The sequence below is a fragment of the Nocardia sp. NPDC051750 genome (assembly GCF_044453135.1).
Taxonomy (GTDB): domain Bacteria; phylum Actinomycetota; class Actinomycetes; order Mycobacteriales; family Mycobacteriaceae; genus Nocardia.
In genome coordinates this window covers 153,033-267,367 of the sequence record NZ_JBITCK010000009.1, presented here as the reverse complement: position 1 = coordinate 267,367, position 114,335 = coordinate 153,033, and the positions used below count along the sequence as shown (strand labels likewise).

The following is a 114,335-nucleotide window of genomic DNA, read 5'->3' as shown; positions in this document are numbered from 1 at the left end:
TCAAGATCATGGCGGATTACGACCAGAAAGCACGACAGTTGAGCGACGTGCTCGGCGAGATCGCTGTTCAGATCCGGCAGAACGGCCGCGGCTACGATGCGCAAGAACAGGCGAACCTGGCGGCCATGAATGCCGCGGGCGCCTCCGGGGATCTCGGCACCACGGCATCCAGCCTGAATATCTGAATTCAGCTACCCCACAAAGTCTCAAGGAGTATCAATGTCAGAAGTAAAGTACTCGTCGGAGCAGCTGCATGCGATGTCGGATGATCTCATGGCCGCGAAAGGCCGTTTGGCTGAAGCGCACCAGGAACTGCAGGGGTATGTCAATGGTCTAGTTTCCCAGTGGGAATCCGGTGCCAGGGATGCCTATGTCGAGAAGCAGCGGCGGTGGGACGAGGCCATTGAAAGTCCTAACCAGGACAGTGGGCTGCTGCCCATTATTCAGGCTGTCGCAAAGGTAGTTAAAGACGGTGCAGTCGATATGGCGACAACCGATGCGCAGAATGCTGCGAAGTGGATGTGACACCGCTCTGGTGAAAGTACTGCGCCCCAAGCGAAAATGCTTGGGGCGCAGAATTTTATTCGTACGGCTCCACCGTTACAGGTCGGATCAAGGCGCCTGGTCGAGTAGGAGATACTGGGCGGCCACCTGTTGGTGTAAGTCCTGAATCTGATTGGAGCCATCTATGATCGCGACGTAGCGATTGCTCGTGAAGATACAGGATAGCGAGCTGGTGCTCTCGGGGTCATCGGTGCAGTGAGCTGCGGGCAATCCGGGCGGGGAGTCGACTGGTTGTAGCGCGGGGTTCAGCTGAGATACGAAATATGCCTTCAAACGCTCGGCTGCCGCCGGGGCGGCAGCACGATAGATCCGGGCACCTCCGTGCACAGCGAGGTCGACACCGGAGTCCTCCAGCGCCCGCTTCGCCAGATCGGGGCGCTGTAGGAAGTTCAGTAAAGAATGTGGATCCAGAACCATTTCCGCAGCCGGTTCGGATTCAGGTAGTGCGAACGTCAGGATTCCGTCCTTGTCGACGGGTAGTTGGCCGAGTTCATCGACTGGCGTCGGCTTATAGTTCTGTATCCTCGAAAATAGGCCATCCAGAACGGTTTTGATTTCCTCGGCCAACCCGGTGGTGTCGGGCGGGATGTCGACACCCGCTCCGATGTAGGTCTCGACCATAAGGGTTCCCTGTGTAACCCAGGCATTCAAGGAACCGAACTCGCTGACCTGTCCGATGGCGGTGGGATAGCCGGGGATGCCGATTGTGCCGACGGGTGGGGAGCTTCCATGCAAAGCCATATCGGAGAAGAACTTCGCGGCATGGGTTGCCTGATTCGGGTCGGCGAAGGCCATGACGGCGAGTTCGATGGTTCTGCCCAGCGAACTCTCTTCGCGACGCTGCCCTACCGTCTCCCACCCGGCCACCAAGCCTGGTACTGCCACGTGAAAGTCCTGGTCTTTGATTCTCGGGGGATGCAGTGGCGTGAGCACCTTCGTCCGGTATTCGACCGGGTTGAACACCAGTCGTGGGTTGGTCTCCATCATCAGGGGCACGTGTTGCCCCAGTCGAAGGCTTTCCTGGACATCGACGTTCTCAGGTGTACGGACTTCGTCGGGTGTCCGTGGAATTGTCCGATAATTCCCTGGCTGTAGCGCCGCGGTGTCCGGGCCGGAATCTGATTGCGAGTCGGGCCCGCCGCAGCTCGTCGACGCTATCAGTGCAATCGGCACCAACAATCCGAGACCCAGTCTGCTCGGTATGCGCATATCGTCCTCCCGCGCGGTCAGAGCACTCGTGAGATGGCTGGTACCAGCTCGTCCACGAGAATCTCGGGTGACTGGTCGGTCCATACCTGTAATGCTTGTACGGTCGCGATATCGTCGACAACGACGATCTTCGCCGTGGAGTTCAGGAATTTCAGCGGGAGCCCTCCCAGCCCCCCGTTTCCCGCACCGCTGTCCGTTCGCCCGACAATGACCACATCCACTAGCTCTGGAAGTGAGAAGCCGGTTGGGGAAAGATCCCGAGGCGATTTCTCGTTCCGGAGCGGTAGGTAGGCATCGCTGTACCGGAAACCGATGTCGCGGAGAAAGTTCGCCTGGGGCGAGCCGTCCAGCGACACCGAGAACAGTGAGTTGCCGAAGTTGAACGCGGCGACTGTCTTGCCCGCGAATTCGGGATGTTGCGAGCGGACTTGGGCCAGGTCGGGTCCGCTCGACGATCCGGCATCGCCAGCGGTAAACGCGTATATTCCCGCGACGATCGCGAGGACCGCAACCAGTGCTGAGGCGCCCGCGATCAGCAGCTTCCGTCTCCGTGTTCTGCCGCCAGTCGCCCCATGCGACGTATGGCCGAAGTCTTCGCGAGGCCAGGTGACGATCGAAGCTTGGTCACGCTGGGTGACGGCTGTCGCCATCTGGGGGTGTGATTCCGGCGGGGGCAGCGGATTCCCGGGGATACTCGGGTATCCCCCGCTGGGCGCCTGGAACCGGCTCTGGCCGTACAACGCGGACTCCGCGTCGGCGACGAAATCGCGGCAACTGCTATAACGGTCTGCTGGATTCTTCGCAAGTACTTTGGCGAATACCATGTCCAGTGCGGCCGGCAGGTCACGACGAATGGCCGAGATCTGGGGCGGGCGCTCGTTGATATGCCCCATCATGACCATGGCAGGCACTGTCGATGGATATGGATTCTGGCCCACCAGCAGCCTGAAGAAGGAGCATCCAAGGCTGTAGATATCGGAGCGGTGGTCGATCTGCTGTCCGAGAAGCTGCTCCGGGGACGCGTATGCGATTGTCGCCATCAACTTACCGGTACCAGTCAGATCCTGACCATCTTCCACCGATTTGGCAACACCGAAATCAGTGAGCAGTACCCGTTCCTCGTCGTCGTCCGGCGAGTTCGAAAGCAGGAAGTTGGCCGGCTTGACGTCGCGGTGCAGCAGTCGCCGCCGGTGTGCGTAGTCGAGTCCTTTGCCGACTTCGGCAATAATTCGGAGGGCCCGCTGAGCGGGCATCGCGGCGCGCCCCTTCTGGGCTTCCTCTGCCGCATCTGTTCCCGGAACGAACTTCATAGCGATCCAGAGCAGACCGTGCTCTTCTCCGCGGTTGTAAACGGGAACGATATTCGGGTGGTCCAGGCCTGCGGCTAGGCTGCCCTCGCGTTCGAACCGGGCGCGAAACTCGGGGTCGTTCGAGAGCTCCTCGTTCAATACTTTGATGGCGTCTTGGCGCGGCAAGCTCGGGTGCTGGCCGAGATATACCGCGCCCATTCCGCCGCTACCGAGCACGCGCTCGATGCGGTAGCCGCCGATAACGGCACCGGGCGGCAAGGCCATTTGCTCCTCCTATAGGTACGGCTGCCAATTGAGTGCCTGCGTGATCTCGTGGTCAGGTGCGCGGTCCACAGCCTGCGCCGCATATCCGCCGCATATCCGGTGGCGCAGTGACCACGTACTGACCTCCGTGCACATCATCGGCTGTTCGCCAGGATTGCGTACTGGGCTGCCGTCGCCTGGTACAGCTCCGTCGCCGGTAGATCTCCGATGCCGTAGGAGTCAATCGAAGCGACGTACCGGTCGTAAACGATGACACAGTAGAAAGATTCGTGGATCGTAGTCGAAATTTCCCGTTGTAGACAACGCGCATCAGCGATTCCGGGTGGACCGGGGATCACTTCGTCGTACCTTCCCGCCCTGGTCAATGCGGTCTGTAACGCGAATGCCTCCTTCGTGCCGGCAGTCCTGTAAACCGTGGCCTCGTTCCGGGCCACCAAGTCCACGCCGTACGCGGAGTAATCGTGAACTGCCTCAGCGTCCAGTTCTATGTTCAGGTATGCCGCCGGGGTGTAGGCGCCCACGAGGCCGGCAAAGGCAGCGTTGCCGAGGTAGTCGGAAGGGAGAGTGGTGCTCAGGATTCCGTCGGGATTGGTGGGCAGGTCCAAGATATCGTCCGGGGCAGTGGGTGTGAGTTCCTGGAGTGCGTCGAGTTGGAGGTCGAGGATTTTCTTCATCCGGTCCGTCATCTGCCCCGATTGTTCTGGGGGCGCGACTATCGACGCGTAGACGACGAATGACCCACTGGCAGCCGACAGTTGCCCGCTGTCTCGGCTGGGTGTCAGGGCTGCGTACGTATCGGTATAGCCGGGGAGTTCGAGCTTTTGCCGACCGGGAATTCTGATATCGGTGGCGTGGTTGTATTCGGCCGCGGCCGTGCGTGCAGATTCTGGGCTGGGGAACCTCAGGATGGCGATAGTTGTGCGCTTCTCACTTCTGGCGTTGTTGTTCCATCGGGCGGTAGCGGCGCCGGAAATGAGAAAGTTCCTGTCCGAAACGGGCTTGAACTCTTCTGGGAGGGGGTCTGTTCCTCCATCGAAATCGCTGCCCAGTAAATGGGAGCCCCAAATGAGGTCCGTTTCCCATAGGTACCGGAGATCTGGATCGGCCTCGTACGGTGATACAAGGTATCCGAGCATTCTGCGTGACTCCAACGAATAGACATCCGAGTTGGTGTCGATGTTCATTGTGAAGTCCGTGGGTTCGGTGGGAAAAAGTCCCACATCGAGTCTATCGAGCGCAACTGGGGTCATACCGGGTTCCGGATGGCCTGACACGGTAGGGCTACATGCTGTTGTGGCGGCGGCCAGGATTGTTGTGAACAGCATGAGTAGCACGCGTGTGTGGATGGTACCGGCTCGGTTGCTGTCTGTTCTCCTCACATTTCACCCCCAACCTGCGAGCAAGGCGTACTGCGCGGAGGTTTTCTGGTGCAGATCCTGAATCTGAGCGCCCTCGATCTGGGCGAAGTACCTACCGGTCTGGAGCAGGCAGAAGTTTGACTGGGGTGCGTACTCCGGGGCCTTTCTTGTGAAGCACTCGACCTCGCCGCCTTCGAGGCCGGCGGGAGAGGTGAGCGGCTCGGTTTCCGTGGAGGTAGCGCTATCCGGGTGGAGTATTCCCCAGAGTGTCTCGGCGCCCTGTACCGATTCGCTACGCATCACCACGGTTTCGGCGAGGCCGATCCTCGTAACCTGCCCCTTTTCGAGGAAATCCAGGCTGGTCAAACCACTCAGTTCGGATAGGGCGCCACGACCGCTGAATACGACCGATGGGCCGAATGCTGCTATCTCCTGATCGCTTCTGGGAAGCGCCAGTGCAAGTACGCCGTCCGGATCGAGATGAATGTTCTGTAGCTGATCCGCTGGTGTGGGTTCGAACTCGTCCAGCAAGGGCATCTGTACATCGAGCAAGGATTCGGTCTTCTGGATCATCATCGGTAGATCGGCTTTTTCGGTGAAGTCCTCGTACTTGATGAAGACGACGTAACGGTCATAGCTGGTCCAGCTACCCAATGAAGCGATACCCGGCCGCCAGTGTGCTTTCGCATGTGGATAGTTGGGGAGTTGGACCGGCTGATTGGCGGTGGTGAATGTGAAGTCGTCGTGTTCCAGGCCAACGGCGACGGTTTCCGCGGTCGGTGCGTCGGGAAACATCAGGACCGCAATACTCAGATCCTGTGTGGTGTTGGGTATATCTGGGATGCCCTCGGTCTCCCAGGTATGAACCCAGCCTGCGATGAGGTCAGCCGCGACATCGTCGAACGTATCACTGATAACTAGTGAATCCATGTCCCGGCGGTCCATGACAACCGGCCCGCCGCTCGCGCTCTCGCGGTTGACGAACGCTGGGTCGGCCTCGAAGGGAATAGCCACATAGTCGCCCAGTCGTTGACCCTCTCGGTACCGAGCGGCCTCTTCGTCCCCGGCTGTTCCGTACTCGATCGGTTCTGTGGGGTAATTGCCCACACTCAGCCCGGAGAGGTCGGGCTTTGCCCGGACTGCTTCCCCCGCGACCACAGTGCCACACCCCGCAACCCCGGCCAGCAGAGTGCTCGCTGCCAGCGTGGCAAGGAGTCTGCGCAGCACGACAGGCTTCGGTCGGTGCATGGCGGCCCCCTTACGATTGCGATCCCGCGGAATCGTACTGCACGTTCTGCGACGGGAGCGCAGTAAGTGTGGGTTGGTGGGCTGTGACCAGCAGTTATGTAGCTTGTTGATAGTCAAGGGTTTCCGGTGCGGTAGAGGGTGGGTGACGCGGAGACGGAGCTGTCCCGGGGAGAGGGCTGTGGGCGATGCTCGATCGGGTCGGACGTGCGGCTGGACACAGATGTGCGTGGTGAGCGACCTGGGGCGCCCGGATCTGGATTATGGATGGTGTGCGTCTCCGCAGGTATGGCGTTATCGCCGCTTCGATCGTCGTCTTAGTCCTCTCCGGGTGTGGGGTGGGCGAGGATCTGGTGCCCATTCCCGAGGGGACCCCGCCCGGACCCGGGGTGCCCGTGCCGGTGATCGATCTCGACGCCCCGGGGCGGACCGCGGCCTTGTTGAACGGGTGGGCGGCGGGTCAGGCCGGGACGTTGGAGATGCCGGTGGCGGCGTTGGAGGCGTATGGGTATGCGGCCGCGGTGCTGAGCAGGTCGCGGCCGGAGTGTGGGATCGCGTGGACCACGATCGCGGGGATCGGGAGTGTGGAGAGCGATCATGGGCGGCATCGGGGGGCCGAGGTGCGGGATGACGGGCTGGTGGAGCCGGGGATCATCGGGATCGCGCTGGACGGGTCGCCGGGGGTGGCGGAGATCCGGGATACCGATGGTGGGCGGCTCGACGGGGATACGGTGTTCGATCGGGCGGTCGGGCCGATGCAGTTCATCCCGGAGACCTGGCGTAAGTGGGGTGTGGACGCCAACGGTGACGGGGTCGCGGATCCGCACAGTATCGATGACGCGGCGCTGACCGCGGGGCTCTACCTCTGCGTCAGCGGAGGCGATCTGCTGACTGCCGAGGGCTGGAGCCGGGCGTTGTTCACTTACAACCGGTCGGAGAGCTATATGAAGGTCGTCCGTGACCGGGCGGCTGCTTACAGCGTGGGCAGGCGGGTGTGAACGCAACACCGCTTACTTGCCGTCTGTAGTGCTCCGGTGGCCTGCGGGGCGGCGGATGGACTGGGTGCGAGCGGGCCTATTAGGCTCGGCAGCGCACGGCTCTTCCCTGATCATCACCGTGCCGACAGCCGAAGGAGTGTTGTTTTCGTGGCAATCATCGAACAGGTCGGAGCTCGCGAGATCCTGGATTCGCGCGGTAACCCCACCGTCGAAGTCGAGATCGCCCTCGACGACGGCACGTTGACCCGGGCCGCGGTGCCGTCCGGTGCGTCCACCGGTGAGCACGAGGCCGTGGAATTGCGGGACGGCGGGGAGCGCTATGGCGGTAAGGGGGTACAGAAGGCCGTCGAGGGCGTGCTCGACGAGATCGCGCCGGCCGTGATCGGGTTGGACGCTGTCGAGCAGCGGACCGTCGACCAGGCGTTGCTCGACCTGGACGGCACTCCGGACAAGTCCCGGCTGGGCGCGAACGCGCTGCTGGGTGTGTCGCTGGCGGTGGCGCGGGCGGCCGCGGAGTCGTCGGGGCTGGAACTGTTCCGTTACCTCGGTGGGCCGAACGCCCACGTGCTGCCGGTCCCGATGATGAACATCCTCAACGGTGGCGCGCATGCCGATACCGGGGTGGATGTGCAGGAGTTCATGGTGGCGCCGATCGGGGCGCCGACGTTCAAGGAATCGCTGCGGTGGGGCGCGGAGGTCTATCACGCGCTCAAGGCGGTGCTGAAGGAAAAGGGTCTGGCGACCGGGCTGGGCGACGAGGGCGGCTTCGCCCCGGACGTTGCCGGGACCCGCGAGGCGCTGGATCTGATCAGTGTGGCGGTCGGTAAGACCGGGCTGAAACTGGGCCGGGATGTGGCGCTGGCGCTCGACGTCGCGGCCACCGAGTTCTACAAGAACGGCGCGTACCAGTTCGAGGGTTCGGCGCGGTCGGCGGCCGAGATGGCCAAGTTCTACACCGAACTGCGGGCCGCGTATCCGCTGGTGTCCATCGAGGATCCGCTGTCCGAGGACGACTGGGACGGCTGGGTCGGGCTCACCGACGAGATCGGTGACAAGGTGCAGCTGGTCGGCGACGACCTGTTCGTCACCAACCCCGAACGCCTCGAGGACGGTATTGCCAAGGGCGCCGCGAACGCGCTGCTGGTGAAGGTCAACCAGATCGGCACGCTCACCGAAACCCTGGACGCCGTCGAACTGGCCCACCGCAACGGGTACAAGACGATGATGTCGCATCGGTCGGGTGAAACCGAGGACACCACCATCGCCGATCTCGCGGTGGCCGTCGGCAGCGGGCAGATCAAGACCGGTGCGCCGGCGCGCAGCGAGCGGGTGGCGAAGTACAACCAGCTGCTGCGGATCGAGGACGCGCTCGGCGATTCGGCCCGCTACGCGGGTGATGTCGCCTTCCCGCGGTTCACGTTCGAGGACTGAGTAGTAGATGGCGGAGCGGCGTGCGCGCGGGACCAGCCCGGCCGGGCGGGGCCGGACATCGCGCGCGCCGTCACGTCGCCCTGCCGCCGAAGTGCACGGTGGTGCGGAACGGGTGCGGCGCAGCACCCGGAGTCAGAAGGCCGGGGCCGCCGGCGGCCGGGACTGGTCGGAACGGACGATTCTCGGGCTCTCCGCCGGTAAGGCGATCATTCTGGCGATGGTGGTGTGCGCGCTGGCGATGACGCTGGCTGTTCCCATGCGCACCTTTTTCACGCAACGCGCCGAAGCCGCCCAGCTGGCGGCCGAGCGCCGGGTCCTCGCCGACGATATCGCCCGGCTGAAGGACCGCCGCGCCCAGCAGCAGGACCCGGCCTATATCCGGTCCGAGGCACGCGACCGGTTACGCCTGGTCATGCCGGGGGAGACCCCTTATATCGTGCAGGTCCCGGGAATGGAGGTGCCGGCCATCCCGGACCCGCAGGCGCCGGAGGACGAACCCGATCCGTGGTACACCGACCTGTGGCGCAGCATTTCCGAACCACCCCCCGCCGAACCCGAACAACCCGCGCCGCAGCCGGAAGGACCCAGGTGAGCACACCCGACGACCGAGATCTGCAGATCGTCGCCGAACAATTGGGCCGCGCCCCGCGCGGGGTGCTCGCCATCGCCTACCGGACGCCCGACGGTGTGCCCGCGGTGGTGAAGACCGCGCCGAAACTTCCCGACGGAACCCCCTTCCCGACTCTCTACTACCTGACCGATCCCCGGCTGACCGCCGAGGCCAGCCGGTTGGAGTCGGCGGGTGTGATGAAGGGGATGACCGAACGGCTCGGCCGGGACCCGGAACTGGCCGACTCCTACCGGGCCGCGCACGAGAGCTACCTGGCCGAGCGGGACGAGATCGAATCCCTGGGAACCGATTTCACCGGTGGCGGGATGCCGGACCGGGTGAAATGCCTGCACGTGCTGATCGCGCACGCGCTGGCCAAGGGGCCCGGAGTGAATCCGCTGGGTGACGAAGCGGTGGCACTGGCAGCCGACAATGGGTTGCGCGGGACCGCGGTTCCGGCGGACTGGCCGCGTTACGTACTGACGGAAGAGGACCTATGAACGACCGGGTGGCTGCCGTGGACTGCGGCACCAATTCGATTCGTCTGCTGATCGCCGATATCGGCGCGGACGGGACGCTGACCGATGTGCATCGGGAGATGCGGATCGTGCGCCTCGGCAAGGGAGTGGACGCGACGGGGCGGCTCGATCCCGCGGCGATCGAACGCACCCGGGTGGCGCTGGCCGACTATGTGACGCTGATGGCCGAGCACGAGGTGCGGCGGGTGCGGATGGTCGCGACGTCGGCGACCCGCGATGCGTCCAACCGGGAAGATTTCTTCGCGATGACCCGCGCCGAGCTGGGCCGGGTCGTGCCGGGCGCCGAAGCCGAGGTGATCACCGGTGACGAGGAGGCCCGGCTGTCGTTCGCGGGCGCGGTGGGGGAACTGCGGCCCGAGGACGGACCGTTCGTCGTGGTCGATCTCGGCGGTGGTTCCACCGAACTCGTGGTCGGCGACGCCGACGGTGTGCAAGCCGCGTTCTCGGCCGATATCGGCTGTGTCCGGGTCACCGAGCGGTGCCTGCACGGAAACCCGCCCGAGACCGCCCAGGTCTCCGCGGCGCGCGAATTCGCGACCGAACGGCTCACCGAAGCGTTCACCCATGTGCCGGTGGCCGGCGCACACACCTGGGTCGGGGTGGCGGGCACCATGACCACGCTCGCCGCGGTCGCCTTGGATCTGCCCGAATACGATTCGGCGAAAACACATCTGGCGCGGATCACGCTGCCGGAACTGAACGCGGTCTGTGATCGGCTGATCGGGATGGATCACGATGAGCGCGCGGCGCTGGGCCCCATGCATCCCGGGCGGGTCGATGTCATCGGCGGCGGTGCGGTGATCACCGAGGTGCTCGCGGCCGAGCTGGCCGAGCGGGCCGGGATCGCGGAACTGGTCGTCAGCGAACACGACATCCTCGACGGAATCGCGCAGTCGATCGCCTGACCGGTGCGCGCCGGGCCGCGCACGTAAAAGCGGGGTATCGGTTCGGTGCGGTATGCCACGCGACGGGTGCCGTTCGTGGCACAGTCGGAGAATGTCGGAAGCACCATCGACGGCGGTCGGCGACCGGACGTTTTTCGGACACCCGATCGGGCTGGTCAATCTCTTCGGCGTGGAATTGTGGGAGCGGTTCTCCTTCTACGGGATGCTCACAATCCTCGGCTACTACCTGTATTACTCCACGACCGAGGGCGGGCTGGGGCTCGATCAGGACGCCGCGGTCGGCCTGGTGGGTGCCTACGGCGGGCTCGTCTATCTGTGCACGGTGCTCGGCGGGTGGGTGTCCGACCGGCTGATCGGGATGGAACGTACCGTCTTCTACGGCGGGGTCGTGGTGATGGCCGGGCATATCGCGCTCGCGCTGATCCCCGGACTCACCGGGGTGGGCGTCGGTCTGGTGCTCGTGGCGCTGGGTAGTGGGGCGCTGAAATCGAACGCGTCCGCGCTGCTCGGCACCCTCTATCCGAAGGGCGACGCACGCGTCGACGGCGGATTCACGCTGTTCTATCTGGGAATCAACCTGGGCGCCTTTGTCGGGCCGCTGCTCACCGGGTTGCTGCAGCGCGAGTGGGGATTCCATGCCGGCTTCGGGGCGGCCGCGGTGGGGATGGCGCTCGGACTGATCCAGTACGTGGTGTTCCGGCGCAACCTCGGCACCGCCGGGCGGGACGTGCCCGACCCGCTGCCCCGCCGGGCGGTGGGCCCGGCGCTGGGGGTGCTGTTCGCCGCGATCCTGGTGATCGTGCTGGTGCTGGTGACCGGGCTGGTCACCATCGACAATCTGCCCGATGTCACCACGGGACTGATCGTCGTGGCGGCGGTCGCGTATTTCGCTGTTCTGCTCACGCATCGGCGGGTCACCCAGCTCGAACGGAGCCGGGTGCGGGCGTTCGTCCCGCTGTTCCTCGCGAATGTCGTGTTCTGGGCGCTGTTCCAGCAGATTTTCACAGTCCTCGCGGTGTACTCCGACGAACGGATGGACTGGAATATTTTCGGCTGGACCGCGCCGTCCAGCTGGATCGGTTCGGTGGAACCGGTATGGATCATCGCGCTCTCGCCGCTGTTCGCGCTGCTGTGGACCAAACTGGGCGACCGGGCGCCGACCACGCCACGTAAGTTCGCTTTGGGTGTGGTGGGCATGGGGGTGGCGTTCCTGCTGTTCGTGCCGATGGCAGGAACCGAGGGTAAGGCCGTCCCGGCGCTGGTGGTGCTGTTCATCATGGCGGTGTTCGCGGTCTCGGAACTGCTGATCTCCCCGATCGGGCTGGCCGTCTCGACCCAGCTGGCGCCCGAACACTTCCGGGCTCAGATGATGGCGCTCTATTTCCTGTCGGTGGCCCTGGGCACCACCTTGTCCGGGGTGCTGGCCCGGTTCTACTCGCCGGACGACGAATTCGCCTACTTCGGGATCACCGGTCTGGTGGCGATCGCGGCCGGTGCCGTGATTGCCGCGCTGTCGTCGTGGATAACCCGATATATGTCGGGAGTGCACTAGCGTTCCCGGTACTCGCGCTACAAGAACGAGGAGACCGCCGTGACGACCCCGACCAGCCGCAGCTCCCTGTTTCGAACGAAGTCGGTGGAACAGTCGATCCGTGACACCGACGAACCCGGCGCGAAACTCCGCAAGGACCTCACCGCGTGGGATCTCGCGATCTTCGGTGTGGCCGTCGTCATCGGCGCCGGTATCTTCACCCTCACCGCCCGCACCGCCGGTAACGTCGCCGGGCCCTCGGTCTCGCTGTCCTTCGTCTTCGCCGCCATCGCCTGCGCGCTGACCGCGCTCTGCTACGCGGAATTCGCCTCGACCGTGCCGGTGGCCGGTAGCGCTTACACCTTCTCCTACGCGACTTTCGGCGAACTCGCCGCCTGGATCATCGGCTGGGACCTGCTGCTGGAGTTCGCGCTCGCCGCGGCCGTGGTGGCCAAGGGCTGGTCGCAGTATCTCGGTCAGGTGTTCGACCGGGGTGCCGCGGTTGTGGAGATCGGGGGAGTGTCTTTCGACTGGGGTGCGGTGCTGCTGATCGCGGTGCTCACCACGCTGCTGGCGCTCGGTACGAAACTGTCCTCGCGGGTGTCGGCGGTGGCCGTGGCGATCAAGGTCGGGGTGATCCTGCTGGTGATCATCGTCGGCCTCACCTTCTTCGACGCCGACAACCTCACCCCGTTCATCCCCGAAACGGTGCCCCAGGAGGCGGGTCAAGGGCTGACACAGTCGCTGTTCTCCTGGGCCACCGGCGGCGGTAACAGCAGCTTCGGCTGGTACGGCCTGCTTGCCGCCGCCAGCCTCGTCTTCTTCGCGTTCATCGGGTTCGACGTCGTCGCGACCGCGGCCGAGGAGACCAAGAACCCGCAGCGGGACCTCCCGCGCGGCATTCTCGGGTCGCTGCTCGTGGTGACCGTCCTGTATGTGGCGGTGTCGATCGTGCTCACCGGTATGGTGCCCTACACCGAGCTCGCCGGGGACGACGCCACCCTGGCCACCGCCTTCGCGCTCAACGGCGCCGACTGGGCGAAGAACATCATCTCCATCGGCGCGCTGGCCGGTTTGACCACGGTCGTCATGGTGATGCTGCTCGGCCAGACGCGGGTGCTGTTCGCCATGTCGCGCGACGGCCTGACCCCGCGCTGGCTGGCCAAAACCGGTAGCCGTGGCACCCCGGTGCGGATCACCGTGATCGTCGGCGTGGTGTGCGCGCTGCTGGCCGGGTTCGTCGAGTTCGGGACGCTCGAGGAAATGGTCAATATCGGCACGCTGTTCGCCTTCCTGCTGGTGTCCATCGGCGTGGTCGTCCTGCGCCGGACCCGCCCCGACCTGCCGCGCGGTTTCCGGGTGCCGCTGGTGCCCTATGTGCCGATCCTGGCGGTGCTGGCCTGCCTGTGGCTGATGGTGAATCTTTCCGTGGAAACCTGGCTGCGTTTCGTAGTGTGGATGGCGCTCGGTTTGGTGATGTACTTCGCATACGGCCGACGGCATGCGCTGCTCGGCAGGTCCGCTTCCGAACAGGGGTGATGGCGATGCGTCTACCGTGGCGGTGGTTTCGGCGCCGAGAAGAACCGTTCGTGCGTCCGCCGCAATTCTCGGATGCCTCCGGTACCGATCAGATCGTGGAGTGGATCGACGCGGTCACCACCGGGCTGGCCACGGCCCCGCCGGGTCCGCCCGAAGCGGCGCCCGCCCGGGTATGCGACGGCATGTTCACGGCGGCGACGATCGTCGCGGTGCTCATCGACAAGATCGCCGACCGCACCGAATACCGGGTCGCGAACAACCGGTGCATGGCCTCGGCGGTGGATTTCATGAAGGTCCTGGGCGAGGACACGCTGCGCCGCTACCGCATCGACGGGGTGCAGCCGGTGGGCTGGGAGAACCTGGGCCCGGATATGGACGAGGCACTGATCGCCCGCCGCCTCGGCCAACTCGGCGAGGCGCTGCAACTGGCACTGCTGGCCGTGACCACGGACTACGACCTGTCCGACGAGGTACGCGAGGCGGCCGAGGAATCGGGCCTGCTGGCCGCGGACGTGCTGGTGGAGGCATGCCAGGCGATTCAGACAGATCCCACTATGTGACTCACATTGGCCAAGTATTCCGGTACGGATGTACGAGTCGGTAATGTGTGGTCCGCACGCCCCCATAGCCCAATTGGCAGAGGCAGCGGACTTAAAATCCGCCCAGTGTCGGTTCGAGTCCGACTGGGGGCACGGCTACGGCGCAGGTGGATTGTTGTTTCCCTCGGTCGTATCGGTGGCCTACGCTTGACGTTTTGGCTTCACGGGAGGCTCGACGCCGGACCTGGGCAGGCTAGTACTGACACGGCAATGGGTAAAGCGTTTGTTCGTCGTTGGGATTGTCGGATAACGTCCCCGAATGTCCTCGCCCAAGGCGCACTGGCTCAGGATGAATGCGCCCGTCTGGAGGGGGTGACAGCCCGTTCGAGCCAGGCGAAGCCGAGAGGGCTGGCGGAACCTCGCTGACTATCATTTGCAACCTGACCGCAGCCCCCGAACTCCGCGACACGCCCGTCGGCGCCGCGGTCGCGAACTTCACCGTCGCCTCGACGCCCCGCGTGTTCGACAAGCAGCCACCATTCTGATCAGGCCGGCGTGTCCGTCCGGTCATCTTCGACCTCGACGGACGCGCCGAGCGGGATAAGGCTTGCTTCCTCAACAGCGGCTTGCAGGTGGTCGGCATAAAGGCGCGCCCAGTTCCGCACCCCCACGTTGAACTGGTGCGCTGCCATCGGCGACGCATCGCCCTGGTGAACAGCTGTATTCCGAATCTTGTAAACGCTGAGGAAGAGATCTCTCAGATGCTTCGGGGTGCCTGGAAACAGGTTCTGGCCACCGGTCTGGTCCACGAGAACGTCCAGCTGAGACGCCAGGCGAATGATGGCATCGGCAAGGCGATCACCTGCCGCCGCAATCAGTTGCACACCGTGCTCACCGTTGAATGAGAATCTCTTCAGGCCGTCGATGCCCATTTCGAGGTTGCGGAAGCTATCCGCCGTAAGGACGTGAATCGCAGCGGCCGAACGCGAGACCCGGACGCTTCGGGGCTGCTCCAATTCTGTGCGATCAGAGACCAAGCCATCATCCAAGACGGATTCGCGCCGCGGCTGCCCATCCTCAGAGCCCGCCGCTGAGACTTCCCGAGCGAAATCCTGAGCTTGGCGTTCAACCTCGGCCTCAGCCCCAAACGCAGCGACCCTCAACCTCTGCACCTGCCCGAGCAGGGCGCGCGCCGGGGTGTGGAAGAAGGAGATCGCGAGCGCAGCGACCACCGGCCACTTCAAGGCGTTGATGTACTGGAGAACCATCTCAGGCGCACTCACCGCCCGATCGTAAATGCCTCCAGCCCAGAAAGATACATTCAGACTGCGCGCAGGCTCGCCGCCTCAATCGCACCCCCGAAGCACTCGCAAAGACACTGCACCGCGCCGGTCTGCACCACCGCACACCGGACCGGGACGCCGTCGACCGGACCCTGGACGTGCTTATCGCTCGCGGCGCCGGATATCAGTTCACCAGTGACGATCTGCCGCCGATCGACTTGGCGACCATCAGCCATGCATTTAAGACCGCCAAGAGTGCTGGCCGTATCCGGCCGGGCGGGCGGTCCTCCGATAACAGAAGCTGTGGATCGTGTGCGCGCCGAAGGAGAGTCAGTCGTGACCGAGGAACCGCGGATCGTCGATCATTTTCAATAACCGAGAAGTGTGGGCACGACGAGAGCAGTACCTGGCCTACCTCCCGCAGTCGCACACGGATCCGCCGGCGCCCGCTCCTGGGGCCTGGCTGTCGTCACCGCCACAGATCGTCCCACGCCGCCCACGACGGTCTGCAATCATGCCGACATGATCGACCACCCCGAACGAGGCTCTACCGCGGACCGGCCACCGACCGTGAAGCACGTTGCGGACTGCCGTGACGTGTACGACCTCATCGATCACAACATCCGGCCGCGACCGGGGATGTGGGCGCGGGCCGGCTCTTTGCAAGATCTCGAGAGCATTCTCTTCGGCTACTGGGTGGCGCTGCAGGTGCACTCTGTGGCCGAAGAGTTCGATCTTCATTCGAGCAACGGACCGTTCGCGCGCTGGTTGGAATCGGAATATGGGTGGCCGATGGGCTTGGGGTGGGCAGCCGCTATCGAGAACCATCCCAGTGATGGCGAGACATCGTTGGATGCCTTCTTCCGCCTGCTCGACGAGTATCGGACCAAAGAATCCCATCCGCCAATGTGAAGTTCTGGCCAGGTCGTTTGTTCGGCGAACCAGGCTATCCACCTGCCACAACTGGGACCCTTGCGCGACCTTCGGCCGTGTGGCCCTGCCGACTGTGGCCTGCATTGTGTTCCCGCGCCCCTCCACCGTCAAGGGCGGCCTGAGGCGTCACTCCGTGATGGCTATGCCACCCTTGACCGCGGAGCCTATGCGAGAAGGGCGGGCCCTATCGGGCAGGCGGGTAGCCAGCCCCACCAATGCGCAGGCGACCACCCAACATGGCCACTCCGGCGATAGCTTACGGCGGCACCAAGGCGTTCAGAAGGTTCCTGTGGCGAACATAGATGCCCATCTCCCTGGACCATGCATCCACAAACGCACTGCTGGTATCACATGCCCACTTCGCGCAGCCCGCCGCGAGGCATACGGCAGGAAACCACGGAGCACCGGAATAGAGCTGGTTATCGGCGAAGATACCCTTCAGGTCCTTTTCGACCTTGTGTGCGACGTCGTGCACCTGCCACTCCGGTTTGAAGTGAACGAGCGCGTTGCGAAGCTTGATCAGTCGCTTCATGTTCTGGCTGGGGTTCACACCACTGTCCATCTTCGGCTTACCGGCCACGGCCAAGCCGAACTGGAACTTATCCAGAATCGACCATTTCTCCGCTGCCATGTCTGTGCCGTTCCACACCAGACCCAATAGGTCGGCGGCATGGTTGTCGATGCCGTCGATCTGCTGTCGAAGAACCTTGTTGTCGTCGGCCGCCACGGCGTAGACCTCATTGATATAGGTTTCGACCAAGGAGACAGCTGAGATGACAGCAGTCATCGCCAGCGCTTGGTGTTCAGTATCCGGCGACCTCGCTCCGAGTTGCAGTAGTTCACTCTCGCGCTCGTGGCAGAGTCGGGCCATATGCAGCGCCGTCCACAGGTGCTGGAGCGCGATCGGCTGCCAGATGCTGACTGTGGCGGATAGTCCTCCCGAACCGCCGAAATTTGCGGTGGCTGACGGAGTCTGATCACTTGTCGACGCCATAGCTGGACGCTACAGCAGCTACCCGACACCAGCGCACCGGTGACTCCGGCTGGAACCTCCGAAGCAGTCCGCACTGAGTCGGCAGTGGACACGCACACGACAAACCGCCAACACTGCCAGCGGGGTATCTGCCTGGTTGCAGCGATTCTCCCTCATTCACAAACGGCGCCTTGACCTGCAACTATTCAGCTTGCCGACCCAAAAATCCGCCCAGTGTCGGTTCGAGTCCGACTGGGGGCACGGTTACGCTGCTGGTCGGACGGTGTGTCCGACCCAGGTCGGAATGCCCGGGCCGGTCGGTCCGGCTCGCCGTATGGGCACTGCGAGCGTGACGGTTCGGTGGGTTTCCGGAGAGTCGACCGGCCACTACCGCCTCATCCGAACCGGTTGAAACCTACAATCCGGTTGTGGCAGTTGATTACTCGTTGCTGGACTCCCGCAACGCCGGGCTCCGTGACCGCCTGATCGCTTCGGAGCGCGAATACGTCGAACTCGAGTTCACCGCCGAGGCTCCGCAGCATCCCTGGCAGTCGCAACTCGGCGGCATCCCCTACCTCATCGACGGCGACGAGTATCCGCGCGATCCGGCCGGCAGGTCGATGACCTTTCTCATCCAGCTGAACTTCGCCGACCTTCCGCCGCTGGCCGGATTCCCTGACGAGGGCCTGCTGCAGTTCTTCATCGGCGACGACGACATGCTCGGGTGCCGGTACGGTGATGGGCCGGACCAGTTCCGCGTGGTGTACCACCCGTCGATCGATACCGACTGGCAGCCTCGAAGTGCCCTGCCACCGATCGATCCGTACTGCAGTCCTCTCGGCTTCGACGACCCGCAGCCGAGGGCCGTCGTCGGAAGGCTCGACCGGATGCCCGTATCCAGCACCGACAGCCGATTCGCCACTCTGGTCGGTGAATACGATATCGACACACGCGAGCTGAACGACGACGAGAAATCTCATCGCCTGGGTGGCTATCCACATCTCCTCCAAGCCGACGACACGTGGGACCCGGAGGAGATGCTGCTTCTGCAACTTGCCGAAGCTTATATCGATGTCGGGGGGTGGGCAGAAGATCTTCTCATCTGGGGCGATGGTGGTGTCGCCTACTTCTCCATCACCGAAGCCGACCTCGCCGCCCGTGACTTCTCCCGCGTCCGGTACTACTGGGCAGGCCATTAGCCCAGGACCGGGCCTCGTCAGGTGCGACGTCGGGGTGATGTCAGCGCCGACGAGCCGGGCACGCTGCCTCCCGCTCAGGGTGGCGACGGTCGCCGACCGAGGCTCGGCAATGTGACCGTTCGATCATCGAGTCGCGACTCGATACGCGAGCCGACCGCGGCGCGCCGCGTATGCCCGAGGCGGGACCCTCGGATTTCGCTATGACGTCCATCCGAACCAGTATCGCCTGCTCATTGCCTGTCGCGGTGGTTTCGGGCAAGGTCGAACGGACATCATCAGTACCGGCGGGCAGGAAGACTATGCGGAGCGAGCGGCGACCCCACATCGTGGTGATGGGTGTGGCGGGCTGCGGGAAGACCACTGTCGCGCGCCGGGTCGCCGAGCTGATCGACGCGGAATTCCTGGATGCCGACGATCTGCATCCGCCGTCGAATATCGAGAAGATGGCCGCCGGTATCCCGCTCACCGAAGCAGACCGCGAACCGTGGCTCGCCGCTGTCGCCGCGCGGCTGACCGGCCGCGACAGGCGATACGTCGTGGCTTGTTCCGCGCTTCGCCGACGGCACCGCGATGTGCTGCGGTCCGGTGCCGAGCCCGTGGTGTTCGCGCACCTCACGGGCCCGCCCGAGATCATCCGGGCCCGGCTGGCGCAGCGCAGCGGGCATTTCATGTCGCCCGGGATGCTCGACTCGCAGCTGGCGCTACTCGAACCGCTGGAGCCGGACGAACCGGGAACGGTGCTGGATATCGCCGCGCCGCCCGATGCGATCGCGCGGACCGCGGCGGATTTCTCGAACGAAAGGTGAATGCGATTGCGCCCGGCTGCTTCGATACGGTGCTCATGATCCACTTCGACCCCGAAAGCGAACCGTGCCGAACACCACAGCTCCCCGCATCCATCTCGGCCCCGGCCACGACACCGCCCTGGCCGCTGGGATCCAGCGGGCCGGCGGCGTCCTCGTTCCACTCGCCGACGCCGAGGCAGTGGTGTGGGCGCAGGGGCCGGGCACCTTCCCCGCACAGTTGCCGGACACCGTCCGCTGGGTGCAGCTGCCGTCCGCCGGTATCGAACCGTGGCTGGCGGCCGGGCTCGTCGACGACCGCCGCATCTGGACCTCGGCGGCCGGCGCCTACGCCGGAAATGTCGCCGAGCACGCGCTGTTGCTGCTGCTCGCCGGGGTGCGCGGGCTCACCGAACAGGCGCGGGCGGTGTCGTGGCGCAAATCGGAATTCGACCCGCGCGTGGGCACCCTGCGCGGCGCGACCGTGGCGATCGTCGGCTGTGGCGGTATCGGTCGCGCGATGATCCCGCTGCTCACCGCGTTCGGCGCCGATGTCCTGGCGGTGACCCGCTCGGGCATCCCGGTTCCCGGTGCGGCCGAAACCCTGGATGCCACCCGGACGGACGAAATCTGGTCACGCGCCGACCATTTCGTTATCGCGGCACCGGCGACCGCGGAGACGGCGCATCTCGTGGACGCGGACACCCTGGCCCGGATGAAGCCCACGGCCTGGATCGTGAATGTGGCCCGGGGCACCCTGATCGATACCGAAGCGCTGGTGAACGCCCTGCGCGACAACACGATCGGCGGCGCCGCGCTCGATGTCACCGATCCGGAACCGCTACCCGACGGCCACCCGCTCTGGACCCTGCCCAACGCGCTCATCACCCCGCATATCGCCAACCCGGCGACGGGGCTCACCCGGGCACTCGCGGATCATGTGGCGGCCAATATCGAGCGATTCGCGGCAGGGCAGCCGCTGCACGCGGTGATCGATACCGCGCGGGGCTACTGAGCCACGGACTCCCGGGTATCCCAGCACGGCGGTGGTGCGGGGCAAGCATCCGTGGAAAGTGCGTCGAGGGTTTGCCACCCAGTCAAAACGGCTCTCCGGGCGGCCCGGTGCTGGGTTACGCTGGCTGTATGGCCTCGGACGACGGTATGGGGCAGTCGCTCCGCCGGATACGCCACGCGCGTGGGAAGTCCCTCGCGGTGGTGGCAGGTTTGGCCGGAATCTCCACGTCGTATCTCTCGCGGTTGGAGTTCGGCGAGCGAGCACTCGATCGACGATCGTTGATCATTGCGCTGGCGCATGCGTTAGAGGTGGCACCCAGTGAGATCACCCGCAGCGGAATCGGCTTGGGCGGCGAGCTGGACGAGGATCGATCCCTCGGCGATGTCCGGCTGTCGATACTGCAGGCGAGTATCGGTGCTCCCGGTGGGGAAATCGTCCCGGCCCCGGTTTTGCAAACCCGAGCGAATGCGGTGCTGGAGGCGCAACGCCGGTGTGACTATTCGCTGGTCGGTTCGGAACTGCCGAGTTTGGTTCGCGATCTGCACACCTCGATAGCCGCCGGCCGGGATGACGCAGACCTCCTGAAACTCACGGTGCTCACGCATGTCCAGGGCACACAGGCATGGTTGTCCGATATCGGTGCCGGGCCCGATCTCGCATGGCAGGCGACAGTGCTGGCCAGGCAGGCCGCCGAGCGACTGGGCGACCCTCTGTTCGGCGCTGTGAGTGTGCCTTCGGTACCAGCTTCGGCCTGCTTTCCGCCGGAGGTTTCGATCAGGTTCGGCGGCTGCTGGCAGCCGCCGAACCCGGAACCGCGACACCCGAAGCGATGCAGGTTTCCGGAATGCTCGCTCTGACCAACGCTCTGGTCGCCGCTGCCCAGGGCGGCACCGGTGAGCGCCGTGCGGCCCTCGATCACGCTGCCGACCTGGCCGCGCACACCGGCGACGCCAACGCCATGTGGCTCGGCTTCGGCCCTTCGAATGTCGGCATCTGGCGGATGTCGGTGGCGCTCGAGGCCGGGGAACATCAGGAAGCGGCCGCGATAGCCGAAACCGTCGACCCGCGAGCGCTTTCCGCGACCAGGCAAGCGGCGTACTACCGCGAGTACGGACGCGCGCTCGCCCGGCTGCCGAAGCGGCAGACCGAAGCAGTACTGATGCTTCGCCGCGCCGAGAAGATTTCGCCTGCCCGGATCCACCGGCATCCGTTCATGCGCGCTGTCCTCACCGAACTTCTGGCGCGAGCGAAGAAGGATGCAGTGGGGCGTGAGTTACGGGGTATGGCATATCGGTCGGGGTTGCCGCTGTAGCTCTACGACCCTACCTCGGCAGATGCCTGCAGTGGGCCGGCCATTCTGCGGTGGCAGAACTCGGAGAGGAAATGATCCGGGCCGGTTCGCCTGCGGGCGAAGGGGGACGCCGACGGGCGTGACGAGCGTCCTATGAATCGTCTGCGGGCCCTGTGTTATCGCGCCGAGTCTCGGCGGGAGTGCCCGAACCGGTCATCGGAGGGGCCGCGACCACCAGCAGTGCGGCGAGGGCAAGGGAGCCTGCCGCCTGGTATCCGATCCAGATCTCACCGGCTGCGCTGCTGCCTTGCCATGCAAGAAGCAGGCCGGCGATTGTCGCCAGCACCCAGCCGGTGTCGTAAGCAACCATGCAACGTATATAGGTCCGCAGCGGACGGCTGCGCACGAACCCGATCTCGATCCCGCCGCCGATCAGCAGGGCGGCGGCGCAGGCAACCAGCAGCCAGGGGGCGACGCCGAGCCGATGACCGAGTGGTGCGGCGCCGGCCGTGTAGACGACAGCGAGAAGCACTTTGACGCAGCCGTCGGCGATGATTCCCGCCGTCTGGCGAGTAGATGTCGTTGTCATGACAGGCTGGACACGATCCCTTCGAGCACGCAGGTGAGACCGAATTCGAACTGCCACGAGGCGCTGTCGTCGTTGGATCCGTTGACCAGATAGTCCGACAGCGCGGGATAGCGGCCGGAGCTGGTGAGCTCGGCCATATACGGGTGGTATGCGCTGCGGACATCGTCGTCGGAATCCCAGCCACGCCGTTCCATCAGCTGCCGCTGCGCCACCTCGGCCGCGGCCGCGCCATGAGTGAAGGCCCTGACCGTCGCCAGGATTGCCATTTTCGTATCGACGTCGACGTTCAGGGTCTTCATCGCCGCGAGCGCCTGCTCGGCGATATCGGCCATCCGCGGAGTCAGGACCCCTGGTAGCCGGGCGTAGATCTGAACCAGCCACGGATGGCGCAGGGTGATGTCGCGGACCTGCTCGGCGTAGGCGCGCAGCACCTGGTCCCATGCGCTCGGTGGTGGCGGCAGAGCGAAATCGGCGTGCGCCATATCGATCATCAGCTCGAACAGGTCGTCTTTGCCCGAGATATAGCGGTATGGGGCCATCGTCGGGACTCCGAGCTGTTCGGCCAGCCGACGCATCGACAGTGCTGCCAAGCCCTCGCTGTCCGCGAGTTCGATTGCTGTCAGCGCGATCCGATCGTGACTCAATGGCACACGCGGCGAGGCCGGCGGTTGCTCATCCAGTCTTTCCCAGATGGTGCCGCCGTTGACGTGCTTGCTCGCGGATTTGCCATTCGTATCTGCCACGGCTGCCCTCTCGGTCGGTGTTGCGATCCCGGCATCGTTGTGTACAGCGTATCGCTCGAGATACGTTGTATCAACTGGATACAACGTACACAGGAGTTGATCGTGTCTGTCGAACCACGGACAGAGGCCTATAGCTCGCCGGAACCACCGTCACGGCGCGAGATCTATTCGGCGATGAGTGGCCTCGTCATCGCGTTCCTGGTGGCGAACCTCGACTTCACCATCGTCGCCACCACGCTTCCGGCCATCGCGCAGGAGCTGGGTGGTTTCGCCGACTTGTCGCTGGTGGTGACGGCGTTCGCGGTGGCCACCGCGATAACGACGCCGATCTGGGGAAAGCTGGGTGATCTGTTCGACCGCAAAAGGGTTTTTCTGGCGTCATTTTCGCTGTTCCTCGCTGGATCGGCATTGTGCGGCGTCGCGCAAACCCTGGCCCAGTTGAGCGCGTTCCGTGCAGTGCAAGGGCTCGGAGCGGGTGGAATCCTGGTCGGCGGAATCGCGATCGTCGGTGAGTTGGCGGCGCCGCGGGAACGGGCCAGATATCAGGGCCTGATGGCGATCATCATGCCGTTGGCCATCCTCGCCGGGCCGGTGATCGGTGGCCTGTGCGCCGACGGAATCGGATGGCGATGGGTCTTCTACCTGAATCTGCCCCTGGGTGCGATAGCGCTGGCGCTACTGGTGACTCAACTGAAGCTGCCACCTCGGACACCGCGGCGCCGCCGTGTAGACGTGGTCGGCATGCTGGTGCTGGCGGCGGGGATCATCGCACTCACAGTGCTGACGACAGCTGCCGGCGAGGGGATCTCCCCGGCGGTGGCCGTTTCCGGGGCCGCCGTATGTCTCGCCGGCGCGGTCTTCATCGGCTGGGAGCGAAGGGCAATCGAACCGGTGGTGCCGCTCGACTTGTTCGCGAGCCGAAATTACAGTCTCGCCGCCCTACTCGGCTTCCTCAGCGGCGTGGTGATGTTCGGTGCGGTCACGTTTCTGCCGTTATATCAGCAGGTTGTCCAGGGAGTATCGGCTACCGGCAGCGGGCTGCTGCTTCTGCCTTTACTGGGCGGGATGCTGGTCACCGCACCGCTGGTCGGCATCCTGGTGTCGCGAACCGGGAGATTCCGGGTCTATCCGATCGGTGGGGGCGCGGTGATGACAGCGGGCTCGATGCTGCTGGCCGGGGTAGGCGTGGATACCTCCCAACTCGTCATTGTCCTGGGGATGGCCGCAGTCGGTGTCGGCATGGGGTGTTTCATGCAGCTGACCGTGGTGATCGCCCAGAACAGTGTGGCGGCCGGAGATATCGGTGCAGCGAGCGCTACGGCAATGCTCGCCAGGAACCTGGGCAATTCACTGGGGGTTTCTCTTCTCGGTGCGGTGTTCGCCTGGCAGTTGACCAGGTCCTCCGGCGAGGCGCTGCCGACTGGACTCTCGTTCGGCGAAGGGGCCGTGCACAACGATCTCACCATCCTGCCCGAGCAGATACGCGGAGCGGCACGCGTAGCCGTCGCCGAGGGAGTCGCCGATGTCTTTCTTGTCGCGGGCATATGCTCGGCCGTCATCATCTGCCTCGCTCTGTTCCTCCGTGAAACGCCGCTCACCTCCAGCAGCACCGATACAGAGTCGAAGGGGCAGTCGTGAATCGAACAAAATACTTGCTGCAGGATCTGGCGCGCTCCGAGGTGATGGTGACCATAGAGCGCCATCACCTCGACAGCTCCTCACAGATCCCCGCAACCACGGAGGAGGTGCTGGCATCCTGGCGCGACCGACCGGCCGAGCTCATGTCGCTGATGTGCCTGGTCAGCATGCGCGGTGATGAAGTGATCGCCTACCGGCAATGGAGTGCAGCCGAGGCCGGGATGTCACAGGGCCGTTCATGGCCACCGGGATCCGATTCCTATCGTCTGCGACGCGGCGTGATATTCGACGACGACCGGCCGATCGGCTGCGTTGTGGTGAGCACCTTCGAGTTCCGGTCGTCCGAAGATGCCCGTCGGTGGACCGACCTCATGGGAGAGGCGCTGGCCTCGCACCGGCCGCCTGTTCCCGGGTTACTCGGGCAGTTCCTGCATGTCCGCGATACGAGCGTCCTGAACTGTTCCGCGTGGGCCGAGGTCGCAGACCACGTCGCCTTCGTGGACACGCCATTCGCAGGAGACCGGTGGCAGCGGATTCAGGATTTTCCCGGGCTCGTCCACGGCCCCGGCGCCCGGTGCCGAATCGAGGCAGTTCGACGGAAGTAAGGGATGGTCGTCACACGCGGGCCAGTGATTCGGTACGGTTTGCCGCTTCCGGGGCAGGTGATTCGGGGTCCGGATCCGAGGGCTTTGTCATCGGCGTCCGGTGGCGGATGTAGAACAGTTGCAGCACACCGATTCCGAGCAGTCCGAGGACGAAAGTGGCGATTCCCAGGGGCATACCCGGTGGCCGCCACGTGACCTCGAGTTCGGCGTTCTCGGTGCCGGGCGGGATCTGCACCGAGACGAAGATGTCGTCGAGAGCTTCGTAGTCGTGCTCGCGGCCGTCCAAGGTGACCCGGTATCCCGGCCACGCCAGGCGGGCGAATGTCACCCGCCCGCCCTGCTCCGACGAGACCCGCACGGTGCTGGTGTTTTCGGTTTCCGATACCGAGACGGCGTCGGCGCCGGCGGTGTGGGCGATCCGGCCGTTGGTCGCGGAGATCGGGCCGTCGTCGCGTTCCAGTACCCAGATCCATTTGTCGTTCGGCGGGTAGTCGACCCAGTGCCAGCCCGGCGGGGGTGGGTTGTCGCGGGCGTCGGGGTAGACCAGCCGCATCAGGGTGATCCGGTCGACTTTCATCAGGTCGACCAGCGGTTCGCCCGTCACCGGTTCCGGTGCGAAGATCTTGTCGAAGGCTTCCGGGCAGGTGCTGCCCTCCCAGCGCATGCAGGTGCGCTCCGAGAATGCGTCGTGGCCGATCGGGGTGTAGCCGTTGACGTAGTCGAGATCGAGGTCCGCGGCGTAGAGGCCCACGACCAGTGAGCTGTAGACGCCGGTGAGGTCTTTGGCGTCGCCCGGGAAGATCGCGCTGGTTCCGAGTTGCATCGTGGTGCCGTCGAAGTCGGGGAACAGCGCCTGCGCTGCGGAGCGGCGTTCCGGCAGGTTCCACGACATCGGATGCGGATACGAGCTGTCCACCTGGTAATACGCGATCGGGGCGATGGTGACGAGCAAGGCCGCGCAGGCCGCGAGCCGGCCCCATTTCGCGAACAGCGCCACCACCGCGAACCCGAGGACCACCACGGTCGCGGCGGCCCCGATATGCGTCCAGATGCGGTCGCTCGGCGCCGCCGACACCGACCGCACCAGCAGCAGAAACACCAGGAACCCGGCCACCCCGAAACGCAGTCGCCGATTCGCCACGGTCCCGTGGCGGCTCAGCAGGACACAGCACAGCACGAGCAGCGCCAGGGCGAGCATCGGCAAAACCCGCGCCGGCCACCGCAGCGGGCCGAACGCGGCCGGCCCCGCGGTCCACATCAGTGCGATTCCGGCGAAGACGACCGCCCCGGCCGACTCGCGGAACGTCTGCGCGGTCGCCTTCCAATCGATGAACGCCAGCGCCGGGATCAGGAACCAGGCGATATAGACCATCGGGAGCGGCTGGATCAGGCCGAACCACGAGTTGAACGACGGCAGGGTGCTCGGCAGGCTCGCGTTCAGCGATTCCGACCAGGGCACGGTCATGAAACCGTCGTTGTTGATCATGTCGTCGGCGGTCCGCCAGGTCACCTCGGCCGAGAGAATTCCGGGCAGATACGTCATGAGGCCCGCCGCACCGGCGCAGCCGGCGGCCAGCAGTAGCCGCACCGACGGCCACGGGGTGCGCTGATACACCCATTCGCCGGCGGCGACGGCGGCGATCATGAGCGCGGATTCGATACCGGGCCAGACATATCCGACGGTGATCGCGAAGAACAGGAAGACGAACACCGGAACCGGCCCGCCGCGGCCGCGGGCGTAGCGCACCCCGGAAGCCCACGCGTGGGTGAGCCACGCGGTGCCGGCGAGGCCGAGCACCCAGCTCGCCTGGTCCAGGAACAGCAGCCAGCCCGAGAAGCAGAACGCGACACCCGCCACCGCCGCCCACGCCGGATGCGCCCGGTACGCCAGGCATATGCGGAAGACCCCGAGCGCGAGAACGATCGAATAGGCGAGCTTGACCAGGGTGGCCAAGAGGACGAGGTTGTCGAACGAGGGTGCCACCGCGGCGACCAGCAGTTGCGGCGGATTGAACACACTGGCCTGACCTTCCACCAGGAAGTTGCCCGACATCCACTCTTCCGGGACGACGCCCGGGAACTCACCGTTGCGCAGGTGCCGGCCGATGCTCAACCAGAGGGGGACGTACTGGGCTTCGGTGTCGTCGGTATAGAAGTGCCGTGGGTTGGCCAGCAGCACGGCGATATACCCGGCGAGCACTCCGAGAGCGGTCACGGCGGCCCAGCGCAACGTGGTCTTTCGTTCAGCACGCAAACCGAAGTCAGGCACGGTTCTGGGACATTACAGTCCGTGCGCGCAGCGAGAAAAAGTAGTACAGATCTCATGGGCCCAACATCGGCTATCGGAGACGCCGCGAGGTCCGCTGTATCCGAAATACCGGTCCGTTCCGGCTGGTCGAACCGCGCGCGGTGATCCTCCTCCCGGGGGCGGGCGTGCGCTCCGGCGACATGCCCGCCCGATTCGGGTGGGACAGCGGGCCGCGGCGGAGTACTTTCTGCCTATGACGGATCCGTCGTACAACTATGGCCGCCCGGACCCCTACCGGCAGGGGCAGCAGCAACAGCCGGGATACCCGCAGCAGCCGGGGTATCCCGATCCCGGATACACGGAACAGCCCGCCGAGCCGAGAATCAACCTCGCGCGGCTGTGGGCGGGCGGGCTCGGCACCGCCGTGGTGGTTGCGCTGGTGATCGTGGTGGCGATCATGCTGGTCCGCGGCATCCTGAATATCGCGGTTCTCTCGCCGGAAGGTGCGGGCGCCTACGGCACGGTCTCGACCACCTCGTACGCGATAGCCGGCGCCGCCGCCGCGATCGCGGCAACCGGGCTGTTGAATCTGCTCCTGGCGCTGATGCCGAATCCGCTCCAGTTCTTCTACTGGATCACGGGCCTGATCACCGCGTTGGCGGTGCTGTTGCCGTTCACGCTGGTGGCCGGGCTCGATGCCAAGATCGCCACGGCGGCCATCAACCTGATCGCCGGGTTGTGCATCATCACGCTGCTGGGGTCGATCGGGGCCGGCGCGATCGACCGCCGTTCGCAGTATTGAGATCTCGGGTGACGCACGGGCGGTAGTGGGTCGGCGTCCGGCTCCGGTCCGTTCCGATTCACTGTCCGTCCGGCTTCACCCGGACGAGCTGCTTACCGAGATTCGCCCCGTCGAACAGCCGTTGCAGGGCGACGGGTGCGTTCTCCAGGCCGTCGACGACATCCTCGGCCCAGTGCAGGTCGCCCGTGGAAACCCAGCCCGCCAGTCGCGCGAGGGCAGACGGGAACACCGCGTGGTGGTCGTAGAAAACGAAGCCCTCCATCCGGGCGCGGCGGAACGCCAGCTGCATGTAGTTGGCCGGGCCGGCGCCGTAACCCGCGGCGGTGTAGCCGGAGGAGATGGAGCCGCACAGCGCGATCCGGGCGTGCAGAGCAAGCTGGTCGAGGGCATTCTCCAGCAGGACGCCGCCGACATTGTCGAACACCGCGGTGAGTCCGTCCGGCGCGAAATCGCGGAGTCCGGCGGGGACATCGTCGGTGCGGTAGTTCAGGCAGGCATCGAACCGAGCGGTATCGCGCACCCAGCCGACCTTCCCGGCCGACCCCGCGGTGCCGATCACGCGTGCGCCCGCCAGCCGTGCGATCTGACCCGCGAGCGAGCCGACACTGCCCGCCGCGCCCGTGACCAGCACCGCATCGGACTCCGCGACGCGTAGCACCTCGGTGACCCCGATGTAGGCGGTCAACCCACTGACACCGAAAACCGTCAGCATATGGCGGGGCTCGATACCCGGGGGCACAGGATTGACACCGAACAAGCCGCCGGTGCGCGCGACGACGTACTCCTGCCAGCCGAGTTCGCCGTAGACCCACTGTCCCTCCGGCAGGTCCGGGTTTCGGGATTCGATCACCCGGCCGACGCCGCTCCCGCGCATCACCGCACCGAGAGCCACCGGTGTGGTGTAGGTGGCGCCGGGGTTGAGCCAGGTCCGCTGCGTGGCGTCGATCCCGAGCCAGATGACCTCGACCAGGGCTTCGCCCTCAGCCGGTTCGGGGAGGGGCACACTTTGCTCGGCGAAGGTGGCGGCGGTGATTCCGGCGACAGGCCGGTCCCGGAGGAGTATCCGGCGGCAGGTTCGGGTGGGCACCGGCCAGTCTTACCAGGGCTGGGAGATATCGCCGAGCACTTTTCGAGGATGCCACTGTGACCTGCAGTGATGCCGGAAGGGGAGTATTACGTTCACGGTGATCGCAACCCGTGCCCCGGGGGCGTTCGCGTCGTAACCTCGGATCTCCGGTCCAGGGTTCGGGAGCACACCGTCATGATCAAGTTACTTGTTTTCACCCTTGTGGGTATCGGCGCGCAGATCGTCGACGGCACGCTCGGGATGGCCTTCGGCGTCACCGCGACGACGCTGCTCGTGCTCAGCGGTACGGGGCCGGCGCACGCTAGCGCGGCGGTCCACTTCGCGGAGGTCGCCACCACGCTGGCGTCGGGCATCTCGCACTGGCGGTTCGGCAATGTCGACTGGAAGATGGTGCTGCGACTGGGCGTGCCCGGTGGTATCGGCGCCTTCCTCGGCGCGACCGTGCTCTCCCGGATCTCCACCGAGGCCGCCGCGCCGGTGACCGCCGGTATTCTGCTGGCGATCGGTGTCTTCCTGATCATCCGGTTCTCGTCCCGGCCGCCGCTGGAACTCGCCGCCTCGGAGAAGGCCGCGCATTCCGCCACATTCCTGACCCCGCTCGGCCTGTTCGGCGGTTTCATCGACGCCAGCGGTGGCGGCGGCTGGGGTCCGGTCACCACCAGTACGCTGCTGACCACCGGACGGGCCGAGCCCCGCCGCATCATCGGCACAGTCAGTGCCTCGGAGTTCATCGTCTCGGCTTCCGCCAGTGTCGGCTTCCTGCTGGGGCTGGGCTCGGATTTCTTCGACAACCTGCTGATCATCGCCGGTCTGGCGCTGGGCGGCGTGATCGCCGCGCCGCTCGCGGCGTGGCTGGTGAGCCGGGTGGCTCCGACGGTGCTCGGCGTGGGTGTGGGCGGCGTGCTGGTGCTGACGAACGCACGCACGCTGTTCAAATCGTTCGATATCGAGGGCGCGCCGCGCACGATCTCCTATGTCGTCATCGTGGTGGTGGCCATCGCACTGACCCTGTATGCGTGGCAGAAGACCCGGGTGGCGAGGGCCGCGGAATCGGCGAAGGCCGCGGAAGCCGCGGTGGCGGCCGACGCGGAACCGGCACAGCCCGGGACCGGTTCCGAGGGGCCGGAAGAGGCCGCCGAATCGGCAGAGGTGTCCGCCAGATAGACCTGCTTCCGGCGTGACCCCGGCGGGAGTCAGTCGACCGGGGCGACGCGGATCAGGTTGCCGTCGGGGTCGGCGACGACGAAGGAACGTCCGAACACCGCGTCGTGCGGTTCCTGGACGATCTTCACCCCGTGCGCGACCCACTGTTCGAACTGTTCGTCGATCACGGCCGGCCCGCCGGGCAGGTTCAGGCATATCTCGCTGGTGCGGGGCCCGGGCTGGACTTGATCGGCATGACCGCTCCACAACGCGAGATCGATCCCGGTGCCCAGGTCGTAGGTGATGAAGCGCGGGGATTCGAACTTCGGGGCCATATCGAACAGGTCGGAGTAGAAGCGGGCCGAGGCCTGGGCGTCGGTGACGTACACGATGAACATGTTCGGTGTCGGCATGGTGGCGGGGCCTTTCGCATCGAGCGGACCCGTTGAGAATGCCGGATGGGCCAGGCAATCGGCGGTAGGCCGCACGCCCCGCCGATTCCGATCCGGGAAATATTCCGGCCGCCGGTCCGAGATGGCCCGCGACCCGCCTGCCGGGGTATGCGGGCGGCCCGGGAATTCGGCGGCCCGGTATCGGATCACCGGTTCGTGAGTACCGGATCCTCGGTGGCCGGGCGGGTGCCGCCGGCGACCCGGCCGGGCGCCCACGCACCCAGGACGAACGCCATCACAACGGTCAGGATCCCGAGTGCCAGCGAGGCCTGCTGCGCCCCGTGCACGAAGGCTTCCTTCGCGAAATCGGCCAGCGGTGCCGCGGCCGGACCGGCGTGTTCGGTGACCTCCAGCGCGGCCGCGAGCGAATCCCCGACCGGCCCGCGGGCCGCTTCGGGGAGGCTGGGCAGGGCGGGGGCGATCCGTTCGCTGTAGCCGACGGCCAGGATGCTGCCGGAGACCGCGATCCCGATGGCCGCACCGACTTCACGGGACGCATCGTTGACCGCGGACGCCACCCCGTGCTTCTCCGGGGGCGTGCCGTTGATGATCGCGGCGGTCGCCGGTGCGGTGCACAGGCCGAGCCCGGTGCTCAGGATCAGCAGCGGCCACAGGACATCGATATAGGTGCTGTCCACGGTGGTCCGCGAGACCAGGATCAACGCGGTGCCGACGCACAGCAGGCCGATCAGCGTCGGGAGTCGCAGGCCGAACCGTTCGGCCAGCCGCGGGGCGAAGATCGAGATACCGATGAGGGGCGCGATCATGGGTGCCATGGCCACCGCCGACATGAGCGGTGAATAGCCGAAGATCAACTGCATGTACTGGACGAACAGCAGGAAGTAGCCGAACGCCACCAGGAACTGCACCCCGACGCTCACCGCACCGCTGCCGAAACCGCGGTCGGCGAACAGCCGGACATCCAGCAGCGGATGTGGGACGCGCAACTCGACCGTGGCGAAGCCCACCCCGGCGAGTATCCCGGCGCCGAACAGGCCGAGCACGAGCGGATCGGACCAGCCGCGCACCGGTGCCTCGATCGCCCCGACGACCACCGCGCCGACCGCGATCGAGGCGGTGATCCCGCCCCAGAAATCCAGCGGCGGGCGTAGTTCGTCCACCGATTCGGGAACCGTGCAGCCCGCGATCGCCAGGACCGCACCGGCCACGGTCATCGCGAGGAAGATCGTCTGCCAGGACCAGATCTGCAGCAGCAGGCCGGAGCCGAGAATGCCCAGGACCGCGCCGCCACTGACCACGCCAGCCCACAGGCCCACCGCGACGCCGCGCTTCTCGGCGGGGAAACCACCGGTCAGCAGCGACAGGGTGGACGGCATGACCAGCGCCGCGCCCACCCCCGCGACCGCGCGCGAGGCGATGATCCAGTTCGGTGCGTCCAGGAACAGTGGTACCGCGGACGCGATCGCGAAGACGACCAGGCCGAGCACCATCATGATTCGCCGGCCGTAGCGGTCGCCGAGGGCGCCGGAGAACAGGACCAGGCAGGCCAGTGCGAGGGTGTAGCCGTCGACCACCCAGGTGAGCTGCTGCTGGGTGGCGCCGGTATCGGCGGCGATCTCCGGTAGCGCCGTATAGAGCGCGGCCATGGCGGCGATGACCAGCGCGACAGCCATGGAGGACAGGGTCAGCAGCCAGATATGTGCCCGGGACAGGCGCGTACTCGCGGACGTCATGGTCACCTCTCGATGGCAGGAAACAAGCGTTTGCTTCTCGAATGATCAGAGCATAATTCTCCTGGAGGACAGTCGGTGATCTCGGTCACGGTGTTGTTCGGGCAGGTCGCAGCGGGGATCGGCGGGTACTGGGACGAAACACCGGCCAGGCGCGGCGGCGGTTGCCACAGCGAGCTTTCTCCTCCCGCCTGCCACGGCCCGCGTGGCTACCCTGGGGCGAGTGAAGGCAGATACCGCACTCTTGGTCCCGGTCGCCGCCGAACTCGACGACATCACCAGTGCCGGTCCGGAAGTGGATCCGGCCGCCGCCGGACTGTCGGGGGCGGATATCGCCGCGATCTGGGAGTCGGTGCGCGACTGGTATCGGCTGGGCAGTACGCCGGCGATCCAGGTGTGCCTGCGGCGCAACGGGCAGGTCGTCCTGAACCGGGCGATCGGCCACGGCTGGGGCAATGCGCCGGGTGACGGACCGGAGGTCGAGCGGATCCCGGTGACCACGGAGTCGCCGTTCTGCGGATTCTCCACCGCGAAAGGGGTGTCCGCGGCGATCATGTTCATGCTGATCGAACAGGGCGCCTTCGGCTTCGACGACCGGGTCAGCGAGTACATCCCCGAATTCGCGGCCCACGGTAAAGCCACGATCACCATCGGGCAGGTGCTCACGCATTCCGCCGGAGTGCCGTTCGTGACCGCGCCCTATCGAGGCCACGAAATGGTTTTCGACGAAGAGTTGTGCCTGCGTGGCCTGACGGATCTGAAACCCAGCTATCCGCCGGGCCGGTTCCGCGTGTACCACGCGCTCACCAGCGGATTGATCCAGCGGCTGCTGGTGCAGCGGGCCACCGGTAAACGGATCCGGGACCATCTGGCCGAACAGGTTCTGGACCCGCTGGGCTTCCGGTGGACCAATCTGGGAGTGCGGCCCGAGGATGTGGACGCGGTGGTGCCCAGTGTGAAAACCGGACCGCCGCCGTCACGTGCCGCGTCCTTCATCGCCGGTAAAGCACTGGGCGGCGGGTTCGCCGCGGACGCGGTGAACCGGGATTCGAACCGCGCCTTCCTCACCGCCGAACTCCCCTCGGGCAATCTGGTGACCACCGCCGCCGAACTCGCGCGCTTCTACGAGATCCTGGCGCGCGGTGGCGAACTCGACGGGGTCCGGATCATGCGCCCGGACACAGTGCGCGCCGCCGTGCGGCCCGCACCCCGGGCACCCGGTATCGCGGGACGGGTGAGCCGCGCCGGATACGAATTGGGCGGGCGCCGTTCGAAATTCGGCCGCGATACCACCGCGCATTTCGGGCGCAGCGGTTTCACCACCCAGTACGGCTGGGCCGATCCCGCGCGCGGTCTTGCCGGCGCGATCCTGACCAACGGCAAATCCTCGATCGACGGCAATCGCCCGTGGAAACTCGTCGAGCAGATCTCGGCCGCGTTCCGGCCGCTGGCACCGGACCAGCGGGTCTTCGACCTCTGATACCGCGGAGCGCTTCGGGATGGTCACCGAGCGCTGCGGGGCGGGGCACTGCACGACCGAGTCTATGGCGCGGGGTACCCGATCCGTCGCGGCCGGTTGAGTGCTTGCCCGGATGGACGGGTTCGATAGCCGGTCCGCTGACCAAGGTAGCTGAGTTGTGCCATTACGAGTTTCGGGGTCGCTGAGGCCACGCGGGTGCCGATGCTGCTGGTCCCAGGCGTCACCAGTGCGTCCCCGGGACCCAGCGGGCGGCGCGGCGCAGTGCCGCTCCGGTACCGCGCGCCGCCCGGGCGCGGGCGCGGGGCAGGGGCCCGGCGGGGCGGGGATCCGTGAGTGGAACCGGTTCGTCGACGGCGGTCTCCGTCGAGAGCTGTGGAGCGGGTTCGGCTTGTTCGCCGCGGGCCGCGGGGGAGTCGGGGATCATCCGGTAGTAGCGGTGCAGTACCAAGTCGCGGATTCGCGGCGCGAAGAGCGCACCGTATTCCCCGAGGGTGCCGACCGGCACATCGATCCGCCGGGGGCGTTCGGTGAGTGCCCGCACGATGGTCGCGGCCGCCCACTCCGGTGATTCGGCCGGTCCCTGATTGCCGGTCGGCGCGATCATCGGGGTGCGGACGAGCGGCATGTGGATGGTGGTGAAGGTGACCCCGTCGGCCATGGTCTCCACCGCCGCCACCTCGGTGAACTTGTCCAGTGCCGCTTTGCTGGCCAGGTAGGCGGAATACCGCGGGGTGGCCACCTGGACGCCCGCGCTGCTGATATTGACGATATGGCCGAATTTCTGCTCCCGCATCTGCGGGAGCAGAGCCAGGGTGAGCCGCAGTGCGCCGAAATAGTTGACCGCCATCGTGCGCTCGTAGTCGTGCAGCCGGTCGGTGGAGCGGTGGATGGCCCGGCGGATGGAGCGGCCGGCGTTGTTCACCAGCATGTCCACCCGGCCGTGCTCGGCCAGCAGCTTGTCCAGCGTCGCCTCGACCGAGGTGGAATCGGTGATATCGCACGGGTACCCGTGGGCGGCACCGCCGTCGGCCCGGATCTCGTCCACCACCGCGGTGAGTTCGTCGTCGCGCCGGGCGAGCAGTAGGACCACCGCGCCCTTCTTCGCGACGGCCACCGCCGCCGCCCGCCCGATCCCGGAGGAAGCGCCGGTGATGAGGACGTGCCGCCCGGTGAGGTCACGTGTGGTGCGGCGATTTCCATTTCCGCTCATGAGCAGGCCCCTCTGTGCAGGTCGGTCACGGCCGAACTTACTCCAAAGTAAGAAAGGGCGCCAGGTCCGGATCGTGTTCGAAAATTCGTTCGATTCGAGGGCTCGAGATTCGAACATATGTGCGATACTTATCGCATGATGACGGACGATCGGATGGCGGATATCTATGCCGCGGTGCGGCTCGGCGGCGTGAATCGGGAGGCGGCGCGGCAGGCGCTGCACCTGCTGTGGGATCAGCTCGGTGCGGACGGGGACCCGCTGTACCGGAGCGTGGTCGCCCACCACCTGGCGGATGTCCAGGACACGGCCGAAGGCGCGCTGCTCTGGGACACCCGGGCGCTCGACTCGGCCTTCGTGCCCGGCACCCCGCTCGGTGAAGGTCTACTCGGGTTCCTGCCGTCGCTGTATCTGAGCCTGGCGGACAGTCACCGGCTGGTCGGCGACTTCGACGCGGCGCGGATGCAGCTGGCCCTGGCCCGGGGGCACGCGAACGTGCTCGCCGACGATGCCTACGGCCGGGTGATCCGGGCCGGGGTGGATCATGTCGCGACACTGCTGGAAGCCGAATCCACCGAACGGGTGGCCTGCTGAGGCGGGTATGGGATGGAGTAACGGCCCACCCAGCTGGGCGGAGATGGAACGGGTCCTGTCCGGGCGTGCGAAGCCCGGACAGCAACCCGGCGACGGCGGCGATGCCCCGGCCTGGAGCAACAGCCGCGGGGAGTACCGCGCGGAACCGATGGAACTGCCGGCCGGTCCGGTGGTTCCGTATGCGGAGCTGCACGCGCATTCGGCGTTCAGTTTCCTCGACGGTGCTTCGCCGCCGGAGGAAATGGTCGCCGAAGCCGCGCGGCTCGGGTTGTCGGCGATCGCCCTCACCGACCACAACGGCTACTACGGGGTGGTGCGGTTCGCCGAAGCCGCGGCCGAATACGGGATGCCGGCGGTGTACGGAGCCGAACTCACCCTCGTGGAAACCGGTGTCCCGCAAAAGGGTTCGACCGTCCACGGCAATGCCGGCCCGGCGCTCCGCAGCGATGTCGATTCAACGCCCCGCGCCGGTATCGACTCGCCACCCGGTGCCGGTCCGGCGCCTCTCGCGGGTGCTGATTCGGCACCTCGCACCGGTATCCCCGATCCGGAGGGCGAACATCTGCTGGTGCTGGCACGCGGAGAGGAAGGCTACCGGCGATTGTCCCGGCAGCTCGCGGCGGCGCATATGGCGGCCGGGGAGAAGGGAATCCTGCGGTACGACCTCGATACGCTCACCGCTGCCGCCGGCGGGCACTGGCAGATACTCACCGGCTGTCGTAAGGGACGGGTGCGGCGGGCGCTGGAACAGGATCTGGCGGCCGGTGAACGGCCGTGGCGCGCCGAGGCCGCCCTGTGCGACCTGTGCGAACGGTTCGGCGCGGACCGGGTCGCGGTGGAACTCACCCGCTACGGCCTGCCGGCCGACGACGAATACAACACCGCACTGGCCGCGGCGGCACAGCGGGCCGGGGTGCCCGTGGTGGCGACCACCGCCGCCCATTTCGCGACCCCGGACCGCGGTCGCCGGGCGGCCGCGCTGGCCGCCATCCGCGCCCGGCGCAGCCTCGACGAGCTCGCCGGCTGGCTCGCTCCCACCGGCGGCACCCATTTGCGTTCGGGTGCGGAGATGGCCCAATTGTTCGCGGAATTCCCAGCGGCCGTTTCCAATTCGGTGCTGATCGCCCGGGAATGCGCATTCGATCTGCGGTTGATCGCGCCGCGGCTACCACCGTTCGATGTGCCCGCCGGCCACGACGAGAACTCCTGGTTGCGTGAACTGACCCGGCGTGGTGCCGCGGACCGGTACGGGCCGCCGAGCCGGAATCCGGCCGCGTACCGGCAGCTCGAACACGAACTCGCGGTGATCGCCCGGCTGGGGTTCCCGGGCTATTTCCTGGTGGTGCACGATATCGTGCGGTTCTGCCACGAGCACGACATCCTCTGCCAGGGGCGGGGTTCGGCCGCCAATTCCGCGGTCTGCTTCGCCATCGGGATCACCAATGTGGACCCGGTCGCCAACAAATTGTTGTTCGAACGCTTCCTCTCCCCAGAACGGGACGGGCCGCCCGATATCGATCTCGATATCGAATCGGATCGCCGCGAGGAGGCGATCCAGTACGTGTACCGCAGATACGGCCGGGAGAACGCGGCGCAGGTGGCGAATGTGATCACCTATCGCGGGAAATCCGCGGTGCGCGATGCCGCCCGCGCGCTCGGTTTCGCCCCCGGCCAGCAGGACGCCTGGAGCCGGCAGGTGAGCCGGTGGACCGGGGTCGGCGCGGAAACCGGCACCGATATCCCCGCACCGGTGCTGGAACTGGCCGCCGATATCGAAGGCCTGCCCCGGCATCTGGGGATCCATTCCGGCGGAATGGTGATCTGTGATCGGCCCATCGCCGATGTCTGCCCGGTGGAATGGGCGCGGATGTCCGGGCGCAGTGTGTTGCAATGGGACAAAGATGATTGTGCCGCAGCGGGTTTGGTGAAATTCGATCTGCTGGGCCTGGGAATGCTGTCGGCCCTGCATTACATGATCGACCTGGTGCGCGAACATATCGGGGAGACGGTCGAACTGCACACCCTGGACCTCACCGAACCCGCGGTGTACGACATGCTGTCCCGCGCGGATTCGGTCGGGGTCTTCCAGGTGGAATCGCGCGCGCAGATGGCGACCCTGCCCCGGTTGAAACCGGAGAAGTTCTTCGACCTGGTGGTCGAGGTCGCGCTGATCCGGCCCGGCCCCATCCAGGGCGGTTCGGTGCATCCGTTCATCCGCCGCAAGAACGGACTGGAGAAGGTCACCTTCGATCACGAGGCACTCCGGAACTCGCTCGAACGCACCCTCGGCGTACCGCTGTTCCAGGAACAGTTGATGCAGATGGCGGTCGATGTCGCGGGGTTCACTCCGGCCGAAGCCGACCAGCTGCGCCGGGCCATGGGGTCGAAACGATCCCCGGAGAAAATGCAACGATTGCGCGGCCGGCTGTACCAGGGAATGCGCGATCTGCACGGGATAACCGGCGGACTTGCCGACCGCATCTACGAGAAGCTGCTCGCGTTCGCGAATTTCGGTTTCCCGGAAAGTCATTCGCAGAGTTTCGCTGCCCTGGTGTTCTACTCCGCGTGGTTCAAACTGCACTATCCCGCGGCCTTCTGCGCCGGGCTGCTGCGGGCACAGCCGATGGGTTTCTATTCCCCGCAATCACTGGTCGCCGACGCGCGCCGGCACGGGGTCGCGGTACACGGCCCGGATATCAATGCCAGTGCGGCCGAGGCCACGCTGGAACAGCAGGGCACCGAGGTGCGGCTGGGGTTGGCGGCAGTGCGCGGGATCGGTTCGGAACTTGCGGACGCGATTGTGGCAGCACGGCTGGAAAGCGGCCCCTATACCTCTTTTCTCGATCTGACCGGACGGGTGGAACTGACTGTCCCGCAGGCGGAATCGCTGGCCACCGCGGGCGCGCTCGGTTGTCTGGGGTACTCGCGGCGGGAGGCGCTGTGGGCGGCCGGAGCGGCCGCGGGAGAACGTTCCGATCGGCTCCCCGGAACCGGTGCCTCGACCAGTACTCCCGCCCTGCCCGGTATGAGCGACCTCGAACACGCCGCCGCGGATGTCTGGGCGACCGGGGTCTCGCCGAACAGCTATCCCACCCAGTTCCTGCGCCCACGCCTCGACGCACTCGGGGTGATTCCGGCGGCCGGTCTGCTCGCGATACCCGACGGAACGCGGGTACTGGTCGGCGGGGCGGTCACCCACCGGCAGCGCCCGGCCACGGCAGGTGGGGTGACCTTCCTGAACCTGGAGGACGAAACGGGCATGGTGAACGTGGTGTGCTCGGCGGGGCTGTGGACCCGCTACCGCCGGACAGCCCAGGGAGCCTCGGCGTTGCTGATCCGTGGGCGAGTGCAGAACGCGGAAGGCGCGGTGAGTATCTACGCCGAGTACATGCGCCGGCTGGATATGCGTGTCGGTTCGCGCTCCCGGGACTTCCGCTGAGCTGTGTTTTCTGGCGCGCCTCCGGCGCGCGGGTTTCGGCCCCCTTGGGCCCTGCCTTCAGCCCTCGGGACTCGCGCCTTCGCCGCCTGCGCTTGGCGGGCTGAAAGCAGGGCCGGGCCAAACCTCGGAGGGCCTCGTAAGACTCGGCTCCGCCGCTGGGCACGTCAGGTTCGATCGGGGCTGCGGGACCTCCAAGGGCCTCGCTGGACTCGGTGCCGTCGGGCGCGTCGATCTATGCAGGTCAAGGCATTGGACGGCCGCGCTGGGCTGGGTGCTGGCGGTTTGCACGTTCGGTGAGTAGTCCGCGTTGTGTGCCTGATCGCGAAATATGCCATTACGCTGCGAGCATGCGAAAGCTTGGGGTGTTGTTTGTCGTTCTGTGCGGAGCGGTGCTGCTGGCCGGGTGTGGTGGAGATTCCGATTCCACTGCGGGCAGCCCGGCAGACGTCGAAAGTGGCGCGCCCGCTGCTACACCGGGGTTCCGCATTCAGCAACAGGCACCGAACCGGGAGCAGGCGCCCGCACCGGACAACGGGGCGCAGGTCACCGAGCGTAAGGAGGTCGTCACGGGGACGGTGGATCTCACCGCCGGCGACCCGATCGCCGCCGCGCAAACCCTCACCGACCGCGTGACCCGGCTGGACGGGCGTATCGATCAGCGGACCGAGAACCCGGGCACCGACGACAGCGAACCGCGCGCCAATCTGGTGATCCGTATCCCGGCCGCCGAAACCGAGGCGTTCATCAACGGTCTCGGGGAGATCGGCGAGGTCACCGAGGTCAGCACGAATCGCGATGATGTCACCCTGCAGTGGCAGGACCTGGATGCCCGGATCACCGCCCTGCGTGCCTCCGTCGACCGGCTCCGCGACCTGATGGCCCGCGCCGCCAACACCGCCGATCTCATCGCCGCCGAGGGAGCCCTCGCCGACCGCCAGGCCGAACTCGACAGCCTCACCGGCCAGCGGCGTTATCTCGACGACCAGATCACCCTGTCCACGCTGACCATCGATATCACCACCACCGCCGAGAAGAAGGGTGACACCGGGCCGTCCAACTTCTGGGACGGCGTGGTCGACGGCTGGAACTCGCTGGTCGGCTGGTTGAAGGACGCCGTGGTGTTCGCCGGGCAGGCAGTACCGTGGCTGGCGTTCGTCGCCGTGGCCGCCGCGCTCGTCGCGGCGATCGTCCGGCTCTTCCGGGACCGGCGCACCGGGCGCCGCGCGAGCGCCGGACCGGTCGGGACCGCGAGTACCTCTGCCGATACCAGCGCCGGGCCGGCGAATACCACCACCGGCACCGGGTCGGTGCAGGCCGGCACCGACACCGGGACCGTGAAGACCACCGAGACCGCTGGCGAGCCGGCGGACAAGCCCGGCGAATAGCGGCGTCGCGTGCCGGTCACAGTCCGCGCGGTGATCGAGAAACGTAGCGTGCAGAACCCGTCCTTCAGGGCGGGGATAGCGCATCAATCTGCTGACAAACTAGTGCGCTATCATGTTAGACATGGGATCGAAGGTGGTGAAGCGGGCATATAAATACCGCTTCTATCCGACGATCGAGCAGGAGCAGCAGCTTTCGCGAACCTTTGGTTGCGTCCGTTACGTCTACAACCGGGCGCTTGCCGAACGGTCGCGCGCGTGGACGCAGGAACAGCGTCGCGTTACGTACGTGGACACTGCGAAAGCGCTCACCTCCTGGAAGCAAGATGCCGGTATGGAGTGGCTGGGCGAGGTGTCCAACGTTCCGCTTCAGCAGTCACTTCGACATCTTCAAGGCGCGTTCGACAAGTTCTGGCGCAAACAAACCGCCTATCCGAAGTTCAAGAAGAGGGGCCGGTCGAAGGACTCGGCGACCTTCATGAACAACGCCTTCTCCTATCGGGATGGCCGGATCAAGCTCGCGAAACAGTCCGAACCGCTCGTCATCCACTGGTCACGTCCGCTCCCGGAGGGGGCGATACCGTCGCAGGTCACGGTCAGCAGGGACAGTGCGGGCCGCTACCACATCTCGATCCTGGTAGAGGACACGATCGTCGAGCACGCCCCAACGGATATAACGCTCGGCGTGGACGCAGGTATCACGTCCCTGTACACGTTCTCGACTGGGGAGAAGGTTTCCAATCCCCGGCACGAGAAGAAGGATTATGCCCGTCTGGCGAAGGCTCAACGGGCGCTGGCGAAGAAACAGAAGGGCTCGAAGAATCGGGCCGAGGCACGTGTGAAGGTGGCGCGGGTTCATGCCCGGATTGCGGATCGTCGCCGGGATCATCTGCACAAGCTCTCGACTCGTTTGGTGCGCGAAAACCAAGTGATCGCCATCGAGGATTTGAGTGTGCGGAACATGGTCCGGAATCGCTCGCTGGCGCGGGCGATCTCGGATGCGAGCTGGTCGGCGTTCCGTGGCATGGTGGAATACAAGGCGGATTGGTACGGCCGTACCGTGGTAGCGGTGGATCGGTTCTATCCGTCGTCCAAGACGTGCTCGGTGTGCGGCCGGATCAACGATTCGATGCCGCTCCACATCCGGGATTGGCAGTGCCCTTGTGGCGCTGTGCACGATCGGGACGTGAACGCCGCGAAGAGCATACAGGCCGCCGGGCTGGCGGTCTTGGCCTGTGGAGATGGTGTGAGACCGCCTCGCAGTTGATGCGAGGAGGCAACCGTCGATGAAACAGGAACCCTCTGTCGTGAGGCAGGGAATCCCGGCCCGTCAGGGCCGGGAGGATGTCAACAAGCCGAACAGTCGCAAGGCAAGCGCGGTGCGGCTCACGGCCGGCGCGACAGCACGGCACAAGCGGTTCGAGATCGACTGATCCCGGGCGTGCGTACGGCCGGTTCCGGGTCCCGCCGGTTCCGTAGTATCCGGCGGTACTAGACCGCGCCCGGGAACCCGTGCTGGCGCCACGCCTCGTATACCGCCACTGCCGCGGCATTGGCCAGATTCATCGACCGCCGTCCCGGCAGCATCGGGATTCGCACCTCTGCGGTGAGGTGTGCGTCCGCGAGGACCTCGGCCGGTAGACCGGTGGGTTCCGCGCCGAACAGCAGTACGTCACCGGGCCGGTAGGCGATATCGGTATGCGCGGTGCCGGCCCTGGTCGTGAAGGCGAAAACCCGTTCGGGCCGCAGTTGCGCCCAGGCGGTGGCCAGATCGGGGTGCACCGTCACCGACGCCAGATCGTGGTAGTCCAGCCCCGCCCGCCGCAGCTTGGCTTCCGACATATCGAACCCGAGCGGCTCGATAAGATGCAGCTCACTGCCCGTCCCGGCCGCGATCCTGATGGCGTTACCGGTGTTCCCCGGTATCCGGGGCTCATGGAACATCAGCTTGAACACAGCAAGTCAGCTTGTCACGGAGAGCCGCCGGATCCGGCGCCGGGTGGTCAGTGCGGGCAGGCCGGCGGCGTGGACACAGCAACCGATGAGTGGATGATCGGTGTGGGCAGGTCCACCCTGTCGTTCCGGGCGCGCGTGGTGGGGATGCGTTCCAGGACGCCGCCGGCGAATGCGTCGTAGAGGGGGAGCGTTTCGAGGTGGACGTAACCGATATGGCAGTCGCACAGGTCGCGCGGGCACGGGCGGGGCCGGAGGGCGGCGCGATAGGAGCCGTCGTAGAGGTTGCCGAGCGGTTCCTTCACGAAATGGCAGCGGTGGACCGCGCCGGCGCCGTCGACGGACAGCACCGTGTTCCCGGTTCGGCAAGCCCGGCCCAGCGAGTGGTGCGGTGTGCGGCTGAACGGGAACAGCGGATCGAGGGCGGTCCACTCGCCGGCTTCGGTATCGGTGTAGGAGTGGCCCTCGGCGGCGTTGATCCAGAGATAGACGTGGCGGGGTAGGTCCGCGCGCAGCCGCTGGGCGTGCTCCAGATGCTCCGGCAGCCCCACGACCCCCACACTGAACCGGATACCGGCCGCGGCGAGCTGCCCGGTCTTGTCGAGAAACCGCCGGTAGGGGGTCTGCCCGGGGTGGTAGGTGCACCACAGTGCGAGCGTGTCGCGGTCGGCGTCGCGCAGCCAATCGGTGCGGCAGCTCAGGTTCGTCTGGATCGCGACCCGCTCCACGTGGGTTTCCCGGGAGAGTTCGACCAGCGCCCGGCGGTACCACGAGCGGACCAGCCCCTCACCCCACGGGGTGAACAGCACCGAGATCCGGTCGTCACGCTGGGCGCGGACCCAGGTGGTGAAACGCTCGAGGGCCGCGCGGTCGGCGCGGAGTTGCGCGGTGCTGTCCCGGCGTTTGGCGAACGGGCAGTAGGGGCAGTCGTAATCGCAGGAGGCGAGAGGGCCGCGGTACAGGAGCGTGAGATCCACTGCCGGTCACCGTAGTTCGTACTCGGCCATGGCGGCCCGGACGGCGGGGGAGAAGAATTCCGGGCCGATGGCGTCGGAATAGGCCAGTCCCTCCGGGGAGAGACGCAGCAATTCGCCGGTCGGATGGGTGAGCCAGCCGCGGTCGGCCAGCAGACCCAGTTCGACCGGGAAATCGGACTCCGGGCCGGTGCCGAAACGTGCGCGGTAGTCGGCAACAACCATGCCGTCGGCCTGCAGGATCGACTGGAGCAGGAAGCGGCGGCGTGCCTCGTCCTCGTCGATGACCCGGCCGTGCAGCGCGTCACCGAAATCTCTTGTGGCGGTATAGCTGTCGATGATCGAGCGGATCTCGGGCACCCCTACCGCGTAATCGAAGGAATAGTGCAGGTCGCGGGTGTAGGAGCGGGCGCCGCAGCCGAGGCCGATCATGCCGTCGGTCTGGCACGCGTAGTCGTCGGGCCCGGCTGCGGGGGCATCGATGCGGCGGAACATCCGCAGGGAGTGTTGCCGGTAACCGGCGGCGAGCAGATGATCGCGACCCTGCCGGTACAAGCGCAGGCGTTGCTCGTCCCACTCCGGATCGGCCGCCTCGTCCCGGCGTCCGGAAAGCCCGGTCAGCGGCCGCACATAGAGCGGGTAGAGGTAGACCTCCTCCGGTCGCCAGGCGAGCGCAGCTTCCAGTGAGGTGTGCCAGCTGTGCGGGGTCTGGCCGTCGATTCCGTAGATCAGGTCGATATTGAGGTTCGCCACCCCGGTGTCGCGGATCCGCGACAGGGCCGACTCGACATCCGCGCGGCGCTGGGGGCGCACCGCCGCGCGGGCCTCGGCGTCGTCGAAGCTCTGCACGCCGAGGCTGATGCGTGTCGCCCCGCGCGCCGCCAGCACGGTCAGCCGGTCGGTGGTCGCGGTGGCGGGGGAGGTTTCCACGGAGAACCCGATACCGCGAAGGTCGGCACCCATGATGTGTTCGGCGATATCGCACAACCGGGTCAGCTCGCCGGCGTCGAGATAGGTGGGGGTGCCGCCACCGAAGGCTGCGGTGGCGAAACGTACCGGGTCGCCCAGGCAGTCGCGCACGGTTCCGGCTTGGCGGGTGAGCGCGTCGAGGTAGCGGGTGGTGAGATCGCCGGGGGCACCGACGCGGGTGAAGAGATTACAGAAACCGCAGCGTATTTCGCAGAACGGGATGTGCAGGTACAGCGAGAGTGCGTCGCGCGGCTCATCGGCCCACAGATCCCGCAGCGGGCGGCGCGGCGACAGCGGACGGTAGGCGGTCTTGTGCGGGTAGGCGTAGACGTAGCTCTGGTAGGGCCGGGGTAGCGCGATACGGGTGTGGGTCATGTGGTGTCCTCGGGGGTATCCGCGTCCAGGAAGAAATGGGCGTAGGGAACCGTCCACACACTTTCGTGACCGAGCCGGTGCCCCGTGTACCCGTCGTCCCCGTAGGCGGTGCCGTGATCGGAACAGACGATGGCGAAACAGCGGCCGCGGGCCCGTAGCGCGCCGAACAGCCGGGGGATGTGGCGGTCGACGTAGCGCAGCGCGGCCGCATGGGTTTCCCGGGTGTCACCGGATTCCTTTGTCGCTCCGGGCAGATGGAACCAGTTCGGCTGGTGGAGGGCGGAGACGTTGAGGAACAGGAACAGCCGCTCATCGGCCCGCATGGTCGCGATCACCTGCTCGGCCCGGGCCACCTGCGCCTCGAACGAGGTGGGGGAGGCCACCGAGAACTCCGGCTCCCAGTGGCTCTCGGCGAACAGTCCGGGCAGGACGCTGCCCAGCGCGCCCTGGTTGTTGAAGAAACCCACCCCGCCGATACAGACCGTGCGGTAACCGAGCTCCCCGAGGGCGGTCGGCAGGTCGGGTCGGTCGAAGACGAAAGTCTCCGGTGCCGTGGTCTCGCTGCCCGCGAACCGGGCGGCGAACAACCGGGGGTGCGGACCGGGTGCCGCGGGTGTCGGTAGAAATCCGGCGAAGATGGCCTGGTGGGAGGCGTAGGTGAAACTCCCCGGGGCGTGGCGTTCTTCCCATCGACCGCTCGGGAGTACCGCCGTCAGATTTGGCAGCCGGCCCGCGGCCGTCTCTTCTACGGCCACGTCGTAGCGCAGTGTGTCGAGGGTGAGTAGGAGCAGATCGTCTCTGCCGACCACCTCCTTCATCGACGTGGTCCTGGGAAAAACCCCGCCGGGCGTGGAGAGGAATCGGGGGCAGGTGCTCTTTCGGTACTCGGCACAGCGTTCACTACCTCCCGGGTTGCGCCGCCGACTCCGGTCGGCCGGAGTCCGGAGGGGCATCCTCCAGGTGCCGATGCGGTGCGCACGGCACGGTACCAGCGCGGCGCGGCGGCGACCTGGGCCGCGTAGGTGTCCAGACCCGCGGCAGGCGTGCCGGGCAGCCCGGTGATCCGGGGGAGCAGATCCCCGAACGCGTTCACCTCGCCGACTACGTAGCGCCGCCAGCCGTCGGTAGGCAGCAGATCCACACCTACGCACAGCGTCGCGGGGAAACAGGCCGCGGCCTGTTCCGCGAGGTGGAGTGCCCGGCTCCAGTGCGCACCCGCTATCTGCCGGACGGCCGCCGGATCACCGCGTGATCCGCCTAGATGCAGGTTGGTGATCGGTACCGAGGCGCAGCGCACGACGATATGGGTCGCCCGGCCGGCGGTCACCACGACCCGCAGGTCCGCCGCCCGGCCCCGGAGCGTCGATTTCGGTATCCACCGTTCGATATGCAGGCCGTCCGGCGCGAGGCGGTCGACGATGGCGGCGATCTCGGCTTCCGTGGGGTAGCGGCGGACGCGCAGCGAGTTGTGCAGGGCACCGGCCGGGGTGAGCTCGACCGACGTGGTTGCCCGGATCCGGCCCGAGGGATGCGTTTCGATCGCGAGGACACCGGAGGCGGAGGAGCCGTGCGCGATTTTCACGAACGCCCGCCGCAGGCTCGGCTCCCGCAGGTATTCGCGCACTTCGTCCCAGCCGGCGATCGGCGCCGTGCGACCGGACGTCGGAGATTCGGGCACCGCGACCTCCGCCGCGGCCAGCCGGGCGTGACACAACCGTTTGTCGAACAGCACCGCCAGCTCCGCCGGATCGTCGAGCCGGCACCCGCCGCGCAGCGAGGCCACGGCGGCACCGAATCCGGCGTACCAGCGGGCCGTGCCTTCCACCCGGGTCGGGTCGGTGATCCCGCGCAGCAGCCGGTCCACCTCCGGTTCCTCCCCGGGCGAATCGAGCCGGACCAGCTCGTCGCCGGCGAAGGTGTGCCCGCCGGCGTGCAGGACGTCGAGCCATTCGACCACCCGCGGCGGACGCGTTCCGGCCGCTTCCGCCGCCGCGTAGAACGACCGGACCCGCCGGTTCGCCCCGTTGCCGACAACCGCCCAGCGGTAACCGTCCGCCGGTTCCGCCGCGGTCATTCGCTGATCGACACGTACCGGTGGACCTCACCGTCGTCGATGAAGCTGTCGGCATCGTCGGGATCCAGATCGAGGAAAACGCCCGGCTCCAAGGTCTCCCGCAGCCGTGCACACATCTCGGGGCTGAGGTAGTTGTGATGCATATCCAGGGTCCGCAGATGGGTGAGCGGCTGCCCGGCGAGCAGGGCCGCCGCCCCGGTATCGGTGAGGGTGCCCATCGAGACATCCAGCGTTTCCAGCCGGGCCACCACCGGTGCCGCGGCCAGGGCAGCGCAGATCTCGTCCTGGATCACGCTGTTACGCAAGGCCAGATGCTTCAAGCTGGGCAATCGGTCGCCGGCCAGGATCGGAGCGAGGTCCGGGATTATGGTGTCGCCGAGGTAGTCCGGGGTGCCCAGCCAGAGATCGAGATGGGTGAGCGCAGGGAAATCACCGGCACCGATACCGCGGACCACCTCGCCGGGCAGGCCACCGGACTGCATAGTCAGTTTCTCCAGTCGTTCGTGCCGGATCGGCGCGAAACTCAACTCCTCGGATCCGCGGACGACGAACTCGGTCAGCTCCGGGAAGGCCCCCAGCAGCTCGGCGACCGGACCCTGCTTGATCCAGGAGATCTCGTTTTCCTCCGGTTCGATATCGCCGAGGAACAATGAGCGCAGCGCCGGGAACTTCGCGCGCGCGGCAACCATCGCCTCCACCACCAGATCGGACGTCTCGGGCTCGCCGTCGGAGAGATCGGCCCAGTTGCCGACGACGAACGCCCGCACCCGGGTGGTGTCCACGTGTTCGCAGAACCGCGCGAAATGTTCGGGCCAGGGAACCTCCACCTCGAAACCGGACCCCGCGATCCGCCAGGCCACCGACCCCGCATCGGCGGGAATGGTGTCGGCACAGGCGGCGTCGCCGGGCGAATCCGGGAAATCGAAGACGGGAAGCCCGCCGAACTCTTCCAGTCGCTCGAGATACTCGGGCATTCTCTGTTCCTCTCCCCGAAGCCGATATCGGCTCGATGTCCGCGATCGTTCTACCAACCCGGACCGACATCCGCAGCCCGAGAACGGACGGCTCGCCCGGTCACAGTGCGAATCGCCGGCACGTTCGGCTCACGTACCAGCCGAAGGGAGATGCCCTGATCATTCCGATCGACAGTGCGGCGGCTGCCGCATCGGCCGAAAGGTGGCGGCCCGCACCACGGGACCGCCGCGGCCGGATGGTGCTGGCGCTCGGTGAGGTGACCGGGCATGCCCATGCGATCACCTCACCCGGCAAGCTCTTCCGCGATCCGCACACACCGAATTCCATGGTGTTGTATCTGCCCGAGGGAGGGAGCCTGGTGCACGAAGAACATGCCACGATCGGCCTGCCGAAGGGGTGGTATCGGGTTGTGCGGCAACGCGAGTACCTGCCGGGTGCCGTCCGGATCGTCGCGGACTGACGCGGCCGGTAACTGTGAGCGAGACAGGAACGAGGGAACCGTTGACCGAATTCGAGCAGTGGCGGACACTGTCCGCCGCCACCGGACCCGGCAACCGGGCCATGGCCGAGGCGGGCGTGCGGCGCGCCTACGAAAGTGCGGGGCTACCCGGCCCCGAGCCGATCGTGGACCGTATCCGTACCGGGATCGTTGCCTGGACCTTCGGCTTGACCGCTGAGGAGTACGAGCCGGTCGCGCAGACCTGACCGCCGGCGTCTGGAACAATCGCACCTGTGACCGACGCCGAGACTGTGACCGAGGACGATCCCGGCACCGGCAACCGCCTGGCTGTGTTCCTGCGCTGCCACCTGCCGATGGTGGTGGTCGTTGCGGTGATCGCGGTCGCCGTGGTTTTCGTCGCGCAGGACCGGTGGCGGCGCGGGGCGTTCTTCTTCGGCGGCGCGACGCTGATCGCGGCCGCGTTCCGGTTGTGCCTGCCGACACTGCGGGTGGGCTTGCTCGCGGTCCGCAGCAGACCCTTCGATGTGGGTGCGCTGACTCTGCTGGGCGCAGCGATCGTCTTCCTCGCCGCCACCATCAATACGCTGGGCGTGGGCTGAACCGGCCGGTTCAGCGGCTGGAACGGGCCAGGTCCATCGTCTGGTCCAGCAGTTTGCCGATGGCCTCGGCTTCGGTGAGGAACGCGTCGTGGCCGTCCCGGGACGCGATGACCTCGAAATGCCGGCAGCCGGGCAGCCCCTCCGCCAGCTCCCGCTGGGTGTGCAGCGGATACAGCCGGTCGGAGTCGATTCCGCCCACGATGCACGGCACCGGAGTGCTCGCCATCGCCGCGTCGATCCCGCCGCGGCCGCGCCCGATATCGTGGCGGTTCATCGCCTCGCTGAGCAGCACGTAGGTGGCCGGGTCGAAACGTCTCCCCAGTTTCTCGGCCTGGTATTCGAGGTAGCTCTGCACCGCGTACCGGCCGCCCTCCCAGGGGTCCTCACCGGTCTGCGGGCTGTTGCCGAAACGGCTGTCCAGTTCGACCTCGGTGCGGTAGGTGAGATGCGCGATCCGCCGCGCGATACCCATCCCGGCCGTCGGCGCGCGCCCGGTGCCGTGATAATTCCCGCCCTGCCAGTCGGGGTCGCCGGTGATGGCGGCGATCTGGGTGGTCTGCGTGCCGATCTGGTCGGCGGTCGCGCGGGCACCCACCGCGAGGATCAGGGCCGAAGCGATGCGTTCCGGCGCGCACAGCATCCACTCCAGGACCCGCATCCCGCCCATCGATCCGCCGACCGCCGCGGCCAGGCGGTCGATGCCCAGCAGGTCGAACAGGCGCAGCTCGGCGCTCACCTGATCACGGATGGAGATTTCCGGGAATCGCGCACCCCACGGTGCCCCGTCCGGGGCCGGCGTTGCGGGTCCGGTGCTGCCCTGACAGCCGCCGAGCACGTTGGTGGCGACCACACACCATTCGCCGGTGTCGATCGGTGCGCCCGGTCCGACCATCCCGTTCCACCACCCGGGCTGGGGATGTTCGGCATCCGGTTCGCCCACCACGTGGGAGTCGCCGGTCAGCGCGTGCTCGATCAGCACCACATTGTCCCTGGCGGGTGACAGCTCGCCCCAGCGCTGCACGGTCAGCCGGACAGCCGGCACCCTGGCACCGTTCTCCAGGGTGAGGTCGCCGATATCGATCTGGCCGGGGGTGCCGTCGGCCGGGGGTAACTGCGCGACGGCTGCGGCCGTGGTCGGTTCGGTGCCCACCGTCACGCGATGGCTTCCGCGCGACGGACCGCATCCCGCGGCAATATCCGATGTGTATCAATCATGTCCCGGCCGCGCGGCGTCGGCGGCACGGCGGCCGGATGTTGCCGGTGGGTCGCTCGGACAGCGGTCGCGCCGGGGATACTGCCATCGGTCATATCGTGCTCCAGAGACATAGGGGGTTGCTCGCCGACAAGCGGGGGTGCCGGATCAACGTGACCAGCACCGGCACATAACGGCGACCTCCTGACGTGCGCTTGCTCCCGGCTTTCGGAAGCCCGGTCATCACCCGGAGCACCCCACCGCAGCAGGAGGGTTGCCGGCCAGCGAGCCGGGGCTTGTTGCTGGCGCTCATAACCTGCTCAACATGGTAGCGGTGCGCTCTGATGGATCGAAATCGGCCTACGCCCCTACCAGGTAATCTTGTGGCGCGGTTCACCCGTGTGAGATCTCACTACCGGGGCTGGCTGCACCGTGAGACCACCCGAAGCAGTACGCTCGTCTTGGTTACACCAGACGTCTCGTGGACAACGCGGGATGTATACGTTGTCTGTTGAACAGCTGGGGTCCGCTCACAAGCGTGTTCGCCTGGCCGTGCAATGAGGGCACCAGTCTTAGGAGGACACGAAGATCCATGTCCAAGATCAAGGTTGAAGGCACCGTCGTAGAACTCGACGGCGACGAGATGACCCGGATCATCTGGCAGTTCATCAAGGACAAGCTGATCCACCCGTACCTCGACGTGAATCTCGAGTACTACGACCTCGGCATCGAGTACCGCGACAAGACCGACGACCAGGTCACCGTGGATGCTGCCAATGCCATCAAGGAACACGGCGTCGGCGTGAAATGCGCGACGATCACCCCCGACGAGGCCCGCGTCGAGGAATTCGGTCTCAAGAAGATGTGGCGGTCGCCCAACGGCACCATCCGCAACATTCTCGGCGGCACCATCTTCCGCGCGCCGATCATCATCTCCAACGTTCCGCGCCTGGTCCCCGGCTGGACCAAGCCGATCATCATCGGCCGTCATGCCTTCGGCGACCAGTATCGCGCCACCGACTTCAAGGTCTTCCAGGCCGGCACCGTCACCCTCACCTTCACTCCCGAGGACGGCAGCGAGCCGATCGTGCACGAGGTCGTGCAGATGCCGGAAGACGGCGGCGTCGTGATGGGTATGTACAACTTCAAGAAGTCCATCGAGGATTTCGCGCGCGCCTCGTTCAACTACGGGCTGCAGCAGAACTACCCCGTCTACATGTCGACGAAGAACACCATCTTGAAGGCCTACGACGGCATGTTCAAGGATACTTTCGAGGCGGTGTTCGAGGCCGAGTTCAAGACCCAGTTCGAGGCGGCCGGCCTGACCTACGAGCACCGGCTGATCGACGATATGGTCGCCTCCTCCATGAAGTGGGAGGGCGGCTACGTCTGGGCCTGCAAGAACTACGACGGTGACGTGCAGTCCGATACCGTCGCGCAGGGCTTCGGCTCGCTCGGCCTGATGACCTCGGTGCTGCTGACTCCGGACGGCCGGACCTGTGAGGCCGAGGCCGCGCACGGCACGGTCACCCGGCACTATCGCCAGCATCAGCAGGGCAAGCCGACTTCGACCAACCCGATCGCGTCGATCTTCGCCTGGACCCGTGGCCTCGAGCACCGGGGCAAGCTGGACAACACCCCCGAGGTGATCGGTTTCGCGCAGACCCTCGAGGACGTGGTCATCAAGACCGTCGAGGGCGGCCAGATGACGAAGGACCTCGCCGCACTGGTGGGCGGGGACCAGGGCTACCTCACCACCGAGGAATTCCTCGCCGCGCTCGACGCCAACCTGGCGCGCGCGCTGCGCTGACAACACCGCGGCTCCACGGCACCCGGCGTGCGAACAGCGCCCGGATCGTGGAGCCGCAGCGTCCCCGGGGCGCCGAGAACAGGGCTGTGTTCTCGGCGCCCTTTGCCGTGGGTGCGGCCGTGCGGGTCCCGCGTGCGCGGATATCGCCGTTCAGTAGCCCTTCGCGGGTCTGTTCGGGTCGGTCTGTTGGACGGCGGACTGCAGGTTGCTGCCGTCCGGAGCGACGTCGTAGCGATCCATCACGTAGCTCATGCTGGCGGCGACATTTGCGACCGGGTCGTGGATATCGGTGGACGTTCCCCGCACGTGGTAGGCCCGGAAGGTGCCGGGAATCGTCTGCGTGAGCCCCCGTGAATTCTGTCCCGACGCGGCATTGCTGTCCCAGTTGTTGACGGCATTGGGATTTCCGCCGGACTCTCGTGCGATCAACACCTGGTATCCGCGCGTCCAGTTCTCGCGGGCCTCGGGGTCCTGGATGCCCAAGGCATCCAGTGCGCCGGAAATCGCCGCGGCGGTGCTCGTGTTGCCGGTGTAGCGGGAGTAATCGGATTCTGCGCCGGACAGGTATCTCGGCCTGTCCTCTTCTTCCTCGTCCGATTCACGTTCGCGGTTGTCATCACCCGGCATCATGGGGAACATCGGTGGGATGCTCCCCATGTTCCCGGGGGAGTTGGTGCCGGTGTTGCCGAGTTCGGTGGTGCCGGCCCGGCCGAGGTCCGAGGTGCCGCCATCGATGTGGTAGCTCTCCTCACCGATCCACGACACGGCGGACTCGGTTTCGCCGAATACGTCGTCGACCGTATCGAGGACGTATTCGAGAAGCTTCGCCTCGGTGTGCGCCGGCAGCCTCCCGTGCCGGTCCAATGGATAGGAGCCGCCCAGGAACATTTGCAGCGCCTGCACATGGAACTTGATGGCCGTGAGCTTCGTGCTGGAGGCGTCGTATGTGCTGCCGGCGGAAATCATCACCTGCTCGTGCTGACGCTCCATTGACCGTCTGATCGCATCGACATCGGCGATTTTCGTGCGGTAGTTCTCGACCATGACAGAGTGGTCGCCCGGTTGGACCAACTGGTGAGTGTGGAACATGTCCAGCATGTTCGGGGCCGCAGCCGGTTCCCCGGTCGCCATCAGATCGGCACAGTTCTGGATGGCCTGTCCGGCGGCGTCGAGAACCGCGCTGAACCCGCCACTGGCTCCCGGCGGTGGGTCGAGTTCGACCTGCCAATACCCTGCAGGTCTCATCGAAATCCGGCACCTTGCACGTCATCATTATCGCCGCGGAGCAGGCGTCCTTCCCGGGAGTGGGAATATGACCATTCGGGTGTCGCACCCTGACCGCCGGTCGTGCGAAACCGCCGGAACTCTGGCGCCCGGTGGTGGAAACTGGCACGCTGTCAACAAGCGGCGGTGCCTGTGGCCCGCGGTTTACGCTGTAGCACGGTGATCCCGGAGGGTGACGATGTTCGAATGGTCCGATACCGATCTGATGGTCCGCGACGCGGTCCGGACTTTCATCGATAAGGAAGTACGCCCCCACCTCGACGCACTGGACAGCGGGGAGTTGCTGCCCTATCCGGTCCTGCGCAAGCTCTACGCGGACTTCGGTATCGGTGCCATGGCCGAAGAGGGCCTGAACAAGCAGTTGGCCGCCAAGCGCGCGGCGGCGGAAGGCGGGGAAAAGCCGTCGGCCGAGGAAAAGGATCGTTCCGGCGGCGGGTTCGATCAGCAGACGATGATGGCCGTGGTGACCAGTGAACTCTCCGGTGTGTGCATGGGTCTGTGCAGTTCGCTGGGCGTGAGCACCGGCCTCGGCGGCGCGACCATCCTGTCCCGCGGCACGCTCGCCCAGCAGGAGCGGTGGGTGCCCGATATCGTCAGCCTCCGCAAGATCGCGTGCTGGGCAATCACCGAACCCGATTCCGGGTCCGACGCGTTCGGCGGGATGAAGACCTACGTCCGGCGTGACGGCGACGACTACATCCTCAACGGGCAGAAGACCTTCATCACCAATGGTCCCTTCGCCGACACCCTCGTCGTGTACGCGAAACTCGACGAGGGCGACGGTACGCCGGCCCGCGACCGCAAGGTCCTCACCTTCGTGCTCGACAAGGGTATGGAAGGCCTCACCCAGGGCAAACCGTTCAAGAAGATGGGTCTGCACGCCTCACCGACCGGCGAACTGTTCTTCGACAACGTGCGTCTCGGCCGCGACCGGTTGCTCGGCGAAACCGAGGAACACCGCGGCGGCGACGGCCGGGAGAGCGCCAAATCGAGTTTCGTGGCCGAACGCGTCGGCATCGGCTTCATGGCCTTGGGCGTGATCAACGAATGCCTGCGGCTGTCCACCGAATACGCCCGCAACCGGAAACTGTGGGGTCAGGAGATCGGCCGGTTCCAGCTCATCCAGCTCAAGCTGGCGAAGATGGAGGTCGCCCGGATCAATGTGCAGAACATGGTCTTCAACATCATCGAACGCGGGAAAGCCGGTAAACCACTGAGCCTTTCGGAAGCCTCCGCGGTGAAACTCTATTCCTCGGAGACGGCCACCGAGGTCGCGATGGAAGCCGTGCAGCTCTTCGGCGGCAACGGCTACATGTCCGAGTACCGCGTCGAGCAACTGGCCCGCGACGCGAAATCACTGATGATCTACGCCGGCAGCAACGAAATCCAGGTCACCCACGTAGCGAAGGGCATTCTCGGCCTCTGAAAATCGCCGGTTCGAGGGTGTGACGTGCCTGCCCACGCATGCCCAGGGCGGCCGGGCCCGACACGAGCGGTGGCGCCGAGTTCGGCGAGGCGCCGAGAGGTTTCGGCCAAGGGGGCCCGAACCTCTCGGGCGAAAGGCACGCCGGACTATACAGCCCGCAGATGGTCGCGGCTGGCGTAGATGTGTTCGGCGACGAGGTTGGCGATCCGCTCGGGATCCTCCAGCATGGGCACATGCCCGGCCCGGTTCAGCATGATCCGGTCCGCCGACGCGGGCAGCTCACGCAGGAACCGCCGGCCGTGCGCCGTGGCCGGTAGAACGCGATCGGAATCGGCCAGGATCACCCGGACCGGGGTGGTCAGGTCGGACATATTCGCCAGGGACGGTCCCCGCAGGGTTCCGGCGGTCAGCGCGGGCAGTGCGGGGCAGTGCAACGCGGCCAGGACCACGGCCGAGATATCCGCGCGGGAAACCGCACGGGTGTTCCTGGTGAGCAGAGAGGCCATCACCCAGCGCACGAGCCGATTGTCGACCGGGGAACTGCCCAGCTGCCGCAGCATTGCGGTGATCGGGATCATCGGCGCGATCTTGGCGGCCGCGCGGACCTGCGTCACCGACGGGGTTTTCCAGCCACCGGCCGGCGCGATAGCGGTGAGCGTGCGAGCCCGGCCGCGGCGCGCCAGTTCGAACCCGACCCAGCCGCCCAGCGAATTTCCGACGATATGGCAGGTTCGCCAGCCCATATCGTCCAGTTGTGCCTCGACCCCGTCGGCCAGGGTGGTGGCGGAGTAGTGGCCACCCGGGAACTCCGGCCCACCCCAGTGCCCGCCGAGTGCCGGTGCGAAGACCTCACACCGGGCGGCCAGCAGGGCGGCGGTCTGTTCCCAGCAATGCGGTGAGAGCAGGACACCGTGCAGGAGGAGTAGCGGTTCGCCGGAACCCAGATGCAGGGCGGTGACCGGCTCGGGTGCTGTGGTTGCGGAGGTGCCTGACATCGATGTCGTCACCCCTTCCTGGCAAGTAGCGGTGACCTGTCATTGTACGGTCGATCGGGGTCGTGGGCCCCTCCACCGCAGAGGTCGACGGTGTTCGCATTGCCGCCGGAAAGCGCTTGCTACCCGGCACCGGAGGCGGGTTTCCGCAGCCATGCCACCGGTGACCGAGCCGATGAGCCGCTCGCATTACGCTCCGATCGGACGGTCCGGTTCAGACGGCGATATTCGAGTTGGTCTTGTTCCACTCGGCGAGGACTCCCGCTGCGTATTCACGCCGGTCGTTGATGGTGTGCCCGGAGCTTCGCTCATAGTGCCGGTCGAAACCCTCGGCCACCGCGCGGGCATCGTTCGGGTTCCCGTTGACGATGTTCTCGGCCTGTTGATAGGAGCTTCCACTGCGCAGTTCGTGAACCATGTAGTCGATATGTGTTTCCCAGTTGCCGATATCCTCGCCCGGCCGGCTGGCGAACTCCTGGAGTCCCGCGTATCGATCGAAACGCCACTGGAACATGCCGTGGGCAGATCCGCTGTCACCCGTTGCCCCGACATTGAAACCGGACTCGAATTTCGCGTTGGCGACAATTCCCGCTGCTTGTGCCGGGGTGAAGCCATGTTCCTCGATCAGGTATTTCATAATCTTCATGGCATCGGGCTTGTCTGCGGTGGGGACTATCGCGGTGCCCATCGAGCCCGAGGTCTGGGTCAGCTCGGGGGAGGTCGATCCGCTGTTTCCGGCGGAGTACGAGCTCGGAGTGGCTGTGTACGACATCGGGGTATAGGCCGAAGGGGTGGTGTTACTACCCGGGAAGTCCGACTCGTCGCCGTTGATATTGAGTGCCCGGGCCGCCGCCTGATCCGAAACGCCGATCACTTCTTTATATGTTGCGTCCAGCGTTTCCCAGATCCCGTCGAACACTGTTTGGATCGTATGAGTCGGCAGGTATTGCGTGGTCGTGCCGTCGTCGTTGGTATCCGTTATCACCTGATCGTGGGAGGCGTCGATCTTGTCGTTGAGCAGCTCGACCGATCTGTCCATGGCCGCGTAGGCATCCGTAATCGCGCCGCCGATTCCTTCGGTGGTTACGGAGACGCCGTCGTCTTGGGCTTCGTAGTCCTTCTTGACCTTGCCGACTTCTTCCTCGTGGTCGTCGTAGTTGTCGAGCATCGTCGCCTGGTGGTCGGGGTTGGCGATGCCTTTGTCCTGGAAAACTTTTTCCGGATCAGGAGCCTTGGACGGGGTACCCGACCCCAGTAGCTGGAAGTATTCCTGGATGAGGCCCTCGGCCGCGGTGCGCAGACCCTTCAGTCCCTCCGGGGCGCAGGTCGGGAGGTCGTGCAGATCGCCCTTTTTTTCCGTGCCAGACGGGCTCATCTGCGCTCCATTCGCGGCTGGGAGGAAACAGTCGACACATGTCGATTATCGGATGTCCCCCGACGTGGGAACTGCTGCCACGACGGGATCGTGTGCGGGTGCCGGTGAGCTGCGATGAGGTGTCCTTGTACGGTCGATCCGTGCCGTACATCGTATCCACCGTCAATGTCAACGGTGTTCGTGCCGCCGCAGGCAAGGGCCTCTTGCCCTGGCTGGCGCGGACCGAGGCCGATATCGTCTGCCTCCAGGAAACCCGTGCCGACGACACCCAGATTGCCACCGCGCTCGCGCCCGCGCTGGCCGAGGGCTGGGAGCTGGCGCACGCGGAACCCGGGACCAAAGGCCGGGCGGGGGTGGGCGTGCTGTCGCGCCGGCCCGCGAAATCGGTGCGGATCGGTATCGATCCGGACAGCGAATTCGTCGGTGCGGGCCGCTATATCGAAGTCGAGTTCGACGAGGTCACCGTCGCGAGTGTGTATGTGCATACCGGTGAAGCGGATACGCCGCGGCAGGACGAGAAGTACCGGTTCCTCGACGAGCTCGCCACCCGGATGTCCGCGCGCACCGGCGCATTCATCATCGCGGGTGACTGGAATATCGCGCACACCGAACGGGACCTGAAGAACTGGAAGGGCAATCTGAAGAAGTCCGGCTTCCTGCCCGCCGAACGGGCTTGGCTGGACCGGCAATTGGCCGCCGGGTACGTGGATGTGGTGCGAAAACTTCACCCGGAGGGTGACGGTCCGTTCAGCTGGTGGTCGTATCGTGGGCGAGCGTTCGACACCGACACCGGCTGGCGGATCGATTACCAGCTGGCGACGCCGGAGGCGGCCGAGCGGGCGAAACAGGCCGTGGTCGAACGTGCCGCGACCTACGCCGAGCGCTGGTCCGATCATGCTCCGGTGACCGTTCAATATCGATGAAGGGGAGTTCTGTGCGCGCGAAAGCTGTGAAGATCCTGTCGGCGGTGGGTGCCGCGGTGGTGGCGATCGTCGTCGCCCTGCTCAGCACGCAGACCGGTGACGACGGTGCCTCGAATACCGCAGTCACACTGTCGGCCGGCGCCACCTCCACCGTGAGCAGCCAGCTCACCTCGGGCAAGACCACCCCCGTCGACTCCCCGGTGGTTTCGCGGGTGGCCGGGGTGCCTGAACGTGCCTACGAAACCCTGGAAGAGATCGATGCGGGCCGCTGGCCGGATTCGGCGAACGCACCCGGCACGAAAGGCGGGATCACCTTCCGGAACCGGGAGGGACGGCTCCCGGCGACCGACGATTCCGGGAAACGCGTCACGTACCAGGAGTGGGATGTGAACCCGAAGAAGCCCGGACAGTCCCGGGACGCCGAGCGCATCGTCACCGGCAGTGACGGTTCGGCCTGGTACACCGGCGACCACTACGACACCTTCACAAGGATGCGCTGATGCCCGAACCCCTCGCGCTCGCGGATTTCCTGGACTTCTCCTACGACACCGAACTCCGACCGTCCGGCGAACACCACACCGCCCTGGGTGCGGTGGATGTGGACGCGGCGGAGTTCAGCCGGGTCCGCTACCAGGCACCGGAAACGTTCCAGGTGCGCGAACTCCGCGGCAGCCGGATGCGCACCGTACCCGCGCTGTTCGATGAATTCGCGGCCGCCCTGCAGTTCCCGTACTACTTCCGGCCGAACAAGGACGCGTTCGACGAATGCCTGATGAACCTCGAGGACACTCTCGGGGATGCGGCCGGCTACGTGCTCGCGATCCGCGAGGCCGGCGAACTCCTCGCGGATGCACCGGCGGAACGGGAATGGTTCGCCTCGGTGGTCGAGGAATGCGCGGATTTCTGGCCGTCGCGCGAGGTCGTTTTCCGGGTCGTCCTGCAAGGTGAGCCCGCGGGAGTCACAGCAGTCCCACTCCGACTCTGAGTGAGTCCCCGCGCTGATCGCTCAGCGCGGGGACTCACTCAGCGCTCAGGCGGCGTCGGTGCCTCGGTGTCGGCGTACTCAGTCGGTGTGGTGTCGCGGCGAGCGAAATCCTCGCCGAGGAGGACGAAGACGTCGGTGGTGTAGTCGATGAGGGTGTCGCGGGTGATCGGGAGGTCGCCGCGAACCCAGCTGGTGAGGGTTTGGACCAGGCCGCCGACCAGGTAGGTGGCGCGGAAATCGATCACCGGATCCGGGGCCGGGTCGGTGACGCCGTAAAACTCGATACCCTCGCTGGCTACGAGGCGGGCGAAGACGCGAATGGTTTCGGTGGTGCGGGCGCGTAGTTGCGGGGTGGCCATGGCGGCGACCATGGTGACCTCGGTTTTGCGGGGGTCGTCGGTGAGCAGGTGGATACCGGCGGTGATCGCGGCGTGCGCCTTGGCGCGGGAGTCGCCCGTCGCGGTGTGCGCGGCGGCGACGATGGCCAGCACCAGCTCCTCGGCGATACCGTCCACCAGGGCGGTGAGTACGTCGTCGCGGCTGCTGAAGCTTTCGTAGTAGTAGCGCTCGTTCAGGCCCGCCTCGGTGCACATCCCCGTCACGGTCAGCTTGTCCAGCCCCTGGTTGCCGATGATCTCCAGCGCCGCGTCCAGGAGCGCGACCCGTCGCTGGGCCCGCCGTTCCTCCGCGGACAAACCGCCGTACGTGCGCTGCGCTGCCATCCCTAAATGATGGCGGGTCGGCGGCTCATCGGTGCGGGCGGGGCGAACCGGCCCGGTCGGCAACCGGTCGCTCCTGGCTCGCGGCAGTGGCTTGGGTCGCGCCACATTTCGTCGGGCTCGGGAAATTTGGTGGTAGGCCTTGCCAGAATCTGGTCAACTGGGGGATGCTATTGCCAGATGCGCGGGCGCGCAGCGCTCACTGGTGAGCTGGACCTGGAGGCTGAGATGGCCATGGACACGGGGTACTTTGCCGACGATTCGATGATTCGGCGAGTGATGCGCAAACGGGCCGTCGGGCTCACCTACGGGCTGCGGGCGCTGGTGATCGGGGCGGTGAATCCGCTGCTGTATGTGGGGACCGCGGAATCCACCGAGCACCGGGATACGCCGTATACGCGGCTGGCGCTCACCGGGAAACTGTTCGAGGCCGTGTTCTTCGGGGACAAGGACGAAGCGGATCGGGCGCTCGAGTTCACCGGGAAGAAGCACAAGAAGGTGGTGGGGGTGCTGCCGGAGGATGCGGGGGAGAAGCATCCGGCCGGGTCGGCGTATTCCGCTTACGACCCGCACCTGAGTTTCATGACCATGGCGTTCACCTTCGACTCGTCGGAGGTCATGTACGACCTGCTGGTCCGGCGGCTCACCGACGGGGAGCGCGAGGGCCTGTACCAGGATTATGTGCGCTGGGGCGAACTGTTCGGGATGCCGCGCGAGGCGGCGCCCTCGGACTACCCGGCGTTCCGGAAGTACTTCGACGGATATATCGACTCCGACGAGCTGTTCCTCACCGACGAGGCGCGCAAGGTCGGCAACTATCTCTCCGGGCATACCGTGCCCTACCCGCAGCGGCCGCCGGCGCAGCAGGTGAGTTCGGCGTACTACCTGCTGGTGCAGGGCAGCCTGCCGGAGCGGATCCGGCGGATGTACGGGATCGACTGGAAACGTCGGGACGAGCTCGTCTACCGGAGTGTGGCACAGGCGGTGCGTACCACCCATCAGGTGCCGTCGGCGCTGGTACCGCGGCCGGTGAAAACCGTGCTCAACGGGCCGAGCGCGCCGGTGTACAAGCTGATCACCAAGCAGGAGCAGCAGCTCGCGCGCGGGGGTAAGCGCAGTATGCCCGGGATCGATCCCCGCAAGTGGGCGGAGCGAAATTCCGCTTGAGCCGCATGCGAAGATCGGGGCATGTCCAGTCCTGCCCAGACCCCGGCCGCCGGGGAACGTAAACAGCGGGTGCTGTCCGGTATCCAGCCGACGAGTGCCTCGTTCCATCTCGGGAACTACCTCGGTGCTCTGCAGTACTGGGTGACGCTGCAGGACGACTACGACGCGCTGTACTTCATCCCGGATATGCACGCCATCACGGTGTCGCAGGATCCGAAGGAACTCCGTAAGCGCACCCGGGTCGCGGCGGCGCAGCTGTTCGCCCTGGGGATCGACCCGGATCGGTCCACGCTGTTCGTGCAGTCGCAGGTGCCCGAGCACGCGGAACTGGCCTGGGTGCTCAGCTGTATCACCGGGTTCGGTGAGGCGAGCCGGATGACCCAGTTCAAGGACAAATCGGTGAAGCAGGGGGCGGACAACACCACCGTCGGACTGTTCACCTACCCGGTGCTGATGGCCGCCGATATCCTGCTGTACCGGCCGCATCAGGTGCCGGTCGGGGAGGATCAGCGGCAGCATCTGGAGCTCACCCGCAATCTCGCCCAGCGGTTCAACACGCGGTTCAAGAAGACCTTCGTGGTTCCGGAGGCCCATATCGTCAAGGGCACGGCCAAGATCTACGACCTGCAGGATCCGACCGCCAAGATGAGTAAATCGGCGAGTTCGGACGCGGGTCTGATCAACCTGCTCGACGATCCGAAGGCGACGGCGAAGAAGGTGCGGTCGGCGGTCACCGACACCGAACGCGAAATCCGCTACGACGTGGAGAACAAGCCGGGGGTCAGCAATCTGCTGGTGATCCTGTCCGCGCTCACCGAGACGCCGATCGTGACCCTCGAAAAGGACTATGCGGGTCGCGGATACGGTGACCTGAAAGCCGACGTCGCCGACGCACTGGTCGGATTTGTCACCCCATTGCGGGCGAAAGTGGAAGAGTACATGGCGGATCAGGGCGAACTCGATCGCATCCTCGCGCTCGGCGCGGAGCGTGCGCGCGAGATCGCCGGCAACACTCTCGCACAGGTCTACGACCGGGTCGGGTTCCTCGCCCGCTGATCGGTCGCGCGGCCGGTGCGCGTTGGCGATGAGGGGCGCAGACAGTGCAGGTGATCGACAACGGTAAAGCCGCCGTCCAGCGGATGATCGGGCAGCGGCCCTGGCTCGACCATCTGGTGCGGGCCGCCGGCAGATATCAGAGCCAGCGCGGTGACTACTACGCGGCGGGGATCACCTATTTCACGGTGCTGTCGCTGTTCCCGCTGCTGATGATCGCCTTCGCCATCGCGGGTTTCGTGCTGGCCGGAAACGCGGAATTGCTCGATGAACTGCAGGCGAAAGTCGTCGAGAACATCCCTGGCGAAATGGGAACCCAGCTCAACGATCTGATCGACCAGGCCGTGGGTTCGCGTAGCGCGGTGGGCGTTTTCGGCTTGCTCACCGGGCTGTATTCGGGGCTGGGCTGGATGGCGAACCTGCGCAAGGCGCTGACCGAGCAGTGGGAACAGAAATCCGAGGAACAGAACTGGTTCCGCACCAAACTCTCCGATCTGGGCGCCCTGCTGGGACTGTTCCTGGCGCTGGCGCTGTCGCTCGGATTGTCGGTCCTGGCGTCGAGCCGGCTCGGCGTGCAGTTGCTCGAAGTCGTGGGGCTCGAGGAGATGCCCGGGTCCCGGTGGCTGTTGTGGCTGCTGTCGACGGTCCTCGCCATGGTCGCGTCATGGGCGTTGTTCACCTGGATCATCGCCCGGCTGCCCCGGGAACCCGTGACTCTGCGCAGTGCCGCGAAAGCCGCAGTGCTGGCGGCGATCGGGTTCGAAGTGTTCAAGAACATCGCCAGTATTTATCTGCGGTCCATCCTGAGCAGCCCGGCGGGCGCGGCATTCGGGTCGGTGATCGGCATCATGGTCTTCAGCTATGTGGTGTACCGGATCATCCTGTTCGCCACCGCATGGGCGGCGACCGCGCGAGAGAACGAGCAACTCGTCTCGGTGCCGGTGCCCGGGCCCGCGGTGATCCAGCCACGAATCCAGGACACCGGCCGGCCCCGCCTGGGCGGAGCGGTCGTGCTGTTCGGCGTGGGCGCACTCACCGCGTTGGGGCTCAACGGGTTACGGCGCCGACGCGACTGACACAACCGCGCCGAGGATCCGGCGCGGAAGCTCAGTGACGGCGGGTGCGGATATGCCAGGTTCCCACCAGCAGCACCGGGACCAGGATCAGTCCGGCGACCATGAGCAGCATCCAGAGCTCGTCGTAGGCGCTGTCGGCCGCGGGCTGCGCCGAATACGCGATATCGCCTTCACCGGGAGGTGCTGCCAAACCGGGTGCAGCTGAACCGGATTCGGACTCGTCGCCGGGGATGTCGCCGACCTTCGCTTCCGGGCCCAGCCCGAAACCGTAGTCGAGCAGGCGGGCGGCCTGCTCCCAGGGCCGGATCGGCAGCACATCGGCCTGCAGCAGGGTCACGGACAGGCGGCGCCCGTCGCGTTCGGCGGCCGCGACGAAAGTCTGCCGGGCGTCATCGGTGTAACCCGTTTTGCCGCCCAGCGCGCCGGGATAGTTGTAGAGCAGGCCGTTGTCGTTCGCGATCGGGAAACCGGGATGATCCTGATCGCCGGGAATCGCCGGGTTGGGCGGATAGCCGGGGAAATCGAGTTGTTCGGTGCCGATCATCTGCGCGAACAGCGGTATCGACATGGCTTCGCGGAACAGCAGCGACAGATCGTAGGCCGAGGTGCTCATCCCCGGCCCGTCCAGTCCGGACGGGGTGGCGGCGCGAGTGTCGTAGGCGTGCAGGGATTTCGCGAGGTCGTTCATCTTCGCGATCGCGGCCTCGTCCCCGCCGAGCTGCGCGGCGATCGCGTGCGCGGCGTCGTTCCCGGACGCCATGACCAAGCCGTGTAGTAGCTGGCGGTTGGTATAGCGCCCACCCGGGCCGATGCCGACCCGGGTGCCCTCCACATCGGCGTCGGCCTGGGTGCCGACCACGATCTTGTCCAGGTCGAGGGTGCGCAACGCGACGGTCGCCAGCAGCACCTTGATCGTGCTGGCCGGACGGTAGCGGCCGTGCGGATCCTTGGCGGCCAGCACCGCGCCGGTGTCCAGATCGGAAACCATCCAGGCGGTCGCGGAGATATCCGGCGGTACCGCGGGCGCGCCGGACGGCAGGACCACACCGCACTCGCCGAGGCGTTTACCGCCGATCGGCGGATCGGGCACCGCCAGGGGAGTGGGCGCGGGGTCGCCGGGTTCGGGGACCTCGGAGGCGTCGATCGCCGGCGGCGGCTGGGTCCGCTGCGGGCAGGTATCGGTCACGGGGGTGACGAACGGTGGGACGGTGGGTGGTGGGGGCTGCGCGATCGCGGGCCCGCAGACGGTTATCGGTACGGCCGCGAGGACCGCGGCGGTGAGCACCGAGCCGAAGCGGCGGGCGGTGCGCTGGTGGAGCTCCCTGATGTACATCGACGATGAGCCTAGAAGTTTTGGACCGTCGATGCTGCTTCCGGGCTTCCCGGGCGTCGGACCTGCGCAGAAGTGCGGGGCAGCGACCGGGCCGCACTGCTGACAATCGGGCCGCCACCGGGCATCGGGCCCGAAGCAGGCGCCGGCCGGTGGTGCCGGCGTGTCGTGCTGCCGCCGCCCGAGGTGGGCGGCGCACCGAACCGAACGTGCTCACCCGACCCGTGGCGGTCCCATAGCAGCCGATCGAACCGGACGTGCCCAGCGTCGGTGCCGAACCCGACGAAACAGCTCACCCCAGCAGTACGGCGTACCCCGGTTTGATGATGTCGTCGATGATCCGCAGCCGCTCCGGGAACGGGATGAACGCCGATTTCATCGCGTTGATCGTGAAGCGTTCCAGATCGCTCCAGCCGTAGCCGAAGGTCTGGTGCAGTTTCAGCATCTCCCGGCTCATACTGGTATCGCTCATCAGCCGGTTGTCGGTGTTCACCGTGACCCGGAAGCGCAGCCGGGCCAGCAGGTCGAACGGATGTTTGTCCAGTGAGGGAACCGCCCCGGTCTGGACGTTCGACGAGGGACACAACTCGAGCGGCACCCGGGTATCGCGAACGTATTGGGCGAGCCGGCCCAACCGGGCATCCTCGATCCCGCCCGGGGCTTCGATATCGTCGACGATCCGTACCCCGTGGCCCAGCCGGTCGCAGCCGCAGAAGGCCAGCGCCTCGTGGATGGACGGCAGCCCGAAGGCCTCACCCGCGTGGATGGTGAAATGCGCGTTGTTGACCCGCATATATTCGAAGGCATCCAGATGCCGGGTGGGCGGATAACCGGCCTCCGCGCCCGCGATATCGAAACCGCACACCCCCCGATCCCGGAATCGCACCGCCAGCTCCGCGATCTCCCGCGACCGCGCGGCATGGCGCATGGCGGTCAGCAGGCAGCGCACCACAATCGGCTGCCCGGCGGCGGCCGCCGCCGCCTCCCCGGCCGCGAACCCGGCCAGCACGTGCTCGACCACCTCGTCGAGGGAGAGGTCCTGCTCCAGATGCTGTTCGGGCGCGAAACGCACCTCGGCGTAGACCACGCCGTCGGCGGCCAGGTCCTCGGCGCATTCCCGGGCCACCCGGTGCAAACCCGCCGGGGTCTGCATCACCGCGACGGTATGGGAGAAGGTCTCCAGATAGCGTTCCAGCGAGCCGCTGTCGGCCGCGTCGCGGAACCACCGCGCCAGCGAATCGGCATCGTCCGCGGGGAGCTGGTCGTAGCCGCATTCGCGGGCGAGTTCGAGCACGGTGCCGGGCCGCAGACCTCCGTCGAGGTGATCGTGCAGAAGTGCCTTCGGCGCCCGGCGGAGCGTTGCGAGATCCAGCGGCATGGGTCCGGTCATGTATCGACGGTATCGCCGAATTCCCGGCCGGGCAGCCGGATGCTCCAAAAGGTCCCACCTCTTCGGCTACCGCTCACCTCGAGTTCCCGCGGCCGTCAGCCGGTGGTCGCGGGGCAGATGGGTTCCGGACCGGGGCGCCGGTTCCGGTGGTACCGGCCCGGTGCCGGTCCGGCGGCCCTCCACCGGAACATCCCGTGGGGTTTGTATCCGCGCGCAGGACGAGAGGTGGACGCGGCTTCGGCAGCGGTGCCGGATTCAGGACCTGCCGTCGCCCACTCTGTCCAGGATCAGTGGGCCACGGGGGTTGTGGCGCGGGGATTGCGGACTGATGGCGATCGCTTCGGACAACGCCTCCAACGCCCCGGGCAGCGCGTGCGGTGTATCGGTATGCAGGGTGAATAGGGGGCGACCGGCAGTCACCTGGTCCCCGACGGTCGCGTGCAGTCGTACACCGGCGGCGGATTGGACCGGATCGCCCTGCCGGGCCCGCCCGGCTCCCAACCGCCATGCGGCGATCCCGACTGCCCGGGCGTCGAGGCGGGTCAGCGTGCCCGAGGTGGGTGCGGACAGAGTTTCGGTGTGGGCGGCGGACGGCAGCGGCGCGTCCGGGTCGCCGCCCTGGGCGTGGATCATGCCGCGCCAATGGTCCATCGCGCGTCCGTCGGCGAGCGCGTCCGCCGGATCGGTGTCCAACCCGGCCAGCGTGACCATTTCCCGGGCCAGCGCCAGGGTCAGCTCGACCACGTCGGCCGGGCCGCCGCCGGCCAGCACCTCCACCGCTTCGGCGACCTCGAGCGCATTGCCCGCGGTGCGTCCGAGCGGGGTGTCCATTGCCGTCAGCAGGGCGACTGTCCGCACCCCGGCGTCGGCGCCCAGTTCGACCATGGTGGTGGCCAGGGCGTGCGCCTCGGCGTGGGTCGGCATGAACGCGCCCGAACCGACCTTCACATCGAGCACCAGCGCGGCGGTGCCCTCGGCGATCTTCTTGCTCATGATCGAACTGGCGATCAGCGGAATCGACTCGACCGTTCCGGTGGTATCGCGCAGTGCGTAGAGACGTTTGTCCGCGGGTGCGAGATCGGCGCCGGCGGCGCAGACCACGGCGCCGACGGCCGGATCGGTCAGGATTTCGCGCATCCGGTCCGGGCCGAGGTCGGCGCGCCACCCGGGGATGGATTCGAGCTTGTCCAGCGTGCCGCCGGTGTGGCCCAGCCCGCGACCCGACAGTTGCGGTACCGCCGCGCCGCAGGCCGCCACGAGCGGGGCCAGCGGCAGGGTGATCTTGTCCCCGATACCGCCCGTGGAGTGCTTGTCGACCGTGGGCCGGGGCAGGTCGGTGAAATCCAGCCGGCGGCCGGAGTCGATCATCGCGCGGGTCCAGCGGGCGGTCTCGCGCCGGTTCATCCCGCGCCAGACGATCGCCATGGCCAGCGCCGCCATCTGCTCGCCGGCCATCACATCATGGGTGAAAGCGTTTATCGCCCAATCGATTTGCTCGTCGGAAAGCTCGGCGCCGTCCCGTTTCGCCCGGATGATCGATATCGCGTCGTGTGCCGTCACGCACCCAGTCTCGCAGCGTGCGCGTTCATTCCTGCAGCGCGCGCAGAGTTTCGAGGCGTTGCTGCACGGTCGGGCCCGTGGGCGCCACGATGATCTCGTCCGCGCCGGTCTCCTTCACCAGGGTGTCGAGGCGGTCCAGCACCTGATCGCGGGTGCCCACGGCCTGATCGGCGTTGCGGTCGTCGACGAAGGCGTTCTCCGCGTCGGACCACGGATGCGCCTCCGCCTCGGCGAGGGTCGGGATGCGCTGCGGAAGCTGACCGGTGCGCATCCGCAACTGCACCAGGCTCTGCGGCAGGGTGCGGCGGCGGGCCTCCGCTTCGGTATCGGCGACGACGGTCGCCACCGCGAGCATGGAACGCGGTTCGCTCAGGATCTCGGAGGGCCGGAATTCGCGGCGGTACAGCTCGAAAACCAGCGGAGTGGTGCGCCCGCCCGCGAAATGGTGCGCGAACGCGAACGGCAGACCCATCATGGCGGCGAGCCGGGCGCTGAAATCACTGGACCCGAGCAGCCACATTTCGGGCGGATCACCCTCACCCGGAATCGCCCGGACCCGGTCACCCTGCCCGCCCTGTAGCGGGGGGATCGTGCCGAAATAGGCGAGTAGTTCCACCACCTGCTTGGGAAAGTCCTCCACGGCTTCGGCGGCGGCGCCGCGCCGGATGATGGACGAGATCAGCGGATCGGTGCCCGCGGCCCGGCCCAGGCCCAGGTCGATCCGATCCCCGTACAGCGCGACCAGGGTGCCGAACTGCTCGGCCACGACCAGGGCCGCGTGATTGGGCAGCATCACCCCACCGGACCCGACCCGGATCCGCTCGGTCGCGGCCGCCACGGCGGCGATCAGCACCGGCGGCGCCGAACTCGCGATCCCCGGCATCCCGTGGTGCTCGGCCACCCAGAACCGGTGGAACCCCAGTCGCTCGGCTTCGCGGGCGACGGTCAGGGTATCGGCGAGTGCCTGCCGGTGTGATCCGTCGGCGGCGACGGCGGCCAGATCGAGGACGGAGAGGGGAACGGTCATACCCGGGACCAACCCGCGGGGGCCCGCCGAGATTCCGCGCGGCCGGATTGCGTGGCACACCCGGCCGGGCACAGTTCCCGGCAGCATCGCCGCCACTACCCGGGATTGTTGTCTGTGGCCGGTCGGGTGGGGGCGCCGCCGCATCCGGGCGCCGCTGTTCAGGTGCGGCCGGCCGCCAGGTCGTCGGGGCCGAAGGCATCACGCAGCAGGTCGCCCAGCGGGACCGGTCCGCCGGGGTGGTCGATCAGCAGCTCTTTACCGCCGAACTCGTACAGCACCTGCCGGCACCGGCCGCAGGGGAGCAGGATCGCGCCCCGCGAATCGCAGACCGACACCGCGATCAGGCGGCTGCCCGACCGGGTCCGATGGTTGCCGGCCAGCACGCATTCCGCGCACAGCCCGAGCCCGTACGACACGTTCTCCACATTGCAGCCGATCGAGATTCCCTCCCCGTCCCAGCCGGCCGCTCCCACCGGGAACCGGGAGTAGGGCGCGTAGGCCTTACTCATCACCTCGGCGGCCGCGGCACGCAGACTTACCCAGTCGATATCCATTCGTACTCCCGTGGTCGGTGTATCAACGTTCGAACGACTCGGCTCTGCATCCTCCCTCCCCGGCTCCGGCACCGAACTCAGCGAGGCCTTCGATCTACCAGCCGCCCGCACCAGTCCGAATGTCCCCAGCGTCCGTGCCGAGCCCAGCGAGGCTCTCGAACGTCCAGCCCACCTCCGTCCCCGAACGTGCCCAGCGGCGGCGCCGAGTCTTACGAGGCCCTTGGAGGTTCCATAACCCCGATCGAACCTGACGTGCCCAGCGGCGGCGCCGAGTTCAGCGAGGCCCTTGGAGGTTTTGGCCCGGCCCTGCTTTCAGCCCTCGAAGCGCATGCGGCGAAGCCGCGAGTCTCGAGGGCTCAAAGCAGGGCCCAAGGGGGGCCAAAACCCCCGCGCGCGCCAGCGCGCCAAAGACGCTGAAACACGAGGGTCGGTCTGGAGATATGTAAGGTGCCCGGCCATCCGGTCCGGGTCTCGTGGTCGCCAGGAAGGTATCGAATGACGCTGCCGAAGTTCCTGATCGTCATGGTGTATTCGAAGCTGTTGTTGTCCAGGCTCAATGTGTTCGACGAGGTCGAGGTGCAGCTGGAGTACCAGATCGTGCCCGATTACGACGCCGATCCGGCGGTCGGCAAGTATCCGGAGAGTGCGGCGGCGAGCCAGGCGCTCCTCGGACATGTGACCGGGGATGTCGTCGACACGGTGTTCAACTATGAAGCGGTGCGGTTGCGGGTCGAGGCGATCGGCGAAGGCGACTGACCTGCACCGTGGCACGCCATCGGGGTGTGTTCTCGGCGCCGGGCCGGGCGGGCTTTCCGCGCGGCGCGGCGCCGACGCCCGGGTGGTGGCCGGGACGTGGCGCGGCGGCCGGGCCCGGCGCCGTCGCGTTCCGCGAGTTTTCGGAAGATCTCCCCGGCCGCCCGAACTCTCGGCTACTCTTGGGTAACTTGGCTTCCCTGACTGAGACATTTTGCACATTGCCGCCGCGCACAATGGCGACTTCGGCATTGAGAGCATTCCTCGTCGCCGGAAATCGGGACGCAGTCGCCTGCATTCGATCTGGATTGCGAAAGTCGTTGTCAGGCAATGATTTGCAGCGAAAATACCACTGTGCGGGGTATTCCGTACGTGGGGTTGTGCGGGCGTGGGCGACCCGCCGCGTAACCCCGTGGCGACCATGCAAAGGTAACCCTAACCTGTCGGATATCGGCACAACGCGCGGCACGCCGAATTAGTTCCCCGAATGTGAGGGGATTAGAGTCCAGAACAGATCGGTTACGCGTTCGGCGGCGGCGAGCCCAGCGACAGCGACCCCGGGTTAGGGCACTGTCACATCCGGCTGGTGCGTCACCGAATTCCGGCCCCGCCGCACCGGTGCCGGGAGCTGTGACCGGGTCCATCAACGATGTTGGAGGCACCGAGACGCTATGGCCACGATAGAAGCTCCGGCTCAGCCGAAGCGCAAGACGCTGTACCGCGGCGACCCCGGAATGTGGTCCTGGGCCCTGCACCGGATCACCGGTGTCACGGTCTTCTTCTTCCTTTTCGTGCACGTCCTGGATACCGCGCTGGTCCGGGTCAGTCCCGAAATGTACGACGAAGCGATCGCGATCTACAAGACCCCGATCGTCGCGCTCATGGAAATGGGCCTCGTCTTCTGCGTGCTGTTCCATGCGCTCAACGGTGTGCGGGTCATCCTGGTGGACTTCTGGGCCAAGGGCCCGCGCTACCAGAAGCAGATGCTCTGGGGCATCCTCGGCCTGCTGGTGGTGCTCATGGTGCCTTCGATCGGCCGCATGTTCTACCTACTGTTGACGGAGCACTGAGACATGACTGCACCCGTTCTCGGCAAGTCCCACGATCGCCCGGCCAGCCTGGATCTGCCACGCTCCCCCCGGGCCCACACCGGTGGCAACTTCGAGAAGTACGCGTGGCTGTTCATGCGCTTCTCCGGTCTCGCGCTGATCGTGCTGGTTCTCGGCCATATGGCGATCATGCTGCTGCTCGACGGTGGTGTGAAGCGGCTGAACTTCGCGTTCGTCGCCGGCCGCTGGTCCAGTCCGTTCTGGCAGATCTGGGATCTGTCCATGCTGTGGCTGGCGCAGCTGCACGGTGGTAACGGGCTGCGCACCGTGATCGCCGACTACTCGCGCAAGGACTCGACCCGCTTCTGGCTGAACACCCTGCTGGTGCTGTCGATGATCCTGATCATGGGCGTGGGCACCTACGTCATCTTCACCTTCGACCCCAACATCAGTTAGGAACGGCCCCCTCGCATGAGTGAGCGCAGCGAACGAACCGACGTGGCAGCTGAGAGCAGCGAACGAACCGACGCCACTGTTGAGTCTCGGCCTGTTCAGGAGCACCGCTACGACGTCGTGATCGTCGGCGCCGGTGGCGCGGGTATGCGGGCGGCCATCGAGGCGGGCCCCCGGGCCCGCACCGCGGTGCTGACCAAGCTGTACCCGACGCGCAGCCACACCGGCGCGGCGCAGGGCGGTATGTGCGCGGCCCTGGCCAACGTCGAAGAGGACAACTGGGAGTGGCACACCTTCGACACGGTCAAGGGTGGTGACTACATCGTCGACCAGGACGCCGCGGAGATCATGGCCAAGGAGGCCATCGATGCCGTCCTCGACCTGGAGAAGATGGGTCTGCCGTTCAACCGGACGCCCGAGGGCAAGATCGACCAGCGACGGTTCGGCGGGCACACCCGCGACCACGGCAAGGCGCCCGTGCGGCGCGCCTGCTACGCCGCCGACCGTACCGGTCACATGATCCTGCAGACGCTCTACCAGAACTGCGTCAAGCACGACGTGGAGTTCTACAACGAGTTCTATGCGCTGGACCTCGTGATGACCGAGACCGATCGCGGTCCGGTCGCCACCGGTGTGGTCGCCTACGAGCTGGCCACCGGCGAACTGCACGTGTTCCACGCCAAGTCGATCGTCTTCGCCACCGGCGGTTCCGGCCGGATGTACAAGACCACCTCGAACGCGCACACGCTGACCGGTGACGGGATGGCGATCGTGTTCCGCAAGGGCCTGCCGCTCGAGGATATGGAATTCCACCAGTTCCATCCGACGGGCCTGGCCGGCCTGGGCATCCTCATCTCCGAGGCGGTCCGCGGTGAGGGTGGCATCCTGCGCAATGCCGACGGTGAACGGTTCATGGAGCGCTACGCACCCACCATCAAGGACCTCGCGCCGCGCGATATCGTCGCCCGCTCGATGGTGCTCGAGGTGCTGGAAGGCCGCGGCGCCGGACCGAACAAGGATTACGTCTACATCGACGTGACCCACCTCGGCGAGGACGTGCTCGAGGAGAAACTGCCCGATATCACCGAGTTCTCCCGCACCTATCTCGGCGTGGACCCGGTGAAGGAACTGGTACCGGTCTTCCCGACCTGCCACTACGTCATGGGCGGTATCCCCACCCGGATCCAGGGCGAGGTGCTGCGCAACAACACCGATGTCGTGCCCGGGCTGTACGCCGCCGGCGAATGCGCGTGCGTTTCGGTGCACGGCGCGAACCGCCTCGGCACCAACTCGCTGCTCGATATCAATGTGTTCGGCCGCCGTGCGGGTATCGCCGCCGCCGAATACGCGCAGCGCGCCGAATTCGTCGATATGCCGGAACAGCCGGCGCGGATGGTGCAGGACTGGCTGTCGCTGATCCTGTCCGACCACGGCAACGAGCGGGTCGCCGATATCCGCACCGAACTGCAGAAGTCGATGGACAACAACGCCTCGGTGTTCCGCACCGAGGACACGCTCAAGCAGGCCCTCACCGATATCCACGCGCTCAAGGAGCGCTACGCCCGGATCACGGTGCAGGACAAGGGCAAACGCTACAACAGTGATCTGCTCGAGGCCCTGGAGCTGGGCTTCCTGCTGGAGCTGGCCGAAGTCACGGTGGTCGGCGCGCTCAACCGTAAGGAATCGCGCGGCGGCCACGCCCGCGAGGACTATCCCGACCGCGACGATGTGAACTTCATGCGGCACACGATGGCCTACAAGGAAGGCGCGGATCTCCTCTCGGATATCCGGCTCGACTTCAAGCCCGTGGTGCAGACCCGTTACGAGCCGATGGAGCGTAAGTACTGATGACCGCTGTAGCCGAAAAGCCCGCAGCCGCGAATCCGGCGCCGGTGCCCGAGGGCTCGACCATGATCACCGTCAAGGTGGCCAGGTTCAACCCGGAGGACGGCCAGGGGCAGCGCTGGGAGTCGTTCCAGGTGCCGGCCCTGTCGACGGACCGGTTCCTCAACATCCTCATCTACATCAAGTCCTACCTGGACGGCACGCTCACCTTCCGCCGCTCCTGCGCGCACGGTGTGTGCGGATCCGACGCGATGCGGATCAACGGGGTGAACCGGCTGGCCTGCAAGGTTCTGATGAAGGACATGCTGCCGAAGAACGGTAAGCCGGTCACCATCACCGTGGAACCCATTCGCGGCCTGCCGGTCGAGAAGGACCTGGTCGTGGACATGGAGCCGTTCTTCGACGCGTTCCGGGCGGTGAAGCCGTACCTGATCACCTCCGGCAACGAGCCGACCTACGAGCGGATCCAGAGCCAGGCCGACCGGGCCCGGTTCGACGACACCACCAAATGCATCCTGTGTGCCTGCTGCACCACGTCCTGCCCGGTGTACTGGCACGACGGCAGCTACTTCGGCCCGGCCGCGATCGTGAACGCGCACCGCTTCATCTTCGACAGCCGTGACGAGGCCGCCCGGGAACGCCTGGACATCCTCAACGAGGTCGACGGGGTGTGGCGCTGCCGCACCACGTTCAACTGCACGGATGCCTGCCCACGCGGGATCGAGGTCACCAAGGCGATCCAGGAAGTGAAGCGCGCCCTGTTGTTCGCGCGCTGAGCTTTTGCCTGCAGAACCGCTCCCGTGCCGGTCACGGGGGCGGTTTTGTTTTCCCCGTCGATAGGGTTTCGTCACACGAACTTGATAATTCGGGTACCCGAACTTACCATTTCAACTGGAAGGCGGTGGTTCGGATGCGGGTGTTTCTCCGGGCCACGGCTGCCCTGGTGGCCTGCGGTATGGCGATTGTGCTCACCGCCTGCGCGACGTTCCATCTGCCGCGCACCGGTAAGCCGGTGGTGGTCACCACCTTCACGGTGCTGGCCGATATCGCCGCCAATGTGGCCGGTGAGCATCTCGAGGTGCAGTCGCTGACCAAGGCCGGCGCGGAGATCCACGGCTACGAACCGACTCCCGGGGATATCAAACGAGCCGCCAAGGCGGATCTCATCCTGGACAACGGCATGAACCTGGAGGCATGGTTCGGTCAGTTCGTCGCCGATCTGGACGCCGACCACGTGACGGTGAGCGATGGCGTCGCGTCGGTGCCCATCACCTCGGACGCCTATGCGGGCAAACCCAATCCGCACGCCTGGATGTCGCCGCTGAACGTGCAGACCTATGTGGACAATATGGTCGCCGCGTTCACCCGGCTCGCCCCCGAACACGGCGCCGCGTTCCGCGCCAACGGGGAGAGCTACAAACTCCGGTTACAGCAGGTCCACGACGAGCTCGTGGCCGAGTTGCGGGATCTGCCCCGGCGGCAGCGGGCCCTGGTGACCTGCGAGGGTGCGTTCTCCTACCTGGCCCGCGACGCCGGTTTGTCCGAGGCTTACATCTGGCCGGTCAACGCCGAACAGCAGGCCACGCCGCAGCAGATCACCCGGGTGATCGAATATGTGCGCGACAACCAGGTGCCCGCGGTGTTCTGTGAATCCACCGTCTCCGACGCGCCGATGCAGCGGGTCGTCGAGGCCACCGGCGCCCGCTTCGGCGGTGTGCTCTACGTGGATTCGCTGTCCACCGCCGACGGGCCCGTGCCGACCTACCTGGATCTGGTCCGGCACGACGCCGAGACCATCGCCGCCGCACTCACCGGGAGCCGGTCATGACAGTCCCAGCGATCGACGTCGACGGCGTCACGGTCTACTACGGCCAGGTGCAGGCCCTGGACCAGGTGCGGCTGACCGTGGACGCGGGACGGGTGTGCGCGCTGATCGGAATGAACGGGTCGGGAAAATCGACCCTGTTCAAAACCCTCATGGGCATGATCGTCCCGGATCGCGGAACGGTCCGGATCGGCGGCGCCACACCGCCCGCGGCGCGCCGGGCCGGGGTTCTCGGTTATGTGCCGCAGAGCGAAGCCGTGGACTGGTCCTTTCCGCTGTCGGTACGCGATGTGGTCACCACGGGACGCTACGGCCGGATGGGCTTCACCAGGCGCGCGAGCCGCGCGGACCGCGCCGCTGTGGACGAGGCACTCGAACGCGTCGAACTGACCGATCTGGCGGACCGGCAGATCGGGCGACTGTCCGGCGGCCAGCGTAAACGCGCGTTCGTCGCCCGGGGGATCGCGCAGGGCGCCCGGATCCTGCTGCTCGACGAACCGTTCGCCGGGGTGGACAAACGGTCCGAGGCGACGATCACCGGGCTGCTCCGTGAACTGGCCGCCGGCGGGGCCACCGTGCTGATCTCCACCCATGATCTGCATGCCCTGCCCGGGCTGGCCCACGAGGCGGTGTTGCTGATGCGCCGGGTACTCGTCCACGGCAGCCCGGAGGAAGCCCTGCGGCCGGAGAACCTCGCCCTGGCCTTCGGGCTCGACGTCCTGGAACAGCGGTGAATGCGATGGATCTGGTGGAATTCCTGCTCGAACCCCTGCGGTACGCGTTCATGGTGCGGGCGTTCACCGCCGGGGTCGTCGCGGCGATCGTCTGCGGACTGCTCTCCTGCTGGCTGGTGCTCGTCGGCTGGTCGCTGATGGGCGATGCGGTATCGCACGCCGTGCTGCCGGGGGTGGTGCTCGCCTATATCGCCGGGGTGCCGTTCGCCGTCGGCGCGGTCGTCTTCGGGTTCCTGGCCGTCGCCCTGATCGGCCTGGTCCGGGACACCAGCCGGGTGAAGGAAGACGCCGCCATCGGCATCGTGTTCACCACGCTGTTCGCCCTCGGCCTGGTGCTGATCTCGGTGACACCGAGCGATACCGATCTGAACCACATCATCTTCGGCAATCTGCTGGGCGTCAGCCGGGGTGAACTGATCCAGATCACCGGATTGGCCGCGCTGGTTTTCCTGGCGCTGGTGCTCAAACGCCGCGATTTCACGCTCTACGCGTTCGACCCCGTGCACGCCTACGCGATCGGCCTGAACCCGCGCGTTCTCGGTGCGACCCTGCTCGGCCTGCTCGCGCTGACCTCGGTGGTGGCGCTGCAGGCGGTGGGGGTGATCCTGGTGGTGGCCATGCTGATCATCCCGGGTGCCACCGCCTATCTGCTCACCGACCGGTTCGGCCGCATGCTGGTACTCGCCCCGGCCATCTCGGCGGTCTGTGCCGTCGCCGGGCTCTACGTGAGCTATTACGCCGATACCGCACCCGGGGCGACGATGGTCCTGGCGCAGGGCGCCGTGTTCACCGCCGTCTACCTGTTCGCGCCGCGGCAAGGCCTGATCGGATCGCGGGTCGTTGCCGCCCGGCGACGGGCCCGGCACGTGACCGGTGGCACGGCAGCGGACAAGGTGGGCGAACCACTGCACTGACCGATGCGCTCGAGCTCGGTTCACGAGGTCATCTCCTCGAGCGGAGCGGCGCGCCGCCAATCCTCGCCGGCGAGCACCACATGATCCAGAAATCGCAGGCCCACCGTCTGTGCCGCGGCGGCGAGCACACTACTCGCGCGCCTGTCGTCGAGGCTCGGCGCGGGATCGCCGGACGGGTGGTTGTGGACGAGCGCGAAGGCACGGCCGTCGTGGCGCAGCACCGTGTTCAGGATTTCGCGCACCGGCACCGCGACCTCGTCGATCGCGCCCTCGGCCACGAACACCGACCGCCGCAGCCGGTTGCGCGCATCGCAGACCAGCACCAGCAGGCGTTCCACCCGGGCGCCGGAGAACAGCGGCCACGCCGCCCGCGCCACATCGGCCGCGCGGAGCAGCGGCGCCGCGGGTGCCGGATCGGTGCGGGCACGTGCGGCGAGTTGAAAGGCGGCGATGATCGTCGCGGCCTTGGCCGTACCCACCCCGCAGTGACGGCTGAGCTCCTCCGGGCGGGCCGAGGCCAGCCCGGACACGCCGCCGAACTCGGCGAGCAGGGCGAGAGCGAGTTCCACCGCACTCGCCCCACGTTTGCCCTGACCGAGCAGGAGGGCCAATAGTTCGCCGTCGCTCAGCGCTTGCGGGCCCAATGCGCACAGCCGCTCGCGCGGCCGCTGGGCCCGCGGCATATCGGTGATCGGTACCGGCATGATTCCCCCTCCAGACTCCTCGAGTCCGGATCATGCCAGCGGGTACCGACAGTATTCGGCGACACTCGCCCGCGTGGTCGGGCGAGTTCAGCCCTTGCTGATCGCGGGCTGCGGTGAACGGTTCAGTGCCGACGCGGCCAGCCGCTCGAAATGCCGCAGCTGCCTTTCGTGGACCACGATCCGGCGCAGCGCCTCGTGAATGGTTGCCTTACTGGTCTCCGTGCCCATGATTGCGCCGGCGGCCGCCAGCAGATCCTGATCCAGATCGATCCGCACTGTCGGCATGCGTCCTCCTTTGGTACATCCGCCCTACTGCGACGGTATGTGCCGCTCCGCCCGGAATGAGCCGGCCGGGTCTGCGCTACGACAAACACCGCTGGTCGGACAGTTTGCCGAGTCGATGCTGGTTTATCGACCGAATGAACCGTCGTGTGTCCACATCGAGACCTAACGGGGCAGCCACGCCGGAGTCTGCGGGCGAATCAGCGCGGCGTCAGCCGGGACTCGAAATTACGCTCCAGTTCCCGCCAGGCCCGGGCCTCGGTATCGAACGGCGGATTGGGTGCCATCCGCGTCGGATCCGGGTTCAGCAGGTAGGAGACGTACCAGCCGAGCGGGGTCGATTTCGCCAGCGCCTGTTCGACCGCGTCGTCGTCGGCGTAATCGGCGGCGTCGGTGAACAACTCCAGCACCAGATCCAGCTGTTCGGTGTCCACCGCTTCGGGACCCTCGGCCAGATCATCGGCCAGACCGGGCAGTACGTAGACGTTCTCGTCGGTGACCTCGACCTCCAGCGAACCGTCCACCGCCGCCGTTTGCACCTCGGCAAAGGTGCTCACCCGCGCCAGATCGTGTTCGTGATCATCGGCGAGGAAACGGGCGAGCGCGCGTTCGCTACCGAATACGGAGATCGAGTTCTTGGCACCGAGGAAGATCGGTTCGTCGTCGAGATAGCAGCGCAGCGTGAAGTATTCCGCGTCCGAGGTGACGATTTTGACCGGGTCGATTCCGACTTCCTCCCAGAAGGTGAGGTCCGCGTCGTCGGTGTCGTCCTCGTCGGCATCCAGATCGACCGGCTCGAAATCGCTGTCGTCGTCGGTATCGGCGACATCGTCGGCGTCGACCTCGTTCTCCTCGGCGGCGAGCAGCTCCGCCTCGGCCAAGGCCACCGCTTCGGCGTCTACGGACGGCACCCGCACCACCGAATCGATCGCGTCCAGTACGTCGTCCCAGCTCTTGGCGACGGCGGCACCGATCTGATCCCAGAGTTCGAGGCCTTCGCGGCCCACGAACATCGTGGTACCGCCGGCCAGCGCACTGAGTGACGGATGGGTGCCGAAGAACTTCGTCACCGCCTCGAGTTCACAGACCTCGCCGATATTGCGGACCATGGCGAGGGTGTCCTCGAGCTCGGCGACGGTGTCCACATCCGGCTCACCGGCAGCCAGCTCCGGCACCCCGACCAGGTCGAAGGAGTAGTTGTCCTCGGGCTCCAATTCGGCGGCCGACAGCCCCGCGACCACCTTCCAGGCGGGATGGTCGACCAGGTCGTTATCGGAGTCGGTCCGGATGAAGGCCGCTAGCTCGGCCACGGACTCGAAGCCGTAGAGGGCGTCCTCATGTCCTAGGAACGCTTCCCACTCGTCGTCACCATCACGCCAGCGCGGTGCCCACAGGGTGACGAGATCGCCGTCGGTCAGACCGAGCTCGATCGGGACGATGTCTCCAGAAGCCATACGCGGAAGCCTAATAGGTCCAGCTGGGCGAAGCCCACCCCTGGTGGCGCACGACTGTCACACAGCCGGAATATGCAGGTTACGCGGGACCGGAACCACTGCTGAGGTGCGCGTGATGTGCGATGCGGGAGGGGATGTTGCGGGTACGCGGGGTGCGTATGGCCGGAGCGAATGCGGAGGTACGCGTATTCGACGGACCGTGCGCGCCGAATACGCCTTTCCCGGGGGCAGCGATTCCGGTGCACGCCGGCGATCACATGCCGCTGGGAGCGCTTCCGGTGGTCTCCGGAAGGTTCTGCGCTGCCGGTGCGAACGATTCGTTCAGTGCGGCAACGACCTCCGAGCGCTGGTTACCGGCCTGCTCGGCGGCCTGCCGGCAGGCCGCGATGATGAGCTGCGCCGCCTCGGCGGGCGGCAGCGAGGTGACCGCTTCGGTGAGCTGCAAACCCACGAGGGCGCCGTCGCTGTCGATCTCCGCGCTCACCATTCCGTCTTCGGTGGTGAACTGCCCCCGGACCTGTTTCAGCCCGTACAGCGCCGCTTCGAGCGCTTCCAGTTTCTGGGTGGCACCGGCCACCAGGGCATCCATTTCCGCGCTCATGCTGTCTGTCTCCTAGCTCCCCGGGGGCGCACGCCACGGTGGCGCCGTGTGACCTGCTGCTCGTGCCGGCTCATACCGGCCTCATCCAGCTCGTGGGGCCGGTATCGGCGTCGTCCATCCGATCCAGTTCGTCCACTGCCTGCTGCCGGGTGGGCAGCCCCAGCTGATCGAGGATTTCCGCGGGCATCCCGCTTTCGCTCAGGACCTCGCGCCGCTTGGCCTTCGCCGCAATGGTCGAACGTTTGGTCAGCCGGAGGATTTCGTCGGCGAGAGCCTGTGCGCCGTAACGGTATTCGCTGCGCTCGAATTTGATCTCCACCGGCATGCCCTGATCGGTGGCCCGCACCGACAGGGTGCCGGCGCGGTTCCGGCTCCCCGCGACGGTGACATTCGGCACCTCGGGAATCTGCTGCTCACTCATACTCGTGTCCACTCGTCATGATCGGATGTCCGCCCACCGTGGGGCCCGTCGGTATACGGCCGGGTCATTCCGTCGGCCGGTAGAACCCGTAGAACTCCATCCCGCTGTTCTCGGTGCGGATGGCGCCGACCTGCACCGGATCGCCGGCCTCGACCAGCTGCCCGTTGCCGATCACCATGGCCACATGGCCGTCCCAGACCGCCAGATCGCCGGGCATGAGGTCGCCCGGGGAGACCGGAGTCGCGCCGTTGGCCTGCTCATGGGCCAGCCGGGGCAGCTCCACCCCGGCCTCGCCGTAGGCGTATTTCGTCATACCGCTGCAGTCCAGGCCCGCGCCCGGGGTGTTGCCACCCCAGACATACGGGGTGCCGACGGTGCCCAGGGCCGCCTTCACCGCGGTGGCCGCCTTCTCGTTCGGTGCCTCGACGACACTGCCGTCCGGCAGGGTGATCTTCACGCCCTCGCCGTCGGTCGTACCGGTCGAGGTGGTGGTCTTCTTCCCGGGGGTCCCGGCACTGGTGGTCGTGGTGCCGCTCGTGCTCGACATCGCCGTACTCATCAAGCTGCCGGCGACTCCGGCGACGTTGGTGAGGCCGGAGGTCGCCGTGGACAGCGCCTGAGTGCTGATCGGCGCGGCGTTCGCCGCTGTCGGGGTGGTCGGCGGCGGGGTGAGTTCATTCATCGACGAGGTCTGGGTCTGGAGCTCGTTCTGCACCCGGCCCACAACGCCCAGTGCCTGGCCCAGATGATCGATCGCGGACCCGACCAGCAGCGACAACCCGGCCGGGGTGCCCAATGTGGGGGCTGCGGCGGTGGCGGTGTTCACGAACGACTGCGCGATGGCGGTCAGATCCTTGTTACCGGTCTCGACATGGGCCGCGGCCTGACCCATCACCGTGGCCATCTCGTTGCCGCGATCGGAGATGGTCGCCGCGGAGGTCTGCACCCGCAGGGCCTTCGATGTCGCGGAGTCGGCGCCGGTACCGTCCCACGCGGTGTTCATCAGATTGATGCCCGTGCGGCCGAGCGCGTGCACCTGATCGATCGCCGTGGACGCCGAGCGCAGTGAATCGCCCGGCCCGCCGGTGCTCAGCACCCCGGTGCCGAAACTGGCGAGCAGGTCGAGTATCGGCTTCGCCAGCGCGCTGATATCGATCACCGGTCACTCCCCGGCGGCACCGCGCAGGGCGGCCGCATTGCTGGTATCGGCCTCGGCGTAACTCACGGCGGCCACGCCCGCTGCGCCGCTCATCGTGCCCAGCACCGCGGACAACTGGCCGATCGTGGCCACGTGGCCGGCGTGCGCGGCGGCGTAGGCCGCCAGAAAATCACCGCCGACCAGGCCGAAGATCGGTCCGAGAATCGCGGGTGCGGCACCTGTCGCACCGGCCCCTGCCGCCGCGAGTTCGGCGGCCATCACCCCGGCGGTGGTGCCGTAGGCCGCGATGCCCTCGGCATCGGCTGAGATGTTCACCATCAGAGGTTCCCCCATCGACTTCGTTAACGGGCAGAGTATGTCATCTACCGGATTCGACGCACGGGCTTCCCGCACGGTTCCACGGAAATCGGATCCCCGGAAATTCCCGTCGCGACGGCGGCACGCGCGGTTTCGACCCTATCGTTCCCTCATGCGCACGCACACCCTGGACCATCCGCTCGTGGCGATCCTGCTGACCACGCTCCGCGACGAACGCACACCCGACTCGGCTTTCCGGGCGGCACTGCGCGATCTGTCGCGGCTGCTGGTCTACGAGGCGCTCCGCGATGCGCCGGTGCGGCACTACGACATCACGACTCCCGTCGCCGCCACTCGCGGTGTGCGCCTGGCACGTCCGCCGCTGCTGGTTCCCGTATTGCGGGCCGGACTGGGCATGGTCGAGGCCGCCACCAATCTCGTCCCACAGTCGCAAGTGGGATTCGTCGGCGTCGCCCGGGACGAGCGGACCCATCTCCCGGTGCCCTATCTGGAATCGCTGCCCGGCGATCTGTCCGCGACACCGGTCATGGTGCTGGACCCGATGCTGGCGACCGGTGGATCCATGCGGCACACCGTCGAACTGCTGCACGACCGCGGCGCGACCGATATCACCGCGGTCTGCGTGGTCTCGGCGCCGGAAGGAATTGCGGCGCTGGCCGGTTCGGGGCTCCCTGTCCGGCTGGTGACCGCGGTGATCGACGACCGGCTCAACGACAACGCGTTCATCGTCCCCGGTCTCGGTGACGCCGGTGACCGGCAGTTCGGGCCGCGGTGAATCCGGTCAGCCGGCCAGTGCGCGACAGTACTCGCGCAGTTCCGAAAGCCGTTGCTGTGCTGTGCTTCTGGCGGCGGCCAACTCGTCCGGACCGGAAACCGGCTGGATCGCCTCCAGGTAGCATTTGAGTTTCGGTTCGGTGCCCGAGGGCCGGACGACCAGACGCAGGCCGTCCCCGGCGAAGACCAGGGCATCGGTGCGCAGCCGGCCGCGGAGCGCCGCCATATCGGTGTAATCGACCGGTATTCCGGCGAGTTCGCGCGGCGGGGCCGTGCGCAGCACGTTCACCACCGCCGCCGCGGCCTGCTGGTCCGGTAGCCGCAGCGAGACCTGGTCGCCGGCGTGCACACCGAACCGGACCGCGTAATCGTCCAGTTCGTCGATCAGGGTGCGGCCCCGGGCGCGGAGCCGGGACACCAGATCCGCGGCCAGTACCGCCGCGGAGATACCATCCTTGTCGCGCACGGTGGCCGGGTCCACGCAATGACCGATGGCCTCCTCGTAGGCGTAGACCAGGCCCTCACCCGCCCGCGCCAGCCATTTGAAGCCGGTGAGGGTTTCGGCGTAGCGGGCGCCCCGGTCGGCGGCGAGCCGGGCGAGCAGGCGCGACGAGACGATCGTGGTCGCGACCAGCGAATCCGGCGGTGCGGTGCGCAGGACATGATCGGCCAGCAGCACGCCGGTTTCGTCACCGCGCAGCATCCGCCAGCCCTCGGGCGTGGGCACGCCGAGCGCGCATCGGTCCGCGTCGGGGTCCAGGGCGACGGCCAGGTCGGCGTCCACCCGCTCGGCCAGACGCAACAGCAGGTCGGTGGCGCCGGGTTCCTCGGGGTTCGGGAAGGCGACGGTGGGGAAATCGGGGTCGGGAGTGAACTGTTCGGCCACCACCTGGAGGTCGGCGAAACCGGCCGCCGTGAGGGCCTGGACGGCAGTGGCGCCGCCGACCCCGTGCAACGGGGTGAGGGCTATCCGGATATCGGCCTGTTCCCCGGGCCCGCCGATGCGCTGCGGTAGTTGCGCGACCCGGGCCAGATACCGGGAGAGCAGGCCGGCGTCCGATTCGGCTACCGGTGTGCGTGCGATCGGTTCGGTGACCGCCACGATCTGCCGTTCGATCTCGGTATCCGCCGGGGCGAGCAGCTGCGCGCCGCCGTCGACGAACACCTTGTAGCCGTTGTCGGCCGGTGGGTTGTGCGAGGCGGTGATCTGGACACCGGCCACCGCGCCCAGCGCCCGGACGGCGAACGCGGTCACCGGGGTCGGCCACGGTTCGGGTAACCGGAGCACCGGGAAACCGGCGGCGGCCAGGACCTCGGCGGTGACCTCGGCGAATTCGGCCGACCCGTGCCGGGCGTCGCGGCCGACCACGACCTGTCCACCGCCCAGGCAGCGATCCCGTAGCCAGGCCGCGAGACCGGCGGTCGCGCGGGCGACGGTGGTCTCGTTCATCGCGTCCGGGCCCGGACCGAGCGGGCCGCGCAGTCCCGCGGTGCCGAAGGTCAGCATCTACAGCTGCTCCAGCAGCCCGCGCAGCAGTTTGCCCAGCCGCGGTGCGGCGGCCTGTCCCTCGGCCAGCACTTCGGCATGGGAGAGCGCCGCCCCGGTGACTCCGGCCGCCAGATTGGTGACCAGGGAAATGCCGAGCAGCCGGGCGCCGAGCGCGCGGGCCGCGATGGCCTCCAGCACCGTGGACATACCCACCAGATCGGCGCCGATGGTGGCCAGCATGCGGATCTCCGCGGGCGTTTCGTACTGGGGTCCGGTGAGCCCGGCGTACACACCCTCGGTGAGATCGGGGTCGACCCGGCGGGCGAGATGGCGTAATTCGGGGTCCCAGGCGTCCACCAGATCCACGAAAGTGGGCCCGGTCAGCGCTGTGGCGCCGGTGAGGTTCAGGTGGTCGCGTACCAGCACACCCTCACCGACCCGCAGACCGGGCCGGATACCGCCGGCCGCGTTGGTCAGGATGACCGTTTCCGCACCCGCGGCGACCGCCGTGCGTACCGGATGGACCACCTCGGCGGGCGAGTAACCCTCGTAGAGGTGCTGGCGGCCCATGAGGACGAGCGCGTCGGTCCCGGCGACCGAGACCGACAGCACCCGGCCGATATGCCCCTGTGCGGTGGGTGCGGCGAACCCGGGTAGGTCCGGCATCGGGATCTCGGCGGTCGGGGGCCCCAGTTCGGCGGCGGCGTCCTGCCAGCCCGAACCCAGCACCACCGCGACCCGGTGCCGGGCGACGGAAGTCCGTGCGGCGATCTCCTGGGCGGCCTCATCGGCAAGCATGGCGGTCAGTGTATGGCCTCGCCGCCCGCCGGACCGCCGATACCGAACGCCCGGGCGTCGCCGCCGACCGCTGTCGGGGCCCCGATGTTCTGCCGATACGCTGCACGTATGCCGTACCTGGAACGCGATGGGAACGTTTTCGTGTTGTCGCTGGGCAACGAGGGCCAGACCGACAGCGAGAACCGCTTCAGCCATGAGTGGATCGACGAGACACACGCCCTGCTGGACACCGTGGAGGCGAGCGAGGGGCCTGCGGCCCTGGTCACGACGGCCACCGGAAAATTCTTCAGCAACGGTCTCGACACCGACTGGCTGTTCGCCAACCTCGACCGGATGCACGGCTACCTCGACCTCGTACACGGCATCTTCAGCCGGATCCTGGCCTTCCCGCTGCCCACCGTCGCCGCGGTGAACGGGCATGCGTTCGGCGCCGGTGCCATGCTGGCGAGCTCCCACGATTTCCGGGTCATGCGCGCGGACCGGGGCTACTGGTGCCTGCCCGAGGTGCACCTCGGTATGCCGTTCACGATCGGGATGAACGCGCTGGTGACAGGCCGTCTGACCAACCAGGTGGCGGTCACCGCGATGACCACGGGACATCGCTACGGCGGCGCGGAAGCACTGGCGTCCGGGATCGTCGACGACACCGTTGCCGCCGATGCGCTGCGCACCGCCGCGATCGCCCGGGCGGAGGCACTGGCCGCCAACCGGACCCCCAGCCTGCCGGTGATCAAGCGCTCACTGCATGCGGCGGCGCTGGCCGGGCTGGCGGTGCCGAATACTGCGGATAACCTGGTATTCGCCAAGAGTTAGCATCCGGGTACTTGCTCCGCCGGCATATTCCCGGCGGTCACCGCGGGACGCCGCCGAGCGCAGATCCGGTCGCGGTGCGAAACTGGAGGTAACGGCTGTTCCCCGGGGGACGAGTGGGAACCGCCGCCTGTACCGCGACCCCGGTCGCGGGCGATATGTGTTACGGGTCGTTCGGCCCGGCACGCGGAGAAGTGGTTCACAGCTGCTCGTTCTACGACAGGAGGACATTCGGTGAGCACAACCGGCCGTTCGGTGCGCGACGGACAGGACGCGGTAACGGCGTGGCTGGCCGAGCACACGGTCGATCTCGTGCACTGGCGGCGGCACCTGCACGCCAACCCGGAACTGTCCCGCACCGAGTTCGCCACCACCGAATTCGTCGGCACCTGGCTGACGAAGGCCGGTCTGTCGTTCCGGGTGCTGCCCAGCGGCACCGGCCTGATCTGCGATATCGGCCCCGAGGACGCGCCCCGGATCGCGCTGCGCGCCGATATGGACGCGCTGCCGCTGCAGGAGTTCACCGGCCGCGAGTTCGCGTCCACCGTGCCCGGCGTGTCGCATGCCTGCGGTCACGACGCGCATACGAGCATCCTGCTCGGTACCGCGCTGGCCCTGGCCGAGGTCGACCTGCCGGTAGGGGTGCGGCTGATCTTCCAGCACGCCGAGGAAGTCATGCCCGGCGGCGCGCTGGACATGGTCGCCGAAGGCGCCGTGTCCGATGTGGACCGGATCTTCGCGCTGCACTGCGACCCGCGACTCGCGGTGGGCCGGGTGGGCATCCGGGTCGGCGCGATCACCTCCGCGGCCGACACGGTGGAGCTGGTCCTGGACTCGCCCGGCGGGCACACCTCACGGCCGCACCTGACGAGCGACCTCGTCTATGCCATCGGCACGGTGATCACCGGCCTGCCCGGCCTGCTCACCCGCCGCATCGACCCACGCACCAGCACGGTGATGGTCTGGGGTGCGGTCAGCGCCGGTAAAGCCCCCAACGCCATCCCGCAGACCGGAATGCTCACCGGCACCGTCCGCACCGGCGACCACGCCACCTGGGCATTGCTGGAACCGATGGTGCGCGAGATCGTCGACAGCCTGCTGGCGCCCACGGGTGTCCGGTTCCAGCTGAACTACCGGCGCGGTGTGCCACCCGTCGTGAACGACGAGCATTCGGTGCGGATGCTCAGCGACGCGGTTCGCGCAATCGGCCCGGACGCGCTCGCCGATACGCCGCAGTCCGGCGGGGGCGAGGATTTCTCCTGGTACCTGGAAGAAGTACCGGGCGCGATGGCCCGGCTCGGCGTCTGGTCCGGCGAGGGCCCCCAGCTGGACCTGCACCAGCCGACCTTCGATCTCGACGAACGCGCCCTCGCGGTGGGTGTCCGGACCTTCACCAACATGGTCCTGCAGGCCGGTTCAGGACTCACCTGATCCACCGGAGGATGTCGCACAGGTGGATCGGTCGCAAACGGACCCGTGAGACCCATGGCTGACGCCGCTCCGTGAAGGACACTCGTAGGTCGGTGATCCAGGAATGCCCACAATTGGCATCGAGGTCAGCGCGGCCCTTGGCGGTCTCTAGAACCCCGATCGAACCTGACGTGCCCAGCGGCGGTGCCGAGTCTTACGAGGCCCTTGGAGGTTTTGGCCGGGCCGTGCCGTCAGTCCTCGAAGCGCATGCGGCGTAGCCGCGAGTCTCGAGGGCTGACGGTATGGCCCGAGGGGGCCGAAACCCCGCGCGCGCCAGCGCGCCGAAAATTCAGCTGAAGTTGTTTCCGGGGCCCACGTTGCGGCTGTTGCGGGTGCGCAGGGCGTGGACGTAGTCGGCTGGGGCGCCTGCTTTTTCGGCGGCGTCGGCCATCACACCTATGTAGCGGGCCGACGGGAGCCCGCCTTCGTAGGCATCCAGGACGTACAGCCAGGCCAGGATCGGGTCCGCGCCGCTGCCGGGGCTGGGGGTGACCCGGAGGCGGATCTTGCGGTGGATTCCGAAATCCGATCCCTCCCAACGATCCAGTCGCTGCTCGTCCTCGGGGGAGACGTCGTAGAGCACGACGAACACCCGGGAACCGGGCTCTTCCACGACCGTGGCGAGCGGACCTTCCCAGCCGATATCGTCCCCGCTGAAAGTGAGGCGCCAGCCCTCCAGCCAGCCCGTCCCGGACATGGGGGAGTGCGGACAGCGCTCGAGCATCTGGGTCGAATCCATATTGGACCCGTAGGCAGCGTAGATCGGCACACCGGCAGCTTAGTTGTGTCGGAGCCCGCGCCGGTACGGGGCGTCGTAAATCGTGCTGGGAAACCTGCTTCGGTAGTGGCGACGCGCGGATCCGGCCGGGGACGAGCGGGTGAGCAGCACCTACTAGGCGTACCTCCGCCTTCGCTCCGGCCGTGCGCGGACTGTCGATGGGCTTCGCCCGAGCAGTGCCTACTGTGCGTACCTCCGCCTTCGCTCCGGCCGTGCGCGGACTGTCGATGGGCTTCGCCCGAGCAGCACCTACTAGGCTTACCTCGGCGAGTGAGGGCCGCGACGCTGCCGCGCGCCGGCGCGGGTGATCAGGACAGGGGAAATTTATGACCCGCATTGCAATCATCGGTGGCGGACCCGCGGGCTACGAGGCGGCGCTGGTCGCGGCCCAGCACGGTGCCCAGGTCGAGCTGATCGATTCCGACGGAATCGGCGGGGCGTGCGTGCTGTGGGACTGTGTCCCGTCCAAGACGTTCATCGCCTCCACCGGGGTGCGCACCGACCTGCGGCGTGCCCGCAACCTCGGGATAACGCTGGATCCGAGTCAGGCCGAGGTGCGGTTGCCGGAGGTCAACGAGCGGGTGAAGGCGCTGGCGCTGGCGCAGTCCTCCGATATCCGGTCCAAATTGCAGGCGGCGGGGGTCCGGGTGCTGCCGGGCCGGGGCCGGCTGTCCGGTCCGGGTTCGGGACGGTCCACACATCAGGTCACGGTGAGCTATGCGGACGGGTCCGAGGACAGCGTGGAGGCCGAGGTGGTGCTTCTCGCGACCGGTGCCTCGCCGCGCGTGCTGCCCGGCGCCGAGCCCGACGGTGAGCGGATCCTGAACTGGCGCCAGCTCTACGACCTGGCGGAACTGCCCGAAACCCTGGTGGTGGTCGGTTCGGGTGTGACCGGCGCGGAATTCGTCTCCGCTTATACGGAAATGGGTGTGCGCGTGATCTTGGTCTCCAGCCGGGACCGCGTACTGCCGGGCGAAGACGCCGATGCCGCACTGGTTCTCGAGGACGCCTTCGCCGAACGCGGTGTGGAACTGGTCAAGCACGCCCGCGCGGACAAGGTGGAGCGTACGGCGGACGGGGTGCTGGTGACCCTGGCCGACGGCCGCACGGTCACCGGTTCGCACGCCCTCATGACCGTCGGGTCCACGCCGAACACCGCCGATCTCGGTTTGGACCAGGCCGGAATCGAACTCGACCGCGGCGGATACCTGCGAGTGGACCGGGTCTCCCGGACCGCGGTCCCCGGGATCTACGCCGCCGGCGACTGCACGGGCCTGCTACCCCTGGCCTCGGTCGCCGCCATGCAGGGCCGGATCGCGATGTACCACGCGCTCGGCGAGGGCGTGAGCCCGATTCGCCTCAAAACGGTGGCCGCGGCGGTGTTCACCCGCCCGGAGATCGCGACCGTCGGAGTGAGCCAGACCGCCATCGACGACGGCGAAGTACCGGCCCGGACCGTGATGCTGCCGCTGAACACCAACCCCCGGGCGAAGATGTCGGGCCTGCGCCGCGGTTTCGTGAAGATCTTCTGCCGCCCCGCGACCGGCGTGGTGATCGGCGGTGTCGTGGTAGCACCCATCGCCTCGGAACTCATCCTCCCGATCGCCCTCGCGGTCCAGAACAACCTGACAGTCAACGACCTGGCGCAAACCTTCTCGGTCTACCCCTCGCTCACCGGCTCGGTCATGGAAGCGGCCCGCCAACTCATGCGCCACGACGACCTGGGCTGACCTTTCGGCCCGCCCCGAACCGAGACCTCCCCACCGGCGGCGCCGAGACTCACGAGGTCCACGAAGGCCGCATAACCCTGATCGAACCCGACGCGACCAGCGGCGGTGCCGAGTCCAGCGAGGCCCTTGGCGGTTTTGGCGCGAGGGGGCCAAAACCCCGCGCGCCGGAGACGCGCCGAAAAGCGCTGAGTTTTGCTGCTGGTGGTGAACTTTCGTCGGATTGCCGGAAATGCTCGAGTGTGATTGACTTCCGAAGCAGAGAATGCGATCGGCGGGCGGTCGCGTAGTTTGGTGCCGGGGGGTTCTTCCTTTCGGAGTCGGACAGCGAATGGCCCACTCGGGCTATCCGCTGGGGTCGCGTCTCCGATGAGGCAGAACTGGTTGCGGTCCACGGGCGGGCCGTATCCGGGAAAGGGATTGGGCGAATAGTGAAACATCGTAAGCCGAACCGGGCGGCCCGGGCGGTGGCGAGCACTTCGCTGCCGCTTGCAACCGCCGCGGCCATGGCCATCTTCGCGTCGCCGGCGGGGGCCGTTCCGGGCGATCAGCCGACCACGCCGACCACGCCGGCACCTGCGCAGCCGGGCACCACGCCCGAGCAGGAGCAGCAAGGCCCGGAGACCACGCCGAGCCAGCCGGGTGTGCAGAACCAGAACCAGGATCAGCCGGGTAGCACGCCGACGCCGAGCCAGCCGGGTGTCACGACGCCGGGTCCGGGCGAGGAAGGCGAGCAGGGCCTGACCGGCCCGACCCAGCCGGGTGTCACCACCCCGCGGGTGGCGCCGCTGCCCGTTCCGGGCCAGGAGGAGACGGTGCAGCCGGCGATCGCGCCGAACAAGCCCGAAGGAACGCAGCCGCCGGCGCGGCCGGGCGAGCCGCCCGTGGCGCCGGAAGCCGAGGCCGACGGTGACGCGCAGGCCCCCGCGCCGGGAAGCGAGACCCTCGTCCAGCCGCAGGCGCCGGAATGGGAAGCGCCGCGTCTGCAGTCGGCACCGGTGGCGCCGGTGGTCGAGATGCAGGGCCCGCATATGGAGGTCGGTGCCGCGATCGACGGTGCCGCGCTGGCTCCCGGGCATTTCGCGAACACCCATCACTTCACCAACCAGTCCGGTTACGTCGGCACGGCCGGTTTCCGGACCCCCACGGGTACCGGCGAGGCCGGTATCTCGGTGGAGTTCGTCGACGAGAACACCATCAATGTGTCCACCTTCACCGGTGGTAACGGGTTGCCGGACAACCGGCTCGATCACACGATCGATACGACGCAGGCGAATGCCGCCAAGGCTGCCGTCGAGCACTGGATCGCCATGCAGCCTGGTGGTGCGGACGCGCTGAAGGCAGCGGCCTCGATTCCGCCGCCGCCGCCGTTGCTGCCGCCGGGTAACTACCCGGAGCAGATGATCAATGTCGCTGGCGTCAATACCCAGTGGGGTGGTTCACTCCAGTACTGACACGAGTGAAATCTTGCCGGGTGGGGCGGTCGGGTACGGCCGCCCCACCCGCGTGTCTCGAAAGGGATGGGCTGTGACCGGCGAGGGCGAAGGTAAAGGGCGCGAACCCGAGCGGGCGGATTTCGGTCCCCCCACGGGGGAGTTCGGACCGCCGGTGTCGGAGTTCGGACCGCCGACGGGTGAGCTACCGGTAGCGGGTTGGAAACCGGAGGGCGCGGATAATCCGGAGCTGGCTTGGCGGCCGGCCGGTGCGGCATCCGGTCCGCCGGTGGAGCCGCCGTCGATTCCTGCGCCGCCGCCGCAGTATCGTGCGCCGGACAGTTCCACTCCGGTTTATCGTCCGGCACCCGGTGATTCCGTGCCGGTTGTGCGTCCGGGACCGGGTGATGCGGATGCGACTGTGCGTCATCAGCTGCCCGCTGACCCGTCGTCGCCCCGGGCGCCGGGCGCCGACCGGACGCCGGAATCCGATCAGACAACGGTCCGGCACAGCACGGCCGGGGATCCGCGATGGTCCACACCGAACCGGTCGGGCGGCTCCGGCGACCCAGTGGGCGGTTCGGTGCGACCGCGTTCGGGCGGTCTGTCCTGGGACAGCGATCCGATCGCGCAGAAACTCACCCCGCAGTCGGTGTCCAGTGCGCTGGCCGAGAAGCCACGCCGCAATCTGCCGGTCGGCATGATCGTGACGGTGGCGGCGGTGGCCGTGGCGTTCATCGCGGTCGGTGTGGCGATCGCCGTGGTCCGCGGTGGTGGCGGTGAGCCGGGTACCGGGCCCACTGCGGAGGCGATCGAGGGGCTGAGTTGTCCGGCGACCCAGGACGGCGCGGTCACCGTCGGCAACGGCGAGGGGGATACGGCCAGCGGGCCGGATGCGGTGCTCGGGTTCCAGCACGCGTTCTACACGCAGCGCAGCGGTGTCGCGGCGCGGGAATTCGTGGCGGCGGATTCGCCGGCGATCTCCTCCGCGGAGACCATCCAGCAGGCGATCGATGCGCAGATCCCGGCTGGTACGGAGCACTGTGTGCGGATCACCGAGCGGGCGGCGAATACGTTCGATGTCGATCTCACCGAACGCCGGCCGACCGGGGTGACCACCGTGTACAAGCAGACGGTTACCACAGTGGAGCGGGACGGCAAGACACTCTTGTGGGTGATCGCAGACCGGCGCTGATCCCATAATTTGAGATCACAGTTTCATATATTGGTTTTCATGGGATGATTGGGTATCTACCAGGTGATACCCGGAGGCTCCCATGTACCATAATGCTGCGCCGCTGGCCGCCAAACTGACCGGCCTCACCAGCTCTGCCATCCGCGACCTGCTGAAACTCACCGCGAACGCGGATGTCATCAGCCTGGCCGGCGGTCTGCCCGACGCCGAACTCATGCCCGGCCCGCGTATCGCCGCCGCGGCCGAATCGGCCCTGCGCACGCCCGCGGCGCTGCAATACACCGAATCCCCTGGCTGGGGGCCGCTGCGGGAGGTGCTTGCCGAACGCGAAACCGCTCGATTCGGGCGGCCCGTCGGGGTCGACGAGGTCTTCGTCACGCACGGCTCCCAGCAGGCGCTGTCGCTGCTCGCCGAGGTTCTGCTGGATCCCGGGGCGCTGGTCGTGGTCGAGGATCCCGCCTACGTCGGCGCGCTCCAGGTTTTCCGGGCGGCCGGGGCGCGGATCGTGGCGGTGCCGCTGGACGATGAGGGGATGCGGGTAGATCTGCTGGAAGAGCTGATCGCCGGCGGCGAGCGGCCGGCGGTCGTTCATACGGTGAGCAACTTCCACAACCCGGGCGGTGTGACCATGAGCGCGCGGCGCCGGCGGGCGCTGGCCGCGGCTGCCGAGAAGCACCGGTTCTGGGTGATCGAGGACGACCCCTACGGCGAGTTGTGGTTCGACCGGCCCGCCCCGGAACCGGTCGCCATGTATTCGCCCGCGGTGATCCGGCTGTCCTCGGCCTCGAAGATCATCGCTCCGACCCTGCGGGTGGGGTGGATGGTCGCCCCGGAACGCGTCTGCCGGGCGGTCGAACTGTTGAAGCAGGGCGCTGACCTGTGTGGTTCGGCGCTCACCCAGCAGATCGCCGCCGAACTACTCGCCGACACCGGCTGGCTCACCGGTCATATCGACAGGGTGCGCGGTGTCTACGCCGACCGGGCCGCGGCCCTGGTGGCGTCCGTCCGCGACCGGTTCGGTGACCGCCTGCGCTGTAGTCCGGCGTCCGGGGGAATGTTCGTCTGGGCGGAGTTCACCGACGGCACCACCACCACCGAGCTGCTACCCCGCGCCCTGAACGCGGGTGTCGCCTTCGTGCCCGGACCGGCGTTCGCGGTCAGCACACCGTATTCGCATGCCATGCGGATGTGTTTCACCACCGCCGCGCCGGATGTCCTCGCCGAGGCCGTGGCACGTTTGGCTCGCGCGGTGGATGAGCCGGTGACAGCCCTGGCGGGTCAGTCCGCCCAGTCGTAGGTACGTTCGACGGCCTTGTCCCAATCGCGGAGTCGCGCGTTGCGTTCGGCGGCGGGCATGGCCGGGGTCCAGGTCTTGTCGGCCGCCCAGTTGGCGCGGATATCGTCGGTGCCCGCCCAATAGCCCACCGCCAGTCCCGCGGCATAGGCGGCGCCGAGCGCGGTGGTCTCGTTGACCAGCGGGCGGACTACCGGCAGGTCGAGAATATCGGCCTGGAATTGCATGAGCAGATCGTTGGCGACCATTCCGCCGTCGACCTTCAGTGCCACCGATTCCAGCTCCAGCGACTGGGCCGCGGCGTCCGCGCGCATGGCATCCATCACCTCACGGGTCTGGAACGCGGTCGATTCCAGGATCGCGCGGGCGAGGTGTGCCTTGGTGACGAACCGCGTGAGGCCCGCGATGACGCCGCGGGCGTCGGGCCGCCAGCGCGGGGCGAACAGCCCGGAGAACGCGGGGACGATATAGGCGCCGCCGTTGTCGTCGACCGTGCGGGCCAGATCCTCGATCTCCGGCGCCGTATCGATGATGCCGAGATTGTCCCGGAACCACTGCACCAGTGCACCGGTGACGGCGATCGACCCCTCCAGCGCGTACACCGGTGCCTGATCGCCGAGCCGGTAGCAGACGGTGGTGAGCAGCCCGTGCTCACTGAAAACCGGTGTGGTGCCGGTATTGAGCAGCATGAAATTGCCGGTGCCGTAGGTGTTCTTGGCTTCGCCGGGAGCCAGGCAGGCCTGGCCGAAGGTGGCCGCCTGCTGGTCGCCGAGGATTCCCGCGACCGGGACCCCGGCCAGCGGTCCCGCCGAGATCTCCGCGTAGACCTCCGACGAACTGCGGATCTCCGGCAGCATGGCCATCGGCACGCCGATCTCCGCGCAGATCCGGCTGTCCCATTGCAGACTCCGGAGGTCCATCAGCAGGGTGCGGGAGGCGTTGGTGACATCGGTGATGTGCCGGCCGGTCAGGTTCCACAGGGCCCAGCTGTCCACGGTGCCGAAGCACAGCTCACCGGCCGCGGCGCGCTCCCGGGCGCCCGGGACGGTGTCCAGGATCCAGCGCACCTTCGGTCCGGAGAAATAGGTCGACAGCGGCAGTCCGGTGCGGTCGGCGTAGCGGTTGGTACCGTGTTCGCCGGCCAGTTCGGTGCAGAGCCGGTCGGTGCGGGTGTCCTGCCAGACGATGGCGTTGTGGATCGGGCGGCCGGTCTCGCGCTCCCACACCACGGTGGTCTCGCGCTGGTTGGTCACCCCGACGGCCGCGATGTCCCCGGCGCGGGCGCCGGCATCGTCCAGCGCCGCGCCGAGGACGAATTCGGTATTGCGCCACAGTGTTTCGGGGTCGTGCTCGACCCAGCCCGGTTTCGGGAAGATCTGCTCGTGTTCCCGCCGGCCGATGCCCGCGATCTGCCCCGAACGGTCGAAGAGAATACATCTGCTCGAGGTCGTGCCCTGGTCGATGGCGGCCACATAGCGCATGGCAGGAGGCTAGCGCAATCGGGCATGTCGGTGACGGCTGTCTCGCCACGGACGCCGGCGGCCGGTTTGCGCATAGGCTGTAGATCGAACTCACGGAACCACAGCCGACCATGTCGAACGCGAACTCCAGGAGTCGAAATGCGATACTGCGATACCTCCGCCTTCGCTGCGGCCTCCGCTGATCGTATGAATCTGCTCTGGAGGAGGAAAAATGATGCGATACCTCCGCGTTTGCTCTGGCCTCCCCGTACCGCTCTGAAGGAGGAACTGTGACGCGATACCTCCGCCTTGGCCGCGGCCTCCGCCGACCGCATGTGCCCGCTCCGAAGGAGGAACTATGATGCGATACCTCCGCCTTCGCTACGGCCTCCGCCGACCGCATGAACACGCTCCCAAGGAGGAACTGTGACGGTGGAGTCGGGATCGCAGTTTCTGGGGCCGGACCAGCGGCGCGCGGCTTGGGAGCGGCTGGGCAAAGATCATTTCGATGTGGTCGTGGTGGGCGGCGGTGTCGTCGGCGCGGGGATCGCGCTGGACGCCGCGACCCGCGGATTGCGGGTCGCGCTGGTGGAGGCCCGCGATCTGGCCTCGGGAACATCGAGTCGCTCGTCGAAGATGTTCCACGGCGGGCTGCGGTACCTGGAGCAGCTCGAATTCGGGCTGGTGCGGGAGGCGCTGAAGGAACGCGAACTCGCCATGGCCCGGATCGCGCCCCATCTGGTGAAACCGCTGCGCTTCCTCTACCCGATAACCCGCCGTGTCTGGGAGCGACCCTATGTGGCCGCGGGGTTGTTCCTCTACGACACCATGGGCGGCGCGAAATCGGTTCCGGGACAAAGCCATCTGTCCCGGCACGGCGCCCTGCGGCTGGCGCCGGGATTGCGGCGCAATTCGCTGGTCGGCGGGATCAGCTACTACGACACCGTGGTCGACGATGCCCGGCACACCATGACGGTGGCCCGGACCGCCGCCCACTACGGGGCGGTGATCCGCACCTCGACCCAGGCCGTGGGCTTCCTGCGGGAAGCCGACCGGGTCGTCGGGGTCCGGGTACGCGACAGCGAGGACGGACGGACCGCCGAGGTCCGCGCGCATGTGGTGATCAATGCCGCCGGCGTGTGGACCGACGAGGTGCAGGCACTCTCCCGGCAGCGGGGCCGGTTCCATGTGCGGGCATCGAAGGGCGTGCATATCGTGGTGCCCCGCGACCGGATCGTCAGCGATGCCGCGATCATCCTGCGCACCGCGACCTCGGTCCTGTTCGTGATCCCGTGGGGTGCGCACTGGATCGTGGGCACCACCGATACCGACTGGAATCTGGATCTGGCCCATCCGGCGGCAACCAAGGCCGATATCGACTATCTGCTCGACCGGGTCAATCAGGTACTGGTCACCCCGCTGACTTCCGACGATATCGACGGCGTCTATGCGGGCCTGCGGCCGCTGCTGGCCGGGGAGAGCGACGAGACGTCGAAACTGTCGCGCGAACACGCGGTCGCGCGGACCGCACCGGGGCTCATCGCTATCGCCGGCGGGAAGTACACCACCTACCGGGTGATGGCCTACGACGCGGTCGACGAGGCCGCCCAGGACATCCCCGCCCGGGTCTCGCCGTCTATCACCGAGAAGGTGCCGCTACTCGGCGCGGACGGGTATTTCGCGCTGGTCAATCAGACCGTGCAGCTGGCCGAGGAGTACGGACTGCATCCCTACCGGGTGAAACACCTCCTGGACCGCTACGGGTCGCTGATCGAGGAGGTCATGGCTCTCGCCGCCGACCGCCCGGAACTGCGGCAGCCGATCACTGCGGCACCGTCCTATCTGAAGGTCGAGGCGGTGTACGCGGCCGCCGCGGAGGGCGCGCTGCACCTCGACGACGTTCTCGCCCGGCGCACGCGTATCTCCATCGAGTACCCGCACCGTGGCGCCGAGTGCGCCGAAGAGGTGGCCGGTCTGATGGCGGAGGTGCTCGGCTGGGACGACGCGGAAACCGACCGAGAGGTCCGTACCTACCTGGCTCGGGTGGACGCGGAGGTCAGATCGCAAACACAGCCCGACGACGCCTCCGCCGACGCGTTGCGGATCGCCGCACCGGAACCCCGTCCGGAGATCCTGGAGCCGGTGCCGACCGAACGCTGAGCGGTCAGTGCGTGGTGGGGTAGTCGGTGGCCGGGGCCGTGGGGGTGGCGGCGGGTCCGAGCGGGGAAGGCGCCGGCCCGGACGGGGCGGTCGCCGGATGCAGCAGAAAGTAACAGAACACCGCGGTGGCCACGACAGCCAGCACCGCGGACAACAATTTGCCGGTGACGGCGGCCAGGTGGACGGCTCGGGTGTTCATGGGACCTGCTTCCGGTGCGGTACCCGTGTGTCGTCGGAAAGGTGCCGATCATTACCAGAGCGATGGCGACCGTCACAGAAGTGGCATCGGCCGATATGCGACAGGTTACGTGCTCACCCCGGCGGGACCTGGCATTTCGGACAGAAGTAGATCCCGCGTTCGCGCCGGCTCACCCGGTCGGTGCGCGGTGCCGTCTCCCCCAGGAGTTCCACCCGTAGCGCCGTACCGCACCGCTGGCAGGGGCGGTGGGCCCGCCCGTAGACCAGCGGCCGCCACGGCGGCTGATGGGCGGCCCGATACAACACCCGGTGCGCTTCGTTGACCAGGGCCAGCAGATCGCCGACCGCGGCGACCGGCCGGGCCGGGTGCACCTTGCGCAGATAGCAGACCTCACTGCGATAGATGTTGCCGATCCCCGCGAGGTTGCGCTGATCCAGCAGCGCGAGACCGATCGGGAGTTCCGGTTCCCGGGCGAGCCGGGCGACGGCCGCCGCGGGGTCCCAATCCGGGCCCAGCAGATCGGGGCCGAGATGAGCGATCGCGGCCACCTCGTCGCCGCGGCGCAGCACCTCCACCAGCCCCAGATCGAATCCCACCGCCTCGACCTCGGCGGTACCGAGGACGAGCCGGGCGCTGACCCGGGGTTTCGTCCACCGCTGCCCGCAGTGGAACACCCGCCAGCTGCCCTCCATCTTCAGATGGGTGTGAACACTGACCGTCTCGGTGCGCACGAAAAGGTGTTTACCGTAGCTGGCGACACTGTCCACGACCTGACCGCGCAGATCGACGGTCGCGTAGCGGGGGACCCGGAAATCGCTGCGGGTCAGCGTTTCGCCCGCGAGCGCCGCCCGCAGCCGGCCCGCGGCGAGGAACACCACATCACCCTCGGGCATGGCTGTCCTGTACCGGCCTGCGCGCAGGTCCGCGGGCGTGGTCCGGGATGGACACCGGGGCGCCTTGCGCACGGGTGTCACGGAACCGCTCGGGCACGGCGGCGCTGTCGGGAGCACGGGAGGATGCCGGGTCGCTCTCTGCTCGGGTAGCTCGCACCGGGCCAGGCGCGAGGTAACCATCGACGGCTGGGCGGGCCGCTGTGTCACGCACGGTATAGCTGTCCGGTACCGGTGTGTAGGTATCGCTCGGGGCCGGGCGGGCCGCTGTGTCACGGACGGTGTGGCTGTCCGGCACCGGTGCAAGGGCATCGTCGGGGGCGGGGTGGAACACCACGTGATCGCTCGGCCGGGTTGTCCGCTGTCGGCTCGGGCAGGAAAGCGGGTGGAAGACCATGTCACCCAGAGGTGCGGGTTTCTCGTACCGGCTTGGGCACCGGAGCGATGGCAGGCCCGGTTGCCGGGCGGCGGGCGCGGTCATCGGCGGCCCCGGAGGCGCAGGCCGCGCGGGGTGGTGCTGAAACCCGCTGCGGTGAGGAAGCCGGCGAAGGTATTTCCGTGGACCGACTCGCCGTCGACACGATCGATGACGAGGGAATCCACCCGTCCGGAATGCACCAGCTCGGCCAGCGCCGTTGCCGCGGCGTGCCGGGCGTCGGGATCCTCGGTGCAGGTGAGCAGTGTCCGGCCGCCTCGTTCCAGGTAGAGCACCAGTTCGCCGTCGACCAGCACGACCAGCGCGCCCGCTTTGCGGCCCGGGCGATGACCGGCTTCGCCGGCGGTCTTGGGCCAGCCGAGCGCGGCGCCGTAGGGGTTGGCCGGATCGCAGGCCGCGAGCACCAGCGCCGTCGCGGCCGGTCGCCGGTCGCCGTCGAAGGTACGCAGCCGATCCACCACATCGGTGGTGGAGAACTGGGCGCCGCCGAGCGAATCCACGAAGTAGCCGCGGCGGCACCGGCCGCGGTCCTCGAATTCGCTGAGCACCCGGTAGACGAGTGCGAACCCGCCGGGGACCCCCTCGTTCTGTACCGCGCCCTTGGTCACCACGCCGTAGCGTTCGAGCAGCAGGTCGGCCGTGGCATGGGCGCGGACCGTGTTGTCGGTGGCCCGCTCCGGGAGCAGCGACCACCGGCCGGAGACGGTGGGTGGACCCGAACGGGTCGGCATGGCGGGCCGGGGGAGGTAGGTGCGTCCGCGCGGGGCGCGTCGCGGAGTGCGGTGCGCGGTCGGTGTCCGGGTGGATCCGGACAGGCGTGCCCGAACCGGAGCGAAGGTGTCGCCGGAGAGCAGACCCGCCCAGACCAGGTCCCACAGCGCGGCCGCTACCGCGGTGTCGTCGAGGACACCCGTCGCATCGGCGAGCTGGCGGAAGAAGTACGCGCCGCCACCACCGAGACCTGGGGCGGGGAACGCGGTAGGCCGATCCGACTCGAGCCGGCGATCCCCGGGAGCGATATCCGCGGCGGCGGACTCGAGCTCGTGGCGTGCCGGTTTTCCTGCGGGGGCGGCGCCCAGGACCGTGAGCAGGGTGAGGTGGAGATCGTCGAGTTCCAGCTCATCCGGGGGCGGGAGCGTGACGGGGGCCTGATCGGCCGGGTGCAGGGCGATCCAGCCGTCCTTGGCGTTGATGGCCCCGTGCCCGGACCAGCGGACCTCACCGGTGGCCATGAGTTCGTCGAGCAGGGCCGGGTGGTAATCGCGGACGCGGGCGGGCAGGACCAGCGATTCCCACGCCGAAGCCGGGATCGGAACCCCGGCCAGCTGTTCGACCACCACGGCCACCCCGTCCACGCCGCGCAGCTCGCCGCTGCCGACGTGCTGCCAGTCGGGCAGGAAACGCGCCAGGGCGGCGGTGGCGACCGGCTCGATCTCGTGCCGGGCGGCGGCCAGACTCCGGCGGCGTAACCGGCGCAGTACCTGGGTGTCACACCATTCCGACCCTGCCGTCTCGGGCGTGAATTCGCCTTCCACCACCCGTTTTTCGGTGACCAGCTGATGGAGCGCCGAGGCGGCGACGGCGGTGCCGAGCCCGAACCGGTACGCGACCGATTCCGTGCCGAAGGGGCCGTGGGTGCGGGCGTAGCGGGCGACCAGATCGCCCAGGGGATCGGGTACCGGTTCGATGAAGGCGGCCGGGGTGCCGATCGGCAGCGGGACGCCCAGCGCGTCGCGGAGCCGGGCGGCATCCTCGATCGCGGCCCACCAGACCCGGCCCGCGTAGGCCACTTCGAGTGCCCGCCGGGCGCCGGCGAGTTCCGCGAACCAGTCCGCGGGGTCGTCCAGGCAGCGCTGCCGGGCCTCGTCCGCCGTCAGCGGGCCGAGTAGCCGCAGCAGATCCGCCAGACCTTCCGCGTCCCGGGCCTTGCGTTCCGGGGTGAGTCGTTGCAGTTCCAGTTCGGTCTGCGCCATGACCTCGCTGTCCAGCAGTTCGCGCAGTTCGACGCGGCCCAGGAGCTCGGCCAGCAGACCCGAGTCCAGCGAAAGCGCCGCCGCCCGGCGTTCGGCGAGGGGGCTGTCGCCGTCGTACATGAACTGGCCGATGTAGTCGAACAGCAGGGCGTTGGCGAAGGGGGACGGAGTGGCGGTCTCCACTTCGACCAGGCGTACCTGCCGGCGCGCGACCTGACCCAGCAGATCGCGGAGCGCGGGGAGGTCGTAGACATCGCGCAGGCATTCGCGCACGGTCTCGAGCAGGATCGGGAAATCCGGGAATTTGCGTGCGACATCGAGCAATTGGGCCGACCGCTGCCGCTGCTGCCACAGCGGCGCGCGCTTACCGGGATCGCGCCGCGGCAGCAGCAGTGCGCGGGCGGCGCATTCGCGGAACCGGGAGGCGAACAGCGCCGACCCACCCACCTGCTCGGTGACCACGTCGTCGATCTCGTCCGGCTCGAAGACGAACAGTTCCGCACCCGGCGGATCGTCGGTGGTATCGGGCAGCCGTACGACGATGCCGTCGTCGGAGGCGTTGGGTGCTGCGTCCACCCCGAACCGTTCGCGGAGCCGGGCACCGACGGCCAGCGCCCACGCCGCGTGCACCGGCAGGCCGAAGGGGGAGTGCAGGATCAGCCGCCAGTCGCCGAGTTCGTCCCGGAACCGTTCGACGACCAGGGTCCGGTCGGTGGGTAGCCGCCCGGTCGCGGTGCGCTGATCGTCCAGCAGCGCACGCAGATTGGCGACAGCGTTCTCGTCGAGGCCGGCGGCGGTGGTGCGTTCGGTGAATTCCTGCTCCGATTTCCCCGAGCCGGCGCGGCGGACGAATTCGCCCAGCGCGGCACCCAGTTCGGCCGGGCGGCCGAGCGAATCGCCGTGCCAGAAGGGCAGCCGGCCGGGATGGCCGAAGGCGGGGGTCACCAGTACGCGGTCGTAGGTGATGTCCTCGATCCGCCAGCTGGTGGCCCCGAGCGCGAAAACATCGCCGACCCTGGATTCGTAGACCATTTCCTCGTCTAGTTCACCTACCCGAGAGGCCTTCTCGCCCACCATGTACACCGCGAACATGCCGCGATCGGGGATGGCGCCACCGGATGTGACGGCCAATCGCTGGGCGCCGGGGCGACCGGTCAGGGTGCCGGCGTCGCGGTCCCAGACCAGGCGCGGGCGTAGTTCGGCGAATTCGTCGGAGGGGTAGCGTCCGGCCAGCAGGTCCAGCACCGCTTCGTAGGACGAACGCGGCAGTGCGGCATAGCTTCCGGTGCCGCGCACCGTCTCGAACCAGGTGTCCACGTCCAGCGGTTCGAGCGCACACGCCGCCACCGTCTGCTGCGCGAGGATATCCAGCGGATGGGCGGGGATCTTCAATTCCTCGATCTGTCCGGACAGCATGCGCTGGGCCGCCACCGCGCAGTGCACCACATCGGTGCGGTGTTTGGGGAACAGCACCCCGCGCGATATCTCGCCCACCTGGTGACCGGCCCGGCCGATCCGCTGTAACCCGCTGGCCACCGAGGGTGGGGCTTCGACCTGTACCACCAGGTCCACGGCGCCCATATCGATACCGAGTTCGAGGCTGCTGGTGGCCACCACGCAGCGCAATCGCCCACTTTTCAGATCGTCTTCGATAAGGGCCCGCTGCTCCTTGCTCACCGACCCGTGGTGTGCCCGGGCCAGCAGCTGCTCGGCCCCATGGCTGACCTCGGTGGACACGCCGAGTTGCGCGGGCGGGGCATGGGCCGTTGCCACATTTTCGCCGAGTTGCCCGGCGTAGGTTTCGTTCAACCGGGCGGTGAGCCGTTCGGCGAGGCGCCGGGAATTGGCGAAGACGATCGACGAACGGTGTGCGAGTACGAGGTCGACGATCGCCCCGTCCACATGCGGCCACAGCGACCCGGGCTGTTCCGAATCGCCGGGTTCGGTCATATCCGCGACCGGGACCCGCACCGACAAATCGAAGGTTTTGGGCGCGGGCGGGGACACGATGGTGATCGGCGCCGTGCCCACCAGGAACCGGCCCACCTCCTCGGGCGGGCGTACCGTCGCCGACAACCCGATGCGCTGGACCGGCCGCTCGGTGAGCGAATCCAGCCGGGCCAGCGACAGCGCCAGATGCGATCCGCGTTTGGATCCCGCGATCGCATGGACCTCGTCCACGATGACCGTCCGGACCCCGCGCAATGTCTCCCGGGCCGCGGAGGTGAGCATCAAGAACAGCGATTCCGGCGTGGTGATCAGGATATTCGGGGGTGTGCGCTGTAACCGGCGCCGCTCCTGCGTGGTGGTATCCCCGGACCGCACGCCCACGCTGATCTCCGGCGCGGGCAGCCCGAGCCGGCGCGCCGTCTGGCGCACCCCCACCAGCGGTGCCCGCAGATTCCGCTCCACATCCACCGCCAGCGCCTTCAGCGGGGAGATGTAGAGCACCGAGGTCCCGTCCACCGGCGGATCGGCGCGGGCGAGCTCATCGATGGCCCACAGGAACGCCGACAGGGTTTTCCCGGACCCTGTCGGCGCGACCACGAGGGTGTGTTCCCCGCCCGCGATCGCCCGCCACGCCCCCAGCTGCGCGTCCGTGGGCGCGGGAAACGCACCGGCGAACCACTGCTGGGTGGCGGCGGAGAACTCGGTCATGGACTCCAGTCTGCACCCGGGCACCGACAGGCGACGGATGCCGGGGGAGTGGTCAGGGCAGGTTTCCGTCGATCAGTTCGGGTTCTGCTGTCGCGGGGTCGGGGAGGTCGGGAGGTGGGATATCGCGGATGAGTTCGGCCAGGCGAACCAGATCGTCGGTGCTCACCCCGCCGACCGGCCGGAACTCCCGGTCGAGCCGGCGGCGGAGAAACTCTGTCCGGGATATCCCGAGACCACGAGCTTGCCGGTCGATCTCATCGATAATCGCGCCGGGCACGGCGCGGATCAAAATATCTGTCATCCTCGATCACCTCCTGCTGGCAGCGGGGCACGACGGGCCGGGAGCCGGCGCAACGATCCGGGCCGGCCACCGGTGACAGTTCGGTGTTTCTATGCTGCGACGGTGCCTGGTGTTCGAAAACTCGATCTGATCTCCCACGGGATCACCGACGCGCTGCGGGCGGCACGGTTCCCGGCCGACGAACCGCTCACCCCGGCGGGGCGGGCGGCACTGGCGGGCCGGACGGTCGAGCCACCGGCGGGCGCACAGGTGCTGGTGGGACCGGAGCGGCGAACCAGAGAGACTGCCCGGCTGCTCGGCTTGGACGCCGCACCATTGTCCAGGTTACGCGATCTTGACGCCGGTGCCTGGTGCGGCACCCGACTCGACACTCTCGCGCCGGACCGGCTGCATCAGTGGCGGACCGACCCCGGCTACCGGGAACACGGCGGGGAATCGGTCCTCGACCTGCTCGAACGAGTCCGTGGCTGGCTCACCGAGCTCACCGCGGCCCCGCCTACCGCCACGGTCGCTGTCACTCATCCCGCGGTGATCCGAGCTGTGCTGGTGGTCGCGCTGGACGCCGCGACCGAATCGTTCTGGCGGATCGATGTGGCGCCGGGCAGCCGGACCCGGCTCCACCACCGCGGCGCGTGGACACTGCGACTGACGTAGCTGCCGGACGCCCGTCAACCCAGCGATACCGAGGTCCCGAGAGACAACGGGAAATCGCGGAAAGTCATGCTCGCGGGCACCGACCCGGCCGGCACCTCGTACACCAGATGGGTGCCCAGGGACTCACCCGGTTGCAAGGTCCGCGGCGCGGCGGCGGTGGCGGCGCGCTGCGCGGTGGCCGTCACATCCGGGCCGAACTCGGCACCGGCCGTATCGCGCAGTTTCTGACCCAGCGGTGTGTAGGTATGGGGCTCCGGCGCGATATTGCGGACGGTGAAACTCACCACCACGAAACTGCCCTGGGGGCGGTCGAAACCGATCGACGTCACATCGGATTCCACATTTCGTACCACGAATTCGAAACTGCCGTCGCGGACCGCGGTTCCGGCGGCCGCTGTGGGCCGGTCGTCGCCGGAGAAGAAGCCACCGGAGAAGAAATCGATGGATCCGACGCCCTGCAGCACCGCGGCCGTACACCCGCCGATCAACACCAGCGGTACCACCACCAGAACGAACAGCCAGAACACAACCTTGCGCAAGCGGCTCTTGCGCCGCCGGGGCCGTGCCGCCGGGCGGGCCCGTGGCCTCCGCTGGGCGGGTGGCGAGGGACGGCGGGGTGCGGGCCGGGCCGGCGCCACCGGCCGGGCGCCCGCGTGCGCCACGTCGCGACCGTGCGCCGCTCCGGCGGGGCCGTGGCCGGTCTCCAACCGGGTGTAGGCCCGTGTCGGCGGATGGCCGGGTTCGGCGGCTCCGGCCGCGGCGAGGCTCGTGTACGGCCGGGTGCCCGGGTGCCCCGTCCCTTCGTATCGGCGCGTGCCCGCCGGGCCGGGATGGGGCGTAACCGGGGGTGCCGGGGCTTCGTATCGCCGGGTGCCGGCTGGGCCCGGGTGGGGCGTATCCGGGGACACCGGCGTTTCGTATCGCCGGGTGGCGGGCCGGTCCGGAGATTCGTAGCGGCGGGTGCCCGCCGGGCCGGCGTCGAGTTCGTAGTGGCGGGTTCCCGGATGTCGGTCGGCAGGTCCGGACGCCGCCGGGACCGGGTTTGCGAGGCCCACCGCTGCTGCCGCGGCCCGCGCGAATTCGCCGGCGGTGGGAAAGCGGTCGCCGGGTTCCTTGGCCAGCGCACGGGCGATCACCGCGTCCAGCTGCGGGGATATTTCCGGGACAAGCGCCCGCACACTCGGCGGGGTCGTGGTGAGGTGGTCGTGCATCTGCCGGGCCGGGTCGGTGTCACCGAACGGCCGCATGCCGGCCAGGCATTCGTAGAGCACACAGCCCAGCGAGTAGATATCGGCGCGCGCGTCCGTATCGCCGGTGAACCGTTCGGGTGCCATATACGCCCAGGTACCCACGGCCAGACCGGATGCCGTGAGCGCGGTACTGCCGGCGCCGTGCGCGATACCGAAATCGATCAGATAGACGAAACCGTCGCGGCGCACGACGATATTGGACGGTTTCACATCCCGGTGCACCAGCCCCGCCCGATGCGCGGCATCCAGCGCGGCCGCGGTCTGCGCGATGATCTCGACGGCCCGGGCCGGGGCCAGGCGCCCGCCCCGGCGCAGGATCAGGGACAGATCCTCGCCCTCGACATACTCCATTTCGATGAACAGCCGGCCGTCCAGCTCGCCGTGGGCGTGGATGGTCACGATATGGCTGTCGTGCAGGCGGGCGGCAAGTTCGGCTTCGCGCTCGAACCGGCTCCGATACATCGGATCGGCCGCGAGCTCGGCGGGCAGCAATTTCAACGCGACCTGCCGGCCGCCCGCGGCATCGCTGTGGGCCAGCCACACCTGGCCCATACCGCCCTGGCCGAGCAGCCGCTCGAGCCGGTAGCGGCCCAACCGCTGCCCAGCCATGCCCATCCTTCCCGTCACCGCCGCCCCGGTGAGTACCGGACCGGCGAGGTGGTCCGGACCGTGCCCAGGGTCCGGACTGTACCCCGACCCTAACGGCGACGGCCGGTACCGCACAGTGTGAGCTCACCGACCAGGGAGACAGGGGGAAGTGGTGGTCCGGCTATCCGGCGTCTGCCAGTACCCGGTCCAACGCGGCGACGGCGGCGTCCAGTTCCTCTCGCTCGACAGTCAGCGGTGGGCGGAAGCGGATACCGCTCGGCCCGGTGCCGATCATCAGGACCCGCTCGCGTTCCCGCAGCGAGATGAGTACGGCGTCCCGGAAACCGGTGTCGGGCAGAGTAATCGCGCACATCAGACCGCGACCCCGAGGATCCGACACCGCGGGATGCCGCTCGGCGAGTTCACGTAGCAGGCCCTGTAGGTGCTCGCCCAGTACCGCGGCTCGTTCGACCAGGCCGTCTCGTTCGACGACCTCCAGGATCCGGCGGGCGCGAACCATATCGGTCAGGTTGCCGCCCCAGGTGGAATTGAGCCGGGACGGGACCGCGAAGACATTGTCGTGCACCTCGTCCACCCGGCCGCCGGCCATGATCCCGCAGACCTGTGTCTTCTTGCCGAACGCCACAATGTCCGGCTGGAGCCCGAATTGCTGGTAGGCCCAGGTACTTCCGGTCAGGCCGACACCGGATTGCACCTCGTCGACGACGAACAGCGCGTCGTTGTCGTGACAGAGCCGCTGCATCGCCCGCAGGAATTCCGGGCGCATATGCCGGTCGCCGCCTTCGCCCTGGATGGGTTCGGCGATGAAGCAGGCGATGCTGTTGGGCCGCTCCGCGAACGCCCGGGTCGCTTGGTCGAGGGTCAGCTGTTCGGCCCGGTCGATATCCTCGTGCCCACCGAGCCACGGGGTTTCGATGCGGGGCCAGTCGAACACCGGGAAGCGTTCGGTTTTCACCGGGTCGGTGTTGGTGAGCGACAGCGTGTAACCGCTGCGGCCGTGGAAGGCGCCGGTCAGGTGGAGCACCTCGGCTTCGTGGCCGGGCCGTGTTGTGCGCCCGTGTAGTTCGTTGTGACGGCTCTTCCAGTCGAAGGCGGTTTTCAGTGCGTTCTCCACCGCGAGCGCGCCGCCGTCGATGAAGAACAGGTGCGGTAGCCGCGGGTCGCCGAGTACCCGGACGAAGGTGTGCACGAACCGGGCCATCTCGACGGTGTAGATATCGGAGTTACTCGGCTTGTTCACTGCGGCGGTGGTCAATTCGTTCCGGAAGGCCGCGTCCCCGGCCAGCGCCGGATGGTTCATCCCGAGGGCGCTGGAGGCGAAGAAACCGAACATATCGAGATAGTCGGTGCCGTCGCGGGCGTCCACCAGGTGACGGCCGTAGGAGGCGGGCAGATCCAGTACCAGATCGAATCCGTCGGCGAGCATGCTCGCCGACAGCGTCTCGTGGACGCGGGTCGCGGGAATGCGGTCCGCGGCGGTGTCACCGCCGGCACCGGATCGTTCCAGTTCGATGGTCACATCACCGACGGTACGGGAGCTGGAACCGATCGGGCAGTAAATTTTCTTGGTGGGACCATACCGAGAAGGATTTGTTACGTTGCCAGCTACTTTTCGTAGAATGTCTGCAGGATGATGGTGCTCCGCGTGCGGACGTTGGCCGTCGCCCGGATCTGCTGGAGCAGCTGCTCCAGATGTCGCGGGGAGGCCACCCGGACCAGCAGGATGTAGCTCTCTTCGCCCGCTACCGAATGGCATGCCTCGATACCGGGCACCTGCTGCAGCAGGGCGGGCGCGTCATCGGGTTGCGACGGATCGAGAGGAGTGATCGCGACAAATGCCGACAGCAGCTGCCCCAGCGCCTCCGGATCGACATCGGCCGTATATCCACGGATCACACCGCGCGCCTCGAGTCTGCGCACCCGCGACTGCACCGCGGATACCGAAAGACTCGCCTTCTCGGCCAGATTGGACAGTGTCGCCCGCCCGTCGGCCATCAGTTCCCGGATCAGCAGGCGATCGATCTCATCCAGGGTCGGTTTTGCCGGTGTTTCCGCCATCAGCGAAGGCTAACGTAGCGGACACGCCGCCGGAATACAGTTGTGAACGTCAATTCTCCGGCAGTGGTATCCGCACAGCGTATTTCGTCCGGCCGAACCCGAGGAGTTCGCGATGACCGAGATCGACCGCGAGACCCGAACCGTCCGATTTTCCCACCGCGTGGGTGCCCTGCTGGATGCCCTCGGGATCGAGCCTCCGCCGGCCGGTGAGATGGAGGTGCACTGCCCGATAACCGGCGAGGTGCTGATCGGTCTGCGCCCGGACACTCCCGCCGAGATCGACACCGCGATCACCGAAGCCGCCGCCGCCTTCGTCACCTGGCGCAGCGTTCCGGCCCCGCAGCGTGCGGCCGTGGTGCGGGAACTGGTCGCCTTGTTGCGGTGCCATCAGGACGAACTCGCCGAGCTCGTCACCCTGGAGGTGGGCAAGATCCCGGCCGAGGCGCGCGGTGAAGTCCAGGAGATGATCGATATCTGCGAATTCGCGGTCGGTCTGTCGCGCCAGCTGTACGGCTACACCATGGCGTCGGAACGGCCCGGGCACCGGCTCATGGAGACCTGGCATCCGCTCGGTGTGGTCGCGGTGATCTCGGCGTTCAATTTCCCGGTCGCGGTGTGGGCGTGGAACACCGCGGTCGCCCTGGTCTGTGGCGACACCGTGGTGTGGAAGCCCTCGGATCGGACTCCGCTGACCGCCCTGGCCTGTCACGCCCTGCTGCGCCGGGCGGCGCGCGCCGCGGGTGCCGACCAGCGCGTCCATCAACTCGTCCTGGGGACCGGATCGGCCGGGGCCCAGCTGGTCGACGACGAACGAGTGGCCCTGGTCAGCGCCACGGGCTCGGTCGCGATGGGCCGGCAGGTGGGCCCGCGGGTGGCCGCCCGATTCGGCCGCTGCCTGCTGGAGCTGGGCGGCAACAATGCCGCCGTCGTCACCCCGTCCGCCGATCTGGACCTGGCGGTGCGGGGGATCGTCTTCGCCGCGGTCGGCACGGCCGGTCAGCGCTGTACGACACTGCGCCGGCTGATCGTGCACACCCGGATCGCCGACGAACTGCTGGACCGGCTGGTTCGCGCCTACCGGCAGCTGCGTATCGGGAACCCGCTGGATACCGGGGTGCAGGTGGGCCCGCTCAGTGGTCCCGAGGCGTGGGAGCGGATGCGTGACGCGCTGGCCCGCGCCCGGCACGACGGCGGCGAAGTGCTCGTCGGCGGCGACGAAGTCGTGGTCGCCGGGATGGGGCCGGCGGCACGCTACGCGCACCCCGCGATCGTCCGGATGCCGGACCAGACCGAGATCGTGCGCGAGGAAACCTTCGCTCCCATCCTGTACGTACTCACCTACGACGATTTCGATACCGCCCTGGCCCTGCACAACGGTGTGCCACAGGGGTTGTCGTCCGCGATTTTCACCACCGACCAGCGGGAGGCCGAACGTTTCCTCGCCGCCGACGGATCGGACTGCGGTATCGCCAACGTCAATATCGGCACCTCCGGCGCGGAGATCGGCGGCGCGTTCGGTGGCGAGAAACACACCGGTGGCGGCCGCGAATCCGGTTCGGACGCCTGGAAGGCCTATATGCGCCGGGCGACCAACACGATCAACTACTCCCGCGACCTACCGCTGGCACAGGGCATCCGTTTCGACTGACCCGGTTCGAACCGCGAATCCGGGCGCGGCAGGGCAGGTTCTGGCGGGCGATGCGCCGGAAACACGCCACCGGGCCATAACCCGCCCGGGCACCGCATTGTCGGCGGCCGGCCGGTGCCCTGGCCGCGCGCGTCGGACTGCCTGCGTGTTGTGCCGAACGGCGGCCCGCCGGCTAACAGGGCTCGGCGGCGATGGGGCTCAGCTGCGCGAAGAAATCGGCGACGGCGCGGCGCCCGATATCCATCCCGCGGGTGAGGATCCCGGGATCGGTTTCGACACTGCTGATATCCGGTGAACCGGCGGGCGGATGGATCTGATGCGCCGCGCCGCCCATCCCGGCGATGACCCCGTCCTCCAGCGCCTGCTGGCCGGGGCGCTCCTTCCACGCACGGTAGGCGCCGGGCGCGCAGAGCCGCATATAGGTGCCACCGATGAGGTCGTGCAACCGCGGCGCCGGTGGGCGGCGTTCGTCGGCGCGCCGCGTCCGCAGGATCAGCGCATGGGTCGCACCGCTCTTCAAGGCAGTGCGCACCGGGACCGTTTCGGACAGCCCGCCGTCGAAATACCGGCGTCCGGCCAATGCCACCGGAGGCCCGGCCAGCAGGGGCAGCCCCGAGGAGGCGCGCAGTGCCGTCTGCAGAGTCGCCTTGTCCACGATATGGGGGTGCAGGTCCACCGGCTGCCCGGTGTGGATATCGGTGGCGATGGGATGGAATGTGATCTCGTTCGCCAGGATCGCCGGGAAATCCATCGGGTGCAGGCCGTCGTAGACCTTGTGCACCAGATAGTTCAGATCGAAGGCGGGCCGGCCCCGCAGCATCCGCGCCGGATCGATGGCCCGGCGCATGATCGCGGCATCGGTCCACGCCTTCATTCCGCGACCCGCCCGCCCGCACAGCAGCCAGGCCGCGTTGATCGCGCCCGCGGAGGTGCCGTAGACGGCATCGAACACCGCGGCCAGCCCGAGCTCCTCCAGAGCGTGCACCATCCCGCTGGAGTACACCCCGCGGCTACCGCCGCCTTCGACCACGAGGACCAGCCGATGGCTGTCGGATCGGCTACCGGATGCGAAACGGTCGCGGATCACCTCCGCGACCGTCGGTTGTACTGCGCTCACCAGGTCACCATACGCCGGAGCGGGTGGCGATCATCGATCGCGCACCCGCTCGGCGTCACTGTGCATCCAGTGTTGGTTCAGTTGTCGGCGTACTGTCGCACGCCTGTTCGCGGTGCCCCCGCGCCGGTGCCTACTTGATCTCGGCCAGGACCGTGCCCTGGGTGATCGCGGCACCGGCCGCCACACTCAGACCGGTGACCACACCGGCCTTGTGCGCGTTGACCGGGTTCTCCATCTTCATGGCCTCGAGCACCACGATCAGATCGCCCGCCTCGACGGACTGGCCTTCCTCGACCGCGACCTTGACGACGGTGCCCTGCATCGGCGCGGTGACCGCGTCACCGGACGCGGCGCCGCCGCCGGCACCGCCCCGCGTGCGCGGCTTCGGCTTCTTGCGGATCGCACCACCGGCCGCGGGCGCACCCGAACCGACCGAGAACTGACCCGGCAGCGAGACCTCGACCCGGCGGCCGCCGACCTCGACCACAACCTTCTGGCGCGGCTCGTCGTCTTCCTCGACGGGGGCGCCACCGGTGAACGGTTCGACGGTGTTCTTCCACTCGGTTTCGATCCACTTGGTGTAGACGTCGAACGATTCACCGTTGCCGACGAAGGCGGGATCCTCGACGATCGCCCGGTGGAACGGGATGACTGTGGCCAGGCCCTCGACGTGGAATTCGGCCAGCGCGCGCCGCGCCCGCTCCAGCGCCTGGGTCCGGTTCTCGCCGGTGACGATGAGCTTGGCCAGCATCGAGTCGAACTGGCCGCCGATCACGCTGCCCGCGACCACACCGGAGTCGACGCGCACACCCGGGCCGGTCGGCTCGGAGTAGGCGGTGACGGGGCCGGGGGCGGGCAGGAAGCCGCGGCCGGCGTCCTCGCCGTTGATCCGGAACTCGAACGAGTGCCCGCGGGGGGTGGGGTCTTCGGTGAGTTCCAGTTTCTCGCCGTTGGCGATCCGGAACTGCTGGCGGACCAGGTCGAGCCCGGAGGTTTCCTCGGTGACCGGATGCTCGACCTGCAGACGGGTATTCACCTCGAGGAACGAGACGGTGTCGCCCTGCACCAGGTACTCCACGGTGCCGGCGCCGTAGTAGCCGGCCTCCTTGCAGATGGCCTTCGCCGAGGCGTGGATCCGGGCCCGCTGGTCGTCGGTCAGGAACGGCGCCGGAGCCTCCTCGACGAGCTTCTGGAAGCGCCGCTGCAGTGAGCAGTCGCGGGTGCCGGCGACGATCACATTGCCGTGCTGGTCGGCGATCACCTGGGCCTCGACGTGGCGGGCCTTGTCCAGGTACTGCTCGACGAAGCACTCCCCGCGGCCGAACGCGGCCACGGCCTCACGGGTGGCCGATTCGAACAGTTCGGGGATCTCCTCGATGGTGTGCGCGACCTTCATACCGCGGCCACCACCACCGAACGCGGCCTTGATGGCGACCGGCACGCCGTACTGCTTCGCGAACTCGACGACCTCGGCCGCGTTCTTCACCGGGTCCTTGGTGCCCGCGGCCATCGGCGCGTTCGCGCGCTCGGCGATATGGCGGGCGGTGACCTTGTCACCGAGGTCTCGGATGGACTGCGGGGAGGGGCCGATCCAGATCAGCCCGGCGTCGAGGACGGCCTGGGCGAAGTCGGCGTTCTCGGAGAGGAAGCCGTAGCCGGGGTGGATGGCATCCGCGCCGGACTTGGCGGCGGCATCGAGGATCTTGTCGAAGACCAGATACGACTCGGCCGAGGTCTGCCCACCCAGGGCGAAAGCTTCGTCGGCGAGCTTGACGAAGGGCGCGTCGGCATCGGGTTCTGCGTAAACCGCGACACTGCCGAGCCCGGCGTCCTTGGCCGCCCGGATAACGCGCACGGCAATCTCGCCTCGGTTAGCTACGAGTACCTTCGTGATCCGCGCGCTGGCATGGCTGGGCACTGAGCCTCCTGTTGCAATATCTGTGTTCGCTGTGCGGGATGGGCCGCGCCTCGGCTCCGCTCCCGCGGAACGGGGTCCGCCGGTCCGGGTAGGGATCGGATCGCTTCGTGGGCTCCGCTTCCGTGGGTTCGGATCCGCTACGCGGGCTCCGCGCCCGTGGTCGACATGTGTGTCTCGGGCGAGTGTAGGCAGTCTGCCAACAATGCCGGCAATCGGATAGCCCTACTGGGCAGTAGGTGGCAGATCACAATGCTGCCGGCATGTGCGAGAAATTACTGCGTACCAGTAGCGATAGGCATACGGACCGAGTTGCCCCACTCGGTCCAGGAGCCGTCGTAGTTGCGCACGGCCGCGCAGCCGAGCAGGTATTTGAGGACGAACCAGGTGTGGCTGGATCGTTCGCCGACACCGCTGTAGACGATCAGCGGGTCCGGGCCGGTCAGCTCACCGTAGACCGCGTCCAGTTCGGCGCGGCTGCGGAAGCGGCCGTCGGGGCCCAGGGCGCTGTTCCAGGGGATGTTCACCGCGGTCGGGATATGTCCGCCGCGCAGGAAGGTCTCGGTGCCCGCGTCGCCCGGGAAGCCGGCGTATTCCTCGGGTGAACGGACGTCCAGGAGCGGGGCGCCGAGCTGGGCCAGTACTTCCTCGCGGAAAGCCCGGTCCGTGGTGTCGTCGCGGTGGGTCAGGGGGTACCGGCTGCGGGCCCGCTCGGGAGTGTCGAACACCGTATCGCGCGACTCGGCGATCCACGCGTCCCGGCCGCCGTCGAGCAGGCGGACATCCTCGTGCCCGAACATGGTGAAAACCCACGCTGCGTGCGCGGCATGCGAGTTACCGTCGTTTCCGTACAGCACGACGGTGTCGTCCGGTTCGATGCCTTGGGAGCACATGAGTTCGGTGAATCGCTCACCGTCGATATAGTCACGGGTCACCGGGTCGTCGAGGTCGCTGCGCCAGTCGAGCTTGCCGGCCCCCGGAACATGGCCAATGCCGTAGAGGAGGACGTCGGCATTACACTCGATGATCTTCAGACCGGGGGCGCCGAGGTTTGCCGACAACCATTCCGTGGTTACCAAACGGTGTGGGCAAGCATACGAGCCGAAGGCTGGATAAGGGTCCGGGGCGACTGGCACGTTCAGGGTCCTTCACAGGAGGCGGGCAGTGCTGACGACAGGTTCGAGCCGCACTGTGGATAGTAAGTGTGACTTGACGTGAACTTGTTGCAGAGCACAAAGTCGGTGCAATGGGCGAATTAGGCGCATACGGCTCCGATAAAGTCTCCCCGAAGGAGGGGTGAGCTATGTCTGACTCTTGGCCGCGGCGGCGCCTGCTCGCGATCCTCCGCAGCGCGAGCGAACCCCTCGACGCCCAGCAACTGGCGCAGATCACCGGCCAGCACGTCACCACGGTGCGGTTCCACCTCGATATTCTCACCCGTGAGTCGCTGGTCCGGCAGTTCCAGCAGCCGCCGCGGGGCCGTGGCCGGCCGCGAATCGGATACCGCGCCGTACAGCGCAGCGTCGGCTACCAGGACCTGGCCCAGGCACTGGCCGATCAACTCGGACCCGATCCCGCGCAGCAGGCAGCGGCCGGGATGGCCGCCGGCCGGGCGTGGGGTGGCAAACTCGACACCCCTGACGAGCCCGTCGAAACGGTGCGCGACGCGAAGGATCGCACCGTTTCGCTGATGTCGGAACTGGGCTTCGCGCCGGAACGCGATACCGCGGGCCGGGAAGTCGAGGACACCGCGGTGGTCCGGCTGACCGCCTGCCCCCTGCGCGATCTGGCGCGCACGCATACCGAGGTCGTGTGCGGTGTGCACCGCGGCCTGCTCGCCGAACTGCTGGAGGGCGCGGGCGCGCCG

The 114,335-nt window shown here is 67.3% G+C and carries 106 protein-coding genes, 1 tRNA gene, 1 pseudogene and 1 riboswitch (2 of these 109 cut by a window edge); of the genes and pseudogenes, 58 read left to right on the top strand and 50 right to left on the bottom strand.

The features are described 5' to 3' along the window. Both ACIA75_RS34730 and ACIA75_RS34725 read left to right on the top strand, forming a co-directional pair. Positions 1-185 carry the 3' portion of a WXG100 family type VII secretion target gene (locus ACIA75_RS34730; RefSeq protein ID WP_397111310.1) on the top strand. It extends 151 nt beyond the left edge of the window, so the window shows 185 of its 336 coding nt (coding positions 152-336); its start codon lies off the left edge, out of view; it ends in the stop codon at positions 183-185. A 34-nt stretch (positions 186-219) separates the two neighbouring features. Further along, positions 220-525, top strand: coding sequence for a WXG100 family type VII secretion target (locus tag ACIA75_RS34725; RefSeq protein ID WP_397111309.1), 306 nt, complete (start codon positions 220-222; stop codon positions 523-525). 87 nt (positions 526-612) lie between these two features. Here ACIA75_RS34725 and ACIA75_RS34720 read toward each other — a convergent pair whose 3' ends face one another. The 4 genes from ACIA75_RS34720 to ACIA75_RS34705 form a co-directional block, all read right to left on the bottom strand. After that, entirely contained in the window at positions 613-1,551 is a 939-nt protein-coding gene (locus ACIA75_RS34720) for a hypothetical protein (RefSeq protein ID WP_397111308.1), read from the bottom strand. A gap of 239 nt (positions 1,552-1,790) precedes the next feature. After that, on the bottom strand, positions 1,791-3,347 hold the full coding sequence (locus ACIA75_RS34715) for a serine/threonine-protein kinase (protein ID WP_397111307.1): 1,557 nt from the start codon (positions 3,345-3,347) through the stop codon (positions 1,791-1,793). Between the two features lie 134 nt (positions 3,348-3,481). After that, positions 3,482-4,597, bottom strand: coding sequence for a hypothetical protein (locus ACIA75_RS34710; RefSeq protein ID WP_397111306.1), 1,116 nt, complete (start codon positions 4,595-4,597; stop codon positions 3,482-3,484). A gap of 132 nt (positions 4,598-4,729) precedes the next feature. Continuing rightward, entirely contained in the window at positions 4,730-5,953 is a 1,224-nt protein-coding gene (locus ACIA75_RS34705; protein WP_397111305.1) for a hypothetical protein, read from the bottom strand. 260 nt (positions 5,954-6,213) lie between these two features. Between ACIA75_RS34705 and ACIA75_RS34700 the strand changes: the two genes are divergently transcribed. From ACIA75_RS34700 to ACIA75_RS34655, 10 genes and pseudogenes are all read left to right on the top strand, one after another. Then, positions 6,214-6,948, top strand: coding sequence for a lytic transglycosylase domain-containing protein (locus ACIA75_RS34700; protein WP_397111304.1), 735 nt, complete (start codon positions 6,214-6,216; stop codon positions 6,946-6,948). Positions 6,949-7,095: 147 nt separating this feature from the next. Further along, complete coding sequence (eno, locus tag ACIA75_RS34695) at positions 7,096-8,379, top strand: phosphopyruvate hydratase (RefSeq protein WP_397111303.1); 1,284 nt, start codon at positions 7,096-7,098, stop codon at positions 8,377-8,379. 7 nt (positions 8,380-8,386) lie between these two features. Continuing rightward, positions 8,387-8,971, top strand: coding sequence for a septum formation initiator family protein (locus ACIA75_RS34690; RefSeq protein ID WP_397111302.1), 585 nt, complete (start codon positions 8,387-8,389; stop codon positions 8,969-8,971). Beyond that, complete coding sequence (locus tag ACIA75_RS34685; protein WP_397111301.1) at positions 8,968-9,489, top strand: DUF501 domain-containing protein; 522 nt, start codon at positions 8,968-8,970, stop codon at positions 9,487-9,489. The genes ACIA75_RS34690 and ACIA75_RS34685 overlap by 4 nt, the downstream gene beginning before the upstream one ends. After that, complete coding sequence (locus ACIA75_RS34680; protein WP_397111300.1) at positions 9,486-10,433, top strand: exopolyphosphatase; 948 nt, start codon at positions 9,486-9,488, stop codon at positions 10,431-10,433. The genes ACIA75_RS34685 and ACIA75_RS34680 overlap by 4 nt, the downstream gene beginning before the upstream one ends. A 91-nt stretch (positions 10,434-10,524) precedes the next feature. Continuing rightward, on the top strand, positions 10,525-11,985 hold the full coding sequence (locus ACIA75_RS34675) for a peptide MFS transporter (protein WP_397111299.1): 1,461 nt from the start codon (positions 10,525-10,527) through the stop codon (positions 11,983-11,985). A 39-nt stretch (positions 11,986-12,024) separates the two neighbouring features. Then, on the top strand, positions 12,025-13,503 hold the full coding sequence (locus tag ACIA75_RS34670) for an amino acid permease (RefSeq protein ID WP_397111298.1): 1,479 nt from the start codon (positions 12,025-12,027) through the stop codon (positions 13,501-13,503). Between the two features lie 50 nt (positions 13,504-13,553). Further along, a complete protein-coding gene (locus ACIA75_RS34665; RefSeq protein WP_397111297.1) occupies positions 13,554-14,063 on the top strand; it encodes a hypothetical protein in 510 nt (169 codons plus the stop codon). A gap of 58 nt (positions 14,064-14,121) precedes the next feature. Beyond that, a tRNA-Leu gene (locus ACIA75_RS34660) sits at positions 14,122-14,195 on the top strand. Between the two features lie 200 nt (positions 14,196-14,395). Then, positions 14,396-14,575, top strand: a pseudogene (locus ACIA75_RS34655) (single-stranded DNA-binding protein); the annotation flags it as partial. A 12-nt stretch (positions 14,576-14,587) separates the two neighbouring features. On the opposite strand, the gene ACIA75_RS34650 reads toward ACIA75_RS34655, so the two are convergent. Further along, positions 14,588-15,325, bottom strand: a complete 738-nt coding sequence (locus ACIA75_RS34650; protein WP_397111296.1) for a hypothetical protein — start codon at positions 15,323-15,325, stop codon at positions 14,588-14,590. Between the two features lie 522 nt (positions 15,326-15,847). On the opposite strand from ACIA75_RS34650, the gene ACIA75_RS34645 reads away from it, so the two are divergent. After that, positions 15,848-16,237: a hypothetical protein gene (locus tag ACIA75_RS34645; protein WP_397111295.1), complete on the top strand. Its 390-nt coding sequence runs from the start codon at positions 15,848-15,850 to the stop codon at positions 16,235-16,237. 277 nt (positions 16,238-16,514) lie between these two features. Here the strand turns inward: ACIA75_RS34645 and ACIA75_RS34640 are convergent, their stop codons facing one another. Then, positions 16,515-17,252, bottom strand: a complete 738-nt coding sequence (locus tag ACIA75_RS34640) for a hypothetical protein (RefSeq protein WP_397111294.1) — start codon at positions 17,250-17,252, stop codon at positions 16,515-16,517. 407 nt (positions 17,253-17,659) lie between these two features. Here ACIA75_RS34640 and ACIA75_RS34635 point away from each other — a divergent pair, with 407 nt between their 5' ends. From ACIA75_RS34635 to ACIA75_RS34615, 5 genes are all read left to right on the top strand, one after another. Next, a complete protein-coding gene (locus tag ACIA75_RS34635; protein ID WP_397111293.1) occupies positions 17,660-18,430 on the top strand; it encodes a YwqG family protein in 771 nt (256 codons plus the stop codon). Between the two features lie 299 nt (positions 18,431-18,729). Beyond that, positions 18,730-19,236, top strand: coding sequence for a gluconokinase (locus ACIA75_RS34630; protein WP_397111292.1), 507 nt, complete (start codon positions 18,730-18,732; stop codon positions 19,234-19,236). A gap of 64 nt (positions 19,237-19,300) precedes the next feature. After that, positions 19,301-20,227 carry a D-isomer specific 2-hydroxyacid dehydrogenase family protein gene (locus ACIA75_RS34625; RefSeq protein ID WP_397111291.1) on the top strand — a complete coding sequence of 309 codons (927 nt, stop codon included), beginning with the start codon at positions 19,301-19,303 and terminating at the stop codon, positions 20,225-20,227. Positions 20,228-20,355: 128 nt separating this feature from the next. Continuing rightward, entirely contained in the window at positions 20,356-21,084 is a 729-nt protein-coding gene (locus ACIA75_RS34620; protein ID WP_397111290.1) for a helix-turn-helix domain-containing protein, read from the top strand. Next, the gene (locus ACIA75_RS34615; RefSeq protein WP_397111289.1) at positions 21,072-21,539 is read left to right on the top strand and encodes a hypothetical protein; all 468 of its coding nucleotides are present in this window, start codon (positions 21,072-21,074) and stop codon (positions 21,537-21,539) included. The genes ACIA75_RS34620 and ACIA75_RS34615 overlap by 13 nt, the downstream gene beginning before the upstream one ends. A 130-nt stretch (positions 21,540-21,669) precedes the next feature. Here the strand turns inward: ACIA75_RS34615 and ACIA75_RS34610 are convergent, their stop codons facing one another. Beyond that, positions 21,670-22,107: a hypothetical protein gene (locus ACIA75_RS34610; RefSeq protein WP_397111288.1), complete on the bottom strand. Its 438-nt coding sequence runs from the start codon at positions 22,105-22,107 to the stop codon at positions 21,670-21,672. Beyond that, positions 22,104-22,850, bottom strand: a complete 747-nt coding sequence (locus ACIA75_RS34605) for a TetR/AcrR family transcriptional regulator C-terminal domain-containing protein (protein ID WP_397111287.1) — start codon at positions 22,848-22,850, stop codon at positions 22,104-22,106. Before ACIA75_RS34605 ends, ACIA75_RS34610 begins: the two co-directional genes overlap by 4 nt. A 102-nt stretch (positions 22,851-22,952) precedes the next feature. Between ACIA75_RS34605 and ACIA75_RS34600 the strand changes: the two genes are divergently transcribed. After that, the gene (locus ACIA75_RS34600) at positions 22,953-24,488 is read left to right on the top strand and encodes an MDR family MFS transporter (protein ID WP_397111286.1); all 1,536 of its coding nucleotides are present in this window, start codon (positions 22,953-22,955) and stop codon (positions 24,486-24,488) included. Beyond that, a complete protein-coding gene (locus tag ACIA75_RS34595; protein ID WP_397111285.1) occupies positions 24,485-25,093 on the top strand; it encodes a hypothetical protein in 609 nt (202 codons plus the stop codon). The genes ACIA75_RS34600 and ACIA75_RS34595 overlap by 4 nt, the downstream gene beginning before the upstream one ends. Positions 25,094-25,103: 10 nt before the next feature. Here the strand turns inward: ACIA75_RS34595 and ACIA75_RS34590 are convergent, their stop codons facing one another. Beyond that, positions 25,104-27,308, bottom strand: coding sequence for a hypothetical protein (locus tag ACIA75_RS34590; RefSeq protein ID WP_397111284.1), 2,205 nt, complete (start codon positions 27,306-27,308; stop codon positions 25,104-25,106). A gap of 286 nt (positions 27,309-27,594) precedes the next feature. On the opposite strand from ACIA75_RS34590, the gene ACIA75_RS34585 reads away from it, so the two are divergent. Next, a complete protein-coding gene (locus tag ACIA75_RS34585; RefSeq protein WP_397111283.1) occupies positions 27,595-28,143 on the top strand; it encodes a DUF6069 family protein in 549 nt (182 codons plus the stop codon). A gap of 58 nt (positions 28,144-28,201) precedes the next feature. Here the strand turns inward: ACIA75_RS34585 and ACIA75_RS34580 are convergent, their stop codons facing one another. Next, positions 28,202-29,230, bottom strand: a complete 1,029-nt coding sequence (locus ACIA75_RS34580) for an NADP-dependent oxidoreductase (protein WP_397111282.1) — start codon at positions 29,228-29,230, stop codon at positions 28,202-28,204. Between the two features lie 174 nt (positions 29,231-29,404). Between ACIA75_RS34580 and ACIA75_RS34575 the strand changes: the two genes are divergently transcribed. Next, positions 29,405-30,394 carry a sulfite exporter TauE/SafE family protein gene (locus ACIA75_RS34575; protein WP_397111281.1) on the top strand — a complete coding sequence of 330 codons (990 nt, stop codon included), beginning with the start codon at positions 29,405-29,407 and terminating at the stop codon, positions 30,392-30,394. 29 nt (positions 30,395-30,423) lie between these two features. On the opposite strand, the gene ACIA75_RS34570 is transcribed toward ACIA75_RS34575, so the two are convergent. Further along, positions 30,424-30,786, bottom strand: a complete 363-nt coding sequence (locus ACIA75_RS34570) for a VOC family protein (protein ID WP_397111280.1) — start codon at positions 30,784-30,786, stop codon at positions 30,424-30,426. A 185-nt stretch (positions 30,787-30,971) separates the two neighbouring features. Continuing rightward, on the bottom strand, positions 30,972-32,519 hold the full coding sequence (locus ACIA75_RS34565; protein ID WP_397111279.1) for an MFS transporter: 1,548 nt from the start codon (positions 32,517-32,519) through the stop codon (positions 30,972-30,974). Between the two features lie 220 nt (positions 32,520-32,739). On the opposite strand from ACIA75_RS34565, the gene ACIA75_RS34560 reads away from it, so the two are divergent. Beyond that, the gene (locus ACIA75_RS34560; RefSeq protein WP_397111278.1) at positions 32,740-33,996 is read left to right on the top strand and encodes a serine hydrolase; all 1,257 of its coding nucleotides are present in this window, start codon (positions 32,740-32,742) and stop codon (positions 33,994-33,996) included. 220 nt (positions 33,997-34,216) lie between these two features. On the opposite strand, the gene ACIA75_RS34555 is transcribed toward ACIA75_RS34560, so the two are convergent. Next, a complete protein-coding gene (locus tag ACIA75_RS34555) occupies positions 34,217-35,206 on the bottom strand; it encodes an SDR family NAD(P)-dependent oxidoreductase (protein WP_397111277.1) in 990 nt (329 codons plus the stop codon). A gap of 135 nt (positions 35,207-35,341) precedes the next feature. Between ACIA75_RS34555 and ACIA75_RS34550 the strand changes: the two genes are divergently transcribed. The 5 genes from ACIA75_RS34550 to ACIA75_RS34530 all read left to right on the top strand — a co-directional run bounded on the left by ACIA75_RS34550 (position 35,342) and on the right by ACIA75_RS34530 (position 42,051). Continuing rightward, positions 35,342-35,797, top strand: coding sequence for a hypothetical protein (locus ACIA75_RS34550; RefSeq protein ID WP_397111276.1), 456 nt, complete (start codon positions 35,342-35,344; stop codon positions 35,795-35,797). A gap of 7 nt (positions 35,798-35,804) precedes the next feature. After that, positions 35,805-39,236, top strand: a complete 3,432-nt coding sequence (locus tag ACIA75_RS34545) for an error-prone DNA polymerase (protein WP_397111275.1) — start codon at positions 35,805-35,807, stop codon at positions 39,234-39,236. A 347-nt stretch (positions 39,237-39,583) separates the two neighbouring features. Next, positions 39,584-40,621 carry a DUF4349 domain-containing protein gene (locus ACIA75_RS34540; protein WP_397111274.1) on the top strand — a complete coding sequence of 346 codons (1,038 nt, stop codon included), beginning with the start codon at positions 39,584-39,586 and terminating at the stop codon, positions 40,619-40,621. Positions 40,622-40,742: 121 nt separating this feature from the next. Beyond that, positions 40,743-41,885 (top strand): RNA-guided endonuclease InsQ/TnpB family protein, encoded by a 1,143-nt coding sequence (locus ACIA75_RS34535; protein WP_397111273.1) that lies wholly within the window; start codon positions 40,743-40,745, stop codon positions 41,883-41,885. A 40-nt stretch (positions 41,886-41,925) separates the two neighbouring features. Then, positions 41,926-42,051 carry a hypothetical protein gene (locus tag ACIA75_RS34530; protein ID WP_397111272.1) on the top strand — a complete coding sequence of 42 codons (126 nt, stop codon included), beginning with the start codon at positions 41,926-41,928 and terminating at the stop codon, positions 42,049-42,051. A 58-nt stretch (positions 42,052-42,109) separates the two neighbouring features. On the opposite strand, the gene ACIA75_RS34525 is transcribed toward ACIA75_RS34530, so the two are convergent. Genes ACIA75_RS34525 through ACIA75_RS34500 form a run of 6 tightly spaced genes read right to left on the bottom strand, consistent with a single transcriptional unit; the run spans position 42,110 to position 47,937 of the window. After that, positions 42,110-42,574 (bottom strand): tRNA (cytidine(34)-2'-O)-methyltransferase, encoded by a 465-nt coding sequence (locus ACIA75_RS34525; RefSeq protein WP_397111271.1) that lies wholly within the window; start codon positions 42,572-42,574, stop codon positions 42,110-42,112. Between the two features lie 47 nt (positions 42,575-42,621). Continuing rightward, complete coding sequence (locus ACIA75_RS34520; RefSeq protein WP_397111270.1) at positions 42,622-43,548, bottom strand: STM4011 family radical SAM protein; 927 nt, start codon at positions 43,546-43,548, stop codon at positions 42,622-42,624. Positions 43,549-43,554: 6 nt separating this feature from the next. Further along, complete coding sequence (locus tag ACIA75_RS34515; protein ID WP_397111269.1) at positions 43,555-44,889, bottom strand: STM4012 family radical SAM protein; 1,335 nt, start codon at positions 44,887-44,889, stop codon at positions 43,555-43,557. Then, on the bottom strand, positions 44,886-45,707 hold the full coding sequence (locus ACIA75_RS34510; RefSeq protein ID WP_397111268.1) for an STM4013/SEN3800 family hydrolase: 822 nt from the start codon (positions 45,705-45,707) through the stop codon (positions 44,886-44,888). The genes ACIA75_RS34515 and ACIA75_RS34510 overlap by 4 nt, the downstream gene beginning before the upstream one ends. Next, a complete protein-coding gene (locus tag ACIA75_RS34505) occupies positions 45,704-46,963 on the bottom strand; it encodes an STM4014 family protein (RefSeq protein ID WP_397111267.1) in 1,260 nt (419 codons plus the stop codon). Before ACIA75_RS34505 ends, ACIA75_RS34510 begins: the two co-directional genes overlap by 4 nt. Beyond that, positions 46,960-47,937: an STM4015 family protein gene (locus ACIA75_RS34500; protein ID WP_397111266.1), complete on the bottom strand. Its 978-nt coding sequence runs from the start codon at positions 47,935-47,937 to the stop codon at positions 46,960-46,962. Before ACIA75_RS34500 ends, ACIA75_RS34505 begins: the two co-directional genes overlap by 4 nt. Positions 47,938-48,173: 236 nt before the next feature. Between ACIA75_RS34500 and ACIA75_RS34495 the strand changes: the two genes are divergently transcribed. From ACIA75_RS34495 to ACIA75_RS34485, 3 genes are all read left to right on the top strand, one after another. Further along, positions 48,174-48,398, top strand: coding sequence for a hypothetical protein (locus tag ACIA75_RS34495; protein ID WP_397111265.1), 225 nt, complete (start codon positions 48,174-48,176; stop codon positions 48,396-48,398). Between the two features lie 41 nt (positions 48,399-48,439). After that, a complete protein-coding gene (locus tag ACIA75_RS34490) occupies positions 48,440-48,643 on the top strand; it encodes a hypothetical protein (protein WP_397111264.1) in 204 nt (67 codons plus the stop codon). Positions 48,644-48,751: 108 nt separating this feature from the next. Beyond that, a complete protein-coding gene (locus tag ACIA75_RS34485) occupies positions 48,752-48,997 on the top strand; it encodes a DUF3017 domain-containing protein (protein WP_397111358.1) in 246 nt (81 codons plus the stop codon). 10 nt (positions 48,998-49,007) lie between these two features. Here ACIA75_RS34485 and ACIA75_RS34480 read toward each other — a convergent pair whose 3' ends face one another. Then, positions 49,008-50,153 (bottom strand): homoserine O-acetyltransferase, encoded by a 1,146-nt coding sequence (locus ACIA75_RS34480; protein WP_397111263.1) that lies wholly within the window; start codon positions 50,151-50,153, stop codon positions 49,008-49,010. A gap of 242 nt (positions 50,154-50,395) precedes the next feature. Further along, positions 50,396-50,506: riboswitch (SAM riboswitch) on the bottom strand. Between the two features lie 275 nt (positions 50,507-50,781). Here ACIA75_RS34480 and ACIA75_RS34475 point away from each other — a divergent pair. Then, on the top strand, positions 50,782-51,999 hold the full coding sequence (locus ACIA75_RS34475; RefSeq protein WP_397111262.1) for an NADP-dependent isocitrate dehydrogenase: 1,218 nt from the start codon (positions 50,782-50,784) through the stop codon (positions 51,997-51,999). Between the two features lie 150 nt (positions 52,000-52,149). Here the strand turns inward: ACIA75_RS34475 and ACIA75_RS34470 are convergent, their stop codons facing one another. Next, complete coding sequence (locus tag ACIA75_RS34470) at positions 52,150-53,244, bottom strand: transglycosylase SLT domain-containing protein (RefSeq protein WP_397111261.1); 1,095 nt, start codon at positions 53,242-53,244, stop codon at positions 52,150-52,152. Positions 53,245-53,461: 217 nt separating this feature from the next. Here ACIA75_RS34470 and ACIA75_RS34465 point away from each other — a divergent pair, with 217 nt between their 5' ends. Next, on the top strand, positions 53,462-54,709 hold the full coding sequence (locus ACIA75_RS34465) for an acyl-CoA dehydrogenase family protein (protein WP_397111260.1): 1,248 nt from the start codon (positions 53,462-53,464) through the stop codon (positions 54,707-54,709). A 146-nt stretch (positions 54,710-54,855) separates the two neighbouring features. On the opposite strand, the gene ACIA75_RS34460 is transcribed toward ACIA75_RS34465, so the two are convergent. After that, positions 54,856-55,704, bottom strand: a complete 849-nt coding sequence (locus ACIA75_RS34460) for an alpha/beta fold hydrolase (RefSeq protein ID WP_397111259.1) — start codon at positions 55,702-55,704, stop codon at positions 54,856-54,858. A 211-nt stretch (positions 55,705-55,915) separates the two neighbouring features. Continuing rightward, the gene (locus tag ACIA75_RS34455) at positions 55,916-57,076 is read right to left on the bottom strand and encodes a phage tail tip lysozyme (protein ID WP_397111258.1); all 1,161 of its coding nucleotides are present in this window, start codon (positions 57,074-57,076) and stop codon (positions 55,916-55,918) included. A gap of 140 nt (positions 57,077-57,216) precedes the next feature. Between ACIA75_RS34455 and ACIA75_RS34450 the strand changes: the two genes are divergently transcribed. From ACIA75_RS34450 to ACIA75_RS34440, 3 genes are read left to right on the top strand one after another with little or no spacing between them, the layout of a single operon-like run. Next, positions 57,217-57,999 carry an exodeoxyribonuclease III gene (locus ACIA75_RS34450; RefSeq protein ID WP_397111257.1) on the top strand — a complete coding sequence of 261 codons (783 nt, stop codon included), beginning with the start codon at positions 57,217-57,219 and terminating at the stop codon, positions 57,997-57,999. After that, on the top strand, positions 57,996-58,499 hold the full coding sequence (locus ACIA75_RS34445; protein ID WP_397111256.1) for a ribonuclease domain-containing protein: 504 nt from the start codon (positions 57,996-57,998) through the stop codon (positions 58,497-58,499). Before ACIA75_RS34450 ends, ACIA75_RS34445 begins: the two co-directional genes overlap by 4 nt. Next, a complete protein-coding gene (locus tag ACIA75_RS34440) occupies positions 58,499-58,984 on the top strand; it encodes a barstar family protein (RefSeq protein ID WP_397111255.1) in 486 nt (161 codons plus the stop codon). The genes ACIA75_RS34445 and ACIA75_RS34440 overlap by 1 nt, the downstream gene beginning before the upstream one ends. A 38-nt stretch (positions 58,985-59,022) precedes the next feature. Here ACIA75_RS34440 and ACIA75_RS34435 read toward each other — a convergent pair whose 3' ends face one another. Next, complete coding sequence (locus ACIA75_RS34435; protein WP_397111254.1) at positions 59,023-59,706, bottom strand: TetR/AcrR family transcriptional regulator; 684 nt, start codon at positions 59,704-59,706, stop codon at positions 59,023-59,025. A 177-nt stretch (positions 59,707-59,883) separates the two neighbouring features. On the opposite strand from ACIA75_RS34435, the gene ACIA75_RS34430 reads away from it, so the two are divergent. From ACIA75_RS34430 to yhjD, 3 genes are read left to right on the top strand one after another with little or no spacing between them, the layout of a single operon-like run. Beyond that, positions 59,884-60,870, top strand: a complete 987-nt coding sequence (locus ACIA75_RS34430) for an oxygenase MpaB family protein (RefSeq protein WP_397111253.1) — start codon at positions 59,884-59,886, stop codon at positions 60,868-60,870. A 21-nt stretch (positions 60,871-60,891) separates the two neighbouring features. Further along, positions 60,892-61,926, top strand: coding sequence for a tryptophan--tRNA ligase (trpS, locus tag ACIA75_RS34425; RefSeq protein ID WP_397111252.1), 1,035 nt, complete (start codon positions 60,892-60,894; stop codon positions 61,924-61,926). 44 nt (positions 61,927-61,970) lie between these two features. Then, positions 61,971-62,999 (top strand): inner membrane protein YhjD, encoded by a 1,029-nt coding sequence (yhjD, locus tag ACIA75_RS34420; protein WP_397111251.1) that lies wholly within the window; start codon positions 61,971-61,973, stop codon positions 62,997-62,999. Positions 63,000-63,030: 31 nt separating this feature from the next. Here the strand turns inward: yhjD and ACIA75_RS34415 are convergent, their stop codons facing one another. The 5 genes from ACIA75_RS34415 to ACIA75_RS34395 all read right to left on the bottom strand — a co-directional run bounded on the left by ACIA75_RS34415 (position 63,031) and on the right by ACIA75_RS34395 (position 68,860). Beyond that, positions 63,031-64,332, bottom strand: coding sequence for a D-alanyl-D-alanine carboxypeptidase family protein (locus ACIA75_RS34415; RefSeq protein WP_397111250.1), 1,302 nt, complete (start codon positions 64,330-64,332; stop codon positions 63,031-63,033). A 289-nt stretch (positions 64,333-64,621) separates the two neighbouring features. Further along, a complete protein-coding gene (locus tag ACIA75_RS34410; protein ID WP_397111249.1) occupies positions 64,622-65,719 on the bottom strand; it encodes an adenosine deaminase in 1,098 nt (365 codons plus the stop codon). A 255-nt stretch (positions 65,720-65,974) separates the two neighbouring features. Next, the gene (locus tag ACIA75_RS34405) at positions 65,975-67,279 is read right to left on the bottom strand and encodes a thymidine phosphorylase (RefSeq protein ID WP_397111248.1); all 1,305 of its coding nucleotides are present in this window, start codon (positions 67,277-67,279) and stop codon (positions 65,975-65,977) included. Positions 67,280-67,304: 25 nt separating this feature from the next. After that, on the bottom strand, positions 67,305-68,306 hold the full coding sequence (locus ACIA75_RS34400) for an LLM class flavin-dependent oxidoreductase (RefSeq protein ID WP_397111247.1): 1,002 nt from the start codon (positions 68,304-68,306) through the stop codon (positions 67,305-67,307). A gap of 158 nt (positions 68,307-68,464) precedes the next feature. Next, positions 68,465-68,860, bottom strand: coding sequence for a cytidine deaminase (locus ACIA75_RS34395; RefSeq protein ID WP_397111246.1), 396 nt, complete (start codon positions 68,858-68,860; stop codon positions 68,465-68,467). 495 nt (positions 68,861-69,355) lie between these two features. Between ACIA75_RS34395 and ACIA75_RS34390 the strand changes: the two genes are divergently transcribed. The 8 genes from ACIA75_RS34390 (at position 69,356) to ACIA75_RS34355 (ending at position 76,433) form a co-directional block, all read left to right on the top strand. Continuing rightward, the gene (locus ACIA75_RS34390; RefSeq protein ID WP_397111245.1) at positions 69,356-69,616 is read left to right on the top strand and encodes a hypothetical protein; all 261 of its coding nucleotides are present in this window, start codon (positions 69,356-69,358) and stop codon (positions 69,614-69,616) included. A 668-nt stretch (positions 69,617-70,284) separates the two neighbouring features. After that, entirely contained in the window at positions 70,285-70,683 is a 399-nt protein-coding gene (sdhC, locus tag ACIA75_RS34385; RefSeq protein ID WP_397111244.1) for a succinate dehydrogenase, cytochrome b556 subunit, read from the top strand. A gap of 3 nt (positions 70,684-70,686) precedes the next feature. Then, a complete protein-coding gene (locus ACIA75_RS34380) occupies positions 70,687-71,118 on the top strand; it encodes a succinate dehydrogenase hydrophobic membrane anchor subunit (RefSeq protein ID WP_397111243.1) in 432 nt (143 codons plus the stop codon). 15 nt (positions 71,119-71,133) lie between these two features. Continuing rightward, a complete protein-coding gene (gene sdhA, locus ACIA75_RS34375) occupies positions 71,134-72,963 on the top strand; it encodes a succinate dehydrogenase flavoprotein subunit (RefSeq protein WP_397111242.1) in 1,830 nt (609 codons plus the stop codon). Continuing rightward, the gene (locus ACIA75_RS34370; protein WP_397111241.1) at positions 72,963-73,736 is read left to right on the top strand and encodes a succinate dehydrogenase iron-sulfur subunit; all 774 of its coding nucleotides are present in this window, start codon (positions 72,963-72,965) and stop codon (positions 73,734-73,736) included. The genes sdhA and ACIA75_RS34370 overlap by 1 nt, the downstream gene beginning before the upstream one ends. A 134-nt stretch (positions 73,737-73,870) precedes the next feature. Next, positions 73,871-74,788 (top strand): metal ABC transporter substrate-binding protein, encoded by a 918-nt coding sequence (locus ACIA75_RS34365; RefSeq protein ID WP_397111240.1) that lies wholly within the window; start codon positions 73,871-73,873, stop codon positions 74,786-74,788. Further along, positions 74,785-75,519, top strand: a complete 735-nt coding sequence (locus ACIA75_RS34360; protein ID WP_397111239.1) for a metal ABC transporter ATP-binding protein — start codon at positions 74,785-74,787, stop codon at positions 75,517-75,519. The genes ACIA75_RS34365 and ACIA75_RS34360 overlap by 4 nt, the downstream gene beginning before the upstream one ends. A gap of 5 nt (positions 75,520-75,524) precedes the next feature. Next, a complete protein-coding gene (locus ACIA75_RS34355) occupies positions 75,525-76,433 on the top strand; it encodes a metal ABC transporter permease (protein WP_397111357.1) in 909 nt (302 codons plus the stop codon). A gap of 20 nt (positions 76,434-76,453) precedes the next feature. Here the strand turns inward: ACIA75_RS34355 and ACIA75_RS34350 are convergent, their stop codons facing one another. The 7 genes from ACIA75_RS34350 to ACIA75_RS34320 all read right to left on the bottom strand — a co-directional run bounded on the left by ACIA75_RS34350 (position 76,454) and on the right by ACIA75_RS34320 (position 81,372). Further along, positions 76,454-77,137 carry a RadC family protein gene (locus tag ACIA75_RS34350; protein WP_397111238.1) on the bottom strand — a complete coding sequence of 228 codons (684 nt, stop codon included), beginning with the start codon at positions 77,135-77,137 and terminating at the stop codon, positions 76,454-76,456. Between the two features lie 87 nt (positions 77,138-77,224). Further along, on the bottom strand, positions 77,225-77,422 hold the full coding sequence (locus tag ACIA75_RS34345; protein ID WP_397111237.1) for a type II toxin-antitoxin system VapB family antitoxin: 198 nt from the start codon (positions 77,420-77,422) through the stop codon (positions 77,225-77,227). Positions 77,423-77,619: 197 nt separating this feature from the next. After that, positions 77,620-78,873, bottom strand: a complete 1,254-nt coding sequence (locus ACIA75_RS34340) for a primosomal protein (protein ID WP_397111236.1) — start codon at positions 78,871-78,873, stop codon at positions 77,620-77,622. 253 nt (positions 78,874-79,126) lie between these two features. Further along, on the bottom strand, positions 79,127-79,474 hold the full coding sequence (locus ACIA75_RS34335) for a YbaB/EbfC family nucleoid-associated protein (RefSeq protein WP_397111235.1): 348 nt from the start codon (positions 79,472-79,474) through the stop codon (positions 79,127-79,129). Positions 79,475-79,544: 70 nt separating this feature from the next. Then, positions 79,545-79,895 (bottom strand): hypothetical protein, encoded by a 351-nt coding sequence (locus ACIA75_RS34330; protein WP_397111234.1) that lies wholly within the window; start codon positions 79,893-79,895, stop codon positions 79,545-79,547. 64 nt (positions 79,896-79,959) lie between these two features. Beyond that, positions 79,960-81,054, bottom strand: a complete 1,095-nt coding sequence (locus ACIA75_RS34325) for a C40 family peptidase (protein WP_397111233.1) — start codon at positions 81,052-81,054, stop codon at positions 79,960-79,962. 3 nt (positions 81,055-81,057) lie between these two features. After that, positions 81,058-81,372 (bottom strand): type VII secretion target, encoded by a 315-nt coding sequence (locus ACIA75_RS34320; protein WP_397111232.1) that lies wholly within the window; start codon positions 81,370-81,372, stop codon positions 81,058-81,060. A gap of 151 nt (positions 81,373-81,523) precedes the next feature. Here ACIA75_RS34320 and upp point away from each other — a divergent pair, with 151 nt between their 5' ends. Further along, complete coding sequence (gene upp / locus ACIA75_RS34315; RefSeq protein ID WP_397111231.1) at positions 81,524-82,147, top strand: uracil phosphoribosyltransferase; 624 nt, start codon at positions 81,524-81,526, stop codon at positions 82,145-82,147. A gap of 6 nt (positions 82,148-82,153) precedes the next feature. Here upp and ACIA75_RS34310 read toward each other — a convergent pair whose 3' ends face one another. Together ACIA75_RS34310 and ACIA75_RS34305 are read right to left on the bottom strand one after the other, a co-directional pair. Beyond that, the gene (locus ACIA75_RS34310) at positions 82,154-83,653 is read right to left on the bottom strand and encodes a phospho-sugar mutase (RefSeq protein ID WP_397111230.1); all 1,500 of its coding nucleotides are present in this window, start codon (positions 83,651-83,653) and stop codon (positions 82,154-82,156) included. Beyond that, complete coding sequence (locus ACIA75_RS34305) at positions 83,654-84,433, bottom strand: purine-nucleoside phosphorylase (RefSeq protein ID WP_397111229.1); 780 nt, start codon at positions 84,431-84,433, stop codon at positions 83,654-83,656. Between the two features lie 108 nt (positions 84,434-84,541). Between ACIA75_RS34305 and ACIA75_RS34300 the strand changes: the two genes are divergently transcribed. Next, positions 84,542-85,246, top strand: a complete 705-nt coding sequence (locus tag ACIA75_RS34300) for an enoyl-CoA hydratase/isomerase family protein (RefSeq protein ID WP_397111228.1) — start codon at positions 84,542-84,544, stop codon at positions 85,244-85,246. A gap of 252 nt (positions 85,247-85,498) precedes the next feature. Continuing rightward, on the top strand, positions 85,499-86,674 hold the full coding sequence (locus ACIA75_RS34295; RefSeq protein WP_397111356.1) for a M20 family metallopeptidase: 1,176 nt from the start codon (positions 85,499-85,501) through the stop codon (positions 86,672-86,674). 328 nt (positions 86,675-87,002) lie between these two features. Here the strand turns inward: ACIA75_RS34295 and ACIA75_RS34290 are convergent, their stop codons facing one another. Further along, complete coding sequence (locus ACIA75_RS34290) at positions 87,003-87,482, bottom strand: gamma-glutamylcyclotransferase (protein ID WP_397111227.1); 480 nt, start codon at positions 87,480-87,482, stop codon at positions 87,003-87,005. Positions 87,483-87,817: 335 nt separating this feature from the next. On the opposite strand from ACIA75_RS34290, the gene ACIA75_RS34285 reads away from it, so the two are divergent. From ACIA75_RS34285 to ACIA75_RS34270, 4 genes are all read left to right on the top strand, one after another. Continuing rightward, positions 87,818-89,221 (top strand): NAD(P)H-quinone dehydrogenase, encoded by a 1,404-nt coding sequence (locus tag ACIA75_RS34285; protein WP_397111226.1) that lies wholly within the window; start codon positions 87,818-87,820, stop codon positions 89,219-89,221. A gap of 428 nt (positions 89,222-89,649) precedes the next feature. Further along, on the top strand, positions 89,650-90,672 hold the full coding sequence (locus ACIA75_RS34280; protein WP_397111225.1) for a hypothetical protein: 1,023 nt from the start codon (positions 89,650-89,652) through the stop codon (positions 90,670-90,672). Positions 90,673-91,234: 562 nt separating this feature from the next. Then, the gene (locus ACIA75_RS34275) at positions 91,235-91,846 is read left to right on the top strand and encodes a hypothetical protein (protein WP_397111224.1); all 612 of its coding nucleotides are present in this window, start codon (positions 91,235-91,237) and stop codon (positions 91,844-91,846) included. An 82-nt stretch (positions 91,847-91,928) separates the two neighbouring features. Next, positions 91,929-93,143 (top strand): PLP-dependent aminotransferase family protein, encoded by a 1,215-nt coding sequence (locus ACIA75_RS34270; RefSeq protein ID WP_397111223.1) that lies wholly within the window; start codon positions 91,929-91,931, stop codon positions 93,141-93,143. Here the strand turns inward: ACIA75_RS34270 and glpK are convergent. Continuing rightward, positions 93,125-94,621 (bottom strand): glycerol kinase GlpK, encoded by a 1,497-nt coding sequence (glpK, locus tag ACIA75_RS34265; protein ID WP_397111222.1) that lies wholly within the window; start codon positions 94,619-94,621, stop codon positions 93,125-93,127. The genes ACIA75_RS34270 and glpK overlap by 19 nt on opposite strands. Positions 94,622-95,026: 405 nt before the next feature. Here glpK and glpD point away from each other — a divergent pair, with 405 nt between their 5' ends. Next, positions 95,027-96,760, top strand: a complete 1,734-nt coding sequence (glpD, locus tag ACIA75_RS34260) for a glycerol-3-phosphate dehydrogenase (protein WP_397111221.1) — start codon at positions 95,027-95,029, stop codon at positions 96,758-96,760. A 4-nt stretch (positions 96,761-96,764) separates the two neighbouring features. On the opposite strand, the gene ACIA75_RS34255 is transcribed toward glpD, so the two are convergent. From ACIA75_RS34255 to ACIA75_RS34240, 4 genes are all read right to left on the bottom strand, one after another. Then, positions 96,765-96,959 carry a hypothetical protein gene (locus ACIA75_RS34255; protein ID WP_397111220.1) on the bottom strand — a complete coding sequence of 65 codons (195 nt, stop codon included), beginning with the start codon at positions 96,957-96,959 and terminating at the stop codon, positions 96,765-96,767. Positions 96,960-97,072: 113 nt separating this feature from the next. Continuing rightward, positions 97,073-97,852 carry a DNA-formamidopyrimidine glycosylase family protein gene (locus ACIA75_RS34250; protein ID WP_397111219.1) on the bottom strand — a complete coding sequence of 260 codons (780 nt, stop codon included), beginning with the start codon at positions 97,850-97,852 and terminating at the stop codon, positions 97,073-97,075. A gap of 474 nt (positions 97,853-98,326) precedes the next feature. Continuing rightward, positions 98,327-102,916: an ATP-dependent helicase gene (locus ACIA75_RS34245; RefSeq protein WP_397111218.1), complete on the bottom strand. Its 4,590-nt coding sequence runs from the start codon at positions 102,914-102,916 to the stop codon at positions 98,327-98,329. A gap of 52 nt (positions 102,917-102,968) precedes the next feature. Beyond that, positions 102,969-103,217 carry a hypothetical protein gene (locus ACIA75_RS34240; RefSeq protein ID WP_397111217.1) on the bottom strand — a complete coding sequence of 83 codons (249 nt, stop codon included), beginning with the start codon at positions 103,215-103,217 and terminating at the stop codon, positions 102,969-102,971. 102 nt (positions 103,218-103,319) lie between these two features. On the opposite strand from ACIA75_RS34240, the gene ACIA75_RS34235 reads away from it, so the two are divergent. Continuing rightward, positions 103,320-103,871 (top strand): histidine phosphatase family protein, encoded by a 552-nt coding sequence (locus ACIA75_RS34235; protein ID WP_397111216.1) that lies wholly within the window; start codon positions 103,320-103,322, stop codon positions 103,869-103,871. 14 nt (positions 103,872-103,885) lie between these two features. Here ACIA75_RS34235 and ACIA75_RS34230 read toward each other — a convergent pair whose 3' ends face one another. The 3 genes from ACIA75_RS34230 to ACIA75_RS34220 form a co-directional block, all read right to left on the bottom strand. Next, the gene (locus tag ACIA75_RS34230; protein ID WP_397111215.1) at positions 103,886-105,730 is read right to left on the bottom strand and encodes a serine/threonine-protein kinase; all 1,845 of its coding nucleotides are present in this window, start codon (positions 105,728-105,730) and stop codon (positions 103,886-103,888) included. 160 nt (positions 105,731-105,890) lie between these two features. Beyond that, a complete protein-coding gene (gene lat, locus ACIA75_RS34225) occupies positions 105,891-107,249 on the bottom strand; it encodes an L-lysine 6-transaminase (protein WP_397111214.1) in 1,359 nt (452 codons plus the stop codon). A gap of 86 nt (positions 107,250-107,335) precedes the next feature. Beyond that, on the bottom strand, positions 107,336-107,788 hold the full coding sequence (locus ACIA75_RS34220) for an Lrp/AsnC family transcriptional regulator (protein WP_280417197.1): 453 nt from the start codon (positions 107,786-107,788) through the stop codon (positions 107,336-107,338). 112 nt (positions 107,789-107,900) lie between these two features. Between ACIA75_RS34220 and ACIA75_RS34215 the strand changes: the two genes are divergently transcribed. Further along, positions 107,901-109,436 (top strand): aldehyde dehydrogenase family protein, encoded by a 1,536-nt coding sequence (locus ACIA75_RS34215; RefSeq protein WP_397111213.1) that lies wholly within the window; start codon positions 107,901-107,903, stop codon positions 109,434-109,436. Between the two features lie 172 nt (positions 109,437-109,608). On the opposite strand, the gene ACIA75_RS34210 is transcribed toward ACIA75_RS34215, so the two are convergent. The 3 genes from ACIA75_RS34210 to ACIA75_RS34200 form a co-directional block, all read right to left on the bottom strand. Beyond that, positions 109,609-110,553 carry a patatin family protein gene (locus ACIA75_RS34210; protein WP_397111212.1) on the bottom strand — a complete coding sequence of 315 codons (945 nt, stop codon included), beginning with the start codon at positions 110,551-110,553 and terminating at the stop codon, positions 109,609-109,611. Between the two features lie 130 nt (positions 110,554-110,683). Continuing rightward, positions 110,684-112,471, bottom strand: coding sequence for an acetyl/propionyl/methylcrotonyl-CoA carboxylase subunit alpha (locus tag ACIA75_RS34205; RefSeq protein WP_397111211.1), 1,788 nt, complete (start codon positions 112,469-112,471; stop codon positions 110,684-110,686). 272 nt (positions 112,472-112,743) lie between these two features. Continuing rightward, the gene (locus ACIA75_RS34200) at positions 112,744-113,604 is read right to left on the bottom strand and encodes a sulfurtransferase (protein ID WP_397111210.1); all 861 of its coding nucleotides are present in this window, start codon (positions 113,602-113,604) and stop codon (positions 112,744-112,746) included. Between the two features lie 167 nt (positions 113,605-113,771). Between ACIA75_RS34200 and ACIA75_RS34195 the strand changes: the two genes are divergently transcribed. Then, positions 113,772-114,335, top strand: partial view of a transcriptional regulator gene (locus ACIA75_RS34195; RefSeq protein WP_397111209.1) — the 5' portion only. The gene runs 399 nt beyond the window's last position; the window shows 564 of its 963 coding nt (coding positions 1-564); the start codon lies at positions 113,772-113,774; the stop codon falls past the right edge of the window.

Bases quoted from the DNA above. Each gene is read 5' to 3' on its own strand.
- ACIA75_RS34725 (WP_397111309.1), top strand. From the start codon at position 220: ATGTCAGAAGTAAAGTACTCGTCGGAGCAGCTGCATGCGATGTCGGAT.
- ACIA75_RS34720 (WP_397111308.1), bottom strand. From the start codon at position 1,551: ATGATGGAGACCAACCCACGACTGGTGTTCAACCCGGTCGAATACCGG.
- ACIA75_RS34715 (WP_397111307.1), bottom strand. From the start codon at position 3,347: ATGGCCTTGCCGCCCGGTGCCGTTATCGGCGGCTACCGCATCGAGCGC.
- ACIA75_RS34710 (WP_397111306.1), bottom strand. From the start codon at position 4,597: ATGACCCCAGTTGCGCTCGATAGACTCGATGTGGGACTTTTTCCCACC.
- ACIA75_RS34705 (WP_397111305.1), bottom strand. From the start codon at position 5,953: ATGCACCGACCGAAGCCTGTCGTGCTGCGCAGACTCCTTGCCACGCTG.
- ACIA75_RS34700 (WP_397111304.1), top strand. From the start codon at position 6,214: ATGGATGGTGTGCGTCTCCGCAGGTATGGCGTTATCGCCGCTTCGATC.
- ACIA75_RS34690 (WP_397111302.1), top strand. From the start codon at position 8,387: ATGGCGGAGCGGCGTGCGCGCGGGACCAGCCCGGCCGGGCGGGGCCGG.
- ACIA75_RS34680 (WP_397111300.1), top strand. From the start codon at position 9,486: ATGAACGACCGGGTGGCTGCCGTGGACTGCGGCACCAATTCGATTCGT.
- ACIA75_RS34675 (WP_397111299.1), top strand. From the start codon at position 10,525: ATGTCGGAAGCACCATCGACGGCGGTCGGCGACCGGACGTTTTTCGGA.
- ACIA75_RS34645 (WP_397111295.1), top strand. From the start codon at position 15,848: ATGATCGACCACCCCGAACGAGGCTCTACCGCGGACCGGCCACCGACC.
- ACIA75_RS34640 (WP_397111294.1), bottom strand. From the start codon at position 17,252: ATGGCGTCGACAAGTGATCAGACTCCGTCAGCCACCGCAAATTTCGGC.
- ACIA75_RS34630 (WP_397111292.1), top strand. From the start codon at position 18,730: ATGCGGAGCGAGCGGCGACCCCACATCGTGGTGATGGGTGTGGCGGGC.
- ACIA75_RS34620 (WP_397111290.1), top strand. From the start codon at position 20,356: ATGGCCTCGGACGACGGTATGGGGCAGTCGCTCCGCCGGATACGCCAC.
- ACIA75_RS34615 (WP_397111289.1), top strand. From the start codon at position 21,072: ATGCTCGCTCTGACCAACGCTCTGGTCGCCGCTGCCCAGGGCGGCACC.
- ACIA75_RS34610 (WP_397111288.1), bottom strand. From the start codon at position 22,107: ATGACAACGACATCTACTCGCCAGACGGCGGGAATCATCGCCGACGGC.
- ACIA75_RS34585 (WP_397111283.1), top strand. From the start codon at position 27,595: ATGACGGATCCGTCGTACAACTATGGCCGCCCGGACCCCTACCGGCAG.
- ACIA75_RS34575 (WP_397111281.1), top strand. From the start codon at position 29,405: ATGATCAAGTTACTTGTTTTCACCCTTGTGGGTATCGGCGCGCAGATC.
- ACIA75_RS34570 (WP_397111280.1), bottom strand. From the start codon at position 30,786: ATGCCGACACCGAACATGTTCATCGTGTACGTCACCGACGCCCAGGCC.
- ACIA75_RS34565 (WP_397111279.1), bottom strand. From the start codon at position 32,519: ATGACGTCCGCGAGTACGCGCCTGTCCCGGGCACATATCTGGCTGCTG.
- ACIA75_RS34555 (WP_397111277.1), bottom strand. From the start codon at position 35,206: ATGAGCGGAAATGGAAATCGCCGCACCACACGTGACCTCACCGGGCGG.
- ACIA75_RS34550 (WP_397111276.1), top strand. From the start codon at position 35,342: ATGATGACGGACGATCGGATGGCGGATATCTATGCCGCGGTGCGGCTC.
- ACIA75_RS34545 (WP_397111275.1), top strand. From the start codon at position 35,805: ATGGGATGGAGTAACGGCCCACCCAGCTGGGCGGAGATGGAACGGGTC.
- ACIA75_RS34540 (WP_397111274.1), top strand. From the start codon at position 39,584: ATGCGAAAGCTTGGGGTGTTGTTTGTCGTTCTGTGCGGAGCGGTGCTG.
- ACIA75_RS34535 (WP_397111273.1), top strand. From the start codon at position 40,743: ATGGGATCGAAGGTGGTGAAGCGGGCATATAAATACCGCTTCTATCCG.
- ACIA75_RS34515 (WP_397111269.1), bottom strand. From the start codon at position 44,889: ATGACCCACACCCGTATCGCGCTACCCCGGCCCTACCAGAGCTACGTC.
- ACIA75_RS34510 (WP_397111268.1), bottom strand. From the start codon at position 45,707: ATGAAGGAGGTGGTCGGCAGAGACGATCTGCTCCTACTCACCCTCGAC.
- ACIA75_RS34505 (WP_397111267.1), bottom strand. From the start codon at position 46,963: ATGACCGCGGCGGAACCGGCGGACGGTTACCGCTGGGCGGTTGTCGGC.
- ACIA75_RS34500 (WP_397111266.1), bottom strand. From the start codon at position 47,937: ATGCCCGAGTATCTCGAGCGACTGGAAGAGTTCGGCGGGCTTCCCGTC.
- ACIA75_RS34495 (WP_397111265.1), top strand. From the start codon at position 48,174: ATGGTGCTGGCGCTCGGTGAGGTGACCGGGCATGCCCATGCGATCACC.
- ACIA75_RS34485 (WP_397111358.1), top strand. From the start codon at position 48,752: ATGGTGGTGGTCGTTGCGGTGATCGCGGTCGCCGTGGTTTTCGTCGCG.
- ACIA75_RS34475 (WP_397111262.1), top strand. From the start codon at position 50,782: ATGTCCAAGATCAAGGTTGAAGGCACCGTCGTAGAACTCGACGGCGAC.
- ACIA75_RS34470 (WP_397111261.1), bottom strand. From the start codon at position 53,244: ATGAGACCTGCAGGGTATTGGCAGGTCGAACTCGACCCACCGCCGGGA.
- ACIA75_RS34465 (WP_397111260.1), top strand. From the start codon at position 53,462: ATGTTCGAATGGTCCGATACCGATCTGATGGTCCGCGACGCGGTCCGG.
- ACIA75_RS34460 (WP_397111259.1), bottom strand. From the start codon at position 55,704: ATGTCAGGCACCTCCGCAACCACAGCACCCGAGCCGGTCACCGCCCTG.
- ACIA75_RS34455 (WP_397111258.1), bottom strand. From the start codon at position 57,076: ATGAGCCCGTCTGGCACGGAAAAAAAGGGCGATCTGCACGACCTCCCG.
- ACIA75_RS34445 (WP_397111256.1), top strand. From the start codon at position 57,996: ATGAAGGGGAGTTCTGTGCGCGCGAAAGCTGTGAAGATCCTGTCGGCG.
- ACIA75_RS34440 (WP_397111255.1), top strand. From the start codon at position 58,499: ATGCCCGAACCCCTCGCGCTCGCGGATTTCCTGGACTTCTCCTACGAC.
- ACIA75_RS34435 (WP_397111254.1), bottom strand. From the start codon at position 59,706: ATGGCAGCGCAGCGCACGTACGGCGGTTTGTCCGCGGAGGAACGGCGG.
- ACIA75_RS34430 (WP_397111253.1), top strand. From the start codon at position 59,884: ATGCGCGGGCGCGCAGCGCTCACTGGTGAGCTGGACCTGGAGGCTGAG.
- trpS (WP_397111252.1), top strand. From the start codon at position 60,892: ATGTCCAGTCCTGCCCAGACCCCGGCCGCCGGGGAACGTAAACAGCGG.
- ACIA75_RS34415 (WP_397111250.1), bottom strand. From the start codon at position 64,332: ATGTACATCAGGGAGCTCCACCAGCGCACCGCCCGCCGCTTCGGCTCG.
- ACIA75_RS34410 (WP_397111249.1), bottom strand. From the start codon at position 65,719: ATGACCGGACCCATGCCGCTGGATCTCGCAACGCTCCGCCGGGCGCCG.
- ACIA75_RS34400 (WP_397111247.1), bottom strand. From the start codon at position 68,306: ATGACCGTTCCCCTCTCCGTCCTCGATCTGGCCGCCGTCGCCGCCGAC.
- ACIA75_RS34395 (WP_397111246.1), bottom strand. From the start codon at position 68,860: ATGGATATCGACTGGGTAAGTCTGCGTGCCGCGGCCGCCGAGGTGATG.
- ACIA75_RS34390 (WP_397111245.1), top strand. From the start codon at position 69,356: ATGACGCTGCCGAAGTTCCTGATCGTCATGGTGTATTCGAAGCTGTTG.
- sdhC (WP_397111244.1), top strand. From the start codon at position 70,285: ATGGCCACGATAGAAGCTCCGGCTCAGCCGAAGCGCAAGACGCTGTAC.
- ACIA75_RS34380 (WP_397111243.1), top strand. From the start codon at position 70,687: ATGACTGCACCCGTTCTCGGCAAGTCCCACGATCGCCCGGCCAGCCTG.
- sdhA (WP_397111242.1), top strand. From the start codon at position 71,134: ATGAGTGAGCGCAGCGAACGAACCGACGTGGCAGCTGAGAGCAGCGAA.
- ACIA75_RS34370 (WP_397111241.1), top strand. From the start codon at position 72,963: ATGACCGCTGTAGCCGAAAAGCCCGCAGCCGCGAATCCGGCGCCGGTG.
- ACIA75_RS34365 (WP_397111240.1), top strand. From the start codon at position 73,871: ATGCGGGTGTTTCTCCGGGCCACGGCTGCCCTGGTGGCCTGCGGTATG.
- ACIA75_RS34360 (WP_397111239.1), top strand. From the start codon at position 74,785: ATGACAGTCCCAGCGATCGACGTCGACGGCGTCACGGTCTACTACGGC.
- ACIA75_RS34355 (WP_397111357.1), top strand. From the start codon at position 75,525: ATGGATCTGGTGGAATTCCTGCTCGAACCCCTGCGGTACGCGTTCATG.
- ACIA75_RS34350 (WP_397111238.1), bottom strand. From the start codon at position 77,137: ATGCCGGTACCGATCACCGATATGCCGCGGGCCCAGCGGCCGCGCGAG.
- ACIA75_RS34345 (WP_397111237.1), bottom strand. From the start codon at position 77,422: ATGCCGACAGTGCGGATCGATCTGGATCAGGATCTGCTGGCGGCCGCC.
- ACIA75_RS34340 (WP_397111236.1), bottom strand. From the start codon at position 78,873: ATGGCTTCTGGAGACATCGTCCCGATCGAGCTCGGTCTGACCGACGGC.
- ACIA75_RS34335 (WP_397111235.1), bottom strand. From the start codon at position 79,474: ATGAGCGCGGAAATGGATGCCCTGGTGGCCGGTGCCACCCAGAAACTG.
- ACIA75_RS34330 (WP_397111234.1), bottom strand. From the start codon at position 79,895: ATGAGTGAGCAGCAGATTCCCGAGGTGCCGAATGTCACCGTCGCGGGG.
- ACIA75_RS34320 (WP_397111232.1), bottom strand. From the start codon at position 81,372: ATGGTGAACATCTCAGCCGATGCCGAGGGCATCGCGGCCTACGGCACC.
- upp (WP_397111231.1), top strand. From the start codon at position 81,524: ATGCGCACGCACACCCTGGACCATCCGCTCGTGGCGATCCTGCTGACC.
- ACIA75_RS34310 (WP_397111230.1), bottom strand. From the start codon at position 83,653: ATGCTGACCTTCGGCACCGCGGGACTGCGCGGCCCGCTCGGTCCGGGC.
- ACIA75_RS34305 (WP_397111229.1), bottom strand. From the start codon at position 84,433: ATGCTTGCCGATGAGGCCGCCCAGGAGATCGCCGCACGGACTTCCGTC.
- ACIA75_RS34300 (WP_397111228.1), top strand. From the start codon at position 84,542: ATGCCGTACCTGGAACGCGATGGGAACGTTTTCGTGTTGTCGCTGGGC.
- ACIA75_RS34285 (WP_397111226.1), top strand. From the start codon at position 87,818: ATGACCCGCATTGCAATCATCGGTGGCGGACCCGCGGGCTACGAGGCG.
- ACIA75_RS34270 (WP_397111223.1), top strand. From the start codon at position 91,929: ATGTACCATAATGCTGCGCCGCTGGCCGCCAAACTGACCGGCCTCACC.
- glpK (WP_397111222.1), bottom strand. From the start codon at position 94,621: ATGCGCTATGTGGCCGCCATCGACCAGGGCACGACCTCGAGCAGATGT.
- ACIA75_RS34255 (WP_397111220.1), bottom strand. From the start codon at position 96,959: ATGAACACCCGAGCCGTCCACCTGGCCGCCGTCACCGGCAAATTGTTG.
- ACIA75_RS34250 (WP_397111219.1), bottom strand. From the start codon at position 97,852: ATGCCCGAGGGTGATGTGGTGTTCCTCGCCGCGGGCCGGCTGCGGGCG.
- ACIA75_RS34245 (WP_397111218.1), bottom strand. From the start codon at position 102,916: ATGACCGAGTTCTCCGCCGCCACCCAGCAGTGGTTCGCCGGTGCGTTT.
- ACIA75_RS34240 (WP_397111217.1), bottom strand. From the start codon at position 103,217: ATGACAGATATTTTGATCCGCGCCGTGCCCGGCGCGATTATCGATGAG.
- ACIA75_RS34230 (WP_397111215.1), bottom strand. From the start codon at position 105,730: ATGGCTGGGCAGCGGTTGGGCCGCTACCGGCTCGAGCGGCTGCTCGGC.
- ACIA75_RS34220 (WP_280417197.1), bottom strand. From the start codon at position 107,788: ATGGCGGAAACACCGGCAAAACCGACCCTGGATGAGATCGATCGCCTG.
- ACIA75_RS34215 (WP_397111213.1), top strand. From the start codon at position 107,901: ATGACCGAGATCGACCGCGAGACCCGAACCGTCCGATTTTCCCACCGC.